A 115,343-nucleotide genomic window follows, 5' to 3' on the forward strand; every position below is an offset into this window, starting at 1 on the left:
AATCTCGGATACCCAGCTTTATCGTTTTTCTCTTTAATCCTTCGAAAGAATCCTTGAAATGCTCTATCTACTCTAAAAAGAACATCTTGAAGGACTTGAGAATGTATCTGCTTTAGGGATTCAACAATTTGTTTATCGGATTTAAGGATTTCCTGCTGTTTGATCCGGGAAAGTCCTTTGCCAGTCTGCTCGTAATGATTTCTTCTATCCAAAAGACAGGAGTTGTGGAGGATACGGCACATATCCAAAGTCCATTCAAGTTTTTGGACTTGCTTCTTTGTAGGGTAAAGACGATATTTATAGGTTTTGGCTTTCAATATAGCGTTTCAAGTCCTCAAGTGTTACCTGTCCAGTCGATGCAAGAAAAACATTCAAGGGAAAAATCGCCTTTCATCCCCTCCCTCACGGAAGGGGACTTCTCGGCGAGGTAGTTAAATTGTCAGAATAAATAAAATGAATTCCAACATGAATAACGTTATGAAATAGTCGGGAGTGTTCAAAGTTTTGTATCAGGTTATATCTACTGATAAATATTATCATAGTTTTATGCCCCTCCAAGTCTGCCCTCAAAACATATTGATAATTGAAATAAAATAAGCCCCCAGTTTGAAATTGGCTGTGTCAATTTCTTCTGGGCATTCTGAATCCCCATGTACAGTAACTTTAACAGACTATCTTCATTTGAAAATGCTCCTTTGGTCTTGGTTAATTTTCTGAACTGTCTGTGCACAGCTTCTATTATATTTGTTGTATACATTATCTTTCTGATTTCAGATGTGTATTTAAAATAATGACTGAGATTATTCCAATTATTTCTCCAGGAAGTTAATGTATTCTGGTACTTCTTAACAAACTGGGGTTCAAAACTACCATTTCTTTCCCTTGGCACTTTTAGCTCAAATAATCCTGTGGTGGATTTCATCATCTTACTGCTCTTGCCATTCCTTCTGTTGTTTCCTGTATCTCTGTTTAAATGATAATCTAATTCAGCTTCTAATGCCGCCTCTGTTAGCTTCTTTATTAGTGGCGTTAAAATACCATCTTTGCCTGATAAGGGTTTACTCTTCCTTTAAATCTTCTAATGCTTTCTTGAAATCAAATACTTGCTCTTTCATGTCAGTCCTCCATACATTTGTTTTATATTACCAGACTGACACAAAACTTTGAACGGTCTCCAGAACTATTAAATTTTTAATTTAAATTAAAAATTCAACAATTTTTATATCATCAATTTTTTTCAGGAAAATTTTATAATCTTGTTGATCTCATTTTTTATTATCTCCTGAGCCTGTATAATCTCATCTTCTGTAGTAAACTTTCCTGTTGAGATTCTTACTGATGATAAAGCTTCATCTTCAGACAATCCCATTGCAACTAAAACATCGCTCGCTCTTCTTATTCCCGCATGACAGGCTGAACCTGCTGAAATGGCAACTTTATAAGCCAGTCTTTCAACAAACTCATCGGCATATATGCCTTTAATTGAAATATTTATAGTATTTGGAAGTCGAAAAACTCCTTCAGAGTTGAGCTTAATTTCTGAAATATCAAGAAGTCCGTGAAGCAACGATTCTGTCACATGCTGAAGGTGTTCAACTGTATCACTAAATTCTTCAGACACTATCTCACATGCTTTCCCCAATCCAGCAATATATGAGGTATTTTCTGTACCGGGTCTTAAACCTTTTTCATGGGATGCACCTATAAGTAATGGTTTTATAAAAAAATCTTTTTTAAGATAAAGTGCTCCAACTCCCTTTGAAGCATAAAATTTATGTCCTGCAATTGTAAGCATTGTAACAGGAAGAGCCTGAACTGAAACAGGGATTTTTCCAATGCTCTGAGCACAATCTGTATGAAAAGGGATTTCTTCTTCCAACAGTATTTCTCCAATCTCTCTAATTGGCTGGATCACACCGGTTTCATTATTTGCATGCATAATACTAACGAGGATTGTATCTTTTTTCAATGCTTTTTTAACATCATCAGGATCTACGATGCCTTTTTGACTTACTGGCAGAAATGTAACATTATATCCCATACGCTCAAGCTGTCTGCATGGATTCAGAACTGAAGGATGTTCAATGCAGGATGTTATTATGTGTCCTGAACTGTAACAGAGTGCTCTACCAAAAATTGCAAGATTGTTTGATTCTGTACCACCAGATGTAAAAATAATCTCCTCAGGATTTGCCTGAATAAGTTTTGCCACTTTCAGCCTTGAAAGTTCAATTATCTCTTTTGCTTTTTTCCCAAAGGCATGAATACTTGAAGGATTACCAAATTCATCAAATGCCTTAATAATTTCCTCTCTTACCCGCGGATCCAATGGAGTTGTTGCATTGTAGTCAAGGTATATCATGGTTTATTATAGCCAATTTATGTTATTATTCTCTAATGAAAATTCATTTTTTCGGAGCAACCAAAACTGTTACTGGTTCATGTTTCCTGCTTGAAGCAGATGGTCATCAAATTTTGGTTGACTGTGGATTTTTTCAAGAATACGATAAAGAGTACCTTAACTATGAGCCATTTCCTTTTAATCCAAAAAAATTAAACCTCGTTCTCCTTACACACGCTCATCTGGATCATTCTGCTCTGATTCCAAAGCTTATCAAGGAAGGGTTAAGATGTAAAATTTTAACCACTCCAGCCACCAGAGATCTGCTTGAAATAATGCTTTTTGATGCATTGAAGGTTCAGAAAAACGAAAATCATAAACAAATTCTTTACGACGAAGAACACGTTTACAAAGCATTAAGACAGACATCAACTCTGCCATATCATAATGAATTTAATTTCAAGGGGATCAGAATAAAATTTTTTGATGCAGGACATATTCTTGGAGCAGCGACAGTCGAAATAACAGTTAACAGTAAAAAAATCATATTTTCAGGAGATATCGGAAGAACAGGATACCCGATTTTGAGAGATCCTGAACCTCCTGCTGAAGCAAACTATATTGTCCTTGAATCAACCTATGGAAACAGGCTCCATAAGAGTCTTCAGGAAAGCATTACTGAACTTATTCAGGCAATTAAAGATACATTTAAAAAAGGTGGTAATGTTATTATACCGTCCTTTGCTATTGGAAGAACACAGGACCTGCTTTACATCCTCAATCGTTCAGCAAAACAAGGACTTCTAGAACCAATGGATGTTTACCTTGACAGTCCTCTTGCAGAGGAAGCAACAAAAATATATATTTCTCATCCAGAACTTTTTGATGACGAAGCATTAAGAGAGATGAGGAATCCCAAACGAAGATCGATAAGATTTCATTTTACAAAAAGTGTGGAAGAATCAAAAAAACTTAATGGAATAAAATCACATGCAATTATTATAGCTGGAAGTGGAATGTGTCAGGGTGGAAGGGTTGCATATCATCTTTCCCATAATATTAATAGAGAAGAATGCAGCATTGTATTTGTAGGATTTCAGGCAAAAGGAACATTGGGAAGAAAAATTGTTGATGGAGAAAAGGAAATTTCAATTTTTGGCAAGAGACTTCCTGTTAGGGCTAGAATTTATACAATTGGAGGCTTTTCCGCACATGCTGACAGAAATGAGCTTCTTAAATGGCTTGAAGCAGTAAAAACAAAGCCTGAAATTTTTCTAATACATGGTGAACAAGAAGTTATTGAAAGTTTCAAACAATCCATCGAAGAAAAATATGGTTTAACCTGTCATGTTCCAGAAAGACTCTCCATCTATGAACTCGGCTGAATACCATTTAAACAAAAACTTTTTTCTGAAACTCATAGAATTCCAATCATTATATAACATAAAAACTGATGAACTTTACTGTCTTGATGAGAAAGCTTTCCAGATATTAAAAAAAATAGAACAAGATGAAAAGCCCGTCCAGATAGATAAAGAACTTCTTGCATACTGTATAAATGAAGGAATCCTTACTGAAAAACCAGTTAAAAGAATAAAAACACCTCTAAGACAATCACCTATTCCATCACTCAGATATCTTGAACTACAGATTACAAAACGATGTAACCTTAAATGCAAGCATTGTTTTGTTGGAGAAACCAGGTCTGTTGACCTTACCTTTGAACAGATTGTGACAGTTTTAAATGAATTTCAGGAAATGCAGGGTCTCAGAGTACTAATCACAGGAGGAGAGCCTCTGCTACATCCAGACTTTAGAAAAGTCAATGAGTTTGTAAAAGACCTGGCTTTAAGGAAAATACTCTTTACTAATGGAGTTATTCTAAATGATGAAATATTGAAAAAACTTAATGTTGAAGAGATTCAAATAAGCATCGATGGAGCTAAAAAGGGACATGAAATATTAAGAGGAAAAAATACATTTGATAGGGCTATAACCGCATTAAAAAAAGCTATTGATTGCGGATTCGATGTATCAGTGGCCACAGTAATTCACAGAGGAAATCTTCAGGAGTTTGACGAGCTTGAAAACATTCTTAAAACTTTTAACATCAAATCATGGACTGTTGATGCTCTCACAATCTCGGGAAATTTAAGATTAAATAAAGAATTATGGGTTTCACCCAAAGAAGCTGCAACAATCATGAACAGATACGGATTTACTCCTGAAGACCATCCAAGAAAAGAGGGATATGGATGCGGCACACATCTTCTAAGCGTGCTTGCAACAGGAAAAGCAGCGTTTTGTTCCTTTTATGAAGAAAGCCCTATAGGAGATATTAATGAAGGACTAGAAAATCTCTGGAAAAGAAAAAAGCAGATTTTTCTTAAAGAGCTTGAATGTACGAAAATAAACTGTCAATTCATTAACGAATGCAGAGGTGGTTGCAGATTCAGAGCCAAAATGTTATCCGGAGACGAAAAAGCACCTGATTTATTCAAATGTTATCAATTTAATAGGCTTCGCACTTAGCCATTTCATAGTCCTTCCAGAGAATCTCATTGGTTAATCTTTCATGTTCAATAAAATCCCATGGAAGAAAGTCTTCATATGATTTAATTTCATAGAAACTGTTCTTCACTTCATCAAAGATCTTTTTAAAATTTTCACCCTTTGAAACTCTTTCAATAACAGAGATAGCGCTTCTGTCAGCCCTTGCAAAATAACCCTGCATGTAAGAGTATTTAGGAACTTCATGAAAAAGCTTGAATCCCTTAATCTGAAGTGTATCCTTTTTTAATTTTTTCAGTCTTTCGTTTACTGTCTCATATTCTTCCATTCTATGCCATTGAAATGGTGTAAACGGCTTTGGAACAAATATACTAACACTTACTGTTATTCTACGATTAAATACATTGCGAATTTTTTTAACAAGTTTTACTATTTCATCAATATCTTCATCTTTTTCAAATGGTAGCCCTATCATGAAATAGAGTTTGAGATTTTCAAGCTCTGTTTCTGAAAGCTTGCGAGCTATAAGCAATAAATCATCCTCATTTACTCCCTTTTTAATTACCCTTCTCAGTCTTTCAGAGCCGGTTTCAGGAGCTAGTGTTAGAGTCCTAGAGCGTGCAAGAGTTTTTAAAAGATCAATAGTGGTTTTATCCGCCCTCAAAGAAGTGAATGAGAGCTCAATATCAGGAATTTTTAATAACTCTTTTAACTCACTGTAGGCTGTAATAGATGGAGCTATTATTCCTACTCTCGAAGGGTTAACTTTCTGTATTTCATAAATTTTTTCATTTATTTTTAGAATAGAAGCTTTCCTAACAGGGCTGTAAATATGTCCTACAAGGCAGAATCTACATCTGAAAGGGCATCCTCTCATGGTTTCGATCAGAAACATATCTGAAAATACAGCTTCTGAAGTTACAATCTGAGAATAACTGAATCTATCAGAAATATCCTTACAATAAACCCTTTTTATCTTCTCTGGAACATTTTCCCATATTGATTGTCTGCCTGTGAGTTTTCCTGTTGAACTATATATTTCACTGTATGCTTCAGGAACATAAAAGCCATCAGATTTTAAGATTTCCCTTTTAAAACTTTGCTTAAAATCCTTCTCATATGATGAATCTTTAGTAAGTCTGTACACCTCAATAAATCTATCAATGAGTTCTTCTGCTTCTCCAGTAAATATAACATCAAAAATTTGAGCTACAGGTTCAGGATTAGAAAAACACAGAACTCCTCCTGCAATAATTAGTGGATGAGAGGACTCTCTCTGAAAACTATAAAAAGGAATTTTACCGAGTTCAAGGATTTGAAGAATAGCTGGATAATCATTTTCAAAACAGAGGCTGAATGCTAAGATATCAAAATTATAAAGAGGCGTTTTTGACTCAAAGGAAATCAGTGGATAACCATTCTTATACTCATCAATATCATCTATTGAAGGCAGAAAAGCTCTTTCACAGACAACATCCCTTCTTTGATTGAAAAGTCTGTAAACGGTTTGAAATCCAAGATTTGATATTCCTGTGTGATATATATTTGGATATACAAGACATAGTTTTATCCTGCCACCATGTTCTTTAAAAACAGTGCCATGTTCCTTTTTTAAAAGAGAATCAATCCTTTCAACTATTTTTCTCATCAACCATTCGATGCTTTTTTCTCAAATAAGCAGGAATATCCATTTCATCATCAATCTCAGGAGGTATTTCCTTTGAAGGCTCCTGAAGAACTCTCACAGGCTCTTCAGAGTCATCCTTTTGTATTTTTGGATTTTCTTCAATAAAGGCTGATCTGGCATCAGTATTTTCATCCACTGCTTGATCAGGAGCTGGAATAATTTCTGAATCTGGGTGATTACTAGTATTTGATGCCTGATTTACAGAAGAATTAGAAACTGGCTCAGAGTGATGGAATAAGGAAAAAGACTTGATATCTTTTGCGATGATTCTCTTTGTCTCTTTCAAAGAAATATGGTTATTTTTAGGCATCCACTTCTCAGTTGAACTTAACTGTATTTCTTCAGCCTTATCTTCAAAGCCTGTTGCAATAACTGTAACATATATTTCGTTTTGTATCTCTGATTTTATAACTGTTCCAAATATTATATTTGCATCTTCATGGGCAACATCAAATACTGCTCCAGCAATTTCCTGAACTTCGTCAAGTGTGAGGTCAAAACCACCTGTAATATTAATAAGAATTCTCCTGGCACCTTCAATTGATGTTTCTTCAAGTAAAGGATTATTGATTGCTCTGCGGGCTGCTTCAATGGCTCCTTCGTCCTTTATGCATGTTCCAAGACCTATAACAGCTTTTCCTGAATTTTGAATAACAGTTTTAACATCTGCAAAGTCTCTGTTAATAAATCCAGGACTGAGGATAAGGTCAGAGATTCCCTGCACAGCCTGTCTTAAAATATCATTGGCAATTGCAAATGATTTTACAAGAGGAGTACCTTTTTCAACAACCATATGAATTCTGTCATTTGGAATTATAATAATTGTGTCAACATATTTTTTTAGCTCCTTTATCCCAACAACAGCATTGTGCAGTCTCTTTTTGCCCTCAAAATAAAACGGCTTTGTAACAACAGCAACTGTGAGTATACCAAGCTCTTTTGCTAAAGAAGCAATCACAGGTGCAGCACCGGTTCCAGTGCCTCCACCCATTCCAGCAGTTATAAAAACTAAATCAGATCCCTCTATACACGAGATAAGTGTGTCTTTATCCTCAATGGCTGATTTCTTTCCAAGCTCCGGTTCTGAACCAGCTCCGAGACCTTTTGTAAGCTCCTTGCCAATCTGCACTTTAACAGGAGCCAACGATATATCAAGATGTTGAATATCTGTATTAACAGCTATGAACTCCACACCATATATTCCTGAAGAAATCATTGTATTTACAGCGTTTGTTCCTGCACCACCAACACCTATAACTTTAATTTTTGCTATAGGTCTTTCTACCTCCTCAATTTCAAACATAGCCTTTCCTCCTTTTTAAAAATTTATACAATCTTTCAATATATTCCTCGGGTTCCATAATATTCATAACAATTTAAATGGATTCAATCCCTTTATCCATGTTGAGATTTTATTGAACATTTTTTCAAAGCCTGAATCTGATTCCTGAAAGCCCGCTGTTTTAATCGCATAAATAAGAGTTCCTATGGTTGAAGAAAATTCAGGACTGAAAATTCCTTCAAGTTCATCACTTCTATCCATAATACTCTCTTCCAGTCCAAGTTCAGAACAAACTGCCATTATTCCAGTATCAGGCTTCCCTATTCTTGCAGGCATTGATAAAAATCCTTCAGCCAGTGATATAAAACCATGCATCAATGCTGTTCCACCCGTAAAAACCGCTGAAGATAAAGAAATCTCCTGAGGAACGGAATTGAGCTCTTTTTTCAGAATCTCAAGTATTTCCTCGCATCTTGCATAGACTATTTCTTTTATCACACTCAATGGAATTTTGATAGGATGCTTATCCAGTCCAACAATCTCTATCGCTTTATCGTTTTCTTTAAATTTAACACTGCCAAAATTAATATCAGGAAGAGCTCCGCCCAGTTGAGTTTTTATTCGTTCTGCCTCATGAAATGGAATCTTTAATCCTATGGCAAGATCATTTGTAATGTGATTACCACCGATGCTATATGTTGAAATATGCCTTAAATATCCATCATAAAATATGGCTATGTCCATACTACCGCCACCAATATCAACAGCCAGTGTTCCCATTTCTCTGTCGTGTTCTGTAAGCACAGCCTCAGAAGAAGCCACACTCTGAAGAACAACTTCTTCAACATCAATGCCTGCTTTATTACAGCAAGTAACAATATTCTGAATATGAGACGATGAAGCTGTTATGATATACACTTTTACTTCAAGTCTCAATGCTTTCATCCCAACAGGATCTCTTATGCCATTTATTCCATCAACAATAAATTCAACTGGCAAAATATGTACAGCCTGTTTATCAGAAGAAATCTGCATTGCTGTAGCTGCTTCGATAGCCAGATCAACATCTTCAGCTGTTACCTCTTTTTTCTTCACTCTTACAGTTCCATTGCTGTTTATAACTTCTAAATCTGTTCCTGATGAACAGACAAAAGCTCTTTTTACTCTAATTCCTGTAGTAGTTTCAATATCCTGTAAGGACCTTTTAATAGAGGATATTAACGCTTCCATATCAATGATTTTCCCTCTTTTTAACCCGGCAGAAGGATAACTCTTCAAAAAATCAACTTCTAACTTTCCATCTTCAACTTTTCCCGTTGCAAATGATATCTTTGTTGTTCCAATATCAATTACTACAATTTCATTCATATTAAAATCCTCTATTCTACTGGTTTTACTACTACTCTATCAGGAAATCTTAAATCAATGTATTGCACATGCAAACCCCTTTTCTGAATCTCGGCATTAACAACAAAGTACTTTGCAAATTTTTTTTCAAAATCTCCTTTACCCACTATAATAGGAAAATCATTTATATAAAGAGTCAGGCTATCAGGATCGTCACCTGTTATTATGACCTCATCATCTGCCTTTACCAACCCCTTATAATTAATGAAATTAAGAAGGTTCACAGCTTCATGAAAGGTTTCTGTATTTTTAAATGGATCAATATGTTTTATAACAGGCAAAAAAATGGCTGAGTTCTGGATTTTATCTGTAAAATCTTCCAGAACCTGAGCCTCATAATCAACTAAATAATATCGTCCATTTAACATGGCAATGGCAACTGGGGTTGTCTCTTTTATGTAAATTGTTAGAGTTCCGTTTAAATCTTTTCTTATGATTGCATCCTTTATCCATGGTGTTTTTTTAAGCCTTTCATAAATTGTTTTAGATGATGGATAGATTATAGAATGCCCCTCTCTTATACCTAAAATTGATCTGATTTCCCGCTGCGAAAGATTTTTATTACCAACAACAACGATATTCCTTATTGTAATACCCTTAAAAACTAAAAAACTTAAAACTGTTACAGATGCAAAACATATTATTAAAATTATCAATTTTTTATTTTTTATCATCTTTCACTGCCAGTTTTAAAATCTCCTGTACCAGAGTTTTAAAATCATATCCACACAGAGAAGCAATTTTTGGTAAAAGCGATGTTTCTGTCATTCCGGGAATAGTATTAACCTCAAGCACATATCCATTGCCAGAGCTGTCAACAATCATATCAATCCTTGTGCCTCCTTTACATCCAAGAGCTCTGTGAGCATTTAAGCCGAGATCTTTCAACTTTTCATATAATGTATTATCGATCTCGGGAGGAAGTATGTAATCAGTCAGACCTCTAGTATATTTTGCTTCATAACTGTAAAAGCCTTTCTTTGGCCTTATCTCAACCCCTCCTAAAACCTTATCTCCAAGAACTCCAATATGTATCTCTTTCCCTTCAATAAACTTTTCTATAATTATTCTTTCTCCATATCTGAAAGCTTCATCAAGAGCAGCCCTAAACTCATTATCATTCCTCACAATAGTTACTCCAACAGAAGAACCTTCACGAGAAGGCTTTACAACGCATGGCATAAAAGGAGGCTCCGGATAATCATCTCTATGAACAACCACAAATGGTGGAACAGGTATGCTATGATAGAGAAAAACTTTTTTTGTTGCTTCCTTGTCCATCGCCAGAGCTGAAGCAAGAACACCCGAACCCGTGTAAGGAATTCCCATAACCTCGAGCATTCCCTGAACTGCTCCATTTTCTCCCCATCCTCCATGAAGAACCAGGAAAGCCACATCAATCTTTTCTTTTTTTATCTCTTTGCAGAGATCCTCATCTGCATCTATGAATACAGTATTATATCCAAGCTCTACAAGAGCATTAAATACAGCATGGCCACTTCTTAGAGAAACCTCTCTCTCTGATGAAATGCCTCCTGCTATCACTCCTACCTTCATATTTAAATCTCCCTCACAGTATCTTTATTTCAAGCTCAAGTTCAATGCCAGAAATCTTCAAAACCTTATCCTTAACTATATCAACAAGCCTTAAAAAATCAGACGCCCTACCCCTTCCCAGATTTATGAAATAATTGGCATGAAGCAAGCTTACCATTATATCACCTGTTTTGTAACCTTTAAGTCCTGCATTTTCTATTAAATAGCCTGCTGATTGTTCTTTAGGATTTTTAAACACACATCCAGCAGAACGTTCTTTTAAGGGTTGAGTGTTTCTCTTTTTTTCAAGAAACTCTTTCATCCTTCCAACTACCTGATTATCCACATCCTCTTTCAGTCTTAATCTGGCTTTTCTTATAATCCAGCTCTCGGGTAATCCTGAACTGCGATACTGGAAAGTAATATCCTGTTTTTTTAGAACTCTGATTTCCATCTTATCTGTTATAACTTCAACTTCATCAATACAGTCCTTTATCTCATATCCGAATGATCCCGCATTTCCTTTTACAGCACCACCGATAGTTCCAGGTATTCCAGCAAGTCCTTCCATACCTGAAAGTTTCTTTTCCGCCATAAAACTAAGAAAGCCTGAAAGCATCACTCCAGAAGAAACATAGTAACAGTTATCCTCATAACTAGAGATTTTATTCATTTTCCTTGTGTTAATTATTACACCCTTAAATCCTTCATCTCTTATAAGTAAGTTGCTTCCTGCACCGATAACATAATATGGCAGTCCTTCATTTTTTATTACTTCAACTAATTCTAAAACATTATCTTCCTCTGGAAATGTAACCAACTCTGCTCTGCCTCCTATCCTTAAAGTTGTATAATGAGCAAGAAGTTCGTTTTTTTTATATTTAATTGCCTTTTCTCTGCAAAATTTTTCAATATTTTTCATAAGCTTTCTATTAAGGATTCTCCAATTTTATAAACGTCTCCTGCTCCAACTGTAAAAACAACATCTCCTTGTTTTAACTCTCCCAAAATATCATCTTTTATTTTCTCTTTATCAGGATTAAATATTACATTAACACCGGCATTTTTCAGCTTTTCATATAATACTTCTCCACTTACTTTCTCAATTGGAGGCTCACCTGCAGGGTATATATCCATAAGAAATAAACAATCTTTTTTCCTCAAGGTTTTCTTAAAAACATGAATAAACTGTTCCATCAAATCCCTTGTTCTGGTATATCTATGTGGCTGAAAAATCACACAGAGTCTTTGAGGTTTAAGCCACACTGCGGTTTTTAACACTGCCTTTATTTCTGTTGGATGATGTCCGTAGTCATCGTAAAATTTTATACCTCTTTTTTCACCCTTGAACTCGAACCTTCTGCCTATTCCTGTGAAATTTTCAAGAGATTCTTTCACCCTTTCAAGTGGAATTGAAAGTTCTTTTGCAGCAGCTATTGTTGCAAGAGCATTTAAAACATTGTGTTTACCCGGAACAGTAATGGCGAACCTTCCAAGAGATTTTCCTCTGTAGAAAGCCTCAAAAGATACTTTGGGTGACGAATACTCAATATTTCCCGCACGAAAATCAGAACTTCCATCAAAACCATAAGTTACATACCTTCTGGTTAAATGAGGAATCAAATCCCTTACATGTCTGCATTCTCTGCAAAGAATTGAAACACCGTAAAATGGAACTTTATTTCCAAACTCAAGAAACGCTTTCTTGATTTTTCTTAAAGTTTTGAAATAATCAAGATGTTCCCTGTCAATATTTGTGATAACTGCAACAGCAGGGGTTAGTTTGAGAAAACTTCCATCACTCTCATCAGCTTCTGCAACAAGAAACTCGCCCTGGCCCAATTTAGCGTTTGTTCCAATTGATTTGAGCTTTCCACCAATAACTATCGTTGGATCAAATCCAGCATCAGTTAAAACTGTGGCAATCAAGGAAGTGGTGGTTGTTTTCCCATGCGCACCGGCAACTAAAATAGAATATTTAAGTCTGCAAAGCTCGGCAAGCATTTCAGCCCTTGGTATAACTGGAATTCCGAGTGATTTTGCTTTAATGAGTTCGGGATTATCTTGTTTTACTGCAGAAGAATAAACCACAACATCTGTATTATCAATATTATCTCTGCTATGTCCTATAAATACCTTTATTCCAAAACTCTTAAGTCTTTTTACAGTTTCAGACTCTTTTATGTCAGAACCTGTTACTGTGTAACCCATATTGTAAAGAACTTCTGCAATACCACTCATTCCAATTCCACCAATGCCGACAAAATGAATTTTCTTGTACTGATACATCTACTGTTTCCTCCTCAGCAAACTTTCTGCAATTTCTATTATTTTTTCTCCTGCATTGGATTTTCCAAAAGCACGAGACACCATTTCCATTTCTCTTCTGATTTCAGGATTATTTAAAATTCTGTTTATTTTTTTTGCAAGAATCTCTCCATTTATTTCTCTGTCAAGAATCAATTCACATGCACCACGGCTTAGAAGTCTTCTGGCATTCATTTCCTGATGATTATATGCTGCGTATGGATACGGAACAAGAATTGATGCTTTACCCAGAGCTGTAATCTCTGCCACAGTGGAGGCTCCTGCCCTGCATATGATTAAATCTGCCCATGAATAAGCCTCTGGCATATCATATATAAAAGGTATAACAGTTGTTTTAAATGATAAATTTCTGTACTCAGCTAAAACCCAGTTATAATCAGCCTCACCTGTCTGATGAATTATCTGGATACTATTCTTTAAAGGAAGTAAATATGATAGAGCATCTGTCATAGCCTTGTTGATTCTTCTTGCACCAAGACTGCCTCCAAATACAAGTACTGTAATTCTGCCTTCTTCAAGATTAAACAGTTCTTTTGCCTTTTCTCTATCTCCCTCTAAAATTCTTTTTCTTATTGGAGTTCCTGTAAGATACACCTTTTCTCTGGGAAAGTGTTCTACTGTTTCAGGATATGTTATGGCAATAGCAGAAGCAACTTTTCCTAAAATTTTATTTGCAAGCCCTGGAACAGTATTCTGTTCAAGGATTATTGAAGGAACTTTTTTAAAAGATGCCATTAAAACCAGTGGAAGGGATGCGTATCCACCAACTCCGAAAACGATATCCGGAGAAAAAGAATCTATAATTTTTTTTGATTCGGACATGGATTTGGCAAGACTCCAGAGTGATTTTGCTTTATCACCTAAAGCCTTCCCGATAAATCCCTTAATGGAGATAAATCTTAATTCATATCCTATCCTTGGTATGACCTTTGCCTCCAGTCCTTTCTGAGTCCCGACGAAAACAATCCGGGCATCTTGATATCTCTTTATAATAGACTCTGCAAGAGCAATTCCAGGAAAAAGATGTCCTCCAGTGCCTCCACCAGCAATAATTACTTTCATATAAGCCTCTTATCGTGAAGGAGTCTATTTTAAACTCCTTATAAATTTCAGGTTTTAAAGGAACAAAGCTCCTTTAAGCTCGACCCCTGCTCTTATAGTAGTATCTATAAGTTCTTAATTTTGTTTTTTTCTTAATTACCACTTCTGGAAAGCTAGGGTTATGACTTAGCCTTGAAAGATTAAGTAAAATTCCTACAGCAATCAGATTTACAACAAGTGAGGATCCTCCGTAACTTATAAATGGTAGAGGAAGCCCTTTTGTTGGTGCAAGACCTGTTACAACTGCAAAATTTATAAGTGCCTGAATCGAAATCATAATTGTAATTCCTGAGGCAAGAAAATAGTAAAACAGCTCAGACTGTTTTCTGGCAATACTAAGTCCTCTCATACATATCAAAAAGAAAAGAATAACAACAACACATACACCAATAAATCCCATCTCTTCACCAATATGAGCAAATATAAAATCTGTATGTATCTCCGGTAAAAAAGCAAGTTTCTGCTTTCCCTCACCCAACCCCTGACCTATAAGTCCACCGCTTCCAAGAGCAATCAATGACTGAACAAGCTGAAAACCACTTCCCTGAGGATCAGACCAAGGATCAAGAAATGAAACTATTCTTTTCCATCTGTATGGTTCTTTTGCAAGATAAATTATAACCGGAATGGCAACTAAAGAAATTATTCCGAGAAATCTCAGACTTACACCTCCTATAAAAAGCATTGACAGAGTGATTATTCCAAGAGTCATCGCTGCACCAAAATCAGGTTGTTTGAGAAAAATTACCTGAAAAATACCCAGTAATCCTATCGGAATTATAAACTGTCTAAAGCTTTCCCTATCATAGTCAGAACGACTCATATACCATGCGAGGAAGAAAACCATCGCGAGCTTTACAAGTTCTGATGGTTGAAAAACACTTGGCCACAGCCTCAACCATCTTCTTGCTCCTCCTGCGCTCACTCCGAGAGGGCTGAAAACTAAAAGAAGCATGATAAAAGAAATAATAAGCATGGGAAAAACAAGTTTTTTCAGCTTTTCTGTTGATAAAAACATAAAAACAACCATTAAAAGAGAACCTATAATCAAAGTAAAGAGCTGTTTCTGTAAATAAATCATACCTCCCCTGTCAGCATATTTTGCTTTTACAGAGGCTAATACAGAAGTAGAGCTATAAACTGCAATAAGCCCTATAATTACAAGAACAATCACCGTAATTATAAGAGTCTTATCAATAGAACCCCTGTTCATAAAGAATTCACAATCTCTTTAAATACTTCTCCACGATGTTCAAAATTTTTGAACATGTCAAAACTCGCACATCCAGGAGAAAGTAAAACAACATCTCCAGATCTGGCCAACTCTTTTGCTTTAAGCACAGCAGATTTCATATCTTCTGCAAAATAATGATCAACAAGATCGCCAAAAGCATCTGCTATTTTCTGTCCTGCCTCGCCAATAACTATTAAAGCCTTCAGTTTTTCTTTCGCAAGATCTCTAAGAGCAGAGAAATCACCATTTTTATCCCTTCCCCCGGCAATTAAAATTACATTACCCGCAAAACTCTCAAGAGACTTTAAAACCGCATCGACATTTGTTCCCTTTGAATCATTTATATACGCCACTGCATCTATTTCTCTTACAAATTCCATCCTGTGCGGAAGTCCTGGAAATTCTTTCACAACTGTTTTAATTGTATCTGCCTTACATCCCGCACATAAAGCCAGCAAAGAAGCAGCCATTATATTTTCAATGTTATGCACGCCTTTTATTCTGAATGTTGACAACGGAAGAACTGTATTTCTCATCTCATTCTTAAGATCATCAGAAATATCTTCCTTTGGATAAAAGTAAACATGATCATTTTTTAAATAAGCTCCGTAAACTTCCTGAAATCTGCTGAAATAAAAAATATGAGGAAGCCTACCTTTTTTTAAATACACATTTTTCAACTGCTCAATAACTAATAATGTATTCTTATCATCCATATTAAGGATAAGATAATCATCTCCTTCATGATTCTGGAAAATTCTTGACTTCGCTTCAATATATTCCTTCATTCCGGAATATCTATCCATATGGTCAGGAGTAATATTAAGAACCGCTGCAAAATCAGATTTAAACATTTTTATTCCTTCAAGCTGAAAGCTTGAAAGTTCTAAAACAATATAGTCAAGATCAATCTCTCTGTTAATAAGTTTTAAAACAATCTCTGCCATTGGGAATCCTATGTTACCTGCGAGATAAACTTTTTTACCATCTCCTTTCAAAAACTCATAAATAAGAGTGGAAGTGGTGGATTTTCCATTAGAACCTGTAATTCCTACTATTTTTACGTCATTCTTTATTAATGTCATTATCTGCCAGCTCAATTCTATCTCGCTTATAACCGGAATACCCTTATAAATTGCGGAAACAATTGAAGGTGTACTTAATGGAACTCCCGGACTTACAACTATTAATTCAGCATCTTGAAGGGCCTCAGGTGGATGACCTCCTCCTGTTATCCTCTCTACTTTTATGTTTATTGACTCTATATCGTTTAAAAGTTCATTGTCGTTTTTTTTATCATTTATTATTAACTTTGCACCAAGATTATAGAGTAATTCAGATGCTGCAAGACCGCTTTTCCCCATCCCAACAATGGCAACTTTTTTATTTTGAAGTTCAGATAGTTGATTTATTATTCTTTGCATTTTTTACCCTCTTATTCTTTGATGTTTTTTTCACTTTATTTTTATCTGTTTTTGTTGTTTTTTTATTTTTATCTGTCCTGATTTTTTTAATATGGTTTTTGTTAGTTTTATAAGATACAGGAACACTCATTTTTTCTTCAGAAAGTTTGACCATGGGTTCTTCTTTGCCTGTCAAAACATCCTCAGCCTTAACAACCAATTGTTGCGTATCTTTCCAGAGTTTTTCCCTGTTAGGATCTCCAAGTATAGCTGTATAAACAAGTCTTCCTCTCACTTTATAAGCACTCACAAAACAATGCCTCGCAGTTCTTGTATATCCTGTTTTACCACCTATGATATTGTCTTCCTCCCATAAAAGCTGATTTGTATTCTGTATAAAATGCTTTTTGCCATTTAAAGATCTGATCAAATAAACACGAGTATGAATAGCTTCTTTTATTAATGGATATTCAAGTGCATGAGACATAATTTTTGTCAGATCATAAACTGTTGTATATTGACCTCTACCGGGCAGTCCAGATGAATTTACAAACCTTGTGTCCTTTGCTCCAATTTTCTGTACCTTACTATTCATGAGTTTAACGAAATTAGCCTCACTTCCTGCTGTAGCCTCAGCAAGCGCAACTGCTGCGGCATTAACAGAACGCATCAATGCAAGATAAACGAGATCTCGCACTTTGTAAGCCTCACCTTTTATAAGTCTTGGCGTCACCCCTGGAGTCATTGCTGACTTTTTTGATATGATTACTTTCTGTTCAAGATCAAGGTTGTCAAGAGCAATCATAACTGTAACAAGCTTCGTTGTGCTTGCTGGGGGCAGCTTTGTATGCGGATTTATGCCATAAAGAATCTTTCCTGTCTGAGCATCAACTGCAACAGCACTTGGAGCATCAATATCAAAACAATAAGCTGTTGCAGTATAAGTCAATAAAACAGAAATGCAAAATATAAAATTTTTCACATTCAATACTAATCCTTTGAGTTTTTGCATAACATCACCTCAGTTTTAATGTCAAAAGACTTAAAAGTGCAAGTATAATTCCTATTATCCAGAATCTGGTAATAACCTTTGGTTCTGGCCATTTTTTTAACTCAAAATGATGATGAAGAGGCGCCATTCTAAAAATTCTCTTTCCATTGGTTAATTTAAAATACCCCACTTGAAGAATAACAGAAAGAGCCTCCACAACAAATATACCTCCAACCAGAGCTAGAACAATCTCATGTTTTGTAATAACTGCCAGACTTCCAAGGGCTCCTCCAAGACTGAGTGATCCGACATCACCCATAAAAACATCTGCAGGATAGGAATTATACCAGAGAAAACCAAGACATGCACCAAGCATCGCTCCGCAGAAAACAGCAAGTTCGCCTGTTCCTGGAATATAAAGAACATAAAGATATTTTGCAAAAACAGCATGTCCTGAGATATAAAGAAGAACAGCATTCACAATAGATGCAATTCCCACCAATCCTGCTGCAAGTCCATCCATTCCATCTGTAAGATTTACAGCATTTGAAGCACCTACAATAACAAAAACAGCAAATGGAAGATAAAATATCCCCAGATCAATTAGCCATTGTTTGAAAAAAGGAATATTTAAAACAGTTGTGTAAGGATCCTTCGGGTTAAAATACAAAAATAAAGTCACTGAAAAAGCAAGTAAAAGCTGCGCAAGCAACTTATATCTACCAGGCATTCCTCTATAATTATGTCTTGTAACTTTAAGATAGTCATCAATGAATCCAATAAAACCAAAGCCTAAAAAACTTATAATCATAACCCATATATAATGATTTTTCAGGTTTCCCCATAATAATACAGAAACCAAAACAGAAGCAATTATAATTATGCCTCCCATTGTGGGAGTGCCCTCTTTTTTTAAATGTGTTTTGGGTCCATCATCTCTTATATATTGAGTAAGGCTTAATTTTTTAAGCCATCTTATGCATGCAGGAGCAATGATAAATGTGAAAAAAAAAGCAGTCAGTATAGCTAAAACCGTTCTGAAAGTAATATAGCGAAAGACATTTAATATAGAAATCTGATCGCTCAATCTATAAAGAATCTCATATAGCATTAAAGAACATCCTCCTTCAATACTTCAACAATCCGCTCCATTTGCATAGCTCTTGAACCTTTAATTAAAACAACTTCAGAACCATTGAGCTGTCTTTTTAAAAATTCTCCTGCCTGAACAGCATCATCAAAAACATATCCATTAACATATCTTAAAGCATCTTTTATAAACGTTCCCACTCCTATAAAAATATCTATTCCAAGCTTTTTAATCAGTCTGCCAACTTCTTCATGGGCTTTTTGTGTAAATGAACCAAGCTCCATCATATCACCTAAAACAGCAACTGTTTTTCGCTCTCTTTTTCTTCTTGCAAGTTCCTCTAATGCAAGCTTCATTGAAGAAGGATTGGCATTGTATGCATCAAGAAATATTTCCAATCCATTTATTTTTATTATCTCTCCGCGCATTTTTACAGGAGTGAAAACTTCTGTAACCTGCGTGATAATGCATTTAGATATCCCCAAAAAAGTAGCAACTGCTGTGGCTGCTGTTATGTTATAAATGTTGTGTATGCCGGTTAAATGAGTTTTCAATGGAAAACTCGCAGTATCAGTATAAAATTCAAACTGGGCATGGTCATCATAAAAATTTATATTGTCAGCTCTGAAATCACATTCTCTGCCAAGTCCAAATGTTAAGATCTGTCCTTTCCAGCCTTTAAGTCCATCCATGAGAAACTCATCATCACCATTTGTAAAAACTGTCTTAACATACGGAAGGATCTCAAGCTCTCCATCTCTTACTCCTTTAATTGAACCAAATCCTTCAATGTGTTCATAACCAATATTTGTAATCACCGCACAATCTGGATAAACTATTTCACACAATTCCCTGATATCTCCCGGTTTATTTGTCCCCAGTTCAAGAACCATTATTTCAGTATTAGCTTCAACTCTACTAATACACAGAGGAACTCCGATATTGTTATTTAAATTCCCTTCAGTCTTAAGAACTCTGTATTTTTTTGATAAAAACTGACAAATTAATTCCTTTGTTGTTGTTTTGCCATTGCTTCCTATAACTGCGATAACCTTACCCTTAAACTGTTTTCTTAAGTATCCTCCAAGTTGCTGTAATGCGTTAAGAGTGTCTTTGACAAGCACAACAGTTTTATTATGAAAATCTATGCTCTGTCCTCTTGAAATGACTGCTCCAGAAGCTTTTGTAAAAGCTTCAGCTAAAAATTCATGACCGTCTGTTTTTGAACCCTTCAGGGCAAAAAACAAATCATTCTCACCTATTGTTCTTGTGTCAATTGAAGCTTCTCTGAAAATTTCTTTTCCCATTGACAGGAGCCTTCCATGTGTTGCCTGTATTAAATCATCAAGACTGAACAAAGTTTATCTCCTTAATGACTTTAAGGTTTCTTTTAAAACTTCTCTATCACTGAATGGGTATCTCTTACCCTGTATCTCCTGATAGTCTTCATGACCCTTACCTGCAACCACAAGAATATCTCCTGTTCTACACATTTTTGTTCCAATCGATAAACTCATTGATCTATCCGGCACAATCATATAGTTGTCCTTTGAAATCCCGCTTTCTATTTCCCTAATTATCTCTATCGGTTCTTCCCATCTTGGATTATCTGATGTAATAATAGCTATATCGCTGAGTTCTGTAGCAATTCTTCCCATTACAGGCCTTTTGCCTCTGTCTCTGTTACCTCCGCAACCAAAAACTGTAATTATTCTGCCATCTTTTGATACCTGTTCTTTAAATCTTTTTATACTGGTAAGCAGTCTTTCAAGTGCATCAGGAGTATGAGCATAGTCCACAAACACGAGAAAATCCTGACCCTCGTCAACTTTCTCAAATCTTCCAGCTGGAGTCTCAATCTCGGAAAATGCAGACTGAACAATATCAAGTGGAATATTCAGGGCAATTGCTGTAGCTGTTGCAGAAAGCACATTATAAATGTTAGGGATTCCCAACAATGATGTTTTGATAGATAACTCATGTTTTTTCTCAATCACAATATCTATCTCTGTCTCTTTAAATTTTAATCTGTAATTTTTTGCATAAATATCCGCATCTGAATTCTCAATTGAATAAAGAATCTTCCTGCTCTTTAGTTGCTCGGCAAGCTTTACTCCGTAAACATCGTCTATATTAATAATTGCAATGCCATCACTTTTCAGCAACTCAGTAAAAAGTCTCTTTTTTGTTATGAAATAGTCATCCATATCTTTATGAAAATCAAGATGATCCCTCGAAAGATTGGTAAATACAGCAATATCAAATCTGGTATAATCAACTCTCTTTAAAGCAAGTGCATGAGAAGAAACCTCTGAAATTACATATTCTATTCCTTTATTTACCATCTCAGAAAGGAGCTCCTGAAACTGCAAAGCTTCTGGAGTTGTATGAATAGAAGCTCTCTCCTCATCATCAATCAGATATTTGATTGTTCCAATAACTCCTGTTTTTTTGCCATATTTTTTCAGAATTCCCCTGATTAGATATGATGTTGTTGTCTTACCGTTTGTACCTGTTATACCGATCATTTTAAGTCTTTCAGAAGGATTTTTAAAAAATCTTGAACTCATCCATGCAAGAGCATCCCTGCTGTTGTTAACTCCTATCCAGGTAGTATCCGCATCATCGGCAGGAGTAAATCTGTCCAGCTCATAAACAACGGCTTTTGCTCCATTTTTTATCGCTTCTTCAATAAAAAGGTGTCCGTCAACTTTGTGGCCTGAGATTGCTATAAAAAGAGTTGATGCTTTTATATCTTTGGAATTATAGCTTATATATGAGATATCTCTGTCTGTATCTCCTTTAACATTAAAATCATTCCGTAAAAGTTCTTTTAAAATCATTTTCGTGCCATTGTAACATTTCTGCTTATTTCATTATTAAAAGTAACAACAAGGCCTTTTTCCTTCGCATCATCTCTTGGCACATTAAGATAGGCAAGGGCTTCATCTGAAATAGCCTTGAATACAGGTGCTGCAACAACTCCTCCATAATGAATACCTTTTGGATCATGAATTACAACTATCATCGCAATACGGGGATTATCCGCTGGTATAAATCCTACAAATGAGCTAACATAACTGTCCTTTGAGTATCTGCCTGTTTTAGGATTATACTTCTGTGCGGTGCCTGTCTTACCTGCTACATTATTGCCATCAAGTTTTGCAGCAGTGGCTGTTCCTCCATCTTCTGTAACCTTTTTCAGCACTTCTCTCATTATCCTTGCTGTTTTTTCCGAAACCACTCTTTCTCTGTGTATGACAGCTTTATACAGAATATTACCTTCTGGAGAGTGAATCTCGGATACAACAAATGGTTTTACAAGATAACCACCATTTGCAATCGTGGAATAAGCTCTCAGAATCTGAATGGCTGTAACTGCCACCTCCTGTCCAATAGGAATTGCACCTATTGATGTTCCTGACCATTTCTGAGTCGGTCTTACATAACCCGATATTTCTCCAGGAAGGTCTATTCCGGTTTTTTCACCGAACTCAAATTTTTTAATATAGTGATAGAGTTTTTCCTTACCAAGCATCATTGCTATTTTTATTGTACCCACATTGGAAGATTTTTGAATAACCTCTTCAAAAGTAAGAACTCCTTGTTTATGAGCATCCTTTACTCTTTTACCTCCAACCTCAATATATCCCTGAGAACAATCAAATGTAGTCGATGGTTTGACAATCCCTTCCTCTAAAGCCGCAGTTGCTGTAACTATTTTAAAGGTTGAACCAGGCTCATATAGATCAGTTATTGCACGATTTCTTATTATACCAATATCTTTTATTGATTTTAAACTGTTGGGATCATAGGTTGGCCTGTTAGCTAAAGCAAGAATCTCTCCTGTAAATGGATCCATCATAATTACAGTTCCTGAAGAAGCATGCCATTTTTTTATTGCTTCATCAAGATATTTTTCAACAATATACTGTAAGCCTTCATCAATTGTGACAAAAATATTATTCCCTTTCACATCTCTTAAATCTCCATCAGATAGCTTTTTGCCTCTTGCATCTGTTAAGACTGATTTTGAAGACTTCTCTGCCTTAAGATACCTATCATAGTATCTTTCCAGGCCCTCCATACCATGCTCATCCACATTGACAAAACCCAGAATATGGGAAGCAAGAAAACCCTTTGGATAAAATCTTGCTCCTTCTGTAACAAACCCCACACCATCTATCTTCAATGCTTTAATTTTTTCAACAACAGAATGATCCACTTTTCTTTCAAGCCATAAAAATCTTTTATTCTTTTCTGCTTGATTTATAATATGGTCAGTATCAACTTTTATATAATGTTTTAAAACACTTATTGTTTCATCTGACTTTACAGATGCTGGATCAATGAACAGGGATTCTTTTTCTAAAGAAACTGCCAGCTCTCTTCCAGTTCTGTCATATATATTGCCTCTTTTAGGTATAATTTCTTGCTTCTTTACCTGTTGGAGTTTTGCTTTGGAAAAATAAGCCTCATGTTCAACAAACATTATCAAGCCAAGACGAAAAATAATGGATACAAAACAGACTAAAAATACTATTTTCAGTAAAATTAGTCTTTTTTGCATTTCAATTCTTCTTATTAAAGTTCACTACTTTCACTACATTTTCAGGATTTCCATATATATAAACAACCTTTGTTCTATCAGGAAATACAAGTAAATGTCCTTCAACATTATCAAGCCTTACAAAAGAAGTTAAAGATGATTTTTCAGCAAGCAACATTCTCCTTTCTCTCAATATCTCCTTTTTTTTATCCTCGAGATTACTTAATCGGTACTCCAGCGAGATTACATTTGACCTGATCCATAAAATAGAAAAAATAGTGCACAGACTTAAAATTATTAATACAACATGCATAATGTAAGAATTTTTTTTAACTGAAGTATTCATAACTTTTCACCTCCCCTAAATCTCGCACTTCTTGCTGACGGGTTTCTGGTAATTTCATCAATAGAAGGTAGAATAGGTTTTTTAGTAAGAATTTTCAGTCTGCCTTTTTTTTCCTCATCTCTGAAAAAATTTTTCACAACTCTGTCCTCTCCTGAATGGTAGGAGATTACACAGATTCTTCCACCTGATTTTAATAATTCAACTGTCTGTCTTAATCCTTCTTTGAGTTCATCAATTTCTCTGTTTATTTCTATTCTTATTGCCTGAAAAATTCTGGTTGCTGGATGAAGCCTTCCTCTTCTTGAAATAATCCTTTTTATGAGTTCTGATAGCTCCTTACAACTATCAATTGGCTTTCTGCTCCTCTGCCTTACAATTTCTCTTGCGATTCTCCTTGCAAATGGTTCATCGCCATAGTCTCTGAAAATTTGTTCAAGCTTATTTTCAGGATACTTATTTACAACATCCCATGCTGTAAGAGATGTTGTCTGGTCCATTCTCATATCAAGCATGCTTTCTGAATGGAAACTGAATCCTCTTGACAGATCCTTCAACTGAAGCATTGAAACACCTAGATCAAAAATAATTCCATCAATCTGTTCAATATTTAACTCTGAAAGCACATCTTTTAACTCAGAGAATCTCGCCTTCCTTAAAATTACCCTCGAATCAATGAGAACCTCAGCAGAACTCTTTATGGCGGACTCATCTCTATCAATTCCGATTAATCTTCCAGCAAAACCGGATTGCTTAAGTATCTCAACTGAATGTCCTCCGCAACCCACTGTGGCATCAACATAGACTCCGTCCACTTCAGGACTAAGGAGTTCAATCACCTCTCTTACCATCACAGGAATATGTATCTTTTTACAATCCATACTTAGCAAGACCATCCTGAATCCTCTTTATATCGACTTTTGTTGGGTCTGTTATGCTATCCCATGTAGCCTTATCCCATATTTCAATTCTTTCAATCTGGCCAACAATAACAACCTCTGAGTTAATACCAGCATCCTGTCTGTGTTCATAAGGAATGAGTATTCTTCCCTGTTTATCAAGTTCTAAAGGAACAGCTGACGCTATAACTCTTCGCAAAAAATACATAACTGCCTCATCAGACTTCGGCAGTTCTCTTATTTTGTCTTCAAGCTTTACCCATTCTTCAAAAGGATAAAGATGCAATGCTCTGTCAAATGGAGCATTTGTAAGATAAAGCTTCCCTGATGGATATCTACCAGACAGAACCTCTCTTAGAGAGGCTGGCATCATCACTCTTCCTTTTTGATCAAGATTATGGTAATATTTCCCTATGAAAGATATCATATTTGTTTTCCACTTTCTACCACCATTTACCACCAATATTATACGAAGGTGAGATTTTTGTCAAGGGGTATTTTTTATGTTTGAAAAATTTTTTGAAATTATTGAAAAAAAATTACAACAACTAAAAGATCAACAACTTTATCGTTCAATTATTGATATGGAAACTGCGGAAGGTATGAAGATCACCATCAAAGGCAGAAGTTATATAAATTTTGCATCCAATGACTATCTCGGGTTGAGCAAGCATCCACTGGTCAAGAAATCCGCTCAGAAAGCAATTGAACTCTTCGGTGCCGGTTCCGGAGCTGCGCGTCTTTTAAGTGGTGGGACACTGATTCATAAAGAGCTGGAAAAACTTATCTGCAAGTTTAAGGATTCAGAGGCTTCTTTAGTTTTAAACTCCGGTTATACAGCAAATAGTTGTTTAATTCCAGCTATTGCAGATGAAGATGATTTAATTTTAAGTGATGAACTTAATCATGCAAGCATAATAGATGGATGCAGGCTAAGCAGAGCAAAAAAACTTATCTACAGACATAAAGATTTACAACATCTTATCAGGCTTATTAAAGACACTCCATGTAATGGTAAAAAAATTATCATAACAGATACTGTTTTCAGCATGGATGGAGATATTGCTCCTATTAGAGAAATTTATGAACTCTGCAAATCTGAGGAAGCTCTACTTTATATTGATGATGCACATGGAACAGGTATTCTTGGAGAAGGTCATGGTACATTGAAGCACTTTGGATTATCTGCTGATAATTTTGTAATTCAGATGGGCACACTGTCAAAAGCAGTTGGTTGTTTTGGTGCGTTTGTCTGCGGCACTGATATCCTGATAAACTGGTTTATAAATTCTGCAAGAGGCTTTATATTTTCAACTGCTTTACCATCAAGCGTGGTTGCATCTTCATATGCTTCACTGAAAATTATAATGGAAGATAAAACATTGATAAAAAAACTGTGGGAAAACACTCAAAGAGTCATGAATACTATAAAAACACTCAAACTTAGCACAACAGATACACAGACTCCTATTATTCCAATTCTTTTTGAAAATATAGAAGATGCAATGAGAGCATCAAACATTCTTAATAACTCAGGTATTTATGCACCTGTGATCAAACCTCCAACAGTCAGAACTCCAAGAATAAGAATCTCCATAAGTGCAGGCCATACTGAAGAGGATATCGAAAGATTAAATAAAGCTCTTATCAACCTCTACCAACAACCTCACCAAGCCTGAAGATTGGCAGATACAGTGAGAGCACTATAAATCCAATTGTAACACCGAGAAATATTATCAATGCTGGTTCAAGCATACTCATAAGATTGGCAACAGCATTGTCAACTTCCTCATCATAGAAATCTGCTACTTTGTTAAGCATCTCATCAGTTGCCCCTGTGGATTCTCCAACACTGACCATCTGAACAAAAATTGGTGGAAAAATTTCAGGATTGGTCTTTAAAACCTCGGTCAGAGATTTACCAGCGGTTACATCTTCTTTCATCTCTAAAACAACATCTTCTATAATTTTATTGGCTGAAGCTCTGGCACTTATCTCCATACTTGAAAGTATCGGAACTCCGCTACTCAAAAGAGTTCCAAGTGTTCTTGCAAATCTTGAAAGAGAAGCTTTGAGCAAAACTACGCCAAGAAGCGGAGCTTTAAGAAGAACACCATCTATAATCTTTTTTCCCCTTTCAGACTTTCGTAAAAATTTTATAAAAACAAAGAATCCTATAATTCCAGCTAAGATGAAAACTGCTGATTTAGCCATAAAATTACTCACAGCAATTGTAATCCTCGTGGGCAGTGGAAGATCTATCCCCATTTCACCAAACAACTTTGCAAATGTTGGAATAACAAATATCATTATTATAGAAACCACCAAAACAGCCACAGCAATGATCAACGAGGGATAAATCATTGCACCTATAATTTTTCTTTTAAGTTTAATCATCTTTTCAAAATAATCAGCCATTCTCTGAAGAACTTTCTCCAGAATTCCACCTTCTTCACCTGCTCTGACCATATTAATAAAAAGAGAATTGAAAACTTTTGGATGTCTTTTCATTGACTCAGCAAGTGACGAACCTTTTTCTATATCATTTCTCATCTGAATAAGAACTTTTTTGAAAGATTTATTTTTAATCTGATCTATTAACGCATCAAAAGCCTGTACTACAGGAACACCTGCTGCAAAAAGAGTTGCAAACTGACGTGTAAAAAATAAAATATCTTTCTGCGAGACCTTCCCGAAAGTGAAAATTTTCCTTTCTTCCTTCTCTTTTACATATCGAGGAATTATCCCGCTGTTTCTCAATGCTAAAAGAAGCTCTAATTCATTTTCTGCCTCTGTTTCACCTGTTACAAGATTGCCTTCCTGTGTTCTACCTTTCCAGCTATAAGTTAGAGGCATTTAATTTCTCCTTTGGTTTTTAAAAAAATACAATCTTTACACCAAAAAATGCAAGCACTAAAGGTAGAATAAACACCAGCACATTTAAACTATTTTTCAAAAAATTACTCTTTATATATTCAGTGATAATGCCATTTAATCCGTAAAAACCATGATAAAGAGCTGAAAATAAAAATACAATATTAAAAGTTTTCCACGCAGGATCAGCCAGTCTCTTCATTACAGCTTCGTATGAGTAGTTGTCATGTCCCATAAAATGCATTAAATGGAAGTGATAGAGCAAACCTACTACAAGTATAATACCTGTTAATCTATGAAAAAGCCAGGCAAAAGTACGTCCCACTAGAACACCTCCTTTAAAAAGTAAACCGCACCTATAAACCATACCAGAGCTATAAAAACAGCTCCTGTATATGCCATATGCTTCTGATATTTTGTTGAAATTCCAGCTTCAAGAAATGTTACTCGAAGACCGGCAAATACATGAATTAAAACAACTGCAAAAAGACCTAGCTCACCGATTTTAACAATCGGATTTTTCATCATACCCATTAACCTGTTATATGACTCAGGGTCTTTAAGATGGCTTAAAACATAAATGTGAGCAATGATGTAAAAACTCAATACAATACCGGTAATCCTGTGAAAAAGCCATGCTAAAGAGTTAATGCTCCATTTATACCTCATTGTTCACCTCCTGTAAACCCTTTTTTAACAGCCAGTCTTTTCAATTTGAGTATGTGCTTTGTAATATCTATCTCCTTTGGGCAGACATCAACACAGTTAAAAATAGAATGACATCTCCATACCCCGTGTTCTCCAGTTATTTTTTCGAGCCTCTGTTGTGTTGCCCTGTCACGTGTATCAAATGTAAATCTATATGCTTTAAGAAGGGCTGAAGGTCCGAGATATTCTTTGTCCGCCCAGAAAACAGGACATGAAGTGGTGCAACTACCGCACATAATACAGGTTATTGATTCAAGAATCTTGTGTTGATCATCAGGGCTCTGTAACCTTTCCCTTTCAGGAGGAGGTTCATCATTGATTAAATAAGGTAAAACTCTGTCATTTTTTTCAAAAAACAGTGTCATATCAACAACCAGATCCTTTATAACAGGCAGAGCTGGCAATGGCTCAATTTCAATCACCTCTGGCATATCCTTAACAAGAGTCTGGCAGGCAAGCCTGTTTTTGCCGTTGATTTTCATTGCACAGGAACCGCATACACCATGAGCGCAGGATTTTCGAAAAGTGAGAGTTCCATCTCTTGTCTCTTTAATTTTTATCAGTCCATCAATAATTCTTTCCATTCTGTTAAGTCTGATTCTGAATTCATCCCATCTTACAGAAGGAGTTTCATCCGGTAAAAACCTTTTAATCTTAAATGTGTAGTATTTTTCCATCAGTATTTCCTCTCCTGTGGTTGAAATCTTGTTATGTTAACAGGTTTGTATTTAAATAAAATACCTTTTTCAGTCTGAAATACAAAAGTATGCTTGAGCCAGTTTTCATCATCTCTTTTTGGATAATCCTCTCTGCAGTGAGCTCCTCTGCTTTCTGTTCTCTGTAAGGCACAGGAAACAATAACTTCTGAAAGTGTAATCATATGTCCAAGCTCAACAGCATCCAGTAATTCAGTATTGAATGTATTTGATCTGTCTGTGATTGAGATTTCTTTATATCTTTCCTTAATATCATTTATCTCATCAAGTAGCTCTTTTAAATCTTCCTCTTTTCTAAATACAGAACATTTATCCATCATATTTTTCTGTAAATCCTGTTTGATTGATGCAACATTCTCTCGTCCATTGCTGTTCTTTATCATACTTATGCAATCAATGATATTCTGTATTCTTTCCTTTTTCACTCTGTTTTTCTTAGCTGATTTAATTATACTTATAGCAGACTTTCCAGCTCTTCTACCGAAAACCACTGTATCAAGAAGAGAGTTACATCCAAGACGATTGGCACCGTGAACGGAGACACAGGCACACTCACCAGCAGCATAAAGTCCTTCAATAACAGATCCATCAACATCCTTTAAAACTCTTCCATCAACATCAGTTGGAATTCCACCCATTGCATAATGAGCAGTTGGAACAACAGGAATTGGTGCTTTAGAAGGATCAATGCCCAAGTAAATCTTACAGAATGTTGTTATCTCAGGAAGCCTTTCCTCAAGAATTTTCTTATCAATATGTCTTAAATCAAGATAGACATAGTCTTTACCATCAATTCCCCTGCCCTCTCTTATTTCAGTCAATATGGCACGTGATACCATATCTCTTGGCGCAAGGTCTTTTATTGTTGGTGCATAACGTTCCATAAATCTCTCACCATTTCCATTAATCAATATTCCACCTTCTCCCCTTGCTCCTTCAGTAATCAGTATCCCAAGTCCATAAAGTCCGGTTGGATGAAACTGGAAAAACTCCATATCTTCAAGAGGATATCCCTGCTTAAAAAGCATGCTCAAACACTCACCGGTACTTGCATAGGCATTCGATGTTACTTTAAATATCTTTCCAAACCCTCCACTTGCTATAATTAATGCTTTTGATTCAAACACATGAATTGAGCCATTTTTTATATTCATTGTGATAATTCCCTGAACAGCATTGTTTTCAATTACAATGTCAAGAACCTGAAACTCCTGAAAGAACCTAACCCCATTGAGCTGTCCCTGTTCATATAATGCAAAAAGCACTGCATGCCCGGTTCTGTCTGCTGAATAACAGGCACGCCTTACAGGTGCAGCACCAAAATCCCTTGTGTGTCCACCAAATCTTCTCTGAGCGATTTTGCCCTCAGGAGTTCTTGAAAATGGAACACCCATGTGTTCAAGCTCTATAATTGTAGGAATGGCATCATAACACATTATCTCAATTGCATCCTGATCACCAAGAAAATCACTTCCCTTTACAGTATCATATGTATGCCACTCTGGATTGTCAGGCTCCTCATTGCCAAGAGCCGCACCAATTCCTCCCTGAGCCGCAGTGGAATGAGAACGGGTTGGATAAAGTTTGCTTAGCACAGCAACTGTACCGTGTTTAACACATTCAATCGATGCTCTAAGACCTGCAAGGCCTGAACCAATAATCACAGTGTCAAAGTAGTGCTTGTTAATCTCCATTAATTTTTTCCTCCATAACAGACTCTTTGCAAAAAGTAATTTATTTTGTATAATTTATAGCACAATGTCAAGATAGAGGAGATATTTAATTTGTCCACAGCGTGTCTGCACATACATGACACCATGATTTTCACTCATTCTACTAATAGTTTCATGAGTGACTCCAAAGCAGAAAATCATATTATCATTTTCATAGATTTTTCCGGTTTTCATAATCCGAAGCAGTTCAGTGAGTATTTAATCCAGAAGACAAAAAATCCCTTAAAAGCCTCAATTAATCTATTTTTTATGCTGCAATTATTATACTTAAAAACAATTTAAGGAGGTCAATATGGGCTATGTGCCAAGTCCGAGTTACAGTCTAATAGTACGGGTTGAGATTGAAAATAGAATTGGCATGTTTGCGAAAATAGCATCTGCCATAAGTGGAGCAGGCGGAGATCTGGGATCAATAGATATTGTAAAAGTAGAAAAAGGAAAAATAATCAGAGATATAACAGTAAATGCAAGAGATGCAGAACACGAAAAGAAAATCATTAAAGCTCTTAAAAATATTGAAGGAATTAAAATACTAAGAGTCATGGATCGTACATTTCTGGTCCACGAAGGAGGGAAAATTGGTATATATAATAAGGTAATAGTAAAAGTAAGGGAGGACCTCTCACGGGTTTACACTCCTGGTGTGGCTCGCGTCTGCCTTGACATTAACAAAAATAAAGAGCATGTTTATCGATACACAATAAAAGGTAATACAGTTGCGGTTATCACTGATGGAACAGCAGTTCTGGGACTTGGAAACATAGGACCGGATGCTGCCATGCCAGTTATGGAAGGTAAATGCATGTTATTCAAGGAATTTGGCGGAGTTGATGCCTTCCCAATCGCTTTGAGAACAACAGATGTTGATGAAATTGTAAGTATAGTAAAAAAAATCTCAACTCCTTTTGGTGGAATCAATCTTGAAGACATTGCAGCTCCCCGCTGTTTTGAAGTTGAACAGAAGCTCAGACAGGAGCTTGACATTCCTGTTATCCACGATGACCAGCATGGAACAGCAATAGTTACACTGGCTGCGTTGATTAATGTTGGAAGAGTCTTTAAAAGAGATATAAAAGAGTTCAAAATTGTAATAGCCGGTTCTGGCGCAGCAGGAACAGCAATAGCATACATGCTTCTTGACTATGGAGTGAATGATATCATTATATGCGATAGAGCTGGAATTTTATATGAAGGAAGAGCAGATGATATGGACCCTCATAAAGAAGAACTTGCCAGAAAAACAAATCCCCGTAAAATTAAAGGTAAACTGTCCGATGCTATAGAAGGTGCAGATGTATTTATAGGAGTATCCGCACCCAATATTTTAAAACCAGAGGACATAAAAAAAATGGCAAAAGACAGAGTTGTATTTGCCCTTGCAAATCCAGACCCTGAAGTAGCACCCGAGATTGCAATGCCTTTAGTAAGAATTATGGCAACAGGAAGGTCTGACTATCCAAATCAAATAAATAATGTTCTTGCATTTCCCGGTCTGTTTAAAGGCTTGCTTGAAGTGAGAGCTAAAGGAGTGGATAAAGAAATCTTCTTCGCTGCGGCTAATGCAATCGCAAACATAATAAAAGATGAAGAACTCAATGAAGATTACATAATTCCAAGCATATTCAACAAGAAGGTTGCTCAGGCAGTATCTCATGCTGTATCTGAAAAAGCCAAAAAACTAAAACTGGCAAGATAAATGTTGACTTTTTTAAAAAATTCTAATATTATCATTAAAAACTTTAAAACAGGAGGGGCAAAATGAAACGATTGGGATTTATGATTGTAATTTTAAGCCTGATATGTCTTTTGGCAGCGCCGTTGTTTGCAGCAGATGTAATAAAATTTGGTGCTGCAATATCTCTTACCGGTAAACTCGCAAAGGAAGGCAATCTTGTAAAAATGGGATATGAACTATGGAAAGAAACCGTAAACAAAAAAGGTGGAATCAAGATTGGCAATAAATACTATAAAGTTGATATCAAATACTACGATGATGAAAGCGATCCAAACAGAGCAGCAAAACTTGTAGAAAAACTAATCACTGAGGATGGTATCAAACTTATTTTAGGTCCTTATGGAAGTGAATCTGTTTTTTCAACCTCTGCCATTGCTGAAAAATATGGAGCATTGATGGTTCAGGGAGGAGCTGGAGCTGACAAGCTTTATACAAGAGGATTCAAAAATCTTTTTGGAGTCTATACAGTAGCAACCGAATATATGGATGATACTCTAAAAATGTTACAGAATAAAACTCCAAAACCAAATACTGTAGCAATTGTTTATTCAAATGACATCTTCTCAACACAGGTAGCCCAGGGAGCAAAAGCATCAGCTCAGAAATATGGTTATAAAGTTGTTTATTACAAAGACTATCCAAAGGGAACACAGGATCTCTCAACAGTAATAGTTGAAATTAAAGCAAAAAATCCTGATATTCTCATTGGATGCGGACATTTTCAGGATACAGTTGTAATAGTGAAACAGAGCAAAGATTATAAACTTAATCCAAAAGCAATAGCCTTTTCAGTTGGACCAACTCTTCCTGATTTTGTAACAGCTCTCAAAGGTGATGCAGAATACGTGTTTGGGTCTGCCCAGTGGACACCACCTTTAAAATATAAAGACCCTGTTTTTGGATCAAATGCAAACTTTGTCAAAGCCTTTAAATCAAAATTCCGTGTAGAACCAAACTATCATGCTGCAGGAGGAACAACAGCTGCCATAATTTTCCAGAGAGCAATTGAAAAAGCAGGCAGTTTTACCGATATAAATAAAATACGTCAGGCACTTTTAAGCTTTAATGAAGAAACCCTGTTTGGCAAAATAAGATTTGATTCAACCGGTAAAGTAGTAGGAAAAGGCATGCCAGTTATTCAGATCCTCAAAGGAACACAGAGAACCGTGTATCCTGACAATGTTGCTGAAACCAAGCCGGTTTATCCAAAACCAGCATGGAGATAAGTTGTGAGCCCAGGAGTTTTCCTGGGCTTTTTATTTTAATTTTTAGCGTGAGGTGAAAATGATAATTGTGCAAATTCTCATAAATGGACTGCTTCTTGGTGGATTTTACGCTGTTATTGGTGTGGGTTTTTCGCTTATATGGGGAGTAACCAACATTATCAATCTCGCACATGGAGCAATGGCTCTTCTGGGTGCATATATTACCTTTTTTTTATTTCAGGAGTATGGAATTGACCCATTTTTAAGTCTGCCATTCAGTTTTCTATGTCTTTTTATTTTTGGTTATATTTTGCAGAGGTTTCTTTTAAATCTTGTAGTAAGAGCCCAGATTTTCATGCTTCTTATTCTTACCTTTGGAATAGAGATATTTCTTGTAAACTTTATGACAACATTTTTTTCAGCTGACTTTCGATCAATAACACCTGAATATGCAGGCACAAGCTTTGTAATAGGAGATATCGTTATTCCCTATATAAGACTTGCAGTATTTGCAATATGCATCTTTGTAACATTTCTTTTAAGTTTATTCTTAAATAAAACCTGGCATGGAAAAGCGATAAAAGCAACATCTCTTGATTTAGATGCTGCGATGATGGTAGGAATAAGCCCTGCAAAAATCTATGCTTTAACATTTGCTATTGCTTCAGGAATTGCAGGAGTTGCAGGAAGTCTTTTACCACTAACTCAGGCTTTTTCACCAAGTATTGCAGGATCATTAACATTAAGAGCATTCACAGTGAGCATTTTAGGAGGACTTGGAAGAGTCGAAGGTGCCCTTATCGGCGGGATATTACTTGGAATTGCTGAAACATTAAGCTCCTATTTTATCGGAGAAAGCTATAAAAATGCGATTACACTTGGAATTATGGTGCTGGTTCTTGTTATAAAGCCCACTGGATTACTCGGGAAGAAATATTTTGCGGAGGTAAAACATTGATATGAAAAAAAGTATCCTTCTTTTTGGAATATTTCTTATCATAATGCTTTGCCTGCCTTTTTTCGTATCAGGCTACTGGTTAAGGGTGCTAACTCAGACTTTCATGTTTGCAGCTATTGCCACTGGAAGTAACATTATCATTGGATATACAGGATATCCAGCTTTTGGAAATATAGCATTCTTTGGTGTGGGAGCTTATGTAACTGGTGTATTAATGACAAAATTTGAAATTTCTTTTCTTGCCACTCTGCCATTCTGCGCGCTATCTGGATTTATAATTGCTGTACTTCTGGGAATACCTCTTTTAAGATTAAAAGGACACTACTTTGCAATAGCCACAATTGGTGTAATGGAAGCCATACGAGAAATCGTTGATAACATGACAGATATAACAGGTGGAGGGATGGGTTTAACTTTACCAATCATGGAAGGAGAACCAGCTTATATTTACAAATTCTTTTATTACACCATCATGTTAATAATGCTTTTTTCAATCGCTGTCGCATTTATAATATGGAGATCAAAGTTCGGATATGCTCTGAGAGCAATCAGAATTGATGAAGATGCGGCTTCAGTAATGGGAATAAACACCACTGTTTATAAAACTCTGGCATGGGCATTAAGCGCAGCTTTAGTGGGCATAGTAGGTGGAGCTTATGCATACTGGTTAACATATATAGACCCTCATACTGCATTTGAAACCACTTACTCTGTTAAAATGTTTGCAATGATATTACTTGGAGGAGCCACAACAGTTCTAGGTCCCATGATCGGTGCTTTTATTCTTGAACTAATTTCTGAGATTGTCTGGAGTAAGTTTATAGAAATTCATGGCATGATACTCGGTGCACTTATTGTATTCATTGTTCTTTTTATACCAAAGGGGCTGTTTGAAACATTTAAAGGTGGCTTTTCTTTGAGAAAAATTATTATTAATTTAAAAGAATATAGATTGTAAGAGGTCGAAAAGATGGTTATCCTTGAAACAAGAAATCTTGCAAAAAAATACGGTGGCGTTGAAGTATTAAACGATGTAAACCTTAAAGTTTACAAGGGAGAAATACTTGGAATGATCGGACCAAATGGTGCGGGTAAAACCACGTTAATGAATCTCATATGTAAACTAACAGATATAACAGCTGGGGAGATTCTTTACAAGGGAGAGATAATAAACAACAAAAAAACCTATGAAATAGCAAAAATGGGCATATCAAGAACATTTCAGGTTGTGAAACCATTCAGTGGTCTTACAGTGCTTGAAAATGTCATGGTTGGAGCTTTTTATGGTAAAAAGCAGGCTAAAAATAATGCTGAGGCACGACAGATAGCAATGGAAGCATTGCAAATTGTGGGACTCATAAATGAAAAAGATAAAGAACCAAGCATTCTTCCAATAGCTCAGAGGAAGAAACTTGAACTGGCAAGAGCACTTGCAATGGATCCGGAACTTCTCATTCTTGATGAGGTAATGGCAGGACTTAATCCAAGAGAACTCGATGATATAATGAAAGAAATAGTTCTTCTTAAAGAGCGAGGTATTACAATTATTGCAATAGAACATGTCATGAAAGTTATAATGGGAATATCAGACAGAGTTGTGGTGCTTCATCTGGGGAGATTAATCTGTGAAGGCAAACCAGCCGAGGTATGCAATAATTCAATGGTAATAGAAGCTTACCTTGGAAGCAAATTCGCACAAAGAGGAATAGCATAAAATGGTACTATTAAATGTTAAAAATATTAACACTGGATATGGAGATTTACAGATTTTAAGGAATGTTTCTCTAACAATCAACAAAGGAGAGATAGTAGCACTTCTTGGTTCTAATGGAGCAGGTAAAAGCACTCTCATGAGAAGTATTGCTGGCAGGATCAGAGTGTGGTCTGGAGAAATATTTTTTAAGGACAAAAACATCGCAAATCTCGCTCCTGAAAAAATTGTGAAACTCGGAATAAGCCTTGCTCCTGAAAGAAGAAGAATTTTTTCAGGTATGACAGTTAAGGAAAACCTTGAAATCGGTGCATATCAAAGAAGGGATGGATTAAAGCAGAGAATGGAAAAAATCTTTGCCATTTTCCCCAGACTCTATGAAAGAAAAAATCATCTTGGCGGAGATCTTTCAGGAGGAGAGCAGCAAATGCTTGCAATTGGCAGAGCTCTCATGAATGATCCTGAACTTCTTTTAATAGATGAATTTACATTGGGTCTTGCTCCTACAATCGTACAGACTCTTGTTGATGTAGTAAAACAGATCAACGACGCCGGGGTAAGTATCCTGCTTGTTGAACAGGATGTTCATATGGCTTTAGAAATAAGCAATAGAGCCTATGTTATGGAAGTGGGCGAAATCACCATTTCCGGGGAATCTAAAGTACTTATTGAACATCCAAAAATAAAAGAAGCCTATTTAGGTATTTAATTGGTTAATATCAAGGGGGGAATTATCATGAAAGCATTAGTTTATCACGGTCCGAACAATCCTGTTTTTGAAGACAAACCAAAACCGGTTATACAGAAAAATACAGATGCCATTGTCAGGATAAGCAAAACAACCATTTGTGGCACAGATCTACACATCTTAAAAGGAGATGTTCCAACTGTTGTTGATGGACGTATACTGGGGCACGAAGGTGTTGGTATAATTGATGAAGTTGGAAGCGGGGTTTCCAACTTTAAAAACGGAGATCATGTTCTTATAAGTTGTATCACTTCCTGTGGTAGATGTAGAAGCTGTAAGAAACAGATGTATTCTCACTGTGAAAATGGTGGATGGATCTTGGGTAACACCATTGATGGCACGCAGGCAGAGTTTGTACGAATTCCCTATGCTGATACAAGCCTCCATCATATTCCTCATGGACTGGAAGAAGAAGCGCTGGTTATGTTAAGCGATATTCTGCCAACAGGATTCGAAGTTGGAGTATTGAATGGACAGGTAAGACTCGGTGATATTGTAGCAATTGTTGGAGCTGGTCCTGTGGGAATGGCTGCTCTGTTAACAGCACAATTCTATACTCCTGCTGAAATTATTATGATAGATATCGATGCCAATCGTTTAGAATTATCAAAGAAATTCGGAGCCACACAGACAATTGACAGCAGCGCAGGCAATGAAAGAGTTATTCAGAAAGTTATGGAACTCACCGAAGGTCGTGGTGTTGATGTTGTTATTGAGGCTGTTGGTATTCCAGCCACTTTTCAGTTATGTCAGCATATCGTAAAAGCAGGGGGACACATTGCCAATGTTGGCGTGCATGGAAAAAGTGTCGAGTTACATCTGGAAAAACTCTGGGGACATAATGTTACAATTACAACCGGACTGGTTGATACCTATACCATACCTGTTTTATTGAGAACTGTGCAGTCAAAGAAACTCATGCCACAGCAACTTATAACACATTATTTTAAATTAAGCGAAATTATGAAAGCATATCATACTTTCAGCAATGCCGCAAAAGAAAAAGCACTAAAAGTGATTATTGAAAATGATTTATAAAAATAACAGTTAACTGGACATATAAGCCTCATCTCAAAAATATAAATATAAAGACCACTGCTTCAATTACCTTCAGCTTGAGTTAGAGTTATGTAGCATAAATTATTTCCGTCATTTGCTATATAATAAAGGAGAAATTCTGTCAATGAGATTAAGCATATTTTATAGACTTATTATGAGCTATATGGCTGTGTTTGTTCCTGTAATTATAGTGAGTGTATATGCTCTTTTTCAGTTAAATCATTTCAACAATATTACTCACTCCATCACAGATACTGACAATCTAATAATTGACTATGGGAAAAAAATGTCAGATTCTTTTCTCTCTCAGATTCAATATGAAAGAAAATATATCATCATAAAGAATAACGCATTTTATGACCACTTTGCACTTGCTGAAAAGGATTTCAATCAGTATTTTCAGCAAGTGATATCAATAGTGGACACGCAACGTAAAAGAGACTTACTCTTTAAAATAAAAAATTCATACAATCAATATCTGGCACTATTTAATGAAGAGATAGAGTTTATCAGAGCAAATAAACGTTATCCTCAGGAAATTTACAAACAGGAAAAAGATATGCTGGTTAATGAAATAATGGAAGGGCTTAAAAATTTGAGAATTTACACTGAACAGGATACCTATGAAAAAATAAAAAAGCTGGAACAAGCAGGAGCCAGAGCTCATAGAATAGCCATAATAATAATTACCAGCTCATTGGTTTTCGGGATAGTTATATCAACCTTTATAACAAGAAGCATTACCAGACCTCTTAGTATTATGAAGAAAAAAACACGAGACATTTCAAGAGGAGCTTTTGATGAAAATTTGAACATCTCCTCTCCTCCAGAAATAAAAGATCTGGCAGAGTCATTTAATCTTATGTGCAATAAACTAAAAGAGATGGATAAGATGAAATCAGATTTTTTTTCATTAATGGCACATGAGCTACGCACTCCTCTTGCATCTATTAAAGAAGGAACCAATCTACTGTTAGAAGGTATTGGAGGAGAAGTTAGTGAGAAACAGAAAAAACTTTTAAGCATCATATCCGAGGAAAGCAATCGTTTGATTGAGCTGGTCAATTCACTGCTTGATCTATCCAAAATGGAAAGTGGAATGATGACTTTTTATTTTACCGAATCAGATATCACACAGCTGATAAATGACGTTATTGAAGAGCTGGAACCACTGGCAATGGCTAAAAATATCACTCTGAGAGTTGATATCTCACAGAATTTACCATATGTTAAGATTGATCAGGAGAGAATCCTTCGGGTAATGAGAAATTTGATAGGTAACGCAATAAAATTCACACCAGATGGAGGTCATATAACAGTATCCGCCAGAGCTGTTGATCATGGATTAATGGTATCAGTGAGGGATACAGGTCCTGGTATACCGGAAAAAGATTTAGAAATAATTTTTGATAAATTCAAGCAAACAACCATCGGAAGTTACGGTAAAATAGAAGGAACCGGATTAGGTCTGGCTATAGTTAAACATATAATAAATGCACATGGAGGTAAAGTTTGGGCAGAAAGCAAATTAGGATATGGAAGTACTTTTATATTTGTATTACCAGCCTGATATTTCTATCTCTGTCCTGTTGCGCAACTCTAAAAGAGATGAAAATAACAATGCAGAGTCAGGAACATCTCAGCATGGCAAAGAAACTTTATAATCAGGCAGACTATGAAGGTGCTCTGCAAGAAAACGAAAAAGTTATATCACTGCGTGGAAATGTTCCGCCTGCAGATGAAGCCCTCTTTTATGCAGGGCTCATTTATGTCCATTACGGATATCCTGAAAGGAATTATCAGAAATCCATTGATTACTTCAAAAGACTCGTGCAGGTCTTTCCTCAAAGCCAATATGCAGAACAGGCTAAAATATGGATCAATGTACTTGAAGAAAATGAAACAATGACCAGAAAAATTGAAGAATTGAACAACTCAATAAAAACATTACAGGAAGAAAATGATACATTAAAAAACCAAATGGAAGAGTTAGACAATTCTCTAAAAACATTGCAGGAAGAAAATGATAGACTAAAGAAAGTGATTGAAGCGTTGAATAATTCAATAAAAAGAAGCAATCAGGTCGATATTGAGATAGAAGAAAAAAAGAAGGAGCTTTTAAAATAGTAATCATGGCATCAGAAAAGATATTGGTTGTTGATGACGATAGTAACCTATTGGAACTGATAAAAATGAGACTTGAATCAGCAGGCTATGAGGTAACCACTTTATTAAACGAACATGATGCTTTAGAAGCTGTCCGGAAAGAAAGATTTGATATATCCATCATTGACCTAAGACTCACTAAAATGGATGGAATATCGCTCATGAAAGAACTTCATTCAATAACTCCTGATATGCCAGTGATTATTCTCACCGCGCATGGCAGTATTGAAAGTGCTGTAGAGGCTATGGAGAAAGGAGCATTCAACTATCTTACAAAACCATTCAATCCAAAGGAACTGCTTTTTCAGATTAAAAGAGCATTTGAAAATAGAAAACTGACTAGTGAAATAAAAAGACTTGAAGATCTTTTAAAAGAAAAATACGATTTTGCAAACATCATAGCAAGAAGTAAGAAAATGCAGGATATACTTGAGCAGGTATCCCTAATAGCAAAAACAGATTCAACCGTCTACATTCATGGAGAAAGCGGCACTGGCAAAGAACTGATTGCCAAAGCAATCCACCTTGCCAGCAATAGAAAAAACAAACCCTTTATTGCCATTAACTGTGCTGCAATTCCAGAGAGTTTGCTTGAAAGTGAGCTGTTCGGTCATGAAAAAGGAGCTTTTACAGGTGCTATCAGAAACTCAAGAGGTTTATTTGTAAATGCACATGAAGGAACAATCTTTCTTGATGAGATTGGAGACATGCCACTTTCAATTCAGGCTAAACTGCTCAGAGTGCTTCAGGATAGGGAGTTCTATCCAATAGGCAGCAAAAAACCTGTTAAAGTTGATGTAAGGGTCATCGTGGCAACCAACAAGGATCTGGAAGAAGAGGTCAAAAACGGTTCCTTTCGTGAGGATTTATTTTACAGAATTCATGTCATACCTATACATCTTCCACCATTACGAGAAAGAAAAGAGGATATACCCCTTATGGCAGAACATTTTTTGCAGGAAATAACTCAAACTATGAAAAAAGATGTAAAAGGTTTCACAACAGAAGCTATGCACAAACTCATGATGTATGACTGGCCTGGTAATGTAAGGGAACTGAGAAATGCAATTGAATATGCTGTTGCCATAACAAAACATGATTACATAAGTGAAGATGTCATTCTTCCAGCAAAGGACTTGCCAGTAGAATCCTTTAAACCTCTGAAAGAAGCAAAGGAAGACTTTGAACGGAGCTACCTTATCAAACTGCTTGCTCATACGAAAGGCAATGTGAGCAGAGCAGCTGAGCTAGCAGGCAAATATCGGGCTGATTTTTACAGCCTTCTTAAAAAATATAATATCAATCCTGCTGATTTTAAAAATTAGCTGTATCATAATCTACATTTTAGCCAAACAAATACAGTACTATGTTGATTTTTATACCCAGGTGTATGAATCTCACTACAAAAGCCATTTCTAAAAATCAGAATTCTCAATCAGTAAATTGATTTTATTATCAGGTAATTAATAAAAACTATATTTTTGGCATACACTTTGCATCTGATATTTTAAAAATCAATATCAGGATGGAGGGAGATCATGAAAAAAGTAGTTGTTTTTCTCATAATTACCGTAGTTTTTATTTCAGGATGTAACAGCCTAACAGGAAGGACCGCCGGGCAAACAATAGACGACTCTACAATTACAACAGAGATAAATATGAAAATAATGGAAGACTCAGAGCTTCAATACCTCAAAATTAATGTAGACACCTTTCAGGGACATGTTACTCTCACAGGAACAGTTCCAAGCAAAGAAGCTGCGGACAGACTGGTAAAAATTGCCCGAGGAGTAGACGGTGTAAAGACCGTGAAGACAAACCTTATCATTAAACCCAGAGAATAACCCACCACCCTCTTCTCTTTTATAAGAGGGGTCTTTTGAAAAGACCCCTCTTATTTTTACAAAAAAACATATCAGAAAGCCCAAATACTTTAGTATTGGGATGAATGATATATTGCAAAAAGTATGGAATTGCATCTACGAAGAAGTGCATCAGGTGTGGTAGGATAAACATAATTTCGCTGGGTAGTGATCTATATTCCTGCGAATGTGGTTATTTGCTACACAGAGATATTCATGCTGCTCGAAATATTCTTTTTGAGGGATTAAATCAGCTACCTACGGAGCGTAGGGAAGCTGCTCTGCAATACGCAGAGAGAAAAGCCTGTGGAGAGGAGTCCTCTACTCTGTCAATGTTTGAATACCTAAACAGTATTCCGCATGTCAGGGCAAGACTCCTCGTTGAAACAGGAAGCCTCAGTGCTTTAGCCTGAGGTAGCTCACAGGATCGTAATTATTAAAAATTTTCTGTTAAAGGAAACTATTTGTAATGCAACCATTTGTCAAATTTTTAATTGAGCATATTTGAGAATGGCTCTATCAAGCTCATACTTTACTAAGACAAACTATTCACTGTTACCCTGTTTAGAATTCTGGCTATTTTTAAATATTCCTTTGCAAAATTACCAATAGTTTAGCAGAAATCCTAGCCACTTGTGACTGGAGAAGTCAGTATCAGAAGCTTCATAACATCAGATTTGTTGATTGGATAAAAAATTGTATGAAATTTCATACATGCCTATAAAATGTAGAATTTTCACTGAAATAATATTGAATTAACAGAATTTTAAGATATTTTACTGTATGAATATTCATACATAAAAACCGTTCAACTATCAAAAAACCACTTATATAGATTAAATTTATCAATATTATCAAACAGTTATCGAAGTTGGCATGGCATTTGCTCTATTTAATATCATAAATGAGTTGCTAGTAAATCTTTGAAAGAAGGGAGGTGAAGAAGATGAAGAAAATTCTCGCATCATTAATGGTTCTTGTATTTACTTTCGCAGTTGCAGGCCTTAGTTTTGCAGCAGATAACCCTGTAAAAGGCACCGTTACCAAGATTGAGGACAAAAAAATAACTGTAATTGATGAGAAAGGCAATGAGGCATCATTTGAAGTAAAGGATGCTGCAGGATTAAAGGTTGGCGATAAGGTAGAAATTAAGAATGGCGTGGTCAAAAAAGCAAAAGAAAGTGACATGGACAAAAAAGCGCCTAAATCCAAATATTAATCAGACAGACAATTGTCTGACATGCTCCACCATCTTAACACGGGAAGGTTGTTTTTCCCGTGTTAAGATACATCTATCATAAAAACTGTAAATTTTCACGAAAATTTACAGCGATGAATGTCTGAATAGAAATTTTTTTGAAAATACTGTATATATAAAAGAGGTAGTGGAGCAACACAGAATATTCTATAATACTCACAGGCCTCACAGCAGTCTTGGAGGTAAAACACCTTATGAGGTTTTTAAGCAAGATGCATAATTATACTGTTTCAGTATCGGGGTGCGTTATTTTTAAAAAACCATATATACGTATTTATCTTGTTCCAAAAAATGGGGGCATATCAGTTCTTTTAATTCCTTCCAGGCTGTCAAAATCTTCATCAAAACTGTAGATTTCATTAATTCCGTTTTTTAACATAAAACAATAGTTAAAAATATCTGCAAATGAAAAATTTTTTTGAGAGTAAATCTCCAGTGCATGCTCGAATATATCCTTGTAGTCCAGCTTTAACCCTCTTAAGTTCAATACTGGAAGTATTAAAATTTTTATCTCCTCTCTTGGAATTTTGTAGTAACTCTGAAGAGTAAAAATGGTCTCAAAAATAACTAGAGGAGTTGTTATAACTTTTTCTTCACCCTTCTCTACTCTTTTTAATAATTCAAGAACTGACAAAGCTTTTTCTTTGTCATCTGCCGTGAAGTAGCGTAACAGTAAATTAGTATCCAAAAACTTCATCAAAACTCCTTTAAGACATCTTCGGCAATCTCTTCTTCCACAATTTTTCTTATTTCCTTAAAATCCTCCGGTCTTTTCTTTGCACTCACCTTACCAAAACCTTCTTCAATACTTGACCTAAAAGGAATAAGTTTAACTTCACCACCCTCTAAAACAAATTTAACCTGATCTCCTGGATTAAGTTTTAAAAACTCTCTTATTCTTTTAGGCAGTGTAATCTGGGATTTTTTGGTTAAAACAGTTTTATCAGTAATTTTGGGCATATTCTTACCTCATTTTTTGTAATACTTTAACTTAAGTATTATTATAAACTGGTTTTTAACCACTGTCAAGTTAAGTTGGTCTAACTTCTCCCTGCCACAAGTGGCGAGGCTTTCTGCTAATCTCTGCTGGTAATTGATGAGAAAGGCAATGAAGCATCATTTGAAGTAAAGGATGCTGCAGGATTAAAGGTTGGTGATAAGGTCGAAATTAAGAATGGCGTGGTCAAAAAAGCCAAAGAAAGTGACATGGACAAAAAAGCGCCTAAATCCAAATATTAATCAGACAGACAATTGTCTGACATGCTCCACCATCTTAACACGGGAAAAACAACCTTCCCGTGTTAAGATACATCTATCATAAAAAAATCGTTCAATTGCTTAGCTATTTAATATTTACTTTTTCTATGAGGCATTCTCTTATGGATAATGCTCCAGTAAACAGATGTGTAAATCAAAATAAATATTAAACTGAAAACCACACAAAGAGCAGTGTCTCTCCAGAAAAGCAAAGCTGGCAAAACTCCAAGCAGATTGATCATCCACATAAAAGGCGATGTGGCAGGATTTCTGTAAATGGGATTATCTGTTCCAAGAAGACGTTTAACTATAACCTTGTAAAAAAGCATATGAAAATGTAGCCCATCAGGACTCATAGCTGAACGTTTTCTAAGTAGCTTCTTCCTGTATATTGAAAATAAAGTTTCATATATTGGATAGATATTTACCAAAACAGCAAACCATGCTGATACTTCAGGGTGTCTTTTAACAAGAAGGATACTCATCACAGCAATGAAGAATCCTGTAAAATAAGCTCCTCCATCGCCAAGGAAAATAAGCCCATACGGATAATTTAATATAAAAAATCCTGCAAGCGCTCCTACCATTACCACACATGAGGTAACAATAAAATAATCTCCAAGCTTATAAGCAACAAAGCTGATGCTTAAAAGAATCATAATGCTTACCATACTTGCAAGCCCGTTAAATCCGTCAATAATGTTTACAGCATTTGTAAGACCAGCTATAGCAACCAGACTGAATATAAAAGAAACCAGCTGAAATTGAAACAAGGCATCAACATATGGAATATCAACCCTTACAACAACTGCACCTGCAAGAAAAAAAGCCAGAACTCCGGAAATAACAATAAAAAGCATCCTTATTTTGGGATAAAGTTTTCCTGTAACATCCTCAATCAAACCGCTTAAGAAAGCTGGAATTGAGGCAAGAAATACAAATGCGTAGATAAGTTTATAACCTTCTCCTCTGTATAAAACCAGTGCCACTGTCACCATAAAAGCAAGAAAAAGTCCAGCTCCTCCAAGCCTTGGAGTGGGATTTTTATGAAAGCTCTGGATCCCGTCATGAACATGGTCTGTAATTAATGATTTTTTCCTTTTACATACTTTTATGATAAAAAAACATGAAATAAATGAAATCAGAAATGAAACTATCAAATATATCAGCATCTACATCACCTCAAAAAACTATACAAACACTTTTGTAAACTATGAGTTTTACTGTGTTGATCTAATCCTGCTCCACCACTCAACAACAAAAGCAGAGAACACTCCAAGTATCAGAAATGTTACTCCCGATACAGCTATAATTAACTTTCTTTTAGGTTTTACAGGAGCATCAAGGGAAGTTGGCTGTTCAACCACATTTAATATAAATATGCTGTTTTTATCTGACTTCTCATAACCCTGTCCGAACATTTTCTGATAATTCTGCGAAACCTTGTCCAGTTCCTTTTCAAACTCCTCAACAGCAGCTTTTAAGATATCCTCTGCCAGTTTTTTATCTTTATGTTCGGATAAAACTACAATAGCCTGAGTTTCTCTATCTACTTTGCTTTCAAATAGGCTTTTCTTATTTCCAAGACTTCTCTCTAAATTCTGAATTTCTTCTGTATTGCCATAAATCGCTTTGATTCTGTTTAAAACCTTCTTTTTAAATTCCAGACTGTTCAATATAGCAAGCCCCATATTATTAACCTGCTGATTTGCCTGGAACGGGATTATAAAAGAAAACTTATTTTCTCCTTTAAACTGATACTGCTGAAGATTATTTAAAAAAGCCTGTGTGAAAGAAGAATCCACCAACATAGTTGTCCTTGCCTGATAAATGTTTGGCATTAAAAAGCTCATCACTGTTGCAGCTACCACACCAAGCACAAAAACTGCAATAATAAGCTTAATTCTCTTTTTTAAAACAAGAAGCAATTCATAAAGGTCTATCTCGTCTTCATGTGATTCTTTAGTTTCTCTTTCTGTCATCTTTCAGTCCTCCAGAGTTTGGTTTATTATATCCAAATTTTTCTAAAATTTCTTGATTTATTTTTTTTCTTTCACTGTCATTAAACCAGCCCCATTTATTAAAATACTTAATCGCAGATTGTATATGATACATGAGTAGTTTTTTGTTTTTGTAAGATCCTTTTCCATATTCATGATAAATATGTATATACGGATAAAAAATATTTTTCGCAACTCTGTATATTCTCCTTGACAAATCCGTATCTTCAAGATACATAAAGAATCGTTCATCAAATAATCCAACTTTTTTCAAAATATCTACTCTTAAAAACATAAAACAACCAGATAGATAAGGAATATTCATAATTTTATCATAGCCTGTAAAGCGTAACTCATACATTTCATTTCGTTTTTCAACAATTTTTCTAAATACCCCAAAATTTAAAAATCTTCTTCCAAATAGATCAAAGGGAGTAGGCAAAAGTTTACATAAATACTGGATTTCTCCATCAGGATATAAAACCTTAGGCATTATGTTTCCAACATCTGGGTTTTCTTCCATATATTCATAGATATTTTCTATTGTCCCCTTTTCAAAATATATATCAGGATTTAGCACTAAATGATAAGGCACACTATCAGCTATACTTTTTCGCATAGCGATATTATGAGCTGAGCCATAGCCTAAGTTAGCATTGTTAAATATATATTCTATCCTTCTATCTATCGTTGACAACTCTTTTAAATCATCATTATTTGAATTGTCAACTAAATATAATTTTAAATTAAGTGAAGTATTAATAATACTGTCAATAACTTTTAATAGTTGATCTTTGTTGTTACTATATAAAACTATTGATACTGATAAATCAATCATTATTAATCACCTTTTCTATTATCTTCAAAAAAGAAACTGCGGAGCTTTCCCATGTATATTTTTTGGCATTTTCAAATCCTTTACTTATAAGAAAAGTTCTTAAATTATCATCGTACAAAATTTTTGCAATTTTAGTTGCAATATCGTCAAAATCTAACGGATTGAAATAGAATGCTGAATCACTATATATTTCCTTAAAAACAGGAATGTCGGATAAAATAACAGGGCATCCACATGCCTGAGCTTCAAGAGGAGGAATTCCAAATCCTTCATACAATGATGAATAAACAAAACAAACTGCGTTTGAATACAATTCGATGAGTTTTTCATCAGAAACTCTTCCTAAAAACTTAATGCTATCATTATTTTTTAAGCTATCTAAAATTATTTTACTATTTTTCCCAAATATTTTTTCATTTAAGCCACCTACAATATAGAGCTTCATATTTTTAACTTTTAACCTAAGAAATGCCTCAATTAAACTTATGAAATTTTTATGATAAGCTATTGAAGAAACACCTAAAATATATCTCTCGTTACTTTTTATTTTCTTTGGCTTAAATTTTTCATTCACTCCATTATAGACAACAGATATTTTATCATTACTAATACCAAAATAAGTCGATATCTCTTTTTTAGAAAATTCACTAACAGTTATAATATGTCTTGAGTATTTAATCATTAAAGGAAAAATAATTTCATAGTATTTTCTATAGCTATAGCTAACTGGATGTTTTAGATGAATGATATCATGAATAGTAATAACCTTATTTTTATAAAAAACTGGTAGTGTATTAGAAAAGTTTACCACTAAGGGATTAGCATTTGATTTTAAAAATTTTAGAAGTGAAATCTGATCCCATAAATGCCCTTCAAACTTTCCTATTTTCTTGACACTCAAAATATTTGCAATTTTATTATGAATTATGTTTTGCGGAGAAACAAACAATATGTTGTATTTTGTATTCAGTTTTTTAATGGTTTTACTTATCTCAATAGCATACCTTTGAACTCCGGTAATTGGCTGAGTTAAAAATCTTGATGCTATAACTAAATCTATTTTTTTATTACTAGAATTGAACAATTTTTTTAGGTACTGTCAACTATTTTGTGTAAATTTGATAAAGGGGCAAATTGAGCCGCACCTTTCCTATCGGATTTGATCGCCAGCTCAACTCCATCTTTAACGATATAAATGCAAGGAGCCTATAACAGGCATTCTCTCCAGCTACTATTTCCATAGACTTTGTTCTTCTCTTGAATTCCTTATTCAGCCGCTCAACAATATTTGTTGTCCGTAATGATATCCATTCCTCATCGGGAAACTTAAAGAACGTCAAACAAGCCTCTATCGACTGGCTTAATGATTTCACCGCCGAAGGAATCACTTTATTCCATTTCTCGTAAAAGCTCTTATAGAGTTCATCCGCCTTTTCTTTTGAGGATGCATAAAAGATCATATATTGCCTTATAATATTTTTTATATATAAAAGCATATACTAAAAAGCTAAAGATTATTATTAAAGAATTACGTAGTAAACTCTCTAAGTCATTAATCATACAAGAATCTCATATCTCTAAATTTCATCATATAATAAACCGATCTTAATTTAATATAAATTTTTACTAACAACCTCAGTATTAAAGGATTTTCATTATTAATTAAAAGTGCATTATTGTCTTCTTTATATCTTTTAAGGAATGTTTCTTTATCTTTATTTTTATTTAAAACAGAATATGTTAGATCATGGTCAATGATATAATCAATAATCGTAAACTTTTTATTATTTTTTTGGTAATCTTTCATAAAGTAGTTATCTGTGCCATAAAATTTTAAACGTTTATCATAACCTTTGTATTTATTACAAAAATAATTGAAATCAATAATCATACCGCTATTAATTGCTGTCTTAAATAAAGATAAAACATTACCTTTAATTTCTTTTTTAAAATAAAAACCTTTAAAATAAAACAAATAGGCTGGACTTATCAAATGATTCTTATATTTTATTAGAGGTATGTATAAATTTGTCCTTTCATATTTTTTTAAAGCATCTAAATGGGCTAAAAAAAAGTTTTTGTCAAATTTGGAATCATGATCCAACAAAACTAAAAATTTATAAGATTCATCATAATAATTCAAACGTACTGTATTGTATATTTTTGATAAAGGAGTATTTTCAGGTGTATGAATGTATTCCACGATTAATTCATTGAGTTCTTTTTTCAATCCATCTAGTTCATCAGAAGATTGGGCATTTATACTATTATCCCAAATAATTAATTTAGAATCTTTAATAATATCCTTTGATTTCTTTATGGAGTTAACAGATTCAGACTCAGACAATTTTTTATTGTAAATTACTAATAAAATTATATATCTCATTTTTAATTTTTTTATATCTATATTTAATTCCAGCAAGTTTGTAGTAAATAAAACTTATTATCAAATAAATAAAACCAAAATTTGATAAAATTATTTTATAATTTTCCGAAAAAAAATTCTTAGAATTTGAAATTCCATTTAATTGATGAGATGAGATTAGTTCATCGGTCAATTTAACATAATTTTTATGGAACTTATACATGATTTGATTTTTATCAAAATCAGAGAATACCTGATATTTTAAATTAAATAAACTCATCTTTTTTCTATTATATAAAATACCCTGGTGGTGTAATGTATTTTTAATTTTTATTTTCCAACTCCATTCAGGACAGTGAACAATTTCAACTTTATCACTTATAGTTTTTACTTTTCCTACAATCAAATCCATATTTTCATCTAACTGTTTATAATCAGGTATTTTTAACAAGATATCCCCAATGTTAACAAAAAGAAGCCATTTTCCATTTGCACACATTATCCCCTTATTCATTGCATCATATATCCCTTTATCCTTTTCACTTACCCAATAATCAATATAATCCTCATATTTTTTTATGATGTCGAGGGTGCCGTCGGTGGAGCCGCCGTCGATGATTATGTATTCCACATTGGGATATGTTTGATTGATGACGCTTAATATTGTTTCTTCAAGGTATTTAGCGCCGTTATAGACTACTGTAATAACAGTAATAAGAGGAAGATATGTAATAGGTGTTTGATATTGAGCGTTAGATGACAGATATTGCTTTATTTTAGACTGTATATCCTCTGGTACTGGCATGACAGGATTATTATCACTATCAGTTATAAACCACTTACCATCAACCAACTTATATGAATGTTTGAAATACCCTTTTGTTCTAATGCCACCTTCGCCCTGTCTACCTTCACCTTCAGGCAAAAAGAGCATTGTTTCAAATTTATCATCTGGATTACCTGAAATTGTTGAGTTTTGTATGTTAAACTGCGGAATATTGATTTTGGAATTGCAACAATTTTTTCCACACAAAGTTAAGCACATTTGAAATAACCTCTATAATATCTTTCTAAATATTCTCTTGGGCTATTATATCCACGAGCAGAATGTAATCTCTTAGAGTTATAAAAACATTCTATATATTCAAAGATCTCTCTTTTGGCCTCTACTCTTGATTTATAACCACCTTTCTTTAGATAAAGAAGTTCTCTTTTTAATGTTTTGAAAAAACTTTCACAAACAGCATTATCATAACAATTCCCTTTGCCACTCATGCTCTGTTTCGAGCCATATGAATTTAATAACTTTCTAAAATCATTACATGCATACTGAACCCCTCTGTCAGAATGAAATATTAATCCAGTATAAGGTCTTCTCTTAATACAGGCATTTCTTAATGCTTTAATTGTTGTGTCAATAGCTGTTAAACTGTTTGATCTAGAATGACCCACTATTTCACGATTATATAAATCCATAACAGTTGTTAGATAAATAAATCCCTCTCTTGTTTTAATGTAAGTAATATCTGAAACCCAGACCTCATTAGGTTTTGATACTGTAACTCTTTTTTCTAATAAATTTGTAGATATTGCATATTTGTGCCTTCCTGTAAGTATTCACTCCTTTATTTGCATAATAACTGGTAAGGAGCTCCTAATTCATCTGAAATCTCTTTTACAGTCTTTGTAGAATCTAAAGTAAGTTCTACTGCTTCAATCTTAAATTCTTTTGTGTAAACTCTCCTTTTAATCATTTTTATTCACCTCTCTATATATTTTTATAATAGTCTTATCTTTGTATCTACTAAGTTATAGCAAGATCAAAAAGTCCTTTTTTTATTTTCTACTAACACAGAACTTACTGTGTAAATTAATGAGAACACGATTAATTCAGAAATATAAGAAAAAACGGCATAACTAAGATCTGCCTCTAAAGAAAATACATTTGATAAAATTAAAACAAAAAATATCAATGATTCTAAATTTCCTTTTACTAATTTGATTAACTTGTTTCTCAAAAAACCGATTAAAGTCCCAAGAAGAAAAGAAAATATAATTGCACCAAAATATCCAAATGCAACATAGCCCAATACATTATGTCTTGCATTAGGGCCTGTATTTTGTTCTATGCCATACACAATCTCAACCAACTGATTACCAATTACTCTAACATGTTCTAATCCTAAAATATCAACTAATCTATACGGCAAAACAAGATTAAAAAAATTTCCTTCAATTAAATTTATGTTATCATCTACATAAGACATCATATAAATATCTCCCGTCATAATAATACGAAAAACAATTCTTATCAAAGGGTGTTCATCTGTAAGTAGAATTGTAAGAATAATTAATGTTATAAAAGCTAGCAAAAATATTTTAAAGGATGCTTTGTTAAATTTTTGCATAATTGTAGGTATTGATAATTTAACAGATATAAAATATGCAACATAAAATCCTACAAATATAGCACTAATAAAAACACTTTTAGAACCACTTAGTATAGAAAATATAATAAATAAAAAAAAGATCAAATAATCAAAAATTTTAAATTTGAATCCTAATAAAAATTTATAACTTAAATAACTTAATATAATTACACTTGTTGTGGAGGATATAGATGCAATAAACCCAAAGCCGCCCACTGTAGCATCAAGCCTTGATGGCATAAATAATGGTATTCCTTTGAATGTGTATAATAACAAATGACTTATTAAATAAAAAAAACTTGATAACAAATATATTACTTTTACTCTTTTTGAAATTCTTAAATAAAAAAAGTGTTCAGGTTTTCTTATTTTCTTTAAGTTCACTGGTTTAAAAAGTAAAAAACCAAAAATCAAAAATGCTTGAGTAAGTAAAAAATGTACAACATAATAAAGTTTTATATCTCCTGAAAAAAATAGAATAAAAACTACGCTATACCCAGCTGAAGAAAAAATTAAAAAAAACAATAAAGGGTCAAATAATGAATAAATATTTTTTTTATAAACCAATAAAACTGAAGTCATTGTCAAAAAAACGATAAATAAATTGAAACCAAAATTCTCCAAGAATAATAGTGCAAAATGTTCGTATGGCATAGATTTTATCTTTTAATAAAATTATTGTTTTTTGATTTAATATGTTGGTAGCAACAATACAAGAAAGACAACGCTCCCCAAAATAAGCCAGAGTTTCTTATAGATATTTTAGTCATTTCTAAAATCTTTAGCTGTGCACTTACCCCATCTGGCATAGCATAACTTATAAACTTATCATCACCTATAAATTTAGCCCCTGTTCTATAAAGCCGCAAATTAAAATCATAATCAGCATAAGTTGGATACTTAATGTTAAAAGGAGGTCCAACATGCAATATTTTGGGTACTAAAAGTGCTTGATGATGCAAAGTATTTCCTATATTTAATTTCCATCCATGCACAGAATTAAATATTGAACTTTTTAGGTAAACTTTACCATATATGATGCTATCATTATTTTCTATTATAGTTTTTTGAGATGGTAATGACAACACTGTGTCTCCAGCACCTAGGAATAAAATTCTTGAATTTTTATTTACTAAAATCCATCCCTTATTCATTGCATCGTATATTCCTTTATCCTTTTCACTTACCCAATAATCGATATAATCCTCATATTTTTTGATGATGTCGAGGGTGCCGTCGGTGGAGCCACCGTCGATAATGATGTATTCTACATTTGGATACGTTTGATTGATGACGCTTAATATTGTTTCTTCAAGGTATTTAGCGCCGTTATAGACTACTGTAATAACAGTGATTAAAGGAAATTCTGTAACAGGTGTTTGGTGTTGGGCTGTGGATGTCAGGTACTGTTTTATTTTAGACTGTATATCCTCTGGTGCTGGAATGACAGGATTATTATCACTATCAACTATGAACCATTCACCATCCACCATTTTATATGAATGTTTGAAATATCCTTTTGTCCTAAGGCCGCCTTCACCTTGACGGTTTTCCCCTTCTGGCACAAAAAGCATCGTTTCAAATTTATCATCCGAAGAGCCGATAAACTTTGAGTTTTGTATTTTTAGCGCTGGATAATTAATGCTAAATTTTGTGTCCTCTGTGACTCTGCCATTTTTATCGTATTTGAGACAGTCGTCAAAGGAACGGAGATAAAGGTGGTGAGTAGTGATCGGTAATTTGTGATCGGGAGAAGAAAACTGTAAATGATGATCAGAACACTTTGTCATATTTTTAATTTTTATTCCCTTTGGATTTTTTCTCATAAAATAATTAATTATTATGAGCTAAAGCACTTACCATTTATTAAAATTATAGTGGTTGTTTACAATAAAAACATAACCCATAATAAGATAAATTTCAAGCACTCAAAAATTTAGAAATTAATAATGCTAACTTTACAATTTTTTTCACCTAACCAACTATCATCTAACAACAAATTAACCCCAGACTAACTATTCCCTCTCACAATTCACTGCTTTTGCCTTTCCGATCACTGTCTTTTGATCACCATTCCTCAATACTTCCTGATACAATCTCACATACTTTTCTACTACCACCTTACTATCAAACTCTTTTACTACCTTTCCCCTTGCATTTTTGCAAAGCGCATCGTAGTTTGATGCATTTAATACCCATTCTATACCGTTTGCAAAGTCAGAAGTATCAAATGGCTTTGCTAAATAACCATTAATCTTGTGTTCAATCATATCGCTATTTCCACCTACATCAAAAGCCACCACAGGTTTACCGCATGCCATGCTTTCCATTATTGCATTGGATAAATTTTCTTGTAAACTTGGAACAACCATCAAACAATAGATATAAGATGTATATTTTCAACTCTTTTTCTTTCCAAAAATTAAAACCATTTTCTAAAAATTTGTTGATAAATTTACTTGTGAATTGGGGTTTATTATTTATTTGAAGCATTATTAAGTTCTTCTTCAATCAAAATATCTAAAACCTCAAAAAAAGACATATCGTAATTCCAATCTAAAATTTCTCTAGCTTTGCTATTATCACCATAAATATCCTCTATTTCGTTAGGTCTGAATAAATTTTTGTCTTCAACTATCAGTCTCTTATCAATATTTAAAAAATTAAAAACATATTCAACAATATCTCTAAGCAAAATAGACTTACCAGAGCAAATGATAAAATCATCTGCTTTATCTGATTGAAGAATTTTCCACATCGCTTCAACATAAGCAGGCGCATATCCAAAATCTCTTTTTACATTCAGATTTCCCACAACCAATTTATCCAAAGTGCCATTTTTGATAGCAATAGAGTCTCGTATAACTTTTTTGACAAAAAAATTGTTACTTCGTAGATATGACTCATGATTAAACATTACACCATTTGAGACAAATAAATTGTAAGACTCTCGATAAGTCGTTATCATAAAATAAGAAGCCATTTTTGAAACTCCATACGGGCTTACAGGATGCATCGGAGTATTTATAGTAATTGGCATTTTTTCAACTCTTCCATACATCTCGCTACTAGAAGCTTGATATAGTTTTATTGATGGGCTAAAAAGTCTTATGCTTTCAAGTAGATTATTAACAGATATTGTATTAAATGTAAAAGTTCCAATTGGCTGTTCAAAAGAGAGCCCAACGGAACTTTGGGCCGCAAGATTGTATATTTCATCTGGTCGGTATTTTTGGATTATTCTTATAACATTTGCCATATCATGCAAATCTAATTCTTCAATAGTAACCCTATTTTCTATGCCTAAATATTCAAAGTTCTTAGTATTTACACATCTATAGCTTCGTAATGTACCTACAACTTTATAACCTTTTTCAAGTAAAAGTTTTGCAAGATATGGCCCATCTTGTCCGCTAATGCCTGTTATTATTGCTGTTTTCATTTCAGAATACTTTCATATATTTTTTTAGTTTGTAATGCTGTTTTTCTCCATGAAAATTTTTTTAATTGTTCAGTGCCTTTTGAAATCAAAATATTGCGAAGTTCTTCATCTTTTAAAATACTATCAATTGCATTTTTTATAGACTCTTCATTATATGGATCAAAATAAATTGCTCCATTTCCTGCTATTTCAGGTAATGAGCTCGTATTACTGCATACCAAAGGACACTTACATGCAAAAGCTTCAAGTACTGGAATACCAAATCCTTCATATAAAGATGGGAAAACAAAAACCAAAGCATTTTTATAAAAAAAAGATAGACTTTCATCATCCAAATCTTTTTGAATGATCTGATTTGAGATTTTTAAAATATTAAACAATTCATTTTCTTCAGATTTAAACTTTCCTCCACCGACACAAACTATATTTAGCTCTTTATCATTTTTAAGCAGTGGAGCAACACCTTTAATAAATCTATCAAAATTTTTATATCCACCTCTTGAACCAACAAAAAGTATATATTTTTCTGGGATAGAAATAGTTACTTTCATATCAGCATCAATAAACAGAGAATTACCAAGATATACAACTTCAATTTTTGAGGCATCTGTCCCAAAAAGTTCAATCAAATCTTTTTTTGTACTCTCTGAGATTGCTATTATTTTTGTTGCCTTTTTTACTAATAATCTTTTATGTTCACTCGTTTTATCTCGCTCACTAAACATCTCGCTAAATTTTTCATGTATCATGTCATACACAGTCAAAACAAATGGCTTATCGCCAAGATATTTTAAAAAGTATGGATCATAATATGTTGGATGAAAAATGTCAAAGTTTTGTTTTTTTAAATTAAAAATTGTATTTATCTTATTGATAAAATTAAAAATTCTTTGCTTTCCTCTAAACTGTTTATTTGGCAAAAAATCAAAATATTTTACAAATTTTTTATCAGAGATATAGGGATTATTTGAAACTATTAAAGATGTATCAGTTTCAATATGTTCCATTCTATCTAACTCTGATATTAACTCATAAAAGTATCGTGATATTCCTCCATACTTTTGTAAAGTAAATATTTGATGGTCATAAAGAATTTTCATCCATTCTCACTCATTTTTAAATAATCTTCCCAAGTCTTACTCTTGAGTTGTTTTTGTAAAATTTTATGAAGTCCAAATTTACTAAACTTCAAAATTTTAAGCTTTAGGTTTGATATTTTTTTATCACTTAAAAGATGTAAACCATCTAAATTTTTATAGTTAAGATTATATTTCTTTGCTATAAATTCAAATGTTTTTTCACTATAAAATGATATATGCTGACCATGATCAAGTCCATAATACCACCAGTCTTTTGGCTTTGGAATAGGATCTGGCAATAGTTCAGTTGAAAAAATAATATTTTTAGAAATTGTCAGTAATCTTTCTATTTCTTCAATAGGTTCTACAAAATGCTCAAAACTTTCAAACGTAGTAATGGCTTCATAATTATCTGATAAACTTCCTTCAAACCCTCTTGCAAATATGTTTTGTGTATATTTATCACTCCAATAAAAATCAAAACCGATATCCCTCATCAATCGTACCAAAACGCCATATCCCCCTGCATAATCTAAAAATTTTGCTTTTTTGTCAAAAAACAAGGATAAAAGCACCGTAAGTTTCTTAGACAAGTAAATATTTCTTGATAAATATCCAGTATCTGAAATATTGATAGACTCACTATACGCTTCCTCGAGCCAATATGGTTCTTCTGTTTGTAGAAAACCACAATTAGGACAATGAAAATAATCAATAGTATATTTATTCAAAATTGTTTCATTAAATATTTGATTTGTTTTCTGATTACATATTTTACAATTCATTTTTTTTCCTCAAAAAATATTCGTATACATGCACAAAAAAAAGTGCTCTTATTTTCATAACAAACAATAATCGTATTTTTTTATGTCTAAAAAATATATCACTCAAAACTACAGATATTAAATAACTTATTAATGTTGATAGAGCAGCGCCTTTAATATCGTAAATCGAAATCAACACATAATTTAATAATATATTTGACAATGCTCCCATGGATACTTTTATTGTAAGCAAATTAGCTTTATTTTCCATATAAAACCATTTATCATTTGCTACACTTAAAAAAACAAACACCCCAGCCCAAATATGTATCATTAAGACACTTCCGGCTTGACTATAAGCACTTCCATAAAGTAAATTTATTACCCAATCTGACAAAAATGTCATGGGAAGCGCTATAGCTATAGCCATCCAAACCATCAAATCATAAAGCCTCTGAAGCCTTGCATAATAAAGCTCTTCACTCTGCTTTTTGGCATTTACTATAGCTGGAAAAAGTGAACTTGTTATAACCATTGGGATAAAATACCATGCCTCAGATATCCTTACAGCTGCGCTATACTGCCCCACCGCTTCGCTATCTAACATCTCTTTTATCATGACTTGGTCGATTTTCATGTAAATCAAAATAGCAGCACCAGCAACAGCCATCAACCAGCTTTCTCTTAACAAAGCAGCTGCGGTTGATTTGTTGAATGTTAAACTAGCAAGAGCAATTCGTGTGTTTGTGTATTTGTTAGTGGTTTTTAAAAAGAAAAAGATAAACCCCAAAGCTAGCACCACACTATCAAAAAGCACCACCCAAGCAAACGCTATAAGCGGGGCTTCGTTTAGTATAAGAGCTACTTTGACAATGCTGGAAATTAGTAAGCTTATCACATTGGCAAATACGACATAACGACTGAGCACTTTGCTTTGAAAATATAAATCTATGACATTAAAGCTTTGAAAGATGGTCGCAGATGCAATTATAAAGACTAGTGTATTTGTATAGCTGTCATTTGATGTGAAGTTTACTGCTATCGCCAAGATGACTAAAACCCCAAAAGCTCCCATAAGTTTCAAGCAAAAAGCGGTGCCTATTAGCTCATTTTGACGGCTCTCATCTTTGACAAGCTCTCGCACCACGATACCATCCAGCCCTAAGGTAGCAAAAGCACTAAAAAGCCCCACAAATGCCCCTGCATAATTTAAAAGCCCATATTGTGCAGGTCCAAGATACCGTGCCACCCATACCCCTACAAAAAGGCCCACTATCATGCGCAAAACTTTTTCTGTAAAAAGCCAGCCAGTATTAAAAAAATATTTACGAAAACCGGCATGTGAGGCTAATTGTGAAATGTGAGATGAAAAATGTAAAATGGGAGTTGTTAAAGCTGAAATGATGGCCATTTAACTTTTTTCCTTAATTCTTTTAATCAGCGCATTAATTTTGTTATAAATCTCTTTTAATAATTTATCCCTAAAACCCATATATCTAAATTTTTATGCGAAACATTTTCTAATCCACGCATCCCATCTCACACCTCACTCCTAACAACTATCCGCTATCACCCATTAACCAGCTCACCATACACCCTTCTTATCCCTTCCTCCAGTCCAATCTGCGGTTCCCAGCCTAATGATTTTATTCTGCTTACATCCAGCAATTTCCGTGGCGTGCCATCAGGTTTTGTTGTATCCCAAACAATTTCCCCTTTAAAACCAACTATCTCTTTAATTTTGCAAGATAGTTCTTTAATAGTTAAGTCTTTGCCTGTTCCAATATTTACAAAGTAATCATTACAAATTTTTCGCATATCCAGTGCATCTACATTTTCCATTAAATATACGCATCCATCCGCTGCATCATCAACATGTAAAAATTCACGGTAAGGAGATCCAGAGCCCCAGAGAGTGATGTAAACGTGAGATGTAAGATGTGAAATGTAAGATGGGAGTTGGAAGGTTATACCAAGTTTATTAAGAATGGATAAAATTTCTTCTTTTGACGGGTTGGTCGGTAGTATCAAACCAAAGCCAATGGGATATGTTTGTAAGTTTTTAACAATAGCTTCAAAGTTTTCTTCCTCTAAAAGCTTTGCAAGGTGCAATTTTCTTAATAACGCGGGCAGCACATGAGCCGTTTCAAGGTTATAGTTATCATCTGGTCCGTATAGGTTTGTAGGCATAACTGAGATAAAGTTTGTGCCATACTGTTCATTATAATATCTGCACAGTTTTATTGCTGCTATTTTGGCAATGGCATAGGGCTCATTAGTTGGCTCAAGCGGGCCTGTTAAAAGGTACTCTTCTTTTAATGGCTGAGGCGCAAGCTTTGGATAAATACACGATGAGCCCAAATTTAAAAGTTTTGTAATCTTACATCTATAAGCGCTATTGATAACATTAAGCGCAATAGCCATGTTATCGTATATAAATTCTGCCTTATAGGTGTTATTTGCAAGTATTCCACCCACTCTGGCAGCAGAAAAAAAGACATATTCAGGCTTATGCGTTTCAAAGAAATTTAACGTGTCAGACTGATCTCTGAGGTCTAATTTAAAAAAGCTGACAGGTGCTGAGTACCGGGTCTTTGGTTGTTTGACGTGATACGTGGAGATTATGTTGGTGTAACCTTTTTCTATCAGTGTTCTGATGATAGCACTTCCAACCATTCCTGTGCCACCGGTAACGAGTATTTTTGAATCAGGGCTCAGGGATTGAGTGTTAGTTATTAAATATTGGGTACCAGAAACTGAAGATACAGTGTTACTCATTGTTAATACTCCTGTGCTTTATTTTTATTCGGGCTTTTATCTGTTTAGAAGGATTTTCTAATCTAGATATCTAATCATCATAGCTTTATGAAGTATATTGCAATCATGTCCAAGATTTTTTGATTGGTAATTTTATAAACATCATCAGCCAATGTTTTTGCATCCTGCCAAGCCATAATTTTTCCCATTACCCAACACCTGATACCCAATAGCTAATACCCTTTCTCTCTTGCATACTCATGATTGGTGTAGCAAAAACCCTTCTCATTACAAACGCTGATTCCTTCACCCACAGGGTCAAGTCCTGCCAGTTTAAGGTCGTAATCCACCATAATCTTTACAAGTTCATCAAAAGTAACTCTGGGCTGCCAGCCAAGTATTTGTCTTGCCTTAGTTATATCTGCCTGCAAAAACTCAACTTCTGTTGGACGAAAGTATTTTGGATCTATTTCTATTATCACATCACCTTGCTGTAAATTGTGAGATGTAAGATGTAAAAGATGAGAAGATATGGATTTCACAATACCTTTTTCTAAAACACCGGTACCTTTCCATTCAAGTTCTATTCCTGCATAGTAAAATGCCTTATTTACAAATTCTTTAACCATATGGCTTTCTCCTGTTCCAACAACATAGTCCTGAGGAGAATCCTGCTGAAGCATAAGCCACATCATCTCCACATACTCCGGAGCAAAACCCCAGTCCCTTTTTGCATATAGATTACCAAGATAAATGGTCTTTTGCTTTCCTTTGAGCATGCGTGCTATTGCTCTGGTTATCTTTCTTGTAACAAAAGTCTCTCCTCTTCGAGGAGATTCATGGTTAAAGAGAACGCCATTACAGGCAAAAAGATTATAAGCCTCTCGGTAGTTTACAGTCATCCAGTACGAATAAACCTTGCTACATGCATACGGACTTCTTGGATAAAAAGGAGTCTTTTCATTCTGGGGTGGGTTAGAAGCGCCAAACATCTCTGAGGAGGATGCCTGATAAAATCGGGCTTTTATTCCACTTCTTCTTATTGCCTCAAGAAGCCTTGTTGTTCCTATTCCAGTTATATCTCCTGTATACTCGGGCATATCAAATGAAACTCTAACATGACTCTGAGCTCCAAGATGATAAACTTCATCAGGTGCAATGTTGTATATTAGCTGGGTTAACTGTCCTGCATCGGATAAATCTCCGTAATGAAGAAAAAGTCGTGCCTGAGGAGAGTGTGGGTCTACGTAAATGTGGTCAATACGTCCGGTATTGAAGGTACTTGCGCGACGTATCAGTCCATGAACTTCATATCCTTTGTGCAGCAACAATTCTGCAAGGTATGAACCATCCTGTCCGGTAATCCCGGTAATTAAAGCTTTTTTCATAAGTTAAATATTCCTCCACATTTGCATTTATTTCCTCCGGCAATGCTCCGCCTCCTCAGTTACATATCTTAAAACTAAAACTCTGTAACCAAGCAGGCAGTTTAATCTTAAACCAGTTCTACTAAAGAGGTATCTATCTTTATACAGACAGACCTCTTTAGTATATCTATTGAAACTATTAAATAATGCGTTTTTTCTTTCTTTTTAAGTATCCCTGTGACACCCTGAAATGCTCCGCTTTTTATTCTTACTGTCTGTCCTTCTTTTAAATAGGGATACAGGTCTATCTCTTTTTTGTTTTCTATTGCTATCTTTAAGGGAATTATCTGCTCTTCAGGAACTGCTTCTGGCTCTCCAGATGCATTGTAAAGCATTCTTACCACCCCTGGAGTTTTTAGTGTTCTAAGGATTAAATCATAGCTCTTTTCAATGTGCACAAACAGATAACCAGGAAAAAGTGGGAATTTTATGAGCTTTTTTCTGTCTTTCCACTTTCTTATTCTTTCCACTGCTGGAAGAAATGCTTCTATGCCTGATTTTGTTAGCCTTTCAACCACTTTAAACTCATGCCTTGATTTTATATATATGGCATACCAGTTTGCTGTTAACTCTGCCATAGATAGTAAGTTTTCTTTTTATTTATATTATCCATGCTTTGTAATTGAGCTAGTTCTTTTTCATCAAAGGTTGCAGCAAGCACTGCATCAAAATCAAGATTGTCTATTTCATCTTTTCTGTACAGCTTAGTTTGATTTAACTGTTTTATATCTTTATTAAAACTTACAAATCCTGTAATCTCTATTGGAAGTCTGCTCAGTATGATAAAACATAACTCTGCAAGTTCTCCATCTCCCCATATGAGAATTTTTCTTACATTATCTTGAAGCATCTTCTGATAGTTCTTCTCTATTGCGCTCTTTATCTCTTTAATGTGTTCAAATGAATGGTGCATGTATCTGTATGTGAGTTTTGCTTTTTCGGTAAATCCCTTAACTGTTAATATGTACTTTATCTTCTTGCCTGAAAGATTTTTAACTTTTATATAACCTTTCTTATAAAGTCTTTTTATGTAGGCATTGGTTAAACCAAGAGCAATATCAAGCTCTGATGCTAGGTCTCTCTGGGTTATTACGGGTTCTTTTTCGATGCTTTCAAGTATCTTAAGAGAAATTAAATCTGATGAGCTGATTTTGTTCACTGTTTGAACTATAACATAACTGCATGATTTGTTTCAATATATGTAGGTTATCCAAAATTTCTAACTTTAAAGCCTGACGTCTTCAAAGTTCAATATATCCATATATTCCCACTCTCTCCAGCCCATCACATATACTCCTGAACGACTCGCATACTTAATAACATTCTCAGGGAAGGTAATGCTTCCAAAGATTATTATCAGTTTTTTATTTTTAAACTCAGGGAAAAACTCAAAAAATCTCTCAGCTTTCTCTTTTATCTCTTTTATATCAGATTCCCGTGGAGTTGAACGTACCTCTATCATAAACACCTTATCCTTGCAGGCTGCAATTGCGTCTACTTCATAACATTCACCATTCAATTTTCTAAACATTCTCTGCCCTTCCATTGATACATCACAGTTGAAGTACTTGCTCAATGCAGGACGAAGTGCAGGAGCAATGAGGTCTTCATACAGAGTGCCCATCTTTTTTGCAAGATTACTCCACTCTTTATTTTTGCGTTTGTTTTCTTCCTGTTGCTGTCTTTTAAATTCACACATCTCTTCTTTGAAAGCTTGCATCTCTTTGTGCAAGGCTTTTCTATCTCTTTCAGCTTCCTCTTTGAATAAAGTTATTTCTTCATGCAAGGTTTTCCGGTCTCTTTCTGATTCTTCTCTGAAAACCCGCATCTCTTCTTTGAACTCTTTCATCTCTTCAGAGAGTTTTTCTATTGACATCTCTGTCCTTCGAGCCTGATAAACAAGCTCCATCATTGCCTGCTCAAGTTTATCAACTCTTTTTTCTAAAACAGCCTCAGGCATAGTTTGCCTCCTCTGCTTTCTATCTTTAATTTTATGATAATTTAATTAAAAAAACAATAATCGTTGTCCTTTTAAAAATAAAAATCGACATTTTCTGGAATTACAGTCCAATAAGATACATCTCTTCTTTCCAGTCTCTTATCTGTATTTCAGTTACCTTGCATATTTTTTCATTGCTCATTGCTGAAAATCGAGGTCTTCTAGCAGGTAGGTTAAAATCAGATTGATGGGCTGGATAGATAAACTTATTTATTCCTTTTAGCTTTAAAAACTCTCTTGCCCACTCAAATCGTGATGTGAATCCTGAGTTTACAAGATGATAAACTCCTGTTAAGCCTTCATCAATAGCTTTTAAGGTTACTTCAACTATGGTTTTCGTTGATGTGGGCACAGAAAATTCATCACAGGCTATTTTTAAGTATTCCTGAGTTTGAGCCCACTGTGTGAGCTTATAAAGAAAGTTCTGTTTTCCATGTCCATATACCCAGCTTGTGCGAAATATGAGGTAGTTTTCTGTTTCTTCTTTAAGAAACACTTCTCCAAGATATTTACTTTGAGCATATTCACTAAGAGGCTCTGGATTATCTTCTTCAATGTAAAGTGTCTGTTTGGTACCATCAAACACGTAATCCGTGCTGTAATGCACTAGAAAGGCTCTGTATTTCTCAGATGCAAAGGCTAAATTTTTTGGTCCTATTGCATTGGTTCTGTATGCTATTTCTTTTTGTTCTTCAGCTTTATCTACCTGATTGTAAGCTGAACAGTTAATAACTATATTGGGTTTAGTATCTTCAAAAATATCTAATACTTGCTTTAGGTTACCAACATCCAATCTGTCATGTCCTAGGGCTGTAAGGTTTTTTTCTTGTTTTTCCAGTTTTCTTATAAACTCTTGCCCTAGTTGACCATTAGCACCAGTAATTAGAATTTTCATTTGTATAGTTTTGCCCAGTAGTCTTCAAGCTCTGCTACTTTTTTATAGAGCCACTCTTTATGCTCCAGATACCACTTTACTGTTTTTTCAATTCCCTGTTCAAATGTGGTCTCTGGCTTCCATCCGCACTCTTTCATTACTTTGCTGAAGTTCATACTGTAGCGAAAATCATGCCCGGGTCTATCCTCTACAAATTTTATCAGAATGTGTGGTTTATCTAATATATCAAGCACTGCTTTTACAACTTCTATGTTTTTTCTCTCCTGAGCACTTGCCACATTGTATGTCTCTCCTGTCTTTCCCTTCTGTATAATGGAGATTAAAGCTTCTGCACAGTCTCCCACATATAACCACTCTCTCACGTTCAAGCCTTCTCCATAGACAGGAATGCTCTCATTCTTAAGACTCTTCAATATAATTACTGGAATGAGTTTTTCAGGATACTGCCATGCTCCGTAGTTGTTTGAGGGTCTCACTGTTATCACAGGAACTCCGTAGGTTCTATAGTATGCTCTTCCAAGCATATCCGCTGATGCCTTGCTCACTGAGTAAGGTGAACTGGGACTAAGAGGAGATTGCTCTGTAAACTGTCCTTCTTCTTTAAGCTCTCCATAAACTTCATCTGTTGAGATGTTTATAAACTTTTTTATTCCATATTTTTTTGCTGCTTCAAGGAGTGTGTATGTGCCAATGATGTTTGAGTTTAAAAATACTGATGGTTCAAGTATGCTTCTGTCCACATGGGTTTCTGCTGCAAGGTGAACTATTATGTCTGGGTTTTCTGATTCAAATATATGTCCTACTGCTTTTGTATCTGTTATGTCTTCTCTATAAAACTTAATAAGCTCAATAACTTCATGAAGTCTTTCCATATCACCTGCATAGGTGAGTCTGTCAACAACAACCACTTTATAGGCATGCTTCACAGCCTGTCTTACTAATTCACTTCCTATAAATCCTGCTCCACCTGTAATCAGCAGTTTCATGGGATTGTATGCTCCAGCTTCTTTAAAATATCTTGCAGTATTTTTTCATATAAAGACAGATGACTGAATATCTCCTCAGCCAGTTCTTCAATGTAAGTGTGAACAGTGAGATTTCTATCTTCAATCATCTGGAATAAAACTCTTACTTCATCTTCTGAGAGATAACCAGCTGTAAAAAACTCTCTTATACAACTGCGAGGAGACCTGCATATTATTCCCTCTTTCTCCAGAAAATATTTTAAACTTTTCCAGAAAATCTCAAAAGTAAACTCAAATCTCTGGATGGCGGAATCTCTATAAAAAGAATACTCTCCTGTGTTTCTGTATGTTTCAGCCCTGTGCAGAGCTTCTCCCAGTCTTTCAAGAGAGCTTCTAAAATCCTTTGTTAATTTTTCAAGTCTATCCAGACTTCTCCCTCCTTGAGTATCTCATCTCTCATCATCTCTGATACTCTTGATAACACTATTATATCAACTTTATATGGAAGGCTGGATTCTTCTATGATTCCTCTTAATTCAACTACATCTTCGTTTATATCTTCTTCTGAATCAATTGCAAAGTCTATATCTGAAAAATATTGATTGTCTTGTCTTGCCCTTGAACCAAAAAGTATTACTCTTACTTTTCTTCCCTTATTCTGGAAAAAGTGTTCCACAAAACTTTTCATGTCTTCTATGGTGTTTATTATCTCTCTTTTATTCGTCATTCTGTCTTTTTTATTCAGAAGCCTCTTTTTTTAATTCTTCTTCAGCTCTTTTCCGAGGCATTTTTAGAGTTTCTAAAATTTCATCGGGAATATCCAAAATTATAGGCATTTTCCCCTCCACTCAAATTCTTATTATTTTACAATTAGTTTACCCATAAATAAAATTATTTTCAGCTTCCTCTAAAACAGGTAATCTGGCATCTTTCTCTGACAATACAGGATTCTTTACAGGCCATTTTATTCCAATCGCAGGATCATTCCATATAACTCCTCTATCAAACTCTGCAGAGTATTCTTCTGTACATTTATAGATTATCTCCGCATCTATAAGAGCTACAAATCCATGAAGAAACCCAGGTGGTATCCACAGCATATCTCTGTTTTCTTGAGAAAGTTCAATACTAACCCATTTTAAATACCAGGGTGAGCCTTTCCTTATATCAACTGCCACATCCCATATTCTACCTTTTATGCATCTTACAAGCTTTCCCTGAGCTTTTGGATTAAGTTGATAATGTAACCCCCTTAAAACTCCTTTTTTTGATCTTGAGTGGTTATCCTGAAGGAAGCTGTATTTGATCCTGTTCATGTAAAAATCAGATGATTTATAGGTTTCCATAAAAAAGCCTCTATCATCTTCAAATACTTTTGGTTGTATGAGTATTAAATCCGGAATATCCAGATGTTTGAATGTAAATGGCATCTTAGATTTCCTCTCTTGCTAGTTTTATCAGATATTTTCCATATCCTGTCTTTTTTAGAGGCTCTGCAAGTCTCAAAAGCTCTTCTTTAGTTATCCATCCATTGCTGTATGCTATCTCTTCTATACAACCTATCATTAGCCCTGTCTTCTTCTCTATGGTTGCCACAAATTCTCCTGCGTCAAGAAAACTGTCATGTGTTCCCGCATCAAACCATGCAAATCCTCTTCCAAGCTGTTTTACCTTGAGCTTTCCTCTGTTAAGATATTCTTCGTTAACCGATGTTATCTCAAGTTCTCCTCTGTGGGATGGTTTCACTGTCTTTGCTATTTTGGTAGCTTCACTGTCATAAAAATACATTCCAACAACCGCATAGCTTGATTTCGGTTTCTTTGGCTTTTCCTCAATTGATAATACTTTCCCTGATTCATCAAACTCTACAATGCCAAATCTCTCAGGGTCTGATACATAGTAGCCAAATACATATGCTCCATTATTTAACTCCACGTCCTTCTTTGCCTGTGTGAGTATGCTTATAAGATCATGTCCAAAAAATATGTTATCTCCGAGCAAATAAAATACATCATCTCCGTTTAAAAATTCTTCAGCTATAATTAGTCCTTCTGCAAGACCATTTGGTTTTTTCTGAACTTTATATTGAATGTTCATTCCAATATGTGAACCATCTTTAAAAAGGCTCTTAAATGCTCCTAAATCTTCTTCATTTACTATAAATAGCACTTCTCTTATCTTAAGTAGCATGCTTAAGGAAAAGGGATAGTAAATCATAGGCTTGTTGTAAACCGGTAAAAGGTGCTTGTTTAATACCTGTGTTACCGGATAAAGTCTTGTTCCACTTCCACCTGCTAATATTACGGCTTTCATTTTTTATACCTCATCATAATTCCTCCGGTGTTACTATTACCTCAATTTTATGCTCATCTATAAACATACACTCCTGTCAATATCCATTCAGAATGACTGGAAAATACAGAATATTATAACCGAGTTTTTTATTAAAATTAAAAATTTTTTATCCTGTTTTTCTGAAGAATCATAAAAGAATGACAAATAATCACAAATATTTTGTTATCAAATATTATAAAATAATAAGAGTGCATCAAATAAAAGAAAGGAGGATCGATTTATGAAAGATTTTGTATTTTACAATCCAACACAAATAGTATTTGGTGAAGGTAAAACATCAGAGATTGGTAAATACTTACAAGGCAAAAAATGTCTGTTTTTGTATGGCTCAGGCAGCATTAAACGAAACGGTATTTATGACAGAGTGGTAGAATCTCTAAAAAAACATGATGTTAAATTTGTTGAAAAAAGTGGTGTAAAGCCAAATCCTGTGCTCAGTTTTGTTTATGAAGCAATAGATACAGCCAGAAAAGAACAGGTTGACTGCATATTGGCTGTTGGTGGTGGCAGTGTAATAGATACTGCAAAAGCAGTGGCTGCAGGATTTTACTACAACGGTGATGTTTGGGATTTCTTTGTTGATAAAGCCAAAATCACAAAGGCACTGCCAATTTATGTGGTGCTCACATTATCAGCAACAGCATCTGAGATGAACTCTGGAGCCGTGATTACTAACGAATCCACAAAACAAAAGTTTAATATTCAGGCCGTTAGCCTGTTTCCAAAAGTGTCAATACTGGATCCCACAAATACATATACAGTACCCCAAAATCAGGTGGCAAATGGTAGCGTTGATGCCATAGTGCATCTGCTTGAAGGCTATTTTACAAAATCCTATCCAAACACTCCGATACAGGACGGATTTGTCGAAACACTTGTAAGAACCATTATTGCAACCACAAAGAAAATTCTGGAAAATCCAAAAGATTATGATGCAAGAGCTAATTTCATGTGGTCTGCAACACTTGCACTTAATGGATTAACTACTGCAGGTATTGGGAATTACGAATTTCCAAATCACATGATGGGTCATTCCCTGTCAGCATTGTATGATATTGCTCATGGAGCAAGCCTTTCAATAGTGTTTCCTGCATGGCTTAAATATAATGAATCAAATATATCCAAACGATTGGCCAGTTTTGGGAAAGCGGTATTCGGTAAAACTAACTCCAAAGACACAATTACCGCCTTTGAAGAATACTTTCATGAAATAGGTGCACCTATTCGCTTAAAAGAGGTAAACATTGATAAAGCGGATATTGATAAAATAGCTGAAAATGCTGTATCTCTGGCAACAAAATGGGGTTTAAAAACATATACTAAAGAAGTTATAGCAAAAATTCTGGAGCTGGCTGCGTAGCAGGTATATTTTTTCAAGAAGAGGATGTGATACCATAATAATGGCTAATGAAGAACACTTAATAGCTGTCACATCCTCTTCTTTTATCTGATCTTTTTATCTTAATTTATGTTGTGAATGCATTCTAAACATAAAAATAAAGAATAATTGCAGTTATCTGAAATAACAAGCCAATTCCACAAACACCGTACCATCCAAAATACTGAAAGCACAGAGTGCCCAAAAAAGACCCTAAAGAACCACCAATGAAATAAAAAAACATGAAAACAGCCTGATTTCTACTTCGAATTTCATCATTGATGCTCTGAATCAATGTCATATTGGAAACCTGTGCAAATTGATTTCCAATATTGAGTATAATGGCTCCTGCTATCAATCCAAGAATATGAAATCCAAAAATAAGAAAACAGATATAGGCAAATGTGGACAATAGAATTCCGATCCTGACAGTAAAATACGGACCTATCCGATCAGCCCATTTACCTATTTGAGGAGCAGCAATTGCACCTGCAATTCCTGTTAATCCCAGTAGTCCGGCTTCACGTGCTCCCATGTGAAAATACGGAGTTTCAAGAAAAAACACAAGAGACGTCCAGAAAATGCTGAATGATCCAAACATAAAAAATCCATTACACGAAGCCTCACGTAGGTGATGCTGTGTTTTAATAAGTGCAGGTATGGACTTAAGAAGCTTATAATATGACATCTTTATCTTTAGTTTAGTTTTAGGAAAAGTATAATGAATGATGAATGCCAGAAGAAATGTCAGGCAGGCGGCAATAAAGTATACGGTTCTCCATCCGGTAATAGAGCCAACAACTCCACTGAAGGTTCTTGAAAGAAGAACTCCAACCAACAGACCACTCATCACTTTTCCTATGACTTTTCCTTGCTCTTTTGGCTGTGCAAGTTGAGCTGCATATGGCACAATTAGCTGCGGTATGATGGTGGTGAGACCAACTGTAAATGTTGCAATAAGCATTACTTCATAGGTTGGTGACCATCCTGTAGCAATCAATGCCACAGCTACGATAAGTAACATTCTAAAGATCATAGTTCGACGATCAGTTATATCTCCAAGAGGCACGAACAGTAAAAGACCAAGTGCATAACCGATCTGAGTAAGCATAACTGCAATACCGACTGCATTTTCTGAGACATGAAATGTTGTGGCAATCTGTGCTTCAAGTGGTTGAATATAATAAAGATTCGCCACTGTAACTCCGCAGATAACAGCCATAAAGAATGTCAGTGATTTGTTCAGAACAAATGCAGATTCGTTTTTGTGTTCCAATTTTAAAAGCATTCTTTAATTTTGAATATTTTCGGTATTCTGATTCAAGTTTTATCTATATTTATAAATTTTAGATATTAATTTCTTTATTTATCATCAACTTATCGCAGTGCAGAAATGTCGGTTCATGTAATTTTCTTTCAGGTTCAATTTGTTGAAAAAAGATATTGAAAATGGTAGGATAATCTTATATCTATTTTTTATTGAGCAAATAAATATTGCAAAATGTTAAATGTTTACTATATTTAAACGTGAAAATGAGATATATCAAATAATGCCTTTTCTTTCAGCAGAACTCTTTTTACAGAGCTAGTGTGATGATTCCATATAAAAACCCCAAAGTAGTTAAACTTAAAAAACAATTGACAGTTATACTGTCTTTTAGATGAAAAAACTGAAGAAATTAATAATAATTGCAATAATTTTAATAGTTATAGCAATTGCTTTAATTTATACCTACAAGATGCAACAAATGATTGCTTTCATTCAAAAAAAAGAAAGCAGAGATAAATCAGTTATTATAATAAATAATATCGTACTGGATAGAACATTAGATTCAGGTGCCAAAATTAAGATAAAAGCAAAAAAGGCATATCTTAATAAAGATACCCAGAATCTCGAATCACTGGAAGACTGCAGCATTGAATATAAAACTGAAAATGTTGATATTTACGCATCAGCTGATAAGTGTACATATATTGAAAATAAAGAGGTTACACTGAGAAATAATATTAAGGGTTCTATAAATAATAAGGGTGAATTCTGTGGAGGAGAAAACAGCACGTATGATTTTGATATAAATAAAGGCATTGGAGTTATGAAAGGAGATATTAAAATGACATGGCCACACCATAGAAAGAAAACAAATTGAAAAAACTATAGAGGATAACCTGCAAAATGTCTCTTGTTGTTAAAAATCTGAAAAAAATATATAAAAAAAAATGTGTTGTTGACAGGGTTAGTCTGAGTGTCCAGAGAGGACAGATTGTTGGTTTGTTAGGACCAAATGGCGCAGGTAAAACAACGACATTTTATATGATAGTAGGCTTAATTAAAGCAGATGGTGGAACTATTACATTTTATGATAAGGATATAACAAATATGCCCATATATGACAGAGCACTTTTAGGACTCGGGTATTTACCTCAAGAATCCTCTATATTTAGAAAACTCACTGTATTTGAAAACATCTATGGAATACTGGAGTTACGCTATAAGGATTCCAACTATGTTAAAGAAAAAACAGAACAGTCAATTCTGGATTTCAGATTAACATCAGTAAAAGATTCCAGGGGTTACATGTTATCAGGAGGCGAGCGCAGACGAACTGAGATAGCAAGAGTTCTTTCGCTAAACCCTGACATTATTTTACTGGATGAACCTTTTGCAGGAGTCGATCCTATATCAATAATAGAACTCAAACATATGATTTTTGATCTCAAAAAAAGAAATATAGGTATTCTGATTACAGATCACAATGTAAAAGAAACTCTATCAATAACAGATGAGACATATATCATGTACAATGGCAGTATACTGGCGTCAGGTGATCCCTCTTCTTTAATTAACCACGAGAAAGTCAGAGACTATTATCTTGGTAAAGATTTTCGTCTGTAATGAATTTATCCGGGTGAAAAAGATTGCTCAAAATTAAAATGATAAAATTTTACATTATTATAAAAAGAATAGCACAATCTCATAGTGATGTATAAGAAATTAAAACTTCCCATTTTATACAAATATATCATCATTGAGATCATTAAACCATTTTTGTTTATACTCTTGTTGCTGTTTCTCATTATGTTAATTTTCAGTACTTATGAGTTCTTACAGAAAATTGCAACAGGTATTTTAACAAAATCAGTATTATTACCGCTTATTTTCTTCAAAAATATTCTATCACTGGAAGTATTAATCCCTCTTTCCTTCTTTTTAGCCTGCACTCTTGTATTAAGCAAGATGGATGATAGTAATGAAATGACTGCTATTTTGTCTTCAGGTTCTAACTCAGCAAAGGTTTTTAAGCCTGTAATCATGTTAACTATCATTGTAGCTATATTCGCAACCTTTCAGGGTTTTGTTATAAGACCATGGGCATATAAAAATATTTATTATCTGGAATTTTACTCTAAACGAGCATTTGATATCTCCAAGATAAATCCAGGACACTTTGTTTCATTCGAAAATGGGGGCAAAATTGTGTATGCTGATGAAAAGACAAAAGACAATATCCTGCAAAATGTTTTTCTTCAAATAAAAAGTGATAACACTCTCGAGTTAATTTATGCTAAAAGTGGATATATCAATAATGAAAGTGGGCTGTTTATCTTAAGAGATGGCACTATGTATCTATATAACACTCAAACCAAAAAGGAGAGTTTTGCAAAGTTTGAAACCACTTATATTGATATAAGCAATAATGAGGCTGTTGAGTATAAAACAAAAGCAATGTCGATTAGTGAACTTTTACAGAAAAAAACTAATGTTAGCATAGTTGAACTGGAGTGGAGAATAACAATACCTTTTATGACATTTTTCCTGGGATTGCTCTCAACAGCTCTTTCGAGGTCTTCTCCAAGGATTAAAAGACGTTCTCAAAAGTTAATATTAGCCATCTTGATATATGGTTTATATTACAATCTTTATGATGTTGTTGAAGAGTGGGTTAAACGCAGTTTGTTTCCTGCATTGCCAGGGACTTTTTCGTTAACTGCTCTTTTATTAGTAGTATATATTTACATAAAAATCAAAAATAAAAAAGAGTATCTCTACTGATGCGAATCAAACTCCGCATTAAATTAATAAGCAAAATCATATATATAAGTTATATAAATATCTTTTTAGTTGTAACGTTTATTCTCGCCATGTTGTTTTCATTTATGGTATTTTCAGACCAACTGCCCTCTGTTGGGAAAGGAGACTTTCGTTTAGTACATGCTGTACTTTTTGTAATACTAACCCTACCTGGGAGAATGGCAGAATTCTCACCAATGAGTGCAATTATTGCAACCATTGTAACATTAGAAAACATGATAAGGCATCACGAATTAATCGCCATGAAAGCAGCTGGTGTTACAAATAAGTTTATTGTTAATGTATTCATAAAACTTTCTTTATGTTTTGTTATTGTTCTATTTTTTATAATGGAATTCTTCACTCCATTTCTTGACCAATATGCCAATAGAATTAAGGCTGCAGCTATCACAAAAAATAAAAATCTTATACTTGAACAGCATGATTTCTGGGCAAAAGAGATTAATACTTTTATAAACATTAAAGAAATAAAACCAGGAAATATTTTAGAGGAAATACATATTTATGAATACAATAATGAAAGAGGTTTAGTTTCAATAATTCATGCTGGAAGCGGTGATATAAAAAATGGAAAACAATTAACGCTTAACAATGTTACTCAAAAAAAATTTACAGAAAGCGGAATTGAAAGTAATTTTTATAATAAGAAAACAATCGAATTTACAATACCGATATTCGATGAAGAATTCATATCCATACCTATTGAAACAGCATCTATAAGCGGATTGTTAATGCATGTAAACGATCTAAAAAAAAGAGGTGAAAATTATGATTATGCTCTTTCTATTTTCTGGCAGAAATTCAGCACTCCATTTACTGTAATGGCTATGATTTTACTGTGTTTACCTTTCTTTATAGATAGAGTCCCTTCACGAGGCGAATTAGGACATGAGATAGTACTTGCAGTTATGGGCGGAACATCTCTGTATTTTTTAAAATATATGTTAAGTTATGTTGTTTTGCTCCTTAATATAAATCCATTCTTTTTAATTATGGGACCTGTTTTAATCATCCTGGGACTTGATTTTTTCTTGCTCAAAAAGCTGTCGCAGTAATTTTTTAAGGCAATCGTTTTAAATAATTATTTTTTCATGCATGAAATGAACCAGCTGTTCAACAAATTTTTCTATAGCCTGCTGTGTTCCTCCTGCAAATACAGTTCCTCCTGAAGACTGTCCTTCGACAAGAAATGTTCCGATGATTTTATTTTGATATGTATCGAACAATTCTACTGTACCTGTAACCTTTGCTCTTCCAGCAGCTGCACCTAACCAGAATCGATCTTTCGATGTAACTCTGAGTAGTTCAGTAATCCTTACATTTATTATAAGCTCAGAATCCGCTATTTCTGATCCAACATTCTCAAATAGATCTGCCTGTTTAAGGTTCTCAACTAGTGAGTTTTTAAGTTTTTCAATCTCTTCCTGACATTCTCTCTCGCACACTGGCATTTGAGAGAGCACATTAACATTAACTGTCCTGTACTTTTTTATCTGAAAATCACCTTCAGTTTGAACCTTTGACTGTGCTACACAACCTGCAATCAGGAATAAGAAAATGATTAATAAATTAGAGCTCTTTTTCAAGGAGAAATCTCCATTTGTATATCTGGTCTCTTATTGTCTGAGTATTCGGGGCAGTGGGATTAAGTTGAAGAAATATCTCCATATTTTCAATAGCCTGTGCATAATCAGCAAGTTTTCCATAAATCAGAGCTTTATTGAAATAAATTTGAGGATTAAAAGGTATAATCTCTTTTGCTCTATCAAGTTCAGTAATGGCCTCTTCAAATTTGTTGTTTGTAAACAGAACCTCTGCATTCAGATAGTACTGTCTTGCAGCTCCTGTCATATCAACCACAGATGGATTGTTTGTAATTATTCTTGCAACTCTGCTTCTTATCCATTGAGCTTTTTGCTGATTTGCCAATTCAAGCATTTTTTTGTATTCTTTCAATGCTGAACTTAACTGACCTTTTCTTTCATATTCAATAGCTTTTTCTTCCAGCACTTTCATATATGGTGTCAGTGTTTCAAAATATGAATTTTTTGCCCTTTCACCAATAAAGATATTATCAGAGTCAGAGACATTTCTGTATATCTTTATGCTGTCCTCATAGTTTCCCTTTTTTGCGGTTGCTACTGCTAAGAGAAAAACAGCATAATCATTCTGCTTTACATCGGAAAGAGTTTTAATTGCTTCGTCATATCGTCCATCCTTAATCATAAGGCTGGCAATTGCTATTTGTGTAAGTACTGCTTTTGGATAAGTTTTAACCGCGCTATCTATGAATTTCTGAGCATTGATATTATCTCCAAGTTCCAGATAACAAAGAGCCATCAGACTCATCGCTGTTGCTGCCTGATAAGGATCGGTGTAGAATGTGTCCCTTATAAGAGTTTTATTTATTAGTTCTTCCTCTCTTTTTATCTTCAGAGTAACTGGTGTTCTATCCTGTCCTCTTAGTTTGTTCACTATATCGTTAATAGTTAAATTCTTCGTTGATATTCCATCAATTTCTACAATTTCGTCATTAACTCTTATCCCGGATTCTGAAGCCGGACTGTTTGACTGTATGGACATAACCTTTGGTAGTGCTTCATTATCTTTTTTGATACTTATTCCAATTCCTGAAAAAGAAAGAGAGTTGAGCAATCCTTCAGATGTTGATATAGCATCTTTATAATTTCCAACTCTGAAATACAGAAAAGCCAGTTTTGAAAAAGCATTTTTATCATCAGGTCTTTCTGAAATATATTTTTTAATAATCTGAATTACTCTGTCATATTTCTTCCTTTCAATATAGAAATCAGACTGTTTCATCATTACAAGAGCATTCTTTGGATTTAATGAAAATGCCTGTTCAAGTTGTGCAATTGCATCTTTATATTTTCTCTGTGCCATATAACACTTATAAAGAAGCATGTAACCATCAATATCTTTTGGATTTAACTGAACAACCATCTGAGAAGCAGCAAGCGCCTGAGCAATGTCACCGGTTTTAAGAGAAAGATTGGCAACAACTTTATATGCAGATATATTAGAAGGCTCTTTATTTATTTCATCCTTTGCATTAAGTAAAACTTTCTGTGGATTTTGAACAGAATCATAGATAAGTGCAGAGCCGTTTTTTACTGCATTTAAGATTGCCTGATAAGCAGTTTGAGCGTATTCTTTATTATCAAGGGATGAAAACAATCCTGATTTAGAAATTTTACCAGAACCCGAGGAATGTAAAGGCATGGAAATAGGTATAAGGTCGCTGTCCCAAATATCAAAACCAGCAGTTACTCCAACATCCAGAGTAAGAGGCTGGCAACAGTCTTCTTTAAAATTCATATTCCACATAGAGGCTACAATTATAAGAGTATTGGATTGTGGAAGCGTAGAAATACTTTTTTCGTATTTAACTTTATTAAACATCCTGTCAAAATAAATCGGCAAAGCCTGTTTGAGAAGATTTCCCGAAGGAAATACAACATCATGAATGGTATCAGAAGTGTATTGAGTTGCAGTGTATGTTTTATCTTCATCAACAATAACGACTGCATCATATGGAATTTTTTTAACTGTTACAGATTCCTCTGGAGGTTCTATTTCAATTGGATTAACTTTTGTGGTAACCCTGACAGGTTCACATCCTGAAATATACAGAAGAATAACAAAAACTACAAGGATTTTTAAAAATTTCATTTTAATCACCTTTCAACCAGTTATAAACTATTTTTTGTCCTGTATTCATATCATTTTCAAAATTCTGCCAGAACTCATCTTTATTAAAATCAAAACCAAGCATAGAACCCGCATTCTCTGTTTCAGTTAAAAACTTATCCACTGCCCAGAATGCCACTTTTGTATATATTTTTCTTCCAACATCAGAAACCTCACTCTGAATGGTAGGCATCGGAATAAGAGAGACAGCGTAATCTATTGTTTCAGCGCCAGCCTGCGGTAATCCTTCTTTTTTTGCTGTAATTGCGATTTTCATGATTGGAAGTCCATTTTCATAAATCTTTGAACCAAAATTTTTGTTGTATTTTTCGTTAAGTTTTTCTACAATCTTTTCTCCCTGCTCTTCAATCTTTTCCTCAATGCCTTCTGTAATCTTTTCCTGAATAACATTTCCAAGAATATTGTTCAAATCAGAGCTTGCTCTTATAGATTCATCAGAGGAATTAAGATCAGGTAAAGAAGATGTTTGAACATTTGAAGGAGACTGCCATTGAAAAGGTGTAAGTTGTCCACCAAGAGTCTGAAATGTGAAAGGGGATTGAGTAGGATTGTTCTGAGTTGTTTGCGTCTGAGCTTTTGCCTGTGCTATAAGCTGGTTATATTTGGACAGAAGTTGTTTTTTCTGTTCTTCCTGTTTCTTTTTTTCCTCTGCAAGTTTTCTCTGTTGTTCTTCATATTCTCTCTGTTTCTGAGCATCATAATCCGAGTCATCAAACATTCCACCAAAAAGTGTTCCAAAAAATCCACTTAAGAAAGAGCCCATTATTCCAATTGTCGCCTGCTGGGAAGGTGAAAGCCTGTTTGATGGAGTGTAAGTAGAAGAACCACCGCTTATTGGAGTGCAACTTCCACAACCAACACAACGATATTTTACACCTCCGTATGTAACCTCTTTTACCTGTCCAGCTGGAATAAAAGTGCCATCGGGCATCTGACTTCCATCACAGCTTCTTCCTGTTGGCATTGGAACGCTTCCACTGAAAGATATTGCTGGCTGAAGAATAAAAAGAAGAAAGGAGGTTAATATAACTATTTTTTTAAACATTCAATCCCTCCTAAAAAGTTTTATTTATATCGACTATTTTTAATACTTTAAAACTGTAATTTTTTAAATCATCAAGATTGACAAGATCAAGAACTGCCATAGCATTGCTGAAAAATACAAACATGCTCGCACCCTTTAAGAAAACTTCTGGATTATCACTCTGTAAAAATTCAAGAGAATTACCATCTTTTACAAACCCTATACCGTGTGATGTCTTATAAAAAACTCCAGCTTCATTTGAATAAAACAACTCTAAAATATCCTCTCTTGGATGTTCATAAAACAATCTGCGTTTATCATTTAAAAACTCTTCAATTTGTCTGCCTGTAGCTAAAAACAGATGAGATCCAGTTCCTGTTAGTGCATTTACTGGTTTATTAGAAACAAGGATTCTATTAAAATTTTTTCTGAGTGGATTAAAAAGAAAAATCTCGTATTTGCCTGTTTTTGAGTTCCTGGCAACTGCATAAAGTGAATTACCACTACCTTTAAAAATTCTTCCATCATTAAAAGGCAGTGTAGCAATTTGTTTTAAAGACGCTTGAGGGATGTCTGTTTTTTCTAATTTTTCATTATCAATATCAATATAGTAAACAGCCCTTCCATCTGAGAAAATTAAAACACCATTATCAAGGCATATCATTTCTTTAAATGGTTGATTAAATTTCACAATATAACCACTAAGCGGATTAAAGAGAAGTTTCCCGCTATATGCTATTAGAGGATTGTTCTTATAATCAACAACAAATTGAATGTTTTCACTTGATACATCAGGTGGTCTGTCTTTGTCACCTGGAACTAATATCCATTTTATCTTTACAAGACTTGTTTCAGGTAAGACAATAACCGTTCTTGGTATAAAATGAAGCTTCTCAGCATATACAAATGTAGAAAAAAGCAGTATAAAAATTATTATCAGATTTTTGTATCTCATGCATAAGTGTATCATATACATATTGAGTGGTCAAGTGAAAATTACCAGATAAAAACCCCGGCCTGTTTACATCTCCTCTAATTTGATTAATGATATAAAAGCATCTGGAATTTTTTGTATTATTTCATATATCTGAGTTGAAGGATCTGGACAGGATAGCTTTCCAGCAATCCTGTTAACTTTTGATCCTAGAACACATGCTTCATCTGGTACAATCCCGGAGTCAATCAATGCTGAAACTATTCCGGTCAGACTGTCACCTGTTCCTCCAATTGCTTCAAGCTCTTCAAGAATTGGTTCTGATACCACATCTATAATTTCGCCATCCTTTACAATGTAGTCTTTTTTGCCTTTAACTATCAGATAGTTCGCTGCATTTTTATATATGTATGCCCTTTGAATTAGCCTTTCAACATTATTTTCATCCTGAAGCAGAAACCCTCGAGTGTAGAATGGATGAGGAGCTTCTTCATCAGCCAGAAAAGCAAGTTCTCCAGCATCTGGAGTGAATAAATCAAAGGATTGAGCATTGCCACTCATCTTTGCTGCATACATAAAACCTGCATCAGCAATTAAGAATGGCTTATGTTTTAAATTCTCAAGAGCTAAAAGAATCTTGTTACACCAGTCAGCATCAGGAATGATGTAGTGAAATGTCAATGTGTCAAAACTTCTCTTTTTTATATCTTCGATAAAATATTCATAAAGTTTCCTGCTTCCATACCCTTTCCCGGTATCTCCAACAAGATAAACATACGGATTTTCTTTGTTTAAAACTTCAAGAATCTTGCATGCTGATGCAATTAAAGCAGGGGTACCTCTTTGAATTGAAATCCTTTTCTGATCAATAACCAAAACATCATTTTCTATCCCTGCTTGTCCGGATAAAATATAGAAGCTTTCATCTGGCACTGTTCCTATGACTGCAAGCATAGTTGTTTTATTTTATCATATGCCAACTGAAGAGCATAGCCACAGAGAGTATGTCCGAGCTGTCTTGGTTCAGGTGCGTTATCAAGTCTTTTCCCAACAAGTTCTGCTGCAAGATAAGGAACATCAGGACATCCTCCACCTGATATATTCACTATTGTCAGGGTTGATTTCTGAATTGTTATTTTCATATTTGCAGCTCTTACCATCAAAAAATTTCCATAATCCTTAACATGAAAAAGATCAACTGGTTTTAAATTACCTTCCAGAGATGGCAAGAACTCAAGTGGTTCAATATCTCGAGATTCAAGAGCATTCAGAACTCCCATTGCTTCAACGATAAGAAATTCTATCGCAAGATCGCAACCTTTTCTTATATGAGCAGGAGGTCCAACCACTTTCACATTAAATCCGTGTTTTTTGAGAATATTTTCAGCTTTTATAACCTCTGATGTATTCTCAAATATAAGAATTCCACGATCAGCAGATGATTCTTTTTTTTCATTTTTAAATAGATTTTTGAAAAATTTCATCTATTCTTTCCCGATTTTAATCTTATAACCTGAGCTCTCTTCATTTACCTCTAAAACCTGCCATCCCATTGATTGAGCGGCTCTCATTACATTTTCTTTTGATGTATCTGTATCAACGAGAATTTCTATCTCAGCACTGCCAGATTTTTTAATAGCCTCAAGAGTCAAAAGAACAGGTTCAGGGCAGGAAAGACCTCTTGCGTCAATAGTTTCGCTCATTTTGTTACCTCCTTCTCATAGTTAAACCTATTATTATACAGACAACTAACCCTATTATTGTTGCTATAGCACCATTTGGACCGATTCCTGCTGGAGAGCTTGCAAGTCCGAAATTATGTGAAATGGCCGCACCAACAATCATGCCAGAAGCAAATACTGCTGCATCAGCATCTCCCTCGCCTGATAGAAATAACTGCCTGCCAGGACAACCCCCTGAAAGTGAAAATGCAAGCCCTGCGAGGGTCATTCCTAAAAAATTCCATAACTGCATTGTGTGGGCAATTGGTTGCCCTGCAAATCCTGGATTAAACTGTCCAAGCAAAAGATTTGTAGCCAATGCTGCAATAAAGAATGCTGCTACACCTGAAAATAAATGACCCTGTTTAAAAAGGATCAGATCTCTGAATGCTCCCATTGTACAAAATCTGCTTCTCTGAGCAAGAATGCCTATAAGCAGAGCTGCTGATAAGGACACTGCTAAAGGAGCATGTTGCGAACCCGGACCTTTCAAGCTATAAAACAAAATCATTCCACGTGCCTGATCTGGTGGCTGAGGGTCAATGAATAAAAGAACTAATAGACCAAACATTAACAGAGGGAACGCCACTCCTGCCATCTTTGACGGAGCAGGTTGGGTTTTTCCAAGTGAGTATCCAGCCTTTAAAAATCTTGTTCCCAGCCATATTCCAGATATAAGCCCGAGCAAACCAGATATTGCATTGCCGTCTCCACCTGCAAGTCTTAAAATAGTTCTCCATGGGCATCCAAGAAATACCAGAGCACCGATCATTGCAAACATCCCAAGAATAAACCTTATAAATGGTGCTGAACCTCCACGTGGCCTGTATTCTTTAAAAGCAAGAGCTGATAAAAATGCACCAAGAACAAAAGCTATTATTTCAGGCCTTAAATACTGAACAACTGATGCTCTATGAAGCCCAAGAGCACCTGCTATGTCTCTTTCCATACAGGCAACACAGATACCCATATTGGGAGGATTTCCAAATTTTTGAAGCAAAGGAGCGAGAACTCCAATAACAAGACCAACAAAAATAATGCCCCATCGAGTAGCAAAGAAATTTTTAAATCCCTCCATGTAACTCCTCCACGAAATTTTTTGAATATTTTACTTAAATACAGCCAATATGTAAAATAGTTTTTACCTATTAATAAAGATTTATCGATAGATTTTTTAGATAAATGTGTTTGACACAACTATCACTGAAATTTCTTTATATTTAAATAATTGAGATCTATTTGACAATGCAGAGATATTTTCTGCAAATTATAGATTAATGGACATATTTGAAAAAATTGCTGAACAAAAAATTCGTGAAGCCATTGAACAGGGTCTCTTTGATGATTTACCAAATAAAGGCAGGCCTCTTAAGCTGGAAGACTTTACCTGGGTTCCAGAGGACTTGAAAATTGCATATAAGGTTCTTAAAAATGCAGGATATATTCCGCCGGAGATGGAAATTCGAAAAGAAATAATAGATTTAAAAGAGCTTCTTAAAACAATAGATGACAATCAGGAACGAATAAAAAAAATAAGAGAGCTCAACTTTAAACTGCTTAAATTTAATATCGGAAGAAAACGACCTTTTTATCCTGAAGATTTCCCTGAGTATGAAGAAAAGATAATCAGAAAATTCATTGAATAACGGAGAGGGAGGGATTCGAACTTTCTTTGAAGAAAATCCTAATACCGGTTTTTAATTGTCGCCATACAGTCGGCAATCCTGCCCAGCATTCCCGTGTCTACTAAATTGTAGCAAGATCAAACCGTTACTTAAAAACAAAACAGATGCAGTTGCAAAAATCATAAGCCATAAAAATGGTCACTTAAAATAAAGGATATCAATACCATTCCCCCCTTAAAAAAATTCAGCATATAACTACCAGTTTAAAAAGAGACTGCGCATAATAGTAAATTGCTTCATTATATCTTTTTTTCTTTATACGCCTTATCTGCAAGCTTCCATAGTCTTTCTGTCTCGCTTTTAGGTTGAGCAAAAATAGTAAGGGGAAACAATAGAATAATTGCTAATATGAAAACTTCTCTAAGCATTTATCCCCCCATTTAAGTCCAGCCATCTTTATTGACATTTCTATCTTACCTAACCACTGCTATTGGAAAATCTGGTACTGTCTGGGGCTTTGTTGTTGTAGGTGTTTGTTTTCCATGTGTTAGCTCTTTTACTCTTTCTGAAATATATAAGTCAAGCATGTTTATAGTAATCTTACCCGTTTTTTCATAATCTGCCCCGCCATTTAATCCTTCTACAACCGCTTTCGTAAACACTCCATTTCCCCAAGCATGGTCTTCAAGAGAATACTGTCTTCCAGTAGAAGAAGCAAAGACTACCACACCGTTTTCCGCACTTGCAAGTTCGTTGGCTACCGCATTAATATCGGCTATTCCCCTTTTTGCTCCCATTACATTGCCAGAATGGCAGGTATCTACAAACATAATCACCTTTCCAGCCAATGATACCACTGTGTTTTTAATGTCTGAAAAGGCTACCCCTGTCCTTTTTAGTTTTTCTGTGTCTGTATTTACTGATAAAAAGTAGTAGTTCCCTCCCTGGTCGTTTACCCCATGTCCTGCTAAAAATACCATTGCTACATCCTTGCTCGTTGTCTCCTTCTGTAGCCACTCAAGTCCATCAAGGATATTATCTTTTGTAGCCTTCTCATCTGTAAGGAGTTTTACCACCACATCCCTGTAAAGTTTGACCTTTTGTTTTTTCATCGCTTCTACAAAATCTTTGGCGTCCTTTGAGGCATACTGAAGGGTTAAAGTTTTGTCCTGATATTTGCTTACTCCTATGGCAAGGATGTATAACTTTGGCTTTATTGCAAACTCTTCTTTTCTTTCTCCCTTCCATTTTACCCTTATTGTTGCAGGCTCACTGGCTGAAAATCTATTCTCTGCTATGATCGATATCTCTGAATCACTCTCTGGAATAGTTATTTTTATCTCTTGGGTGCTTTCATCTTTCCCTGTTATTTTTATCCCTCTTTCTGTTGAGTCAGGTCTTCCATCTATAAGGGCTTTTATAGTTGTTACTGGTTCACCTGAAGGATTTCTTATGCTGAATCTTACAGTAATCTCACTTTTTGAAACCTCTTCTCCATCATGGGGACTTATTATGGTTACAACTGGTGGTAGCATCTCTTTGATTGATACAGCTATGGTCTTTCTTCCTGATTCTTCATTGGCAATTCTTATAGCTTCTCCTTCATCAAGGGTCTGGAATATTTTCGCTATAACATCAGGTCTATAGTACTTGTTTCTAAATTTTGATACAGGGAATACATCTGCTGAAGCATTGTTTCCATTGTTTATATGCCAAACAATTAGGTCTTCTGCTCCTGGTGAGGCATCATAATAACCAGAGGGTGTCCAGATAATCCATCTTTTTCTGTCATTATGAGGAAAAAGAGCAAGAATTTCCTTTCCATCATTCATCCTATACCATCTGATTGTCCCGTCGCCAAAGGCTGCAACTGCCACTTTTCCATTACCAGAGATATTTACACTCCACGCAATTTGAGGTGCAGGGACCTCCCATATTTGATTTCCCTTTTTGTCAAAAAGGTAAAGATTCCAGTCTGTTCCTAAAAGTAATTTTGTGCCATCAGGTGAAATAGCAACACTTCTTGAGAACTCATAAGGCTTAAGTTTAAGAGCAATGCCATTTACTTTGGGATTATATGAATCTTGCCAGTCAGTAATCCTTAAATCTTCTGTAGAGTTAACAGAAGGGCTAAGTATTTGAGATTCCTTAGAGACAGTATCAACATCTATCTTAAGCCCCCTCTCAATAACAGAGAATATGGCAGGGGATTTACCCCACACTTCATATCCAAACTTAACTATTGAGCCATCATAGGATATAAGAAATTCTTCTAAGTTACCTCTAAAGTCTGCAATAGCTGGTGTTTTGTAAATTAACTTTCTGTCAGATGCATCAAATATACCAAAAGAGGGTTCTCCTGCCCCAAATACAATTCCATTGTTTTTAAGGGGAAGTATATGCATAATAGTGCTATCTGCTGCAGGTAGGTCTATGTAGCTTCCCTTTCCTTCACCTGACCAACGGCGGATGATAAATTTTTCTAAAATGTTGTTTTCGTACTCTCCTCCTGCATAAAGATATTTACCATCATATGACCAGGTAACACTTATTAAACTACCATTATCAACTCCCACTGTATCGGGTGAGTAAAGATAAGATAGGTCTTTGCCTGAGTAGACATCTACTTTTGTTGAATCACCAAATCCTACAGCAATTTTAGAGCCATCAGGTGAAAAACTAACACCATAAGGCTCTTTGCCACCTTTTGTTTTTACCTTTCTGATTGACTTAAAATTCCGGTCATAGAGCCGAATGTAGCCATCATAAGATGTGGCTACAAGCCTACCATTTATGTCAAAGTCAATACCATAAACACTACCCCCATAAGCCAGATCTTGTGTAACTACTTTATCCACTATTTTAACTACTTTATCGTTAGCTACAGTATCAGCAATATGGAAGATTATTATGCCATTGGCAAGTCCTGCAGCAAGAAATCTGCCATCCTTTGAGTAAGCTAAATGATCAATAGTAGATAGACCTGTGATTTTTGTAATAAGTAAGTCATTTTCTAAATTAAAAACATAGATTGAATTAGAACCATGCCATTCATATCCTGTCGAGCCACCTGCAGCAATGGTCTTTGCATCAGGTGAGATGGCAACTGAATATATCTTTCCTTCATCTCCTTCTCCTATGGGTGGTCTTATAGTCTTTAAGAGCCTCCCCCTTGATAGCTCCCAAACACGAATAGTTTTGTCATCTGAGCCTGTTACAAGATAGCGGTTTTCAGCATCTATAGAGATTTTCCTTATTGTTGCTGTATGCATGCCTGTTTCTATGCGAAGGATGGGGTCAGCAGGTGGTTCGGAGGCTATGGTGAAGTTATGAAGTGAAAAAATCATCGAAAAGACTAAAAAAACTAGTCTTTTAATCATTTTTATGCACCTCTCTATATATTTTTATATATAGTCTTATCTCTGTGTCTACTAAATTGTAGCAAGATTAGTTATGATACAAAATTATTTTGATAATGTAAAGAGAATTTTATGGAGTTTAATTTTAAATGCCCGCGTACTCGAGGGCGGGATAAGAGCATTCATCTTTTTTCTATTCTAAAAATCATCGGATCGCTCACGAAGCGAGCAATGCGGACGGGCAAAAAGTCAGCTTCCGGATGTTCATCAAAAAAGGTTCGGACTTTGTCTAAAAGGTACCGCCAATTTACGATTTCAAGTTTTTCTCAGGCGTTAGCCCGCGAAAAAAATCTTACAGATTTTGTTCTTTGGCGGCAAATTCTTCATTTGATTTCCTTTTTCATCATATAAAATACTGGAATAGCCATCAACTCTACGGCGGTTAGAAAAATAATCAAGATTGGGATGGAATAATCATACAAAAACCCGGCGAGAGTTCCGCCAATGAAAAAAGCCAAACCAAGAGAAAAATTAAAAATTCCATATGCCGTTGATCTTTTGGCAAGAGGGGTCATATCGGCAACCGCCGCTTTCATAATGACTTCCTGCAGCCCCATGCCAAAACCAAAAAGCACTGTTCCAACAATAATAAAACCCAATGTTTTGGAAAAAATAAAAATCGGAACGAGGGCAGAGGTTATCGGTATGGCAAGCAACAATACCAGCCCACTGTTATGGTTCCCCGAACGGTTATTGAGCTTGTCGTATAATTTTCCCATGGCCAAACCCGCAATAGCATCAACCGCTCCTATTGCTGTAGCATACAGAAGGGGAATATACGCGTCATGCAAAATACCATATTTTTTTAAATGGAAACCGACCAAAGCAAAACTGACAAACCCGACCGTGGTAATGAAAACAAATAGAGCATAGAGCCAAAATACTTTCGGCAATTTTTTTTCATCATCGCCTTTTTGCTGAACAATCGTTTCTAATTTTTCCGAATTCTTAAATCGTGTGTAGGTAAACCAAAGCATCCCCAAAAGCAGAATATAAGGCAACCAGGTATAACTAAATCCTTGCTGATACGCGGCAATTACGTTTTGGCCGGAAACAACGCCAGCAAGCACAAAGGAAAAAATCAACGGCCCGATAACCGCGCCGATCTGATCAATAAATTCAGCTATACCAAAAGTATAACCACTGCCGATTTGTTTTGACGCATGGGATACAATAGTGTCACGTGCCGGAGTGCGAACACCCTTGCCAATTCTTTCCAAAATTATCAAGATTGCGACTATCTGCCATATGCCGGTTAAAGAAATCAGTGGTACGGATATTAAAAGGCCATATCCAACTATGGTAAACAGCCAATATGATTTTGTTTTATCGGCGAAAAATCCGGAAGCGAGACGAAAAAGGTAGCCCAATAATTCACCTAAACCCACGATAAAGCCAACCGTTGCCGCATTTACTCCAAGTATCTGCAAATACTGTCCGCTTACTCCGCGAGCACCCTCATAAATAATGTCGCCGAGCAAACTAATAATCCCAAGAAAGATAATTAGTTGGAATGCTTTTTTTCTAAGTTCGCTCATAGTGATCAAAGTTCTTTATTTCAGTAAATCTTCAATGGCAACACCGAGGGCTTTCGCAATCTTAGCTATTAGCTGAACGCCAGGCTTCTTTACAAAATCACCCTCAATCTTTGCGAGCGTAGAGTATTTAAGCCCGGCTTTCCACGCCGAGTCATCTTGGCTTAATCCTTGCTTCGTTCTTAATTTTTTTATATTTTCCCCAGTAGTTACCATAGTATCCTATTTTTGAGAGTATAAAAATATGTTATACTTCTCTCAACAAGTTTATGATAACAAATTTTTTGATTTCTAATAAGAAAAGCCCGCTTCTAGCATTCCGCTTTGCGGAACAAAGACAAAAAATTTAATTTTGCACCTAAAATCGGCTGGAGAGCCCTCGCAGAGAGCGCAGCATACCTTGTCCAAAATTTCTGCCAAAATCCAGAAAGTAAAAATTGGCGGAGAGGGAGGGATTCGAACCCTCGGTGGTCTACACCACAGCGGTTTTCGAGACCGCCCCATTCGTCCACTCTGGCACCTCTCCAGTTATAATAAATTATAGCACCCGGAATGAAAATGAAAAAAGTGGTCGTTGCAATGAGTGGAGGAGTTGATTCTTCTACTGCAGCCTATTTATTGATAAAGCAGGGAATGGCTGTGGAAGGAGTATTTTTCGTGCTTTTTGATAATCCATCCAATCTGGAATTAGCCGCGCAAACAGCAAGGTTTTTAGGAATAAAGCTTCATATTAAAGATTTAAGAGAATACTTCAAAGAAAAAGTTATTGACCCTTTTTTTGAAGGTTACTCACAAGGAATCACTCCAAATCCCTGTATTATATGTAACAGATATATCAAATTTCATGTTTTAGCAAAACTAGCGGATTTAACAAAAGCCCAATTTATTGCAACCGGACACTATGCAAGAATTTCAAAGGAGAATGACAATGTTTTTCTACTTAAAGGTGTTGATAATAAAAAAGACCAATCTTATTTTTTATATGGAATAGATAAATCACTGCTAAATCATATTATTTTTCCATTAGGACAGTATACAAAAGATGAAGTAAAAAAAATTGCCGAAACATTGGACCTTCCTTCAAAAGTGGCAGAGGAAAGCTTAGAAATATGTTTTTTAAGAGAAAAAAAATACTATGAGATGATGAAGGCCGCATCTGGACCTATAATTGAAAAATCAACAGGTAAAACAGTTGGTCAGCATGGAGGAATTCATCTCTTTACAATTGGCCAGAGAAAGAGAATCGGTGTTTCAGTTGGATATCCTGCCTATGTTGTTCAGATAGAACCATCTATAAATGCTGTTTACATTGCATCCAGAAAAGATGCCTATATGAGAGAGTTTTATGTTGACGATTCTAACTGGCTTTGTGAACCAGCAGAAAATAAATTCAAATGTGAAGTAAAGATTCGTTATGCCATGAAACCAGAAAGAGCCAGTATTACTCTGATTAACAATCACCGGCTTAAAATAACCTTTGATAATCCTCAGTTTGCACCAACACCAGGACAGAGTGCTGTTTTTTATGAAGGTGAAAAAGTTCTCGGTGGAGGTGTGATTACGGAATTAGTGCAAGATTCTTAAGAGCTTTTGTTTCATCAATCCCAAACATGATATTCATGTTCTGCACCGCCTGTCCTGAAGCACCTTTTATAAGGTTGTCTATTGCTGAGATAAGAATTAATCGCCTGGTTCTCTGATTAACCACCGCGGTTATGAAGCAGTAGTTTGTTCCCCTTACATATTTGATGGATGGAAGCTGTCCATCAGTCATTATATGAATAAATGGTTCGTTTTGATAGAATTCTTTGAGAATATCGATTGCATCAGAAGTCTTCAAACTTTTTTTCAGCTTTGCATAAATTGTTGATAAAATTCCACGATTCAAAGGAAGCAGATGTGTTGTAAAATCAATAGTTAAAGGTTTAGCTACTATACTGCTTAATTCCTGCTCGATCTCAGGAGTATGCCTGTGCTTTGCTATATTATAGGCTCTGAAGTCCTCGTTTACCTCACAAAAACTAATACTGATATCAGCCTTTCTTCCTGATCCAGACACTCCTGATTTTGAGTCTGCAACAATTGTGTCTGGTTCAATCAATCCTGCTTTTAAAAAAGGATAAAGCGGAAGAATTACACTTGTTGGATAACATCCAGGATTAGCTATGAGCTGAGCTTTTTTAATCTGCTCTCTGTATATCTCGGACAATCCATATACTGCTTTTTCAAGCAATTCCGGATATAAATGTTGAGTTTTATACCATGTTTCATATACTGATGCATCTTTAATTCTGAAATCAGCAGAGAGATCTATTATTTTTCTTCCAGCATCCATAAGAGCAGATGCCACTTCCTGGGATTTTCCATGTGGAAGAGCAAGAAAATAAACATCAGCTCTATTTCTGATTTCTTCAAGCTTGAGATTTTCAAATTCAAGGTTTTTATAAATAAAAAAAGCAGGGAAAAGTTCATTCACAGCTACCCCTGCTGATTTTTCTGAAGTAACACCAACTATTTCAACATCATCATGCCCTGCAAGAATTCGTAAGAGCTCGCTTCCAGTATAACCACTTCCACCACATATAAAAACTCTGAGCATTTTATCTCTTTGAGAACTGAAATCTCTTTCTTGCCTTTGGCTGTCCGTATTTCTTTCTTTCTACTTCTCTTGGATCTCTTGTAAGAAGTCCTTCTTTTTTAAGTTTAGGTTTGACATCTGGATTAAGACTGACCAGAGCTCTTGCAATTCCATGCCTTATTGCTCCTGCCTGACCACTCAACCCACCTCCATCCACATTGACAATTGCATCATATTTGCCTGTTACTCCTGCCACATGAAAAGGCTGATAAAGAAGCATTCTTAAAGTTTCTCTCTGGAAATACTCCTCAATGGGTTTATCATTTACTGTAATTTTTCCAGAGCCAGGCACCAAAATAACTCTTGCAACTGACCTTTTTCTTCTTCCAGTAGCCAAATTATCAATTGAAGCCATAATTTTTCACCTCAAATCTAACTTATTTTAAGAGGCTCGGGTTTTTGAGCTTTATGAGGATGCTCTGAGCCTCTGTAAACTTTTAATTTTTTAATCATTTTCCTGCCCAGTCTTGTTTTGGGAAGCATGCCCCATACAGCATCAACAATCACTTCTTCAGGTTCTTTTGCCAATCTGTCTTTAAGAGTTTCAGATTTAAGACTACCAATATATCCTGTATGATGATAGTAAACCTTATCAGTAAGTTTTTTACCTGTTATTTTGACCTTTTCAGCATTAATAACAACAACAAAATCTCCATCATCCACGTTTGGAGTATAAGTTGGTTTGTTTTTCCCCATTAAAATTTTTGCAATTCTTGATGCAAATCTTCCAAGCGTCTGTCCATCAGCATCAAAAACATACCATTTTCTATCAACTTCTTCTTTCTTTACAAATGCTGTCCTCATTTTTATTCATCACCTCAAAAGAATTTTTATCAGCATTAAAAATATAAATTACCTTAAAAAGGACCAATTTGTCAATTAAGCATATTTCCCGGCATTGTTAACATTTATATTTAAACTCAAAAACCTGCACACTATCTTCATTAGGTTTTTTGGAATTTTAATTTGGTTTTTGCTATAATTTTTTTAGCCCCCTTAGCTCAGTAGGATAGAGCACAGGTTTCCTAAACCTGGTGTCGCAGGTTCGATTCCTGCAGGGGGTATATAATCAATATGTTAAAAAATTTACCTAACATCAATCACCACTCCCTGGGTTTCAAAAGCAGGACCGACAACGGTTATCTTATATTTAAGATTGATTTCTTCATTATCAAGCCTCTTATAATCCGAATCAAAAAAGAGAGGAATGAGACTTTCACCAATTAATACAAAACCTCTCTCACTCATTCTGTAAATTCTGTATGCTTTAATCCATTTTTCCGGAATTTCTTTCCAAGAAATATAGACTCCATTTTCATTGACTGTCCAAAAAATCTCCTGTGGTTCAGAAGGAATAAATTCTTCAAGAGGAATGGTTATTTCAGTTCCTTGCCCTTCTATGTAAGTAGATTCTGTGGATACATAAGGGGTAACAAAATAAGTCAGAAATGTTAATGCGTAAGATTTAAACATTGAAGAGCTCATTTCATCAAGAAAAAAGCTTTTATCAGTTGAACCTTTTTTTATTTTTTCTTTAGTTGCTGAAATTCTGTAAATGTTAAACATCAATGAGTCTGAATCTTTATGTTTAGAATCATCAGAAAATTGCGCTTCATTTTGAAGATTCCAGGAAAGTAACACTCCATCAGGTGTTATTTGATAATTCAGCCTTTCAATTTCAGGTAGTTTTTTCGCTGCTATCATATTTTCAACTGGATCACTGTAAATGCCTTTCTTATTTACGGCAAAAATGCGATATTTATATGTCTGCCCAAAAGTGAAATCTTTATCTTCATAAGAACTTACGTCAGTCTCTAAAAAACCCAGAGATTTTTTCTGCCCATCACTTTCTCGTTCCAAAAGAAAACTGCTTATTTTCAGTTTATTTTTTTCAGGATAACTCCATGAAACCACAATTTTATCAGTAAAAGCTGACAGCTTGAGTTCTCTAACCGGCGATGGCTGAAGATAGTCTTCAAGTGTTGGATCCATTTTTTTCCCACAGCCTGCAATAAGAAACAAAATAAGAAAAAATATAAATGCTCTCACTATAATCCTGCTGTTTTTTTCAAAAGTTTTATCTGCTGTATTAACATCTGTTTTGAAGTGCTTCCATATGATTTTTTTGCTTCAATTGAACCACTTGCTGTAAGAATATTATAGACATCTTCTTCAATTTTATCGGAAAATTCTTTAAACTCTTTTATTTTCATTTCAGAAAGTTTTTTACCATGTTCAATACAGTGAAGAACGATCTTTCCTGTAATTTCATGAGCAAGCCTGAACGGTATTCCCTTTCGTACAAGGTATTCTGCGAGGTCTGTTGCAGTTGTGAATCCATCTTCTGCAGAGGATTCCAATTTTTCTCTATGAAATTTAATCTCAGGAAGCATCTCATTAATAATCCTGAGACTCAAGTTTACTGTGTCAATTGTGTCAAAAACAGGTTCCTTATCCTCCTGCATATCTCTGTTATATGCAAGTGGAAGTGCCTTCATTGTTGTAAGAAGTGAAATGAGGTTTCCATAGACTCGTCCTGTTTTCCCTCTTATTAACTCAGCAGGATCGGGATTTTTTTTCTGAGGCATCATGCTCGAGCCTGTTGTGAATCTATCAGGAAGCTCTATAAACTTGAACTCATCTGTTGACCATATAATCAGTTCTTCACAAAGTCTGCTTAGATGCATCATAACTACAGAACCTGCATATAAAACATCAAGAACAAAATCTCTATCAGATACAGCATCCATGCTGTTTGGAATCACTCCTTCAAATCCAAGTTCTCTTGCGGTAAACTCCCTGTCAATTGGTAAAGAACTTCCTGCAATGGCACATGCACCAAGAGGACACTGGTTGATCCTTTTTAAGCTCTCTTTAAATCGTTCGAGGTCTCTTTTTAACATCCATGCATAAGCTAAGAGATGATGTCCAAGAAGCACAGGTTGGGCTTTTTGCATATGAGTATATCCCGGCATTAATGTATCAATATTCTTTTCAGCAAGACTAATCAATGTTTTCTGTAAAGCATGTATTAACTCAACTATTTCAGATACTTCTTTCCGAAGATAAAGCCTTAAATCCGTAGCAACCTGGTCATTTCTTGAGCGGGCGGTGTGAAGTTTTGCGCCAGTAGCGCCAATTTTATCAATAAGTGCTCTTTCAATGTTCATATGAACATCTTCAAGCTCTGTTCTGAATACAAATCTTCCTTCTTCAATTTCTTTTGATATCTCCTGAAGACCCTCGATTAATTGATTTAGCTCTTTATCATCAATGATGCCCTGTTTGTGCAGCATCTTTGCATGTGCAATGCTGCCTTCAATATCCTCTTTCCAGAGTCTCCTGTCAAAAGAAACTGATTCAGAGAATTCTTCAAGGATTTTCGCTGTCTTATCTTTGAACCTTCCACCCCAGGGTTTTTTCATTCTTCTACCTTTGCCTGACGCTCTTTCTGTCTCTGCTCGATTATTTTCTGTGCTATATGTGATGGAACTTCTTCATAGTGGGAAAATTCCATTGAGTATATTCCTCTTCCCGATGTCATACTGTGAAGCTGATTTGCATATGTGAGCATCTCTGCCATAGGAATAAGAGCGATTATCTTTTGATTACCTCCTGCCTGAGGTTCCACTCCCTGAACTTTACCTCTTCTTGCATTGAGGTCTCCTATTACTGTTCCAAGCGTTTCATCTGGAACAATAATTTCTGCCTTCATGATTGGTTCAAGCAATACAGGTTTTGCATCCATAAATGCTTTTTTCAAAGCCATGGAACCTGCTATCTTAAATGCCATCTCTGATGAATCAACAGGATGGTAAGAACCATCATAAAGTGTGACTTTCAAATCTATTATAGGATAGTATGCAAGGATTCCCTCTTTCATTGTTTCAAGAATTCCTTTCTCAACAGCCGGACGATACTGCTGTGGAATTACACCTCCAACTATCTTATCCACAAATTGATATCCTTCACCTCTTGGAAGTGGCTCTATTTCTATCCAACAGTCTCCATACTGACCTCTTCCGCCTGACTGTTTTTTGTATTTACCCTGTGCCCTGGCAGTCGCCCTTATTGTTTCTCTGTATGGAACCTTGGGTGCCATGAGATTCACTTCAACACCGAACTTTCTCTTTAGTTTTTCAAGTGCAACTTCTATATGAACCTGTCCCATTCCGCTTAAAATCATATCTTTTGATTCCTCATCTCTTACAAACTTAAGAGTTGGATCTTCTTCAAGGAGTTTATGAAGTCCTGCACTTACTTTTTCTTCATCTCCTCTTGTTTTTGGTGCAATTGCAAAGGATATAATAGGCTCTGTAAATCTGACTTCAGAAAGCATTATGGGATTATTTTCATCACAGAGTGTATGCCCTGTTAATGTATCTTTAAGTTTAACAGTTGCGACAATCTCTCCAGGTCCGGCTTTCTGACATGGATTAAGAGTCTTGCCCATTACATAATAAATCTGTCCGATTCTCTCCTTTGTTCCTGTATTTGGATTTAAAACATTAGAATCAGCCTTAAGCACACCGGAGAATATTCTTATATAAGAAATTTTGCCAGTAAAAGGGTCAACTAAAGTTTTAAAAACATATCCTGTAAAAGGCTCTGACTCATCTGGTTGTCTTATAGCTTCTTTTGCATCTCTGGGATTTATTCCCTTTATTGGATAAATATTAGCTCTCTCTTTGGGATCTGGAAGTGTTAGTATTATACTGTCAAGTAATGCATCAACTCCTATCCCAAGCAATGCTGATCCTGCCAAAACAGGAATGAATCTTCTTGCAATGGATGCATCGTGCAATCCTTTTATTAACTCTTCCTCTGTCAATTCCTGACCTTCCAGATACTTTTCAAGAAGGCTGTCATCAAGCTCTGCAATCTTTTCGACAAACTTTTTCCTGTATTCTTCAACTCTGGCAGTTAATTCATCCGGAATTGGCGCTTCTTTTATAGATTTTCCATCCTGTAGTATCGCTCTTAAAGAAATTAAATCAACAATGCCTTTTAAATTATCTCCTTCTCCAATTGGCAGGGTTAAAGGAATTGCTTCCTGTCCGAAAACTTTTTCAATTTCCGCCACTGCTCTATCAAAGGATGAATTCTCTTTATCAAGTTTGTTCACAAAGACAACTCTTGGAAGATCATAATCATCACAATATTTCCAGATTCTTTCTGTTTCAGCCTTAACACCAGAAAGAGCACTTACTATAACAACAGCGCCATCCACAACTCTGAGAGCATTTTTCGTATCTTCAAGAAAGTTAACAAAACCGGGGGTGTCTATGATGTTAATTCTGTAATCTTTATAATCACAGTAAGCTACCTTGCAGCTCAGAGTCATATTTCTTGAAAGTTCTTCTGGCTCATAATCAATTACTTTTCCAGATGTCTCGCCTGTAACAACTCTGTCAATCTGTCCTGTTTTAAAAAGTATCTGTTCTGCAAGTTTTGTATTACCTGCACCTGCATGGGCAACAATTGCAATGTTTCTGATTTTTGTGATATCTCTACTCATAAAACCCTCCTCGATTTATAGATTCTTTAAGTCAAATTTTTCTAAATCTATTCTGTCATTAGTTTATTATTAATACCAAACATGAATAGGTTAAAATCACTCAAAAACTCTTTTATAGATATATTCAATATTTCTTGTGTAGTAGTTTAAATCAAAAATATCCTTTATTTCATCTTCACCAAGATATTTTTTTACTACTTTATCTTTTAATAACAGATCCATAAAAGATCTGCCTTCCTTCCAGCTCTGCATAGCATTTGATTGAACGATTTTATATGCTTCTTCACGAGTAAGACCCTTATCAACAAGAGCAAGCAACACTCTTTGAGAGTTGTATAATCCATAACTCAGATTGATATTTCTTAACATCCTTTCAGGATAAACTCTTAAATCCTTGATTATCCCATACAGTCTGGTTAGCATATAATCAACAAGAATACAGTTATCTGGAATAATCACTCTTTCAACAGAGGAATGAGAGATATCCCTGTCATGCCATAATGCAATGTTCTCAAAGCTTGCAAATGCATTACTACGAACAAGCCTTGCAAGTCCGCACAGATTCTCACATCCCACAGGGTTTCTTTTATGAGGCATGGCAGATGATCCTTTCTGTCCTTCAGTGAATGGTTCTTCTGCTTCAAAAACTTCAGTTCTCTGGAGATGCCTTATTTCCAGTGCAACCTTTTCCACTAATGCTGCAATCAAGGCAAGAACACTTAAAAACTCAGCATGTCTGTCTCTCTGTACAACCTGAGTTGCCACTGGTTCAGGTTTTAAATTCAGTTTACGAAGCGCAATGTCTTCAATTTCTGGAGGTATATTGGAAAATGTTCCAACAGCTCCTGAAATTTTTCCAATACTTATTCTATCGATTGCCGATTGAATTCTTTCAATGTTTCTGCTGGTTTCCTCATACCAGAGAGCAAATCTCAAACCAAATGATGTTGGCTCTGCATGAACACCATGACTCCTACCCATGCAAACAGTATCTTTATATTGGAAAGCCTTTTTTTTGAAGATTTCTTTAAGTTTAATAAGATCCTTGAGTATAAGATCTGATGCCTCTTTTATCTGCAAAGCCAGTGCTGTATCAACAACATCAGAAGACGTAAGTCCCATATGAATGTATCTTGATACCGGACCAACACTTTCAGCAACAGATGTAAGAAAGGCAATTACATCGTGTTTTACAGTTTTTTCGATCTCATCAATTCGTTGAATGTCAAAACTGGCTTTTTGTTTGATTTGCCTTAAAGCATCTGTTGGAATTTTACCAAGCTCAGCCCATGCCTCACAGACAGCAATCTCGACTTCAAGCCATTTTCTGAATTTGTTCTCCATGCTCCATATCTGTCCCATCTCTTTTCTTGTATACCTCGTAATCATTGATTGGCCTCCCGTATGATTCTTTCAGGTTTTATTATTATGCCATTACTGAGTCCTATTCCTAATATTCTACCGATTTTATCTTTTATTTTTACATAGCCAGCAGGTAAAATCCCGCTTGTTATTTTAATAAAATTTCCATTTAAAAATTTGCTCGCAAATGCATCCTGTATTGTAAGCGAAGGAAGAAAATACAATGCCTCATCTATGGTTAAAATGCTTTTCAAAAAATGAGAAGAGTTCCTACTATGCTCAGATGAACAAAATAATCGCAACTGCTCTAAATTAATTGAATTTTCTATTTTGAACTCTCCAATTCGTGTACGTACAAGCTCCACAATATGCGCTCCCACTCCTACATCAATTCCTATATCATAGCAAAGAGATCTTACATATGTTCCTTTACCACATATCACTCTGAACGTAACAAAAGGTGGCTGAAACTTCTCTACTGTTATTGATTTAATGAAAATTCTCTTGGGTTTTCTTTCGACCTCTACACCTTTCCTTGCAAACTTATGCAGAGGACTGCCATTCACTTTTACGGCTGAATACATTGGAGGGATCTGCATTATTTCACCGATGTATTTTTCTATTATTTTTTCAATATCTCTCCTATTAAGATCAAATTTTTCCACCACTCTGGTTATTTTCCCTTCAGCATCATAACTATCTGTCACCACACCAAACCTTGCTTTAAATACATACTCTTTTTCAAGATCCATAAGCATTGAAGTTATCTTTGTGGCTTCATTTAGACAGACAAGCAGTACTCCTGTTGCCATTGGATCAAGTGTACCAGAATGGCCGGCTTTTTTAATTTTTAGAATTCTTCTTACCTCAGTTACCGCATTCTGACTTGTAATACTTTTTGGTTTATCAAGAATTAAAACTGCGTTCATAAAAGTTTTATCGGACCACCCAATCCTTTCAATTCAAAACTTATGATAAAACTAAACTCTGATGTCTCTCTTCCATCTCTATAAATGGGTTTTCTTTTCAGTGATACAATACTTGCCCAGCATTTTTCAGCATATCTTACATCAAGCGATGTATCTCTCAATCTTTCTCCATGTTGTTTCTTGTCATAGTTTATATTGCCAGCAAATGACCATTTTTCAGTTAATTGCTTAACAATTGTCATTGAATAATTATTTATTCCTCCTGTATCTCCTTGATCACGGTACTGTCCTCTTATTGTAGGAGCCCACAGATAAGACGGGCTTACTGTATTATCTCTTGTGTATCTATGACCCAATGATATAGATGTTGTTGGATCAGGATTGAAACCTATCCAGTTATTAAATGTTTCTGTTCTTTTTTTTGTTATATTCTGATATGTATCAAATCCAAGGCTTATTTTCCAGAAAGAAAGTTTTGTTTCAAACAAAATAGGATAAAGATTGTCCCAGTCGTTTTTGGCTCTGAAATCATATACCTGAGCAATTCTTGCTTCAAGAGTAAACTTTCTAAAAATTAATTTATTATACACTCCTGCTCTTATAAGAGATGTATCCTCAATAAATTCTGCTTCCTCTAAAACTGGTGGTTTATTGTTAACTTCTATGAAAACTCCTTCAACAAATGGCTCAGCTATATGTGTAAAGTTTTCATTTCGATTGTAAAGCCTCATAGATCCCTTTACATCGTACTGCAACATCTCTCTGTGCGATGTATCTTCATAAGGCGAAGTATGGGTAAGGTCATAAAAAATTGATCTGGCACTTAAAGTCTGAGTTAGCCTTACACTGTCTCCCATCGTATAGCTCAATTTGGGATTAATCTGAAATCTCTGTCCTTTAAGCCCGTCTTCTTTATAAAATTCTCCAGCATTGATGTTAAAATTTGCAGTGAAAGGACCAATTTTAAATGGAGAAACAACATAGCCGAGCTCGGTTTTTAAAGGTGGACTTTCCCCGTCCCATCTTAAATCTTTCCATGCCTGACCGAGCAAATAAAATCTTGATTGGACTGCAGGAACAGATAGCTCAACTGAGGACTGCAGAAATCGGTCGTATTCAGCAGAAAGATCTTTGCCATAATCTTTAAAAAGAAAAGTTTTTGAAATCTGACGAGTATCTCCATATTCCCTATAAAAATCCTTTTTATTCACATAGTTCACATCTACAAGAAGGTCAATACCTCTAAATTTTTGAACATGAATACCTCGGATTTCAAAGAAGTCTTTGTCAATGTCTTTATCATTGATATTATAAACATGCCACATACCTTTTGTATCAAAATCAAGATACCTATATTCAAGACCCTTGCCCAGTCCGGTTTTTGAAAAATAATCAAGATAAAAAGTGGCGTCTTTATTACTGTCTATAACAAGGTAGTAAGCAGGACTGAAGCGAAATCCACGTGTATTAGAGTTACCAAATTTTAAAGGTAGAAATCCTGATTTACGATTGTTTCCTCCAGGTCCAGAAAATATAGGAGAAAATAAAACAGGTACATCTTTAACTTGAAATGTACTGAGTTTTGATACCACCGCGTCATCAACAACAAAATCTACAAATTCTCCTGTAAAACACCATGGTTGAGACTTGTCTGGCTCAGGCTCACAGGTTGAAACTTTAGCTTTCCTGGCTTTATACTTTATTTCACTTAATCGCTCAATTTCTTGAGCTCTAATCCAGAAATCCTGATCTTTTATATGAATTAGAGCATTTTTAAGAAGAGCAGTTTTTTTATCAATATTGAATTTACCCTCTTCTGCCCAGGCAGTCATTGTTGAATCGTTGTAATAAAAATCTTTGTATGCTTCTACCTCATTTGTTTTTTCGTAGTAAATTGCTTTTTGAGCTCTCATCTCAAAATTTGGATCAACCATATGAACATTTCCAGTTGCAACAGATTTCTGTTCTTCATCAAAATGTTCAAGTGTATCTGATGTTATCTCTATTGAGAATGCAAGGCAGGGCAGAAAAAGAACCAGTAAAACAATTAGCACTTTCATAACAACTCGCCCAATCCTTTATGCAATGACTTTTCACCGAAAAACTCTTTTATTTCACCGATCAGGTAAGATGAACCTGTACATAAAAGATAAAGATGAGGTTTTTCCCTGCAAACATTTAAAGCTTGTTTAAATGCTTGCTCAGAGTCAGTAACACAGGAGATTTGTATCCGAAAATCTCCATTGAGTTGCGATAAAAACTCATCAATCTTTAATGCTCTTTCATAAGCAGGAGTTGTAAAGAAAAAAGAATGTGCATAACCATCAAAATGTTTTATAACTCCTTTAAAATCTTTATCTTTCATTACTCCAAAAACAACAACCGGTTTTTTATCTGTAAGCATCTTAAGAGAACTCACAAGACTTTTCGCTGCATGAGGATTATGAGCAATATCAAGGATAATCAGTGGATCATGAGAAATAACCTCGAGTCTTCCATACATTTTTACATTTTTAAGCCCCTCTTTTATAGAATCTTCATTCCACTGAGGATATGAACGAATAAAAGCTTCCAAAGCCACAGATACATTTTCAAGCTGGTGAAAGCCTGTTAGGGGAAGGAATAGAGAAAAAATCCTTTTAGAATCCCTTTCAGGTTGAACAGTACAGTCAACTTTTTTCTGTATGCAGTTTTTAAAAAAACAAAAATCAAACCATAATCCTTCAAAACTCATTTTATTCAAGAAACTTAAAAAATCTTTACCATAGATATAAAAGTCGCTATTTAACTGTTTTGCCCTCTGTCTTAATAACTCTTCAACCTCAACCTGCTGGTTTGAGGAAACCACAGGAATGCCTTTTTTTATGATTCCTGCTTTTTCAAATGCAATGGATTTTATATCATTACCCAGAAATTTCTGATGATCAACGCCGATACTTGTAATTACAGAAATCTCTGGATTTACAACATTTGTTGCATCAAGTCTTCCTCCCATTCCTGTTTCAAGAACAGCGTATTCAATATTTTTTTCTTTAAAGTAAAGAAATGCCATAACAGTTATATACTCAAAAAATGTAAGATCCTCAGAATAAGGCTTGATTTTTTCAATAAGTCTTAAAATATCATCTTCGGATATTTCAATATCATTAACAACAATTCTTTCTGTAAATCTTGTAAGATGAGGCGATGTAAAAAGCCCAACATTGCATCCATGAGCTCTTAATAAATTATAAATTATTTTAGAAACTGAGCCTTTACCATTAGTCCCTGCAATATGAATAGATTTAAATTCTTTTTGAGGATTACCGAGTCGTTCAAGTGTAGAAAAAACTCTGTCAAGTCCTAGCTTTATTCCTTTAGTTCTTCTTTTATAAAGCTCATTTATTGTCTCTTTATATTCCATGAGTTTGATTAATCAATGTTAATTAATTTTTCAGGCATAAATATATTAATAATTTTATGTATTGTGTTTTTTAACTCATTCCTTGTCACAACTACATCAACCATTCCATGTTCCAGCAAAAATTCAGCTCTCTGAAAACCTTCAGGCAACTGTTGTTTGATGGTTTCTTGAATAACTCTTGGTCCCGCAAATCCTACGAGGCTTTTAGGTTCAGCTATAATGATATCTCCCAGCATTGCAAATGATGCTGTAACCCCTCCAAATGTTGGATCTGCCAGAACAGATATATATAAAAGCCCTGCTTCCTTAACTCTGCCAATTGCCTGAGAAGTTTTTGCCATCTGTATAAGCGAAAACATTCCTTCTTGCATTCTTGCACCACCAGATGCTGAAACAATAATCAGAGGAACTTTTCTTGAGATTGCTCTTTCTGCAGCTCTTGTAACTTTTTCTCCTACAACAGTTCCCATGCTACCACCCATAAATGCAAAATCAAGAACAGCAATTACTACATCTCTTCCATTGATCTTGGCATCGCCATAAATAGCTGCTTCTTTTAGCCCTGTCTTTTTTTCATTTTCAAGAAGTCTCTCTTTATAGGACATCGTATCTTTAAACTCAAGTGGATCATGGCTTCTGAGATCAGGATCGAGTTCAGTGAAACTTCCATTATCTGTTATTAGAGTAATTCGCTCTTTTGCTGAAATCCTGAAGTGATACTGACATTTGGGACAAACTTTGCAGTTATTTTCAAGTTCTTTACGATAAATTATTTCCTTACAGTTTTCACATTTGACCCATAATCCTTCAGGAATTTTTACTTTTTTTTCTATTCTGGATTCTTTTTTTTTAAACCATGCCATTTATTTTATAGCCTCTCTTAAAGATTTTATAAATTCGTATGCTTCTTCAGGTTTTTCATGAAACATCTTCACAATCGCACTTCCCACAATCACACCATCAGCAAATTGTGATACATAAGCTGCCTCTTTTGGTTTGCTAACTCCAAATCCAACGCATACCGGTTTACCAAAACTTTTCACATAGTCTATATGCTCTTTGAATGCTTTATCAAGTATAAGCTCAGAGCCTGTTATTCCTGTTATTGAAACATAATAAATAAAGCCTGTTGAAAAACGGGCAATTTTTTTTATTCTCTCAGGTGTTGATGTTGGTGCAACTAAAAAAACTGTATCAATACTGTATTTTTTGGCATAAAACATGTATATCCGGGATTCCTCAACTGTCAGGTCAGGAAATATCACGCCTGAAATACGTGCACTGGATGCATCATTGAAAAATTTTTCAATACCATAACAGAAAACAGGATTTAAATAACTCATGAGGATTACAGGAGTTTGTATTTCCTCTTTAAACTCTTGAAGAAATTTTAATATCTTTCTTAATGTTACTCCTGCGTTTAATGCCCTATCAGAAGCTTTCTGAATTGTAGGACCATCAGCAAGAAGATCTGAAAAGGGAACGCCAAGCTCGATAATGTCAGCACCTGCATCAGTTAGCATCTTGATCCTTCTTAAAGTATTTTCAAGATCCGGGTCTCCTGCCATAATATACGGAATAAATGCTTTTCTACCCTGCTTTTTTATTTCCTCAAGTTTTTTTCTTACAGAAAAACCTTTCATATAGAAATTCCTTTAATCCTCGCTACTTCTTGAACATCTTTATCTCCTCTGCCTGAGAGGTTTACAATGATTATTGAGTCCTTTGACATCTTTGGCGCAACCTTTATTGCCTCAGCCACAGCATGTGCTGACTCCAGAGCAGGAATAATGCCTTCAAGGCTGCTCAACAGCTCAAAAGCCTCCAATGCCTCGTCATCAGTTACATGCGTATATTTGACCCTTCCTGTATCCCTTAAATAAGCATGTTCAGGGCCAACAGAAGCATAATCAAGCCCTGCGGATACAGAGTGAGTTTTTAGAATATTGCCATCGTCATTCTCTAAAACATAACTCAAACATCCCTGAAAAACTCCCTTATTACCACTTGCAAATCTTGCTGCATGAAGCCCTGTCTCAATGCCTTTACCACCTGCCTCAACACCTGTCATCTGAACATCATTATCATCTAAAAATTCGCTGAAAAGTCCAATTGAGTTGCTTCCACCACCAACGCATGCAATAAGGAGCGATGGAAGTCTGCCTTCTTTTTTTAGTATCTGTTTTTTTGCTTCTTTCCCTATTACGCTCTGAAAAAATCTAACAAGTAATGGATAGGGATGTGGTCCAAACACTGTTCCAAGAACATAGTGCGTTGTTCTTACATTTTTTGTCCAGTCTCGCAAAGATTCATTAATTGCATCTTTGAGTGTTTTTGAACCAGTATCAACTGGAATAACTTTAGCACCAAGAAGATTCATTCTGAAGACATTGAGCTGCTGTCTTCTTATATCCTCTGTTCCCATGTAGATATCACATGCAAGTCCTACAAGTGCAGCACCCGTTGCAGTGGCTACCCCATGCTGACCCGCTCCTGTTTCAGCGATTATCCTTTCTTTTTTCATAACTCTTTTTGCAAGTAAAGCCTGTCCAAGTGCATTATTTATTTTGTGCGCTCCTGTATGTGCGAGGTCTTCTCTTTTTAGATATATCTTTGCACCGCTCAGATATTCTGTCAGCCTACCTGCAAAATAAAGTGGTGTAGGTCGACCAACATAATCTTTAAGTAGTGATTCAAACTCATCTAAAAACTCTTTATCAAACTTCACTCTCAAAAAAGCCCTCTCAAGCTCCTTTAAAGCAGGCATTAGAGTCTCAGGCACAAACCTCCCACCATACTGTCCAAAATAGCCTTTTTTAATATACATGAAAGCTATTATATCATAATAATAAATGGCTACGCATATGCTTGTTGAGTGCTCGTTGAGAGTCTGTATTTCCAATAGACCATTGAAGTCGACCAACATGACGTATTACTGCTATGATTCTTATTTAGTTGCAAGTTGACGAAAAATTTAGAAAAATTTTAAACTAATAATTCGAAGTAACTCTGGAGGTTTCAACAGAAAATGGAAGATAAAAATTTAAAGCTTGCTTTACCAAAAGGAAGTCTGCAGGAACTAACGCTAAAGTTGTTTAAAAAGGCTGGATATAATATAAATGTTTCTCATCGATCATACTATCCTGTTATAGATGATGAAGAAATATCATGTATGCTTTTAAGGGCTCAGGAAATACCTGTTTATGTAGAAAAAGGATATTTAGATTGCGGACTTACTGGTTATGACTGGATCCTTGAACAAAATGTGGATGTTGTAGAGATTGCAGAGCTTAGATATGCAAAAGAGGGTTTCAGACCTGTAAGATGGGTTCTGGCTGTTCCAGAGGACTCTCCAATTAAAAGTATTGAAGAGTTACAGAATAAAAGAATCGCTACAGAGCTTGTTGGATATACAAAAAGATATTTAAAATCAAAAGGAATTAAAGCTGAGGTTTATTTTTCATGGGGAGCTACAGAGGTTAAACCTCCTTATCTTGCTGATGCTATAGTTGATCTAACAGAAACAGGAAGTTCTATTAAAGCCAACAAATTGCGCATAATTGATGTAATTCTTGAGTCAACAACCCGATTTATTTCAAATAAGAATACCCTGAAAAATCAGTGGAAGAAGAAAAAAATGCAGGACATCGCGATGCTTCTTCAGGGTGCCTTACTCGCTGAAGAGAAAGTCGGACTAAAAATGAACGTGCCTAAAGATTCTCTAAAAAAGGTTCTCAGTTTGCTCAATTCTTTACACTCTCCTACAATTTCACAACTTTATGATGAAGACTGGTATGCAATAGAGGTCATCATAAATGAAAAAAAGGTTAGAGAGCTTCTTCCTAAACTCAAAGATGCAGGAGCATCTGGTTTTGTTGAATATCCATTAAATAAAGTAATTCCTTAGGAGGTGTTTTCATGTATGCAGTTATAGAAACCGGCGGAAAGCAACTGAAAGTTAAAGCTGGAGATACTGTTAAAGTTGAAAAACTTAGTTTAGAACCAGGACAGGAAGTTGTTTTTGATAAGATTTTACTTTTTAAATCAGATGATGAACTGAAAGTAGGGAAGCCTTATCTTGAAGGTATTAAAGTGAAAGCTCAAGTGATTGATGAGGCAAAGGACAAAAAAGTGCTTATTTACAGACCCCCTTCAAAAAAAGCCATGCACAAGCTTAAAGGACACAGACAGTGGTATACTAAAATAAAAGTACTGGAAATTATAGGAGGATAAACATGGCACATAAAAAGGGAGTTGGAAGTTCAAGAAACGGAAGAGATAGTCAGTCTAAAAGACTTGGTGTGAAAAGATTCGGTGGACAAATTGTAAAAGCAGGCAATATTCTCGTACGTCAGAGAGGAACCAGGTTTCATCCAGGATCAAATGTTGGAGTTGGATCTGATTACACTTTGTTTGCACTTATTGATGGAGTTGTAAAGTTTGAAAGAAAAGATAAACAGAGACTCAAGGTAAGCGTTTATCCAGTCTCAGAACCTGCCCAATAAACGCGGGGTGGCTTATATAAGTAAGCCACCCTCATTTCTTTCTATATGCAATTCGTTGACTACGTTAAAATCTATGTAAAAGCCGGAGACGGCGGTAGAGGATGTGTAAGCTTCCGCAGAGAAAAATATGTTCCTCGTGGTGGACCAGATGGTGGAGATGGTGGAAAAGGAGGAGATGTAATAATAAAAGCCTCTTCAGATCTTCATACACTTCTTGATTATAGATATAAAAAAATATATAAAGCAGAAAGCGGTGAACATGGAAAAGGAAGCAATATGACAGGAAGAGATGGCGAAGATTTAATAATAAAAGTACCTGTTGGAACAGTTATAAAAAATATGGAAACAAATAAAATTATTGCAGACCTTGATGAAGAAGGTAAATCCATTGTAATAGCTAAAGGAGGAAGAGGTGGTCTTGGAAATACGCATTTTGCAACCTCTACAAATCAAGCACCAAGATATGCGCAACCAGGGCAGAAAGGCGAGGAACTATGGATAATCCTTGAACTTAAACTACTTGCTGATGTTGGTCTAATAGGGCTTCCAAATGCAGGAAAATCAACATTGATCTCGGTTATAAGTTCTGCTAAACCGAAGATTGCCGATTATCCGTTCACCACACTTACTCCGGTTTTAGGAGTTGTAAAATACGGTGATCATCAGAGTTTTGTTGTTGCTGATATTCCAGGTTTGATTGAAGGAGCACATAGAGGGACAGGTCTTGGACATCAATTCTTGAGACATGTGGAAAGAACATCTCTGCTTCTTCATCTTGTTGATGTATCTGATTTTATTGATTCAGATCCTGTGGAAAATTTCGAAAAAATTCAGAAAGAGCTTGAACTTTATAATCCTTCTCTAATAAAGAAACCTCTTGCAGTTGCTGGAACAAAGATTGATCTGGCTCATAAGGCAAACAGGCTTAATAAACTCAGAGAATACTGTGAAAAAAAGGCGATTGATTTTTTTGCAATAAGTGCTGTAAAACAGGAAGGAATTGATAAACTTTTAAACTATCTTTCTGAAAGAGTAAATAAAAAATGAGAATTGTTGTTAAAATAGGTAGCAATCTGTTAACTGATAAGACAGGAAAAATCAATCAGCGAAGAATTCAATCTCTTGCACGTGAAATCAGCGAGCTTCATAATAACTCAGTTGAAGTTGTGATGGTTTCATCAGGCGCAATTGCTTCAGGACTGAAAAAACTCGGACTTGCAACCAAACCGAAAGAAGTTCGAAAAAAGCAGGCAACTGCCGCTGTTGGACAGCCACTTCTTATATGGATGTATGAGCGGTATTTTTTAAAATACAAAAAGCACATAGCCCAGATTCTTCTCACAAGAGATGACTTAAGTGACAGAGTACGGTATATTAATGCAAAAAATACAATTCTCACACTTCTTGAAATGGAAGTAATACCAATAATCAATGAAAATGATACTGTTGCCACTGATGAAATAAAATTTGGAGACAATGACCAGCTTGCTGCTCTTGTTGCAGGCCTTATTGAAGCAAATCATCTGATAATTCTCTCAGACGTTGAAGGACTTTACTTATCAGATCCTAAAAAAAATCCTGATGCTAGAATAATAAAACATGTAAAAGAATTTTCAAAAGAACTTGAGCAAATAGCAAAACCCACCTCGACAGGTTTTGGCACTGGTGGAATGTATTCAAAGGTTATTGCTGCCAAGAAAGCAACATCCTTTGGAATTCCTGTTCATATTGTAAGTGGGAGAAAATATGGAAACATCCAGGCAGTTTTAAGTGGTAAACAAATCGGCACTTATTTTGAACCCTCAGTGCATGGTGTAACATCTCGTAAAGGATGGATTGCCTATGCAGCCAGGTCAAAAGGAACTCTTTATATTGATGAGGGAGCTTCAAAGGCCCTGGTTAAGAACGAAAAAAGCCTTCTTCCCTCAGGCATAAAAAAAGTGGAAGGAGATTTTGATGTTGGAGACGCCGTTTACTGCATTGATGAAAAAGGAGAAAAAATTGCGAAGGGGCTGGTTAATTATTCCTCCTGTGAAATCAAACTGATAAAAGGTAAAAAATCGACTGAAATTGAAAAAATTCTTGGTTATAAATACTCTGACGAAGTAATTAACAGAGATAACCTCGTAATTCTGGTATAAACTTTAATGAGTTTTTCAGAAGGAAATGAGTTGCCAGCTACTTCATTAGTGTTACTAATCTTTTAAAAGCCTGCAACTTATCTGTGCGTCCAATTTTTGCTTTTTCAATGGCTTTTTTCAAAATATCTATTGTTCTATCATAAACATTTTTATTTACTGGATATGGTATTTTATCCTTTCCTCCATGCGCAAAGCTGTAACGTGCAGGATCTTTAAAGCTTAAAGGAGTTCCATAAATGAGCTCGGAAGTTAAAGCTAGTGCACGTAGTGTTTTCGCGCCAACTCCCCTGGTTTCAAGAAGAGATTCAAAATCTTCGGGTTGTTTTTCATAGGTTTGAAGAAAAATTTTGTAAAGATTTTTAGGATTTATATCATGAACTGTTACAGCATGTCTTTTTGGCAAATTAAGTTCTTTTATTTTTTCTATTTCAGTTACAAGCTTTTCAGGTTTTTCACAGGAAAGCAAAACAGAAGTCTTTCTTAATTCAATAGCCTCTTTTGCTGTAAAATTTAGAGTATCTGTATTAATATCACAGCAGACAGCTTCATGAGGCTCTTCAACGAAACTTTCAACACTGAAACTGAGCCAGTGATATCTTCTTGCCATAAGATTGGTTTCATTCATTCCCTGTTGAATAACACACCATTGTCCTTCTGGAGTAAAAACAATGGTATGATGATAAAGATTAAAACCGTCCTGGACTGCCACATTATCTACTTTCGCTGAAAGTCTGCTTGCATGGATAAATTCTGTCGGCGTGAATCCTGCTTTTCCAGCATACTCTATGATTTCCTGAGGAGTATTTAATGCTCTTTTACCCTTTCCACCAGCCACAAATAATCCAAGCTCATTTTCAACCCCTCTCAGGGCTTCTTTAATCGCTCCTGTTACTGTTGTGGTAACTCCACTACTGTGCCAGTCAAAGCCGAGAATACATCCAAGAGACTGAAACCAGTATGGATCAGAAAGTCTGCGCAAAACTTCCTCTCTGCCAAGTTCAATAACCATAAGTTCAATTATTGTTCTTGAAAGGGATATCATCCTTTTAAATAACCATTGAGGAGCTTTTCCACTGTGAAGCGGAAGATTTGCTGTTCCTGTCTTTTGCATAATTTATTTTAACAGGATGTTATAATTTTAAACTATGGTTCAGATTATGATGACAGTTCAGTATGATGGCACAAACTATTCTGGTTGGCAGAGACAGAAAAGGGAAAACACAATACAAACAGTCATAGAAGAGTCGCTCTCAAAAATATTAAAAACACAGATAAAAATTCGTGGAGCTGGTCGAACTGATGCTGGTGTTCATGCACTAGGACAGGTGGCTTCATTCAAGGGTGAAATTAAGATGTCATTAGATATTCTTAAAAAAGCACTAAATCATCTATTACCAAAAGATATAAGAGTAATTGACCTTAAAGAAGTTGAACCTGATTTTCATCCTCAGTATTCAGCAAAAAGAAAATCTTACATTTACTTTATCTGTCTTGATGAAGAATGCTCATGCTTTATTAATAGATATGTCTGGCATTACCCAAGAAAAGTTGATTTAAAACTCATGGAATACTCATTAAAACTTTTCAAGGGAACAGTAGATTTTACAGCTTTCTCAGGAAGTACAGATGTTAAAAATAAAATAAGAACAGTTTATAATTTCAGTTTGCAGTCATTCAATGAACTCTGTTTTATGGATATGAAAGTTCAGGGAAATTTTATTAAACTCCGCATAGAAGCAGATGGTTTTTTAAAATACATGGTAAGAAATATTATTGGATGTATAGTTGAAATTGGAAAGGGAAGATTAAGCAGTGAAAATATCAAAGAGGCTTTAAAATCCGGGAAGAGACCATCTTCAATACAGACAGCTCCTCCCAATGGACTTTTTCTGGAAAGAATAGTTTATTAGCTTTCTTCTCCTTCGAATTTTTCAATCATCTCTATCTTTTCCTGACAGTCTCTGCAGTATATTGCAAATGGAAGAATTTTTAATCGCTCCTCCGGGATTTCATCTCCGCACATCTCGCATATTCCATATGTATTATCTTCAAGTTTTTGTAATGCTTCCTCTATTTTTTTAAGAATGTCCCTGTGCGTACTTAATTTTTTTAAGCTTATGTCTTCAGAAATGTCAATAGCGCTTAAATCAGCATCATCCATTACTGCTTCTGCAATCTGACGTTTTTCTCCGGTTTGAAATTTTTTCATCTCCTCTTTTGCTTCCTGAAGAATCTGTTCTTTCATTTTGTTGAGCATTTTTTTTAATCTGGTCCTTCTTTCCAGTTCTGTATCCATTTAAACCTCCATGATTTCCTTCTCTTTTTGTTCAAGCAAATGATCGATTTTTTCAATAAAAGCATTTGTTATTTTCTGTATCTCTTCCTGTAGTCTATGAGAGTCATCTTCACTTATCTTCTTTTCTTTTTCACTTTTTTTTACTTCTTCAATTATATCTCTGCGAATATTTCTTACTGCCACTCTGGCCTCTTCAGCTCTTTTCCTTACAACTTTAACAAGCTGTTTTCTACGTTCTTCTGTTAAGGCTGGAATAACTATTTTAATCATCTTCCCATCATTAATTGGAGTAAGTCCGAGGTCAGACTTCATTATTGATCTTTCTATCTCGGATATCATTTTCTGTTCCCATGGCTGTATTGTTATCATCCTTGGTTCTGGTATTCCAAGCGTAGCAACCTGATTTAGAGGAACCACGTTTCCATAGTAGTCAACTTTAATATTGTCAAGAATCCCTAATGAAGCCCTCCCTGTTCTAAAAGTACTCAAATCTTTTTTAAATACTTCTAATGCTTGAGTCATTTTGTCATTAGCTTTCTTCTTGAACTCCTGCATATTGCACCTCTTTTAAAACAATGCTTCCTATTTTTTGCCCTAAAATTATTTTCTTTAAATTATCATATTTGCGGATATTAAATACAACAATTGGCAGATTGTTATCCATGCAGAGAGTGATTGCCGTTGAATCCATCACTTTAAGTGAATCTCTTATAACATCCATATAAGTAAGCTTATCAAACTTTTTTGCCTTCGGATCTTTAAAAGGGTCAGATGAATATATCCCATCTACCTTTGTTCCCTTCATAATAACATCTGCACCGATTTCTATTGCCCTTAGAGCTGCTGCTGTATCGGTTGTGAAATATGGATTACCTGTTCCAGCTGCAAATATTACAACACGACCCTTTTCAAGATGTCTTATTGCCTTTCTTCTGATATATGGTTCAGCAAGTTCTCGCATCTCAATCGCAGACTGCACTCTGGTATTAACATCAATTTTTTCAAGAGCATTCTGGAGGGCAAGTGCATTAATTACAGTTGCAAGCATTCCCATATAATCTGCCGTTGCCCTTTCAATCCCCTGCTCAGCAGCTTCAACCCCTCGGAAAATATTACCACCACCAATTACAACAGCGATTTCAATACCCAGTTCATAAGCTTTTTTTATTTCCTCTGCCATATAGTTAACTGTAACTGGATCAATTCCGTAACCCTTTTCTCCCATCAGGGCTTCACCACTTAACTTCAAAAGTATTCTTTTAAAACAAGCTTTACTCACTCTGTGACTGACCTACCTGGAATCTTACAAATCTCCTTACAATAATATTTTCACCGAATTTGGCAACTTTTTCAGTAATTAGGTCTTTTATCTTTTTCTCAGGTTCCCTGATAAATGGCTGTTCGAGAAGACACATCTCTTCAAAAAATTTTTCAAGTTTTCCCTCAACAATTTTTTCAACAACCTGTGGTGGTTTATTTCCCGTAATTTGAGCTCTGTAGATTTCTTTTTCTTTCTCTACAACTTCTTCTGGCACATCTTGGCTCTTTATATATTGAGGATTTGAGGCAGCAATGTGCATTGCAATATCCTTAGCAAGCTGACGGAACTCTTCATTTTTGGCAACAAAATCTGTTTCACAGTTGAGTTCAAGCATAACTCCAATTTTATCCATATGAATATAGGAAGTTATAATACCTTCTGTTGCACTTCTTGATGCTTTTTTCTGAGCAGTTGCCAGTCCTTTCTGTCTTAAAAATTCAATAGCTTTATTAAAATCTCCCCCTGAAGATTCAAGTGCTTTTTTACATTCCATCATTCCAGCACCTGTCTTTTCTCTGAGTTCTTTTACCATTTGAGCAGTTATGGCCATCTGAATTCCTCCTTTATTGTTCGATGTATTCATCCATTGACTTCTGATACTCCTCTTCCTGGAGTATTTTTTCTTTGATTGCTGCTTTTTCTGCCTCTTCTTCGAGTTTCTTCAACAAAATCTCTTTGCCCTCTAATACTGCATCAGCCATCTTTGATGTTATGAGCTTTATTGCCCTGATTGCATCATCATTTCCAGGAATAACATAATCAACAAGGTCAGGATCACAATTTGTATCAACAACTGCAACTATCGGAATTCCAAGCTTTATTGCTTCCTCTACAGCTATTTTTTCCTTCTTTATATCTACAATATAAATTACCTTTGGAAGTTCCATCATATCTTTAATTCCGATTAAGTTTAACTCAAGCTTCTGTCTTTCTTTTTCATACTTCGCAATCTCTTTTTTAGTGTGTAAATACAAACTTCCGTCTTCCTTCATCTGTTCAATTTTCTGCCATTTTTCAACACTCTTTCGTACGGTTGAAAAATTTGTAAGCATACCTCCAAGCCACCGATGGTTTACATAAAAAACACCAGCTCTCTTTGCTTCCTCAGCTATTGCTTCCTGTGCCTGTTTTTTTGTCCCGACAAACAGGATCGCATCTCCCTGAGATGCAATATTTTTTAAAAACTCATAAGCTTCTTCAAGTCCTTTAACAGTTTTCTGAAGGTCAATTATGTGAATACCATTCCTTTCCGCAAAAATGTACTTCTTCATCTTGGGATTCCAGCGTTTGACCTGATGACCAAAGTGAGCACCTGCTTCAAGAAGCTCTTTCATTGAAACTACAGACATAAAATCCTCCTAAATGGTTTTACCTCCGCCCATCCTCCTTAACCCTGTAAGGACCATTAGAGAATTTTCAGGGCGTGTGTTTTAAAAAGGTCAAAGACCTTTTGCATTAAGTTTAAAATTTATCATATTTGTTCAATCTGTTTCAATAACTTTTATTGTATCCTTACTTTTTTTAGCCTGGAAAAGGGTTCTATCAACTTTTTCAAAAAATTCTTTATAGCTCTTATAAAAAGATAATCCTGTCCCCATACAGCCAACAGCACCACTTGTACTAACAGAAGTTTTTTTATATTTGCTTTTGAAACTTTCTTTTATGTTTTCGGCAAACTTTTTTGCTCCTTGCAAACTAGCACCAATAAGAATACAGCCAAACTCATCCCCTCCAATGCGGGCTATAATATCCTCTTTTCTTGTATTGTTTTTTAATATTTTTGAAAAAAGTTTTATAAGTCTGTCACCTTCAGGATGTCCAAATGTATCATTGACTTTTTTTAAACTATCAAGGTCAAACAGAACAAGACAGAAGCTGTCTCCATACCTTAAAGATCTTGCATACTCTTCCTCAAGCCTCTTAAAAAAGAATCGCCTGTTGGGTATTCCTGTAAGGGACTCTGTTATTGAAGCTTTATAAAGCTTTTTGTTAAGCTTCTGAAGTTCTAATGTCTGTCGTTGAACCTCTTTTTTTAGATATTCATTAAATTTAAGATTTTCTCTGTAAAGTTTAAAATTTGTTAGGACTGTAGAAAAAAGATGCACCAGTGAAATAAAAAAGAATATACAGGATTCATTAAAAGCATTGGTATCTGGATGTGAGAAATTAATTACTCCAACAATCTCATTCTGAATTTTTACTGGAACAGAAAGAACTGACCTTATTGGCAGAGTTGAAAGCCTTAAATTGAATTTTTTATTTTTTTTGATATCTGCAATATACATAAAATGGCCTTTCTTAAAAACTCTCCCGGCAAGACTGTCATCAATATCAAATATTTTTGTTTTAAAATTTCTGAGCTTAATCTTTCCTGAACCAACTTTTAAAATAAGATAGTTTAAATCAGGATGTTTTTCCATAAATGAAATATTTTCAGCGGGAATTATCCTTATAAACTCATCAAAACAATATGCAATAAATCTGTAAAAATCAATATCAAAATAGATTTTATAAAGAATTCTATTAACAGTAGAGATAACCCTTATTGAAAGCTCACTACTGAAAGCCAGGTCTTCACTTAATATAAAAAGAGATTTTTCAAGTACGCATCGTTTTTCAATGTGTTTTAATATAATCTCTTTCAGTTCTTCATCAGTCAGTTTATCTAAATTTTCAAGAGATAGGGCTTGTCCGATATCTAATAAAATATCTCTCATAGATTTTCTACTTTTTTAATAATATCCTGTACCTCTGAAATTAATTCATATGTATCTGGAAGTTTTAAAATTTGATAAACTTTATCTTTATAGAAGTCTAGCCCTACTTTAACTTCAAAAGGAGAGTATCCAAGTTCTCCAGCAATAAAATTTGAGAGTTGAACCAAAGCAACAGCCTTTGAATATTTCATAGAGTTCTGCGGCAAATCATGATGATAAAAAATTGCATCACAGACTATTTCAGGCAACCCCCATGTTTCAGCGAGCCATTTTCCTATTTCTGTATGCGTTGTTCCAGTAATATTCAATTCTACTTTATTTAGAGATACTTCTTGTGAAATGCCTTCTTCGATTTTTTTAAAATGGTCATAAAAAGCATAATGAAGAGCAAACCACCCTATATCATGAAGAACCCCGGCTGTAAAATTCTCTTCAGAAGCCTCTTTTAAAAATTTTTCTGAAATAATCTGACATATTGCACCCGTAGCAACAGAGTGTCTGAAAAGTCTGATATAACTTTTTTCTTTCTCTTGAGTGGATTTAAAAAAACTAAATATTGATACACTCAAAGCAATGTTTTTTAAAGTCTTAAATCCGATTGTAAAAAGTGCTTCTTTAACAGTTGTAATTGGTTTATAATGTCCTAAATAAACTATATTAGCGATTCCAAGAACCTTTGACATAATTGGAGGATCCCTCTCTATAATATAAACAAGTTCATCAAGATGAGTTAACTCTTTTGAGGTCAGATTCAGTATTTTTTCAGCTCTATATGAAAGCGTGGGAAGCTTTGTAAGTCTCTGAATATCAATCCTCATGTCTTTCTGATTACAAAGCATTTTATCCTCTTTTTAAAGTTTTTTTAATTCAAAATATAAATAAAATTATAATATTTTTATATATATAATTATAATATTTTTATATATATAATATTTAATTATATTTATAATATAAATTATGGAATTGTCAATTAATTTTAGTAATATAATAGGAATTGTAGCAGGAATTATTACAACGACTGCTTTAATTCCACAGGCAATAAAAATTC

Annotated in this window: 117 protein-coding genes, 2 tRNA genes and 5 pseudogenes (1 of these 124 running past the window's edge); 32 read left to right on the forward strand and 92 right to left on the reverse strand. The window is 35.0% G+C overall.

Features of this window, described 5'->3' with window-relative positions:
• The 5 genes and pseudogenes from G581_RS11005 to G581_RS0107615 form a co-directional block, all read right to left on the reverse strand.
• Positions 1–212: pseudogene (locus tag G581_RS11005) on the reverse strand (RNA-guided endonuclease InsQ/TnpB family protein); the annotation flags it as partial.
• Positions 213–236: 24 nt separating this feature from the next.
• A pseudogene (locus G581_RS12450) lies at positions 237–317 on the reverse strand (helix-turn-helix domain-containing protein); the annotation flags it as partial.
• 227 nt (positions 318–544) lie between these two features.
• Positions 545–826: pseudogene (locus G581_RS12485) on the reverse strand (transposase); the annotation flags it as partial.
• Between the two features lie 66 nt (positions 827–892).
• Positions 893–1,036, reverse strand: a pseudogene (locus G581_RS12490) (IS256 family transposase); the annotation flags it as partial.
• A 201-nt stretch (positions 1,037–1,237) separates the two neighbouring features.
• The gene (locus G581_RS0107615; RefSeq protein ID WP_028845317.1) at positions 1,238–2,362 is read right to left on the reverse strand and encodes a cysteine desulfurase family protein; all 1,125 of its coding nucleotides are present in this window, start codon (positions 2,360–2,362) and stop codon (positions 1,238–1,240) included.
• Positions 2,363–2,397: 35 nt separating this feature from the next.
• On the opposite strand from G581_RS0107615, the gene G581_RS0107620 reads away from it, so the two are divergent.
• Both G581_RS0107620 and G581_RS0107625 read left to right on the forward strand, forming a co-directional pair.
• Positions 2,398–3,726 carry an MBL fold metallo-hydrolase RNA specificity domain-containing protein gene (locus G581_RS0107620; protein ID WP_028845318.1) on the forward strand — a complete coding sequence of 443 codons (1,329 nt, stop codon included), beginning with the start codon at positions 2,398–2,400 and terminating at the stop codon, positions 3,724–3,726.
• Positions 3,713–4,873, forward strand: coding sequence for a radical SAM/SPASM domain-containing protein (locus G581_RS0107625; protein ID WP_028845319.1), 1,161 nt, complete (start codon positions 3,713–3,715; stop codon positions 4,871–4,873). Before G581_RS0107620 ends, G581_RS0107625 begins: the two co-directional genes overlap by 14 nt.
• Here G581_RS0107625 and G581_RS0107630 read toward each other — a convergent pair.
• From G581_RS0107630 to mraZ, 18 genes are all read right to left on the reverse strand, one after another.
• A complete protein-coding gene (locus G581_RS0107630; RefSeq protein ID WP_028845320.1) occupies positions 4,854–6,500 on the reverse strand; it encodes a radical SAM protein in 1,647 nt (548 codons plus the stop codon). The two genes, G581_RS0107625 and G581_RS0107630, sit on opposite strands and share 20 nt — an antisense overlap.
• Entirely contained in the window at positions 6,484–7,842 is a 1,359-nt protein-coding gene (gene ftsZ, locus G581_RS0107635) for a cell division protein FtsZ (RefSeq protein ID WP_028845321.1), read from the reverse strand. The genes G581_RS0107630 and ftsZ overlap by 17 nt, the downstream gene beginning before the upstream one ends.
• A gap of 63 nt (positions 7,843–7,905) precedes the next feature.
• Positions 7,906–9,189 carry a cell division protein FtsA gene (gene ftsA, locus G581_RS11010; protein WP_051179048.1) on the reverse strand — a complete coding sequence of 428 codons (1,284 nt, stop codon included), beginning with the start codon at positions 9,187–9,189 and terminating at the stop codon, positions 7,906–7,908.
• A gap of 11 nt (positions 9,190–9,200) precedes the next feature.
• Entirely contained in the window at positions 9,201–9,902 is a 702-nt protein-coding gene (locus tag G581_RS0107645) for a cell division protein FtsQ/DivIB (protein WP_028845322.1), read from the reverse strand.
• Positions 9,889–10,785, reverse strand: coding sequence for a D-alanine--D-alanine ligase (locus tag G581_RS0107650; protein WP_028845323.1), 897 nt, complete (start codon positions 10,783–10,785; stop codon positions 9,889–9,891). Before G581_RS0107650 ends, G581_RS0107645 begins: the two co-directional genes overlap by 14 nt.
• A gap of 13 nt (positions 10,786–10,798) precedes the next feature.
• Positions 10,799–11,686: a UDP-N-acetylmuramate dehydrogenase gene (murB, locus tag G581_RS0107655; RefSeq protein WP_028845324.1), complete on the reverse strand. Its 888-nt coding sequence runs from the start codon at positions 11,684–11,686 to the stop codon at positions 10,799–10,801.
• Positions 11,683–13,053, reverse strand: a complete 1,371-nt coding sequence (gene murC, locus G581_RS0107660; protein ID WP_028845325.1) for a UDP-N-acetylmuramate--L-alanine ligase — start codon at positions 13,051–13,053, stop codon at positions 11,683–11,685. The genes murB and murC overlap by 4 nt, the downstream gene beginning before the upstream one ends.
• Positions 13,054–14,154, reverse strand: a complete 1,101-nt coding sequence (gene murG / locus G581_RS0107665) for an undecaprenyldiphospho-muramoylpentapeptide beta-N-acetylglucosaminyltransferase (RefSeq protein ID WP_028845326.1) — start codon at positions 14,152–14,154, stop codon at positions 13,054–13,056.
• A gap of 73 nt (positions 14,155–14,227) precedes the next feature.
• On the reverse strand, positions 14,228–15,406 hold the full coding sequence (gene ftsW, locus G581_RS11015; RefSeq protein ID WP_051179049.1) for a putative lipid II flippase FtsW: 1,179 nt from the start codon (positions 15,404–15,406) through the stop codon (positions 14,228–14,230).
• A complete protein-coding gene (gene murD, locus G581_RS0107675) occupies positions 15,403–16,851 on the reverse strand; it encodes a UDP-N-acetylmuramoyl-L-alanine--D-glutamate ligase (protein ID WP_028845327.1) in 1,449 nt (482 codons plus the stop codon). Before murD ends, ftsW begins: the two co-directional genes overlap by 4 nt.
• Positions 16,823–17,842, reverse strand: a complete 1,020-nt coding sequence (locus G581_RS11020; RefSeq protein ID WP_051179053.1) for a D-alanyl-D-alanine carboxypeptidase family protein — start codon at positions 17,840–17,842, stop codon at positions 16,823–16,825. Before G581_RS11020 ends, murD begins: the two co-directional genes overlap by 29 nt.
• A 4-nt stretch (positions 17,843–17,846) precedes the next feature.
• The gene (gene mraY, locus G581_RS0107685) at positions 17,847–18,932 is read right to left on the reverse strand and encodes a phospho-N-acetylmuramoyl-pentapeptide-transferase (RefSeq protein WP_028845328.1); all 1,086 of its coding nucleotides are present in this window, start codon (positions 18,930–18,932) and stop codon (positions 17,847–17,849) included.
• Positions 18,932–20,269 carry a UDP-N-acetylmuramoyl-tripeptide--D-alanyl-D-alanine ligase gene (locus tag G581_RS0107690; protein ID WP_028845329.1) on the reverse strand — a complete coding sequence of 446 codons (1,338 nt, stop codon included), beginning with the start codon at positions 20,267–20,269 and terminating at the stop codon, positions 18,932–18,934. Before G581_RS0107690 ends, mraY begins: the two co-directional genes overlap by 1 nt.
• A 3-nt stretch (positions 20,270–20,272) precedes the next feature.
• A complete protein-coding gene (locus G581_RS0107695) occupies positions 20,273–21,754 on the reverse strand; it encodes a UDP-N-acetylmuramoyl-L-alanyl-D-glutamate--2,6-diaminopimelate ligase (protein WP_028845330.1) in 1,482 nt (493 codons plus the stop codon).
• Positions 21,751–23,481 carry a peptidoglycan D,D-transpeptidase FtsI family protein gene (locus G581_RS11025; RefSeq protein ID WP_051179055.1) on the reverse strand — a complete coding sequence of 577 codons (1,731 nt, stop codon included), beginning with the start codon at positions 23,479–23,481 and terminating at the stop codon, positions 21,751–21,753. Before G581_RS11025 ends, G581_RS0107695 begins: the two co-directional genes overlap by 4 nt.
• A gap of 1 nt (position 23,482) precedes the next feature.
• The gene (locus tag G581_RS0107705; protein ID WP_028845331.1) at positions 23,483–23,806 is read right to left on the reverse strand and encodes a hypothetical protein; all 324 of its coding nucleotides are present in this window, start codon (positions 23,804–23,806) and stop codon (positions 23,483–23,485) included.
• Complete coding sequence (gene rsmH, locus G581_RS0107710) at positions 23,803–24,684, reverse strand: 16S rRNA (cytosine(1402)-N(4))-methyltransferase RsmH (RefSeq protein ID WP_028845332.1); 882 nt, start codon at positions 24,682–24,684, stop codon at positions 23,803–23,805. The genes G581_RS0107705 and rsmH overlap by 4 nt, the downstream gene beginning before the upstream one ends.
• A complete protein-coding gene (mraZ, locus tag G581_RS0107715; protein WP_028845333.1) occupies positions 24,674–25,129 on the reverse strand; it encodes a division/cell wall cluster transcriptional repressor MraZ in 456 nt (151 codons plus the stop codon). Before mraZ ends, rsmH begins: the two co-directional genes overlap by 11 nt.
• Positions 25,130–25,205: 76 nt before the next feature.
• Here mraZ and bioF point away from each other — a divergent pair, with 76 nt between their 5' ends.
• Positions 25,206–26,381: an 8-amino-7-oxononanoate synthase gene (gene bioF, locus G581_RS0107720; protein WP_028845334.1), complete on the forward strand. Its 1,176-nt coding sequence runs from the start codon at positions 25,206–25,208 to the stop codon at positions 26,379–26,381.
• Here bioF and G581_RS0107725 read toward each other — a convergent pair.
• From G581_RS0107725 to sdhA, 5 genes are read right to left on the reverse strand one after another with little or no spacing between them, the layout of a single operon-like run.
• The gene (locus tag G581_RS0107725; protein WP_028845335.1) at positions 26,350–27,558 is read right to left on the reverse strand and encodes a type II secretion system F family protein; all 1,209 of its coding nucleotides are present in this window, start codon (positions 27,556–27,558) and stop codon (positions 26,350–26,352) included. The genes bioF and G581_RS0107725 overlap by 32 nt on opposite strands.
• 19 nt (positions 27,559–27,577) lie before the next feature.
• Positions 27,578–27,901 (reverse strand): succinate dehydrogenase, hydrophobic membrane anchor protein, encoded by a 324-nt coding sequence (gene sdhD / locus G581_RS0107730; RefSeq protein WP_028845336.1) that lies wholly within the window; start codon positions 27,899–27,901, stop codon positions 27,578–27,580.
• Complete coding sequence (gene sdhC / locus G581_RS11030) at positions 27,901–28,245, reverse strand: succinate dehydrogenase, cytochrome b556 subunit (protein WP_051179057.1); 345 nt, start codon at positions 28,243–28,245, stop codon at positions 27,901–27,903. The genes sdhD and sdhC overlap by 1 nt, the downstream gene beginning before the upstream one ends.
• Positions 28,242–28,961, reverse strand: coding sequence for a succinate dehydrogenase iron-sulfur subunit (locus tag G581_RS0107740; protein WP_028845337.1), 720 nt, complete (start codon positions 28,959–28,961; stop codon positions 28,242–28,244). Before G581_RS0107740 ends, sdhC begins: the two co-directional genes overlap by 4 nt.
• On the reverse strand, positions 28,961–30,694 hold the full coding sequence (sdhA, locus tag G581_RS0107745; RefSeq protein ID WP_028845338.1) for a succinate dehydrogenase flavoprotein subunit: 1,734 nt from the start codon (positions 30,692–30,694) through the stop codon (positions 28,961–28,963). Before sdhA ends, G581_RS0107740 begins: the two co-directional genes overlap by 1 nt.
• A 331-nt stretch (positions 30,695–31,025) precedes the next feature.
• On the opposite strand from sdhA, the gene G581_RS0107750 reads away from it, so the two are divergent.
• From G581_RS0107750 to G581_RS11925, 14 genes are all read left to right on the forward strand, one after another.
• Entirely contained in the window at positions 31,026–32,429 is a 1,404-nt protein-coding gene (locus tag G581_RS0107750; RefSeq protein WP_028845339.1) for an NAD-dependent malic enzyme, read from the forward strand.
• A 62-nt stretch (positions 32,430–32,491) separates the two neighbouring features.
• Entirely contained in the window at positions 32,492–33,694 is a 1,203-nt protein-coding gene (locus tag G581_RS0107755; protein ID WP_028845340.1) for an amino acid ABC transporter substrate-binding protein, read from the forward strand.
• Positions 33,695–33,752: 58 nt separating this feature from the next.
• The gene (locus G581_RS0107760) at positions 33,753–34,631 is read left to right on the forward strand and encodes a branched-chain amino acid ABC transporter permease (RefSeq protein ID WP_028845341.1); all 879 of its coding nucleotides are present in this window, start codon (positions 33,753–33,755) and stop codon (positions 34,629–34,631) included.
• Position 34,632: 1 nt separating this feature from the next.
• Positions 34,633–35,589: a branched-chain amino acid ABC transporter permease gene (locus G581_RS11035; RefSeq protein WP_051179059.1), complete on the forward strand. Its 957-nt coding sequence runs from the start codon at positions 34,633–34,635 to the stop codon at positions 35,587–35,589.
• A gap of 12 nt (positions 35,590–35,601) precedes the next feature.
• Positions 35,602–36,345, forward strand: a complete 744-nt coding sequence (locus G581_RS0107770; protein WP_028845342.1) for an ABC transporter ATP-binding protein — start codon at positions 35,602–35,604, stop codon at positions 36,343–36,345.
• A gap of 1 nt (position 36,346) precedes the next feature.
• Entirely contained in the window at positions 36,347–37,051 is a 705-nt protein-coding gene (locus G581_RS0107775; RefSeq protein ID WP_028845343.1) for an ABC transporter ATP-binding protein, read from the forward strand.
• A gap of 27 nt (positions 37,052–37,078) precedes the next feature.
• Positions 37,079–38,128 carry a zinc-dependent alcohol dehydrogenase family protein gene (locus tag G581_RS0107780; RefSeq protein ID WP_028845344.1) on the forward strand — a complete coding sequence of 350 codons (1,050 nt, stop codon included), beginning with the start codon at positions 37,079–37,081 and terminating at the stop codon, positions 38,126–38,128.
• Positions 38,129–38,273: 145 nt separating this feature from the next.
• On the forward strand, positions 38,274–39,719 hold the full coding sequence (locus tag G581_RS11705; protein WP_051179062.1) for a sensor histidine kinase: 1,446 nt from the start codon (positions 38,274–38,276) through the stop codon (positions 39,717–39,719).
• Between the two features lie 50 nt (positions 39,720–39,769).
• A complete protein-coding gene (gene bamD, locus G581_RS0107790) occupies positions 39,770–40,276 on the forward strand; it encodes an outer membrane protein assembly factor BamD (protein ID WP_028845345.1) in 507 nt (168 codons plus the stop codon).
• 5 nt (positions 40,277–40,281) lie between these two features.
• Complete coding sequence (locus G581_RS0107795; RefSeq protein WP_028845346.1) at positions 40,282–41,640, forward strand: sigma-54-dependent transcriptional regulator; 1,359 nt, start codon at positions 40,282–40,284, stop codon at positions 41,638–41,640.
• 213 nt (positions 41,641–41,853) lie between these two features.
• Complete coding sequence (locus G581_RS0107800; RefSeq protein WP_038065554.1) at positions 41,854–42,159, forward strand: BON domain-containing protein; 306 nt, start codon at positions 41,854–41,856, stop codon at positions 42,157–42,159.
• A gap of 104 nt (positions 42,160–42,263) precedes the next feature.
• On the forward strand, positions 42,264–42,590 hold the full coding sequence (locus tag G581_RS12455) for a zinc ribbon domain-containing protein (RefSeq protein WP_083962666.1): 327 nt from the start codon (positions 42,264–42,266) through the stop codon (positions 42,588–42,590).
• A 533-nt stretch (positions 42,591–43,123) separates the two neighbouring features.
• A complete protein-coding gene (extJ, locus tag G581_RS0107810; RefSeq protein ID WP_028845349.1) occupies positions 43,124–43,396 on the forward strand; it encodes a selenite/tellurite reduction operon protein ExtJ in 273 nt (90 codons plus the stop codon).
• 103 nt (positions 43,397–43,499) lie between these two features.
• Positions 43,500–43,655, forward strand: a complete 156-nt coding sequence (locus G581_RS11925) for an integrase core domain-containing protein (RefSeq protein ID WP_420835051.1) — start codon at positions 43,500–43,502, stop codon at positions 43,653–43,655.
• A gap of 54 nt (positions 43,656–43,709) precedes the next feature.
• Here G581_RS11925 and G581_RS0107815 read toward each other — a convergent pair whose 3' ends face one another.
• The 29 genes and pseudogenes from G581_RS0107815 to rfbA form a co-directional block, all read right to left on the reverse strand.
• A complete protein-coding gene (locus G581_RS0107815; protein ID WP_038065556.1) occupies positions 43,710–44,132 on the reverse strand; it encodes a PIN domain-containing protein in 423 nt (140 codons plus the stop codon).
• Positions 44,132–44,395: an AbrB/MazE/SpoVT family DNA-binding domain-containing protein gene (locus G581_RS0107820; RefSeq protein WP_028845351.1), complete on the reverse strand. Its 264-nt coding sequence runs from the start codon at positions 44,393–44,395 to the stop codon at positions 44,132–44,134. Before G581_RS0107820 ends, G581_RS0107815 begins: the two co-directional genes overlap by 1 nt.
• Positions 44,396–44,781: 386 nt before the next feature.
• Positions 44,782–45,864, reverse strand: a complete 1,083-nt coding sequence (locus G581_RS0107825) for a glycosyltransferase family 4 protein (protein WP_083962668.1) — start codon at positions 45,862–45,864, stop codon at positions 44,782–44,784.
• Positions 45,865–45,912: 48 nt separating this feature from the next.
• A complete protein-coding gene (locus tag G581_RS0107830) occupies positions 45,913–46,674 on the reverse strand; it encodes a YveK family protein (protein WP_028845353.1) in 762 nt (253 codons plus the stop codon).
• Complete coding sequence (locus G581_RS11045; protein WP_051179064.1) at positions 46,655–47,530, reverse strand: glycosyltransferase family 2 protein; 876 nt, start codon at positions 47,528–47,530, stop codon at positions 46,655–46,657. The genes G581_RS0107830 and G581_RS11045 overlap by 20 nt, the downstream gene beginning before the upstream one ends.
• Entirely contained in the window at positions 47,523–48,614 is a 1,092-nt protein-coding gene (locus G581_RS0107840) for a glycosyltransferase family 4 protein (protein WP_028845354.1), read from the reverse strand. Before G581_RS0107840 ends, G581_RS11045 begins: the two co-directional genes overlap by 8 nt.
• A gap of 19 nt (positions 48,615–48,633) precedes the next feature.
• A pseudogene (locus G581_RS0107845) lies at positions 48,634–48,987 on the reverse strand (transposase); the annotation flags it as partial.
• Between the two features lie 95 nt (positions 48,988–49,082).
• Positions 49,083–49,916, reverse strand: a complete 834-nt coding sequence (locus tag G581_RS0107850) for a glycosyltransferase family protein (protein WP_028845356.1) — start codon at positions 49,914–49,916, stop codon at positions 49,083–49,085.
• Entirely contained in the window at positions 49,882–50,940 is a 1,059-nt protein-coding gene (locus G581_RS11050; RefSeq protein ID WP_051179066.1) for a glycosyltransferase family 2 protein, read from the reverse strand. Before G581_RS11050 ends, G581_RS0107850 begins: the two co-directional genes overlap by 35 nt.
• Positions 50,931–51,512, reverse strand: coding sequence for an IS3 family transposase (locus tag G581_RS11055; protein WP_083962670.1), 582 nt, complete (start codon positions 51,510–51,512; stop codon positions 50,931–50,933). Before G581_RS11055 ends, G581_RS11050 begins: the two co-directional genes overlap by 10 nt.
• 8 nt (positions 51,513–51,520) lie before the next feature.
• The gene (locus G581_RS11930) at positions 51,521–51,649 is read right to left on the reverse strand and encodes a transposase (protein ID WP_038065619.1); all 129 of its coding nucleotides are present in this window, start codon (positions 51,647–51,649) and stop codon (positions 51,521–51,523) included.
• Between the two features lie 66 nt (positions 51,650–51,715).
• The gene (locus G581_RS0107870; protein ID WP_156875233.1) at positions 51,716–52,978 is read right to left on the reverse strand and encodes an O-antigen polymerase; all 1,263 of its coding nucleotides are present in this window, start codon (positions 52,976–52,978) and stop codon (positions 51,716–51,718) included.
• 5 nt (positions 52,979–52,983) lie between these two features.
• Positions 52,984–54,150 carry a glycosyltransferase family 2 protein gene (locus G581_RS12260; RefSeq protein WP_051179070.1) on the reverse strand — a complete coding sequence of 389 codons (1,167 nt, stop codon included), beginning with the start codon at positions 54,148–54,150 and terminating at the stop codon, positions 52,984–52,986.
• 189 nt (positions 54,151–54,339) lie between these two features.
• Entirely contained in the window at positions 54,340–54,696 is a 357-nt protein-coding gene (locus tag G581_RS0107880; RefSeq protein ID WP_028845358.1) for a glycosyltransferase, read from the reverse strand.
• Between the two features lie 104 nt (positions 54,697–54,800).
• Entirely contained in the window at positions 54,801–55,766 is a 966-nt protein-coding gene (locus G581_RS0107885) for a GDP-mannose 4,6-dehydratase (RefSeq protein ID WP_028845359.1), read from the reverse strand.
• Entirely contained in the window at positions 55,763–56,866 is a 1,104-nt protein-coding gene (locus tag G581_RS0107890; RefSeq protein ID WP_028845360.1) for a glycosyltransferase family 4 protein, read from the reverse strand. Before G581_RS0107890 ends, G581_RS0107885 begins: the two co-directional genes overlap by 4 nt.
• Positions 56,863–57,630: a class I SAM-dependent methyltransferase gene (locus G581_RS0107895; protein ID WP_028845361.1), complete on the reverse strand. Its 768-nt coding sequence runs from the start codon at positions 57,628–57,630 to the stop codon at positions 56,863–56,865. Before G581_RS0107895 ends, G581_RS0107890 begins: the two co-directional genes overlap by 4 nt.
• Positions 57,620–59,020 (reverse strand): flippase, encoded by a 1,401-nt coding sequence (locus G581_RS11070; protein WP_051179072.1) that lies wholly within the window; start codon positions 59,018–59,020, stop codon positions 57,620–57,622. The genes G581_RS0107895 and G581_RS11070 overlap by 11 nt, the downstream gene beginning before the upstream one ends.
• Before the next feature lie 158 nt (positions 59,021–59,178).
• Positions 59,179–60,327 (reverse strand): GDP-L-fucose synthase family protein, encoded by a 1,149-nt coding sequence (locus G581_RS0107905; RefSeq protein WP_038065629.1) that lies wholly within the window; start codon positions 60,325–60,327, stop codon positions 59,179–59,181.
• A gap of 272 nt (positions 60,328–60,599) precedes the next feature.
• Positions 60,600–61,754: a GDP-mannose 4,6-dehydratase gene (gmd, locus tag G581_RS0107915; RefSeq protein WP_028845363.1), complete on the reverse strand. Its 1,155-nt coding sequence runs from the start codon at positions 61,752–61,754 to the stop codon at positions 60,600–60,602.
• Between the two features lie 107 nt (positions 61,755–61,861).
• A complete protein-coding gene (locus tag G581_RS0107920; RefSeq protein WP_028845364.1) occupies positions 61,862–62,371 on the reverse strand; it encodes a UpxY family transcription antiterminator in 510 nt (169 codons plus the stop codon).
• On the reverse strand, positions 62,359–62,952 hold the full coding sequence (locus G581_RS11710; protein WP_051179077.1) for a winged helix-turn-helix transcriptional regulator: 594 nt from the start codon (positions 62,950–62,952) through the stop codon (positions 62,359–62,361). The genes G581_RS0107920 and G581_RS11710 overlap by 13 nt, the downstream gene beginning before the upstream one ends.
• Positions 62,953–63,018: 66 nt before the next feature.
• Complete coding sequence (locus G581_RS0107930) at positions 63,019–63,753, reverse strand: hypothetical protein (RefSeq protein WP_028845365.1); 735 nt, start codon at positions 63,751–63,753, stop codon at positions 63,019–63,021.
• Positions 63,754–63,853: 100 nt separating this feature from the next.
• Positions 63,854–64,687, reverse strand: coding sequence for a dTDP-4-dehydrorhamnose reductase (gene rfbD / locus G581_RS0107935; RefSeq protein WP_028845366.1), 834 nt, complete (start codon positions 64,685–64,687; stop codon positions 63,854–63,856).
• Positions 64,684–65,673 carry a dTDP-glucose 4,6-dehydratase gene (rfbB, locus tag G581_RS0107940; protein ID WP_028845367.1) on the reverse strand — a complete coding sequence of 330 codons (990 nt, stop codon included), beginning with the start codon at positions 65,671–65,673 and terminating at the stop codon, positions 64,684–64,686. Before rfbB ends, rfbD begins: the two co-directional genes overlap by 4 nt.
• Positions 65,670–66,080 (reverse strand): HI0074 family nucleotidyltransferase substrate-binding subunit, encoded by a 411-nt coding sequence (locus G581_RS11935; RefSeq protein WP_038065560.1) that lies wholly within the window; start codon positions 66,078–66,080, stop codon positions 65,670–65,672. The genes rfbB and G581_RS11935 overlap by 4 nt, the downstream gene beginning before the upstream one ends.
• Complete coding sequence (locus G581_RS0107955; protein ID WP_028845368.1) at positions 66,059–66,379, reverse strand: nucleotidyltransferase family protein; 321 nt, start codon at positions 66,377–66,379, stop codon at positions 66,059–66,061. The genes G581_RS11935 and G581_RS0107955 overlap by 22 nt, the downstream gene beginning before the upstream one ends.
• Positions 66,380–66,527: 148 nt before the next feature.
• Complete coding sequence (rfbC, locus tag G581_RS0107965; RefSeq protein ID WP_028845369.1) at positions 66,528–67,082, reverse strand: dTDP-4-dehydrorhamnose 3,5-epimerase; 555 nt, start codon at positions 67,080–67,082, stop codon at positions 66,528–66,530.
• A 1-nt stretch (position 67,083) separates the two neighbouring features.
• Positions 67,084–67,965 carry a glucose-1-phosphate thymidylyltransferase RfbA gene (rfbA, locus tag G581_RS0107970; RefSeq protein ID WP_028845370.1) on the reverse strand — a complete coding sequence of 294 codons (882 nt, stop codon included), beginning with the start codon at positions 67,963–67,965 and terminating at the stop codon, positions 67,084–67,086.
• Between the two features lie 262 nt (positions 67,966–68,227).
• Here rfbA and G581_RS0107975 point away from each other — a divergent pair, with 262 nt between their 5' ends.
• Complete coding sequence (locus G581_RS0107975) at positions 68,228–69,367, forward strand: iron-containing alcohol dehydrogenase (RefSeq protein WP_028845371.1); 1,140 nt, start codon at positions 68,228–68,230, stop codon at positions 69,365–69,367.
• A 124-nt stretch (positions 69,368–69,491) separates the two neighbouring features.
• On the opposite strand, the gene G581_RS0107980 is transcribed toward G581_RS0107975, so the two are convergent.
• Entirely contained in the window at positions 69,492–70,673 is a 1,182-nt protein-coding gene (locus G581_RS0107980) for an MFS transporter (protein ID WP_038065564.1), read from the reverse strand.
• A gap of 373 nt (positions 70,674–71,046) precedes the next feature.
• On the opposite strand from G581_RS0107980, the gene G581_RS0107985 reads away from it, so the two are divergent.
• The 4 genes from G581_RS0107985 to G581_RS0108005 all read left to right on the forward strand — a co-directional run bounded on the left by G581_RS0107985 (position 71,047) and on the right by G581_RS0108005 (position 74,530).
• Positions 71,047–71,532: an LPS export ABC transporter periplasmic protein LptC gene (locus G581_RS0107985; protein ID WP_028845373.1), complete on the forward strand. Its 486-nt coding sequence runs from the start codon at positions 71,047–71,049 to the stop codon at positions 71,530–71,532.
• Positions 71,533–71,558: 26 nt separating this feature from the next.
• Positions 71,559–72,278 carry an LPS export ABC transporter ATP-binding protein gene (gene lptB / locus G581_RS0107990; RefSeq protein ID WP_156875234.1) on the forward strand — a complete coding sequence of 240 codons (720 nt, stop codon included), beginning with the start codon at positions 71,559–71,561 and terminating at the stop codon, positions 72,276–72,278.
• Positions 72,279–72,365: 87 nt separating this feature from the next.
• Positions 72,366–73,436 carry an LPS export ABC transporter permease LptF gene (gene lptF, locus G581_RS0108000; protein ID WP_083962673.1) on the forward strand — a complete coding sequence of 357 codons (1,071 nt, stop codon included), beginning with the start codon at positions 72,366–72,368 and terminating at the stop codon, positions 73,434–73,436.
• Positions 73,436–74,530, forward strand: a complete 1,095-nt coding sequence (locus G581_RS0108005; RefSeq protein ID WP_083962674.1) for an LptF/LptG family permease — start codon at positions 73,436–73,438, stop codon at positions 74,528–74,530. Before lptF ends, G581_RS0108005 begins: the two co-directional genes overlap by 1 nt.
• Before the next feature lie 18 nt (positions 74,531–74,548).
• Here G581_RS0108005 and G581_RS0108010 read toward each other — a convergent pair whose 3' ends face one another.
• The 8 genes from G581_RS0108010 to yedE all read right to left on the reverse strand — a co-directional run bounded on the left by G581_RS0108010 (position 74,549) and on the right by yedE (position 81,964).
• The gene (locus G581_RS0108010) at positions 74,549–74,926 is read right to left on the reverse strand and encodes a DUF4410 domain-containing protein (protein ID WP_169368425.1); all 378 of its coding nucleotides are present in this window, start codon (positions 74,924–74,926) and stop codon (positions 74,549–74,551) included.
• A gap of 118 nt (positions 74,927–75,044) precedes the next feature.
• Positions 75,045–77,168 carry a tetratricopeptide repeat protein gene (locus tag G581_RS0108015; RefSeq protein ID WP_028845379.1) on the reverse strand — a complete coding sequence of 708 codons (2,124 nt, stop codon included), beginning with the start codon at positions 77,166–77,168 and terminating at the stop codon, positions 75,045–75,047.
• Position 77,169: 1 nt separating this feature from the next.
• On the reverse strand, positions 77,170–78,252 hold the full coding sequence (locus tag G581_RS0108020; RefSeq protein ID WP_028845380.1) for a hypothetical protein: 1,083 nt from the start codon (positions 78,250–78,252) through the stop codon (positions 77,170–77,172).
• Between the two features lie 10 nt (positions 78,253–78,262).
• On the reverse strand, positions 78,263–79,186 hold the full coding sequence (locus G581_RS0108025) for a hypothetical protein (RefSeq protein WP_028845381.1): 924 nt from the start codon (positions 79,184–79,186) through the stop codon (positions 78,263–78,265).
• Between the two features lie 66 nt (positions 79,187–79,252).
• Positions 79,253–80,119 carry an NAD(P)H-hydrate dehydratase gene (locus tag G581_RS0108030; protein ID WP_028845382.1) on the reverse strand — a complete coding sequence of 289 codons (867 nt, stop codon included), beginning with the start codon at positions 80,117–80,119 and terminating at the stop codon, positions 79,253–79,255.
• Positions 80,104–80,649 carry a putative Se/S carrier protein gene (locus G581_RS0108035; protein ID WP_028845383.1) on the reverse strand — a complete coding sequence of 182 codons (546 nt, stop codon included), beginning with the start codon at positions 80,647–80,649 and terminating at the stop codon, positions 80,104–80,106. The genes G581_RS0108030 and G581_RS0108035 overlap by 16 nt, the downstream gene beginning before the upstream one ends.
• Positions 80,650–80,868, reverse strand: a complete 219-nt coding sequence (locus G581_RS0108040) for a sulfurtransferase TusA family protein (RefSeq protein ID WP_028845384.1) — start codon at positions 80,866–80,868, stop codon at positions 80,650–80,652.
• Positions 80,869–80,872: 4 nt separating this feature from the next.
• Complete coding sequence (gene yedE, locus G581_RS0108045) at positions 80,873–81,964, reverse strand: YedE family putative selenium transporter (protein WP_028845385.1); 1,092 nt, start codon at positions 81,962–81,964, stop codon at positions 80,873–80,875.
• A gap of 199 nt (positions 81,965–82,163) precedes the next feature.
• Here yedE and G581_RS0108050 point away from each other — a divergent pair, with 199 nt between their 5' ends.
• Positions 82,164–82,532: a DnaJ family domain-containing protein gene (locus G581_RS0108050; RefSeq protein ID WP_028845386.1), complete on the forward strand. Its 369-nt coding sequence runs from the start codon at positions 82,164–82,166 to the stop codon at positions 82,530–82,532.
• Positions 82,533–82,810: 278 nt separating this feature from the next.
• Here the strand turns inward: G581_RS0108050 and G581_RS12360 are convergent, their stop codons facing one another.
• From G581_RS12360 to G581_RS0108075, 5 genes are all read right to left on the reverse strand, one after another.
• Positions 82,811–82,939, reverse strand: coding sequence for a hypothetical protein (locus G581_RS12360; protein ID WP_275574445.1), 129 nt, complete (start codon positions 82,937–82,939; stop codon positions 82,811–82,813).
• 45 nt (positions 82,940–82,984) lie between these two features.
• Positions 82,985–85,891, reverse strand: coding sequence for a caspase family protein (locus G581_RS0108060; RefSeq protein WP_028845387.1), 2,907 nt, complete (start codon positions 85,889–85,891; stop codon positions 82,985–82,987).
• A 362-nt stretch (positions 85,892–86,253) separates the two neighbouring features.
• On the reverse strand, positions 86,254–87,468 hold the full coding sequence (locus G581_RS0108065) for an MFS transporter (protein ID WP_028845388.1): 1,215 nt from the start codon (positions 87,466–87,468) through the stop codon (positions 86,254–86,256).
• Between the two features lie 15 nt (positions 87,469–87,483).
• Positions 87,484–87,681, reverse strand: coding sequence for a helix-turn-helix domain-containing protein (locus G581_RS0108070; RefSeq protein WP_028845389.1), 198 nt, complete (start codon positions 87,679–87,681; stop codon positions 87,484–87,486).
• Positions 87,682–87,903: 222 nt separating this feature from the next.
• A tRNA-Ser gene (locus tag G581_RS0108075) sits at positions 87,904–87,991 on the reverse strand.
• 26 nt (positions 87,992–88,017) lie between these two features.
• On the opposite strand from G581_RS0108075, the gene mnmA reads away from it, so the two are divergent.
• Positions 88,018–89,049, forward strand: a complete 1,032-nt coding sequence (mnmA, locus tag G581_RS0108080; RefSeq protein WP_028845390.1) for a tRNA 2-thiouridine(34) synthase MnmA — start codon at positions 88,018–88,020, stop codon at positions 89,047–89,049.
• On the opposite strand, the gene argC is transcribed toward mnmA, so the two are convergent.
• From argC to rplM, 3 genes are read right to left on the reverse strand one after another with little or no spacing between them, the layout of a single operon-like run.
• Positions 89,024–90,064: an N-acetyl-gamma-glutamyl-phosphate reductase gene (argC, locus tag G581_RS0108085; RefSeq protein ID WP_028845391.1), complete on the reverse strand. Its 1,041-nt coding sequence runs from the start codon at positions 90,062–90,064 to the stop codon at positions 89,024–89,026. The genes mnmA and argC overlap by 26 nt on opposite strands.
• Before the next feature lies 1 nt (position 90,065).
• Entirely contained in the window at positions 90,066–90,458 is a 393-nt protein-coding gene (rpsI, locus tag G581_RS0108090; protein ID WP_028845392.1) for a 30S ribosomal protein S9, read from the reverse strand.
• A 17-nt stretch (positions 90,459–90,475) separates the two neighbouring features.
• A complete protein-coding gene (rplM, locus tag G581_RS0108095) occupies positions 90,476–90,907 on the reverse strand; it encodes a 50S ribosomal protein L13 (protein ID WP_028845393.1) in 432 nt (143 codons plus the stop codon).
• A gap of 186 nt (positions 90,908–91,093) precedes the next feature.
• Here rplM and G581_RS0108100 point away from each other — a divergent pair.
• Positions 91,094–91,167: transfer RNA gene (locus tag G581_RS0108100), tRNA-Arg, on the forward strand.
• 22 nt (positions 91,168–91,189) lie between these two features.
• Here the strand turns inward: G581_RS0108100 and G581_RS0108105 are convergent.
• The 10 genes from G581_RS0108105 to trpB all read right to left on the reverse strand — a co-directional run bounded on the left by G581_RS0108105 (position 91,190) and on the right by trpB (position 104,142).
• A complete protein-coding gene (locus G581_RS0108105) occupies positions 91,190–92,152 on the reverse strand; it encodes a fibronectin type III domain-containing protein (protein WP_028845394.1) in 963 nt (320 codons plus the stop codon).
• On the reverse strand, positions 92,152–93,528 hold the full coding sequence (gene argH / locus G581_RS0108110; RefSeq protein ID WP_028845395.1) for an argininosuccinate lyase: 1,377 nt from the start codon (positions 93,526–93,528) through the stop codon (positions 92,152–92,154). The genes G581_RS0108105 and argH overlap by 1 nt, the downstream gene beginning before the upstream one ends.
• The gene (gene fusA / locus G581_RS0108115) at positions 93,525–95,621 is read right to left on the reverse strand and encodes an elongation factor G (protein WP_028845396.1); all 2,097 of its coding nucleotides are present in this window, start codon (positions 95,619–95,621) and stop codon (positions 93,525–93,527) included. The genes argH and fusA overlap by 4 nt, the downstream gene beginning before the upstream one ends.
• A gap of 96 nt (positions 95,622–95,717) precedes the next feature.
• The gene (gene purB, locus G581_RS0108120; protein ID WP_028845397.1) at positions 95,718–97,010 is read right to left on the reverse strand and encodes an adenylosuccinate lyase; all 1,293 of its coding nucleotides are present in this window, start codon (positions 97,008–97,010) and stop codon (positions 95,718–95,720) included.
• The gene (gene truB, locus G581_RS11085; protein WP_051179079.1) at positions 97,007–97,912 is read right to left on the reverse strand and encodes a tRNA pseudouridine(55) synthase TruB; all 906 of its coding nucleotides are present in this window, start codon (positions 97,910–97,912) and stop codon (positions 97,007–97,009) included. Before truB ends, purB begins: the two co-directional genes overlap by 4 nt.
• A complete protein-coding gene (locus G581_RS0108130) occupies positions 97,909–99,972 on the reverse strand; it encodes an LPS-assembly protein LptD (protein WP_028845398.1) in 2,064 nt (687 codons plus the stop codon). The genes truB and G581_RS0108130 overlap by 4 nt, the downstream gene beginning before the upstream one ends.
• Complete coding sequence (locus G581_RS11090) at positions 99,969–101,315, reverse strand: bifunctional folylpolyglutamate synthase/dihydrofolate synthase (RefSeq protein ID WP_051179081.1); 1,347 nt, start codon at positions 101,313–101,315, stop codon at positions 99,969–99,971. Before G581_RS11090 ends, G581_RS0108130 begins: the two co-directional genes overlap by 4 nt.
• 8 nt (positions 101,316–101,323) lie before the next feature.
• Positions 101,324–102,178, reverse strand: a complete 855-nt coding sequence (gene accD, locus G581_RS0108140; protein WP_028845399.1) for an acetyl-CoA carboxylase, carboxyltransferase subunit beta — start codon at positions 102,176–102,178, stop codon at positions 101,324–101,326.
• A complete protein-coding gene (gene trpA, locus G581_RS0108145; RefSeq protein WP_028845400.1) occupies positions 102,179–102,958 on the reverse strand; it encodes a tryptophan synthase subunit alpha in 780 nt (259 codons plus the stop codon).
• Positions 102,955–104,142 carry a tryptophan synthase subunit beta gene (gene trpB, locus G581_RS0108150; protein ID WP_038065569.1) on the reverse strand — a complete coding sequence of 396 codons (1,188 nt, stop codon included), beginning with the start codon at positions 104,140–104,142 and terminating at the stop codon, positions 102,955–102,957. The genes trpA and trpB overlap by 4 nt, the downstream gene beginning before the upstream one ends.
• 201 nt (positions 104,143–104,343) lie before the next feature.
• Here trpB and hisG point away from each other — a divergent pair, with 201 nt between their 5' ends.
• Genes hisG through proB form a run of 5 tightly spaced genes read left to right on the forward strand, consistent with a single transcriptional unit; the run spans position 104,344 to position 107,961 of the window.
• Complete coding sequence (hisG, locus tag G581_RS0108155; RefSeq protein WP_028845402.1) at positions 104,344–105,222, forward strand: ATP phosphoribosyltransferase; 879 nt, start codon at positions 104,344–104,346, stop codon at positions 105,220–105,222.
• 11 nt (positions 105,223–105,233) lie between these two features.
• Complete coding sequence (rplU, locus tag G581_RS0108160) at positions 105,234–105,548, forward strand: 50S ribosomal protein L21 (RefSeq protein ID WP_028845403.1); 315 nt, start codon at positions 105,234–105,236, stop codon at positions 105,546–105,548.
• Between the two features lie 2 nt (positions 105,549–105,550).
• Complete coding sequence (rpmA, locus tag G581_RS0108165; protein WP_028845404.1) at positions 105,551–105,820, forward strand: 50S ribosomal protein L27; 270 nt, start codon at positions 105,551–105,553, stop codon at positions 105,818–105,820.
• Positions 105,821–105,865: 45 nt separating this feature from the next.
• Positions 105,866–106,867: a GTPase ObgE gene (gene obgE / locus G581_RS0108170; RefSeq protein ID WP_028845405.1), complete on the forward strand. Its 1,002-nt coding sequence runs from the start codon at positions 105,866–105,868 to the stop codon at positions 106,865–106,867.
• Entirely contained in the window at positions 106,864–107,961 is a 1,098-nt protein-coding gene (gene proB / locus G581_RS0108175; protein ID WP_028845406.1) for a glutamate 5-kinase, read from the forward strand. The genes obgE and proB overlap by 4 nt, the downstream gene beginning before the upstream one ends.
• A 37-nt stretch (positions 107,962–107,998) precedes the next feature.
• Here proB and G581_RS0108180 read toward each other — a convergent pair whose 3' ends face one another.
• On the reverse strand, positions 107,999–109,072 hold the full coding sequence (locus G581_RS0108180; protein ID WP_028845407.1) for a DUF763 domain-containing protein: 1,074 nt from the start codon (positions 109,070–109,072) through the stop codon (positions 107,999–108,001).
• A gap of 34 nt (positions 109,073–109,106) precedes the next feature.
• On the opposite strand from G581_RS0108180, the gene truA reads away from it, so the two are divergent.
• Positions 109,107–109,871: a tRNA pseudouridine(38-40) synthase TruA gene (gene truA, locus G581_RS0108185; protein WP_028845408.1), complete on the forward strand. Its 765-nt coding sequence runs from the start codon at positions 109,107–109,109 to the stop codon at positions 109,869–109,871.
• On the opposite strand, the gene G581_RS11095 is transcribed toward truA, so the two are convergent.
• The 7 genes from G581_RS11095 to G581_RS0108220 all read right to left on the reverse strand — a co-directional run bounded on the left by G581_RS11095 (position 109,868) and on the right by G581_RS0108220 (position 115,134).
• Entirely contained in the window at positions 109,868–110,257 is a 390-nt protein-coding gene (locus tag G581_RS11095; protein ID WP_038065574.1) for a TraR/DksA family transcriptional regulator, read from the reverse strand. The two genes, truA and G581_RS11095, sit on opposite strands and share 4 nt — an antisense overlap.
• Complete coding sequence (frr, locus tag G581_RS0108195) at positions 110,258–110,812, reverse strand: ribosome recycling factor (RefSeq protein ID WP_028845409.1); 555 nt, start codon at positions 110,810–110,812, stop codon at positions 110,258–110,260.
• A complete protein-coding gene (gene pyrH, locus G581_RS0108200) occupies positions 110,787–111,536 on the reverse strand; it encodes a UMP kinase (RefSeq protein WP_028845410.1) in 750 nt (249 codons plus the stop codon). Before pyrH ends, frr begins: the two co-directional genes overlap by 26 nt.
• Complete coding sequence (tsf, locus tag G581_RS0108205) at positions 111,529–112,128, reverse strand: translation elongation factor Ts (protein ID WP_028845411.1); 600 nt, start codon at positions 112,126–112,128, stop codon at positions 111,529–111,531. The genes pyrH and tsf overlap by 8 nt, the downstream gene beginning before the upstream one ends.
• Positions 112,129–112,141: 13 nt before the next feature.
• Positions 112,142–112,927: a 30S ribosomal protein S2 gene (gene rpsB / locus G581_RS0108210; protein WP_028845412.1), complete on the reverse strand. Its 786-nt coding sequence runs from the start codon at positions 112,925–112,927 to the stop codon at positions 112,142–112,144.
• Between the two features lie 132 nt (positions 112,928–113,059).
• Complete coding sequence (locus tag G581_RS0108215) at positions 113,060–114,295, reverse strand: sensor domain-containing diguanylate cyclase (protein ID WP_028845413.1); 1,236 nt, start codon at positions 114,293–114,295, stop codon at positions 113,060–113,062.
• Positions 114,292–115,134 carry an HDOD domain-containing protein gene (locus tag G581_RS0108220; protein WP_028845414.1) on the reverse strand — a complete coding sequence of 281 codons (843 nt, stop codon included), beginning with the start codon at positions 115,132–115,134 and terminating at the stop codon, positions 114,292–114,294. Before G581_RS0108220 ends, G581_RS0108215 begins: the two co-directional genes overlap by 4 nt.
• Positions 115,135–115,252: 118 nt before the next feature.
• Between G581_RS0108220 and G581_RS0108225 the strand changes: the two genes are divergently transcribed.
• Positions 115,253–115,343 carry the 5' portion of a SemiSWEET family sugar transporter gene (locus G581_RS0108225; RefSeq protein ID WP_156875236.1) on the forward strand. Its footprint extends 176 nt past the window's final position, so only the first 91 of its 267 coding nucleotides appear in the window; its start codon is at positions 115,253–115,255; its stop codon lies beyond the right edge, outside the window.

Source organism: Thermodesulfovibrio thiophilus DSM 17215 (assembly GCF_000423865.1).
Classification (GTDB): domain Bacteria; phylum Nitrospirota; class Thermodesulfovibrionia; order Thermodesulfovibrionales; family Thermodesulfovibrionaceae; genus Thermodesulfovibrio; species Thermodesulfovibrio thiophilus.

Bases quoted from the DNA above. Each gene is read 5' to 3' on its own strand.
- G581_RS0107755 (WP_028845340.1), top strand. From the start codon at position 32,492: ATGAAACGATTGGGATTTATGATTGTAATTTTAAGCCTGATATGTCTT.
- mraZ (WP_028845333.1), bottom strand. From the start codon at position 25,129: ATGATATCTTTCATAGGGAAATATTACCATAATCTTGATCAAAAAGGA.
- G581_RS0108220 (WP_028845414.1), bottom strand. From the start codon at position 115,134: ATGCTTTGTAATCAGAAAGACATGAGGATTGATATTCAGAGACTTACA.
- G581_RS0107620 (WP_028845318.1), top strand. From the start codon at position 2,398: ATGAAAATTCATTTTTTCGGAGCAACCAAAACTGTTACTGGTTCATGT.
- rfbD (WP_028845366.1), bottom strand. From the start codon at position 64,687: ATGAAAATTCTAATTACTGGTGCTAATGGTCAACTAGGGCAAGAGTTT.
- G581_RS0108010 (WP_169368425.1), bottom strand. From the start codon at position 74,926: ATGCCAGTGTGCGAGAGAGAATGTCAGGAAGAGATTGAAAAACTTAAA.
- yedE (WP_028845385.1), bottom strand. From the start codon at position 81,964: ATGGAGGGATTTAAAAATTTCTTTGCTACTCGATGGGGCATTATTTTT.
- G581_RS0107920 (WP_028845364.1), bottom strand. From the start codon at position 62,371: ATGGCAGAGTTAACAGCAAACTGGTATGCCATATATATAAAATCAAGG.
- argC (WP_028845391.1), bottom strand. From the start codon at position 90,064: ATGCTCAGAGTTTTTATATGTGGTGGAAGTGGTTATACTGGAAGCGAG.
- G581_RS12260 (WP_051179070.1), bottom strand. From the start codon at position 54,150: ATGAGAAAAAATCCAAAGGGAATAAAAATTAAAAATATGACAAAGTGT.
- lptB (WP_156875234.1), top strand. From the start codon at position 71,559: ATGTCTCTTGTTGTTAAAAATCTGAAAAAAATATATAAAAAAAAATGT.
- G581_RS0108035 (WP_028845383.1), bottom strand. From the start codon at position 80,649: ATGAAATTTTTCAAAAATCTATTTAAAAATGAAAAAAAAGAATCATCT.
- G581_RS0107705 (WP_028845331.1), bottom strand. From the start codon at position 23,806: ATGAATACTTCAGTTAAAAAAAATTCTTACATTATGCATGTTGTATTA.
- G581_RS0107830 (WP_028845353.1), bottom strand. From the start codon at position 46,674: ATGACAGAAAGAGAAACTAAAGAATCACATGAAGACGAGATAGACCTT.
- G581_RS0107890 (WP_028845360.1), bottom strand. From the start codon at position 56,866: ATGAAAATTCTTTATGACCATCAAATATTTACTTTACAAAAGTATGGA.
- G581_RS0108005 (WP_083962674.1), top strand. From the start codon at position 73,436: ATGCGAATCAAACTCCGCATTAAATTAATAAGCAAAATCATATATATA.
- G581_RS0108060 (WP_028845387.1), bottom strand. From the start codon at position 85,891: ATGATTAAAAGACTAGTTTTTTTAGTCTTTTCGATGATTTTTTCACTT.
- G581_RS12360 (WP_275574445.1), bottom strand. From the start codon at position 82,939: ATGCTTAGAGAAGTTTTCATATTAGCAATTATTCTATTGTTTCCCCTT.
- mnmA (WP_028845390.1), top strand. From the start codon at position 88,018: ATGAAAATGAAAAAAGTGGTCGTTGCAATGAGTGGAGGAGTTGATTCT.
- rpmA (WP_028845404.1), top strand. From the start codon at position 105,551: ATGGCACATAAAAAGGGAGTTGGAAGTTCAAGAAACGGAAGAGATAGT.
- ftsA (WP_051179048.1), bottom strand. From the start codon at position 9,189: ATGAATGAAATTGTAGTAATTGATATTGGAACAACAAAGATATCATTT.
- G581_RS11705 (WP_051179062.1), top strand. From the start codon at position 38,274: ATGAGATTAAGCATATTTTATAGACTTATTATGAGCTATATGGCTGTG.
- G581_RS0107740 (WP_028845337.1), bottom strand. From the start codon at position 28,961: ATGGAAAAATACTACACATTTAAGATTAAAAGGTTTTTACCGGATGAA.
- G581_RS0108015 (WP_028845379.1), bottom strand. From the start codon at position 77,168: ATGAAATTTTTAAAAATCCTTGTAGTTTTTGTTATTCTTCTGTATATT.
- obgE (WP_028845405.1), top strand. From the start codon at position 105,866: ATGCAATTCGTTGACTACGTTAAAATCTATGTAAAAGCCGGAGACGGC.
- argH (WP_028845395.1), bottom strand. From the start codon at position 93,528: ATGAAAAAACCCTGGGGTGGAAGGTTCAAAGATAAGACAGCGAAAATC.
- G581_RS0108180 (WP_028845407.1), bottom strand. From the start codon at position 109,072: ATGCAAAAGACAGGAACAGCAAATCTTCCGCTTCACAGTGGAAAAGCT.
- G581_RS0107885 (WP_028845359.1), bottom strand. From the start codon at position 55,766: ATGAAAACAGCAATAATAACAGGCATTAGCGGACAAGATGGGCCATAT.
- rfbA (WP_028845370.1), bottom strand. From the start codon at position 67,965: ATGAAAGCCGTAATATTAGCAGGTGGAAGTGGAACAAGACTTTATCCG.
- extJ (WP_028845349.1), top strand. From the start codon at position 43,124: ATGAAGAAAATTCTCGCATCATTAATGGTTCTTGTATTTACTTTCGCA.
- G581_RS11930 (WP_038065619.1), bottom strand. From the start codon at position 51,649: ATGATTAAAAGGAGAGTTTACACAAAAGAATTTAAGATTGAAGCAGTA.
- G581_RS11070 (WP_051179072.1), bottom strand. From the start codon at position 59,020: ATGGCCATCATTTCAGCTTTAACAACTCCCATTTTACATTTTTCATCT.
- G581_RS12455 (WP_083962666.1), top strand. From the start codon at position 42,264: ATGATATATTGCAAAAAGTATGGAATTGCATCTACGAAGAAGTGCATC.
- G581_RS0107815 (WP_038065556.1), bottom strand. From the start codon at position 44,132: ATGAAGTTTTTGGATACTAATTTACTGTTACGCTACTTCACGGCAGAT.
- ftsZ (WP_028845321.1), bottom strand. From the start codon at position 7,842: ATGTTTGAAATTGAGGAGGTAGAAAGACCTATAGCAAAAATTAAAGTT.
- G581_RS0107775 (WP_028845343.1), top strand. From the start codon at position 36,347: ATGGTACTATTAAATGTTAAAAATATTAACACTGGATATGGAGATTTA.
- G581_RS0107615 (WP_028845317.1), bottom strand. From the start codon at position 2,362: ATGATATACCTTGACTACAATGCAACAACTCCATTGGATCCGCGGGTA.
- murB (WP_028845324.1), bottom strand. From the start codon at position 11,686: ATGAAAAATATTGAAAAATTTTGCAGAGAAAAGGCAATTAAATATAAA.
- gmd (WP_028845363.1), bottom strand. From the start codon at position 61,754: ATGAAAAAAGCTTTAATTACCGGGATTACCGGACAGGATGGTTCATAC.
- rpsB (WP_028845412.1), bottom strand. From the start codon at position 112,927: ATGTCTGTAGTTTCAATGAAAGAGCTTCTTGAAGCAGGTGCTCACTTT.
- truB (WP_051179079.1), bottom strand. From the start codon at position 97,912: ATGAACGCAGTTTTAATTCTTGATAAACCAAAAAGTATTACAAGTCAG.
- trpB (WP_038065569.1), bottom strand. From the start codon at position 104,142: ATGTATATTAAAAAAGGCTATTTTGGACAGTATGGTGGGAGGTTTGTG.
- G581_RS0107795 (WP_028845346.1), top strand. From the start codon at position 40,282: ATGGCATCAGAAAAGATATTGGTTGTTGATGACGATAGTAACCTATTG.
- murG (WP_028845326.1), bottom strand. From the start codon at position 14,154: ATGAAAGTAATTATTGCTGGTGGAGGCACTGGAGGACATCTTTTTCCT.
- G581_RS0107825 (WP_083962668.1), bottom strand. From the start codon at position 45,864: ATGCTGATATATTTGATAGTTTCATTTCTGATTTCATTTATTTCATGT.
- G581_RS0107870 (WP_156875233.1), bottom strand. From the start codon at position 52,978: ATGCCATACGAACATTTTGCACTATTATTCTTGGAGAATTTTGGTTTC.
- G581_RS11050 (WP_051179066.1), bottom strand. From the start codon at position 50,940: ATGTGCTTAACTTTGTGTGGAAAAAATTGTTGCAATTCCAAAATCAAT.
- sdhC (WP_051179057.1), bottom strand. From the start codon at position 28,245: ATGAGGTATAAATGGAGCATTAACTCTTTAGCATGGCTTTTTCACAGG.
- rfbC (WP_028845369.1), bottom strand. From the start codon at position 67,082: ATGCCATTTACATTCAAACATCTGGATATTCCGGATTTAATACTCATA.
- G581_RS11090 (WP_051179081.1), bottom strand. From the start codon at position 101,315: ATGGAATATAAAGAGACAATAAATGAGCTTTATAAAAGAAGAACTAAA.
- rplU (WP_028845403.1), top strand. From the start codon at position 105,234: ATGTATGCAGTTATAGAAACCGGCGGAAAGCAACTGAAAGTTAAAGCT.
- G581_RS0107930 (WP_028845365.1), bottom strand. From the start codon at position 63,753: ATGCCTGAGGCTGTTTTAGAAAAAAGAGTTGATAAACTTGAGCAGGCA.
- accD (WP_028845399.1), bottom strand. From the start codon at position 102,178: ATGGCATGGTTTAAAAAAAAAGAATCCAGAATAGAAAAAAAAGTAAAA.
- G581_RS0107630 (WP_028845320.1), bottom strand. From the start codon at position 6,500: ATGAGAAAAATAGTTGAAAGGATTGATTCTCTTTTAAAAAAGGAACAT.
- proB (WP_028845406.1), top strand. From the start codon at position 106,864: ATGAGAATTGTTGTTAAAATAGGTAGCAATCTGTTAACTGATAAGACA.
- mraY (WP_028845328.1), bottom strand. From the start codon at position 18,932: ATGCTATATGAGATTCTTTATAGATTGAGCGATCAGATTTCTATATTA.
- G581_RS0107695 (WP_028845330.1), bottom strand. From the start codon at position 21,754: ATGATTTTAAAAGAACTTTTACGGAATGATTTTAATGTTAAAGGAGAT.
- G581_RS0107770 (WP_028845342.1), top strand. From the start codon at position 35,602: ATGGTTATCCTTGAAACAAGAAATCTTGCAAAAAAATACGGTGGCGTT.
- truA (WP_028845408.1), top strand. From the start codon at position 109,107: ATGGTTCAGATTATGATGACAGTTCAGTATGATGGCACAAACTATTCT.
- bamD (WP_028845345.1), top strand. From the start codon at position 39,770: ATGCAGAGTCAGGAACATCTCAGCATGGCAAAGAAACTTTATAATCAG.
- G581_RS0107880 (WP_028845358.1), bottom strand. From the start codon at position 54,696: ATGGTTGTTCCAAGTTTACAAGAAAATTTATCCAATGCAATAATGGAA.
- G581_RS0107725 (WP_028845335.1), bottom strand. From the start codon at position 27,558: ATGCCTCTAACTTATAGCTGGAAAGGTAGAACACAGGAAGGCAATCTT.
- trpA (WP_028845400.1), bottom strand. From the start codon at position 102,958: ATGAAAGGTTTTTCTGTAAGAAAAAAACTTGAGGAAATAAAAAAGCAG.
- G581_RS0107955 (WP_028845368.1), bottom strand. From the start codon at position 66,379: ATGACGAATAAAAGAGAGATAATAAACACCATAGAAGACATGAAAAGT.
- hisG (WP_028845402.1), top strand. From the start codon at position 104,344: ATGGAAGATAAAAATTTAAAGCTTGCTTTACCAAAAGGAAGTCTGCAG.
- G581_RS0107975 (WP_028845371.1), top strand. From the start codon at position 68,228: ATGAAAGATTTTGTATTTTACAATCCAACACAAATAGTATTTGGTGAA.
- G581_RS0107750 (WP_028845339.1), top strand. From the start codon at position 31,026: ATGGGCTATGTGCCAAGTCCGAGTTACAGTCTAATAGTACGGGTTGAG.
- G581_RS0107850 (WP_028845356.1), bottom strand. From the start codon at position 49,916: ATGAGATATATAATTTTATTAGTAATTTACAATAAAAAATTGTCTGAG.
- murC (WP_028845325.1), bottom strand. From the start codon at position 13,053: ATGTATCAGTACAAGAAAATTCATTTTGTCGGCATTGGTGGAATTGGA.
- G581_RS0108130 (WP_028845398.1), bottom strand. From the start codon at position 99,972: ATGAAAGTGCTAATTGTTTTACTGGTTCTTTTTCTGCCCTGCCTTGCA.
- G581_RS11020 (WP_051179053.1), bottom strand. From the start codon at position 17,842: ATGCAAAAACTCAAAGGATTAGTATTGAATGTGAAAAATTTTATATTT.
- G581_RS0108030 (WP_028845382.1), bottom strand. From the start codon at position 80,119: ATGCTTGCAGTCATAGGAACAGTGCCAGATGAAAGCTTCTATATTTTA.
- G581_RS0108040 (WP_028845384.1), bottom strand. From the start codon at position 80,868: ATGAGCGAAACTATTGACGCAAGAGGTCTTTCCTGCCCTGAACCTGTT.
- G581_RS0107980 (WP_038065564.1), bottom strand. From the start codon at position 70,673: ATGCTTTTAAAATTGGAACACAAAAACGAATCTGCATTTGTTCTGAAC.
- G581_RS11035 (WP_051179059.1), top strand. From the start codon at position 34,633: ATGAAAAAAAGTATCCTTCTTTTTGGAATATTTCTTATCATAATGCTT.
- G581_RS0107820 (WP_028845351.1), bottom strand. From the start codon at position 44,395: ATGCCCAAAATTACTGATAAAACTGTTTTAACCAAAAAATCCCAGATT.
- G581_RS0107800 (WP_038065554.1), top strand. From the start codon at position 41,854: ATGAAAAAAGTAGTTGTTTTTCTCATAATTACCGTAGTTTTTATTTCA.
- G581_RS11045 (WP_051179064.1), bottom strand. From the start codon at position 47,530: ATGATTGATTTATCAGTATCAATAGTTTTATATAGTAACAACAAAGAT.
- bioF (WP_028845334.1), top strand. From the start codon at position 25,206: ATGTTTGAAAAATTTTTTGAAATTATTGAAAAAAAATTACAACAACTA.
- G581_RS0108050 (WP_028845386.1), top strand. From the start codon at position 82,164: ATGGACATATTTGAAAAAATTGCTGAACAAAAAATTCGTGAAGCCATT.
- G581_RS0107895 (WP_028845361.1), bottom strand. From the start codon at position 57,630: ATGAATTGTAAAATATGTAATCAGAAAACAAATCAAATATTTAATGAA.
- G581_RS11095 (WP_038065574.1), bottom strand. From the start codon at position 110,257: ATGGATACAGAACTGGAAAGAAGGACCAGATTAAAAAAAATGCTCAAC.
- rpsI (WP_028845392.1), bottom strand. From the start codon at position 90,458: ATGGCTTCAATTGATAATTTGGCTACTGGAAGAAGAAAAAGGTCAGTT.
- G581_RS0108020 (WP_028845380.1), bottom strand. From the start codon at position 78,252: ATGTTTAAAAAAATAGTTATATTAACCTCCTTTCTTCTTTTTATTCTT.
- G581_RS0107985 (WP_028845373.1), top strand. From the start codon at position 71,047: ATGAAAAAACTGAAGAAATTAATAATAATTGCAATAATTTTAATAGTT.
- ftsW (WP_051179049.1), bottom strand. From the start codon at position 15,406: ATGAACAGGGGTTCTATTGATAAGACTCTTATAATTACGGTGATTGTT.
- G581_RS0108070 (WP_028845389.1), bottom strand. From the start codon at position 87,681: ATGGTAACTACTGGGGAAAATATAAAAAAATTAAGAACGAAGCAAGGA.
- frr (WP_028845409.1), bottom strand. From the start codon at position 110,812: ATGCAGGAGTTCAAGAAGAAAGCTAATGACAAAATGACTCAAGCATTA.
- murD (WP_028845327.1), bottom strand. From the start codon at position 16,851: ATGCAAAGAATAATAAATCAACTATCTGAACTTCAAAATAAAAAAGTT.
- G581_RS0107645 (WP_028845322.1), bottom strand. From the start codon at position 9,902: ATGATAAAAAATAAAAAATTGATAATTTTAATAATATGTTTTGCATCT.
- G581_RS0108215 (WP_028845413.1), bottom strand. From the start codon at position 114,295: ATGAGAGATATTTTATTAGATATCGGACAAGCCCTATCTCTTGAAAAT.
- G581_RS0108025 (WP_028845381.1), bottom strand. From the start codon at position 79,186: ATGAGATACAAAAATCTGATAATAATTTTTATACTGCTTTTTTCTACA.
- rplM (WP_028845393.1), bottom strand. From the start codon at position 90,907: ATGAGGACAGCATTTGTAAAGAAAGAAGAAGTTGATAGAAAATGGTAT.
- purB (WP_028845397.1), bottom strand. From the start codon at position 97,010: ATGATTACGAGGTATACAAGAAAAGAGATGGGACAGATATGGAGCATG.
- rfbB (WP_028845367.1), bottom strand. From the start codon at position 65,673: ATGAAACTGCTGATTACAGGTGGAGCAGGATTTATAGGAAGTGAATTA.
- G581_RS0107780 (WP_028845344.1), top strand. From the start codon at position 37,079: ATGAAAGCATTAGTTTATCACGGTCCGAACAATCCTGTTTTTGAAGAC.
- lptF (WP_083962673.1), top strand. From the start codon at position 72,366: ATGTATAAGAAATTAAAACTTCCCATTTTATACAAATATATCATCATT.
- tsf (WP_028845411.1), bottom strand. From the start codon at position 112,128: ATGGCCATAACTGCTCAAATGGTAAAAGAACTCAGAGAAAAGACAGGT.
- rsmH (WP_028845332.1), bottom strand. From the start codon at position 24,684: ATGGATTGTAAAAAGATACATATTCCTGTGATGGTAAGAGAGGTGATT.
- fusA (WP_028845396.1), bottom strand. From the start codon at position 95,621: ATGAGTAGAGATATCACAAAAATCAGAAACATTGCAATTGTTGCCCAT.
- G581_RS0107650 (WP_028845323.1), bottom strand. From the start codon at position 10,785: ATGAAGGTAGGAGTGATAGCAGGAGGCATTTCATCAGAGAGAGAGGTT.
- G581_RS0108065 (WP_028845388.1), bottom strand. From the start codon at position 87,468: ATGAGCGAACTTAGAAAAAAAGCATTCCAACTAATTATCTTTCTTGGG.
- sdhA (WP_028845338.1), bottom strand. From the start codon at position 30,694: ATGGAGATTAACAAGCACTACTTTGACACTGTGATTATTGGTTCAGGC.
- G581_RS0107760 (WP_028845341.1), top strand. From the start codon at position 33,753: ATGATAATTGTGCAAATTCTCATAAATGGACTGCTTCTTGGTGGATTT.
- G581_RS11025 (WP_051179055.1), bottom strand. From the start codon at position 23,481: ATGCAAAAAAGACTAATTTTACTGAAAATAGTATTTTTAGTCTGTTTT.
- G581_RS0107625 (WP_028845319.1), top strand. From the start codon at position 3,713: ATGAACTCGGCTGAATACCATTTAAACAAAAACTTTTTTCTGAAACTC.